107 protein-coding genes and 1 pseudogene (1 of these 108 only partly in view) are annotated in these 111,750 nt (G+C 73.9%); 48 read left to right on the top strand and 60 right to left on the bottom strand.

The annotated features are described in order from the left end of the window. From AB0C84_RS22565 to AB0C84_RS22555, 3 genes are all read left to right on the top strand, one after another. On the top strand, positions 1-890 hold the 3' portion of the coding sequence (locus tag AB0C84_RS22565; protein ID WP_361069521.1) for a hypothetical protein. 517 nt of this gene lie to the left of the window's left edge; only the last 890 of its 1,407 coding nucleotides appear in the window; its start codon lies beyond the left edge, outside the window; it ends in the stop codon at positions 888-890. Positions 891-947: 57 nt separating this feature from the next. Continuing rightward, entirely contained in the window at positions 948-1,550 is a 603-nt protein-coding gene (locus tag AB0C84_RS22560) for a DUF6058 family natural product biosynthesis protein (RefSeq protein WP_361069519.1), read from the top strand. A gap of 278 nt (positions 1,551-1,828) precedes the next feature. Beyond that, positions 1,829-2,281 carry a DoxX family protein gene (locus tag AB0C84_RS22555; protein ID WP_361069516.1) on the top strand — a complete coding sequence of 151 codons (453 nt, stop codon included), beginning with the start codon at positions 1,829-1,831 and terminating at the stop codon, positions 2,279-2,281. A 26-nt stretch (positions 2,282-2,307) separates the two neighbouring features. Here the strand turns inward: AB0C84_RS22555 and AB0C84_RS22550 are convergent, their stop codons facing one another. Beyond that, positions 2,308-3,366, bottom strand: coding sequence for a beta-ketoacyl-ACP synthase 3 (locus tag AB0C84_RS22550; protein ID WP_361069513.1), 1,059 nt, complete (start codon positions 3,364-3,366; stop codon positions 2,308-2,310). 151 nt (positions 3,367-3,517) lie between these two features. Here AB0C84_RS22550 and AB0C84_RS22545 point away from each other — a divergent pair, with 151 nt between their 5' ends. The 3 genes from AB0C84_RS22545 (at position 3,518) to AB0C84_RS22535 (ending at position 7,072) form a co-directional block, all read left to right on the top strand. Further along, positions 3,518-4,549: an acyltransferase domain-containing protein gene (locus tag AB0C84_RS22545; protein ID WP_361069510.1), complete on the top strand. Its 1,032-nt coding sequence runs from the start codon at positions 3,518-3,520 to the stop codon at positions 4,547-4,549. After that, positions 4,546-6,354, top strand: a complete 1,809-nt coding sequence (locus tag AB0C84_RS22540; protein ID WP_361069507.1) for an acyl-CoA dehydrogenase — start codon at positions 4,546-4,548, stop codon at positions 6,352-6,354. Before AB0C84_RS22545 ends, AB0C84_RS22540 begins: the two co-directional genes overlap by 4 nt. A gap of 142 nt (positions 6,355-6,496) precedes the next feature. Next, positions 6,497-7,072 (top strand): TerD family protein, encoded by a 576-nt coding sequence (locus AB0C84_RS22535; RefSeq protein WP_179849030.1) that lies wholly within the window; start codon positions 6,497-6,499, stop codon positions 7,070-7,072. 71 nt (positions 7,073-7,143) lie between these two features. On the opposite strand, the gene AB0C84_RS22530 is transcribed toward AB0C84_RS22535, so the two are convergent. Together AB0C84_RS22530 and AB0C84_RS22525 are read right to left on the bottom strand one after the other, a co-directional pair. Beyond that, positions 7,144-7,563, bottom strand: coding sequence for a RidA family protein (locus tag AB0C84_RS22530; protein ID WP_179849029.1), 420 nt, complete (start codon positions 7,561-7,563; stop codon positions 7,144-7,146). A gap of 7 nt (positions 7,564-7,570) precedes the next feature. Continuing rightward, positions 7,571-9,388: a class I adenylate-forming enzyme family protein gene (locus AB0C84_RS22525; RefSeq protein WP_361069502.1), complete on the bottom strand. Its 1,818-nt coding sequence runs from the start codon at positions 9,386-9,388 to the stop codon at positions 7,571-7,573. 187 nt (positions 9,389-9,575) lie between these two features. On the opposite strand from AB0C84_RS22525, the gene AB0C84_RS22520 reads away from it, so the two are divergent. Both AB0C84_RS22520 and AB0C84_RS22515 read left to right on the top strand, forming a co-directional pair. Continuing rightward, a complete protein-coding gene (locus AB0C84_RS22520) occupies positions 9,576-10,355 on the top strand; it encodes an HAD-IIA family hydrolase (protein WP_258939782.1) in 780 nt (259 codons plus the stop codon). 210 nt (positions 10,356-10,565) lie between these two features. Further along, complete coding sequence (locus tag AB0C84_RS22515; RefSeq protein WP_361069499.1) at positions 10,566-11,189, top strand: YigZ family protein; 624 nt, start codon at positions 10,566-10,568, stop codon at positions 11,187-11,189. A 15-nt stretch (positions 11,190-11,204) separates the two neighbouring features. On the opposite strand, the gene AB0C84_RS22510 is transcribed toward AB0C84_RS22515, so the two are convergent. The 3 genes from AB0C84_RS22510 to AB0C84_RS22500 form a co-directional block, all read right to left on the bottom strand. Beyond that, positions 11,205-11,996, bottom strand: coding sequence for an alpha/beta hydrolase (locus AB0C84_RS22510; protein WP_361069496.1), 792 nt, complete (start codon positions 11,994-11,996; stop codon positions 11,205-11,207). 95 nt (positions 11,997-12,091) lie between these two features. Beyond that, a complete protein-coding gene (locus tag AB0C84_RS22505) occupies positions 12,092-13,354 on the bottom strand; it encodes a sigma-70 family RNA polymerase sigma factor (protein WP_361069493.1) in 1,263 nt (420 codons plus the stop codon). Further along, entirely contained in the window at positions 13,351-13,926 is a 576-nt protein-coding gene (locus AB0C84_RS22500; RefSeq protein ID WP_361069491.1) for a YciI family protein, read from the bottom strand. The genes AB0C84_RS22505 and AB0C84_RS22500 overlap by 4 nt, the downstream gene beginning before the upstream one ends. A 96-nt stretch (positions 13,927-14,022) precedes the next feature. Here AB0C84_RS22500 and AB0C84_RS22495 point away from each other — a divergent pair, with 96 nt between their 5' ends. Further along, positions 14,023-14,823 carry a sulfite exporter TauE/SafE family protein gene (locus tag AB0C84_RS22495; RefSeq protein WP_361069488.1) on the top strand — a complete coding sequence of 267 codons (801 nt, stop codon included), beginning with the start codon at positions 14,023-14,025 and terminating at the stop codon, positions 14,821-14,823. A 9-nt stretch (positions 14,824-14,832) separates the two neighbouring features. Here the strand turns inward: AB0C84_RS22495 and AB0C84_RS22490 are convergent, their stop codons facing one another. Together AB0C84_RS22490 and AB0C84_RS22485 are read right to left on the bottom strand one after the other, a co-directional pair. Next, on the bottom strand, positions 14,833-15,783 hold the full coding sequence (locus AB0C84_RS22490) for an AraC family transcriptional regulator (RefSeq protein ID WP_361069484.1): 951 nt from the start codon (positions 15,781-15,783) through the stop codon (positions 14,833-14,835). Positions 15,784-15,790: 7 nt separating this feature from the next. Further along, the gene (locus AB0C84_RS22485) at positions 15,791-16,384 is read right to left on the bottom strand and encodes an isochorismatase family protein (protein ID WP_361069481.1); all 594 of its coding nucleotides are present in this window, start codon (positions 16,382-16,384) and stop codon (positions 15,791-15,793) included. A 181-nt stretch (positions 16,385-16,565) separates the two neighbouring features. On the opposite strand from AB0C84_RS22485, the gene AB0C84_RS22480 reads away from it, so the two are divergent. The 4 genes from AB0C84_RS22480 to AB0C84_RS22465 all read left to right on the top strand — a co-directional run bounded on the left by AB0C84_RS22480 (position 16,566) and on the right by AB0C84_RS22465 (position 20,091). After that, positions 16,566-17,843 carry a glutamate--cysteine ligase gene (locus tag AB0C84_RS22480; RefSeq protein ID WP_361069478.1) on the top strand — a complete coding sequence of 426 codons (1,278 nt, stop codon included), beginning with the start codon at positions 16,566-16,568 and terminating at the stop codon, positions 17,841-17,843. A 136-nt stretch (positions 17,844-17,979) separates the two neighbouring features. Next, positions 17,980-19,134 carry an iron-containing redox enzyme family protein gene (locus tag AB0C84_RS22475; protein ID WP_361069475.1) on the top strand — a complete coding sequence of 385 codons (1,155 nt, stop codon included), beginning with the start codon at positions 17,980-17,982 and terminating at the stop codon, positions 19,132-19,134. A gap of 17 nt (positions 19,135-19,151) precedes the next feature. Next, on the top strand, positions 19,152-19,853 hold the full coding sequence (locus AB0C84_RS22470; RefSeq protein ID WP_361069472.1) for a HemK2/MTQ2 family protein methyltransferase: 702 nt from the start codon (positions 19,152-19,154) through the stop codon (positions 19,851-19,853). Beyond that, on the top strand, positions 19,828-20,091 hold the full coding sequence (locus AB0C84_RS22465; RefSeq protein WP_361069469.1) for a CDGSH iron-sulfur domain-containing protein: 264 nt from the start codon (positions 19,828-19,830) through the stop codon (positions 20,089-20,091). Before AB0C84_RS22470 ends, AB0C84_RS22465 begins: the two co-directional genes overlap by 26 nt. Before the next feature lie 42 nt (positions 20,092-20,133). Here AB0C84_RS22465 and AB0C84_RS22460 read toward each other — a convergent pair whose 3' ends face one another. From AB0C84_RS22460 to AB0C84_RS22435, 6 genes are all read right to left on the bottom strand, one after another. Next, a complete protein-coding gene (locus AB0C84_RS22460) occupies positions 20,134-20,385 on the bottom strand; it encodes a hypothetical protein (RefSeq protein WP_361069466.1) in 252 nt (83 codons plus the stop codon). A 101-nt stretch (positions 20,386-20,486) separates the two neighbouring features. Then, a complete protein-coding gene (locus AB0C84_RS22455) occupies positions 20,487-21,563 on the bottom strand; it encodes an NAD-dependent epimerase/dehydratase family protein (protein ID WP_361069463.1) in 1,077 nt (358 codons plus the stop codon). A 167-nt stretch (positions 21,564-21,730) separates the two neighbouring features. Further along, positions 21,731-22,510: a methylated-DNA--[protein]-cysteine S-methyltransferase gene (locus AB0C84_RS22450; RefSeq protein WP_361069460.1), complete on the bottom strand. Its 780-nt coding sequence runs from the start codon at positions 22,508-22,510 to the stop codon at positions 21,731-21,733. Then, entirely contained in the window at positions 22,507-23,217 is a 711-nt protein-coding gene (locus tag AB0C84_RS22445) for an RNA polymerase sigma factor (protein WP_361069457.1), read from the bottom strand. The genes AB0C84_RS22450 and AB0C84_RS22445 overlap by 4 nt, the downstream gene beginning before the upstream one ends. Positions 23,218-23,290: 73 nt before the next feature. Beyond that, positions 23,291-23,956, bottom strand: a complete 666-nt coding sequence (locus tag AB0C84_RS22440) for a response regulator transcription factor (RefSeq protein WP_179849013.1) — start codon at positions 23,954-23,956, stop codon at positions 23,291-23,293. Then, positions 23,953-25,326: a histidine kinase gene (locus tag AB0C84_RS22435; protein WP_361069454.1), complete on the bottom strand. Its 1,374-nt coding sequence runs from the start codon at positions 25,324-25,326 to the stop codon at positions 23,953-23,955. Before AB0C84_RS22435 ends, AB0C84_RS22440 begins: the two co-directional genes overlap by 4 nt. A 129-nt stretch (positions 25,327-25,455) precedes the next feature. On the opposite strand from AB0C84_RS22435, the gene AB0C84_RS22430 reads away from it, so the two are divergent. Both AB0C84_RS22430 and AB0C84_RS22425 read left to right on the top strand, forming a co-directional pair. Beyond that, positions 25,456-27,219: a histidine kinase gene (locus tag AB0C84_RS22430; protein ID WP_361069451.1), complete on the top strand. Its 1,764-nt coding sequence runs from the start codon at positions 25,456-25,458 to the stop codon at positions 27,217-27,219. Further along, entirely contained in the window at positions 27,216-27,884 is a 669-nt protein-coding gene (locus AB0C84_RS22425) for a response regulator transcription factor (protein WP_361069448.1), read from the top strand. The genes AB0C84_RS22430 and AB0C84_RS22425 overlap by 4 nt, the downstream gene beginning before the upstream one ends. 57 nt (positions 27,885-27,941) lie before the next feature. On the opposite strand, the gene AB0C84_RS22420 is transcribed toward AB0C84_RS22425, so the two are convergent. The 4 genes from AB0C84_RS22420 to AB0C84_RS22405 all read right to left on the bottom strand — a co-directional run bounded on the left by AB0C84_RS22420 (position 27,942) and on the right by AB0C84_RS22405 (position 31,531). Next, positions 27,942-28,802, bottom strand: coding sequence for an ABC transporter permease (locus tag AB0C84_RS22420; RefSeq protein ID WP_361069444.1), 861 nt, complete (start codon positions 28,800-28,802; stop codon positions 27,942-27,944). Positions 28,803-28,805: 3 nt separating this feature from the next. Then, positions 28,806-29,723, bottom strand: coding sequence for an ATP-binding cassette domain-containing protein (locus AB0C84_RS22415; RefSeq protein WP_361069441.1), 918 nt, complete (start codon positions 29,721-29,723; stop codon positions 28,806-28,808). Between the two features lie 230 nt (positions 29,724-29,953). Continuing rightward, positions 29,954-30,715 (bottom strand): phosphatase PAP2 family protein, encoded by a 762-nt coding sequence (locus AB0C84_RS22410; protein ID WP_361069438.1) that lies wholly within the window; start codon positions 30,713-30,715, stop codon positions 29,954-29,956. Positions 30,716-30,826: 111 nt separating this feature from the next. After that, positions 30,827-31,531, bottom strand: coding sequence for a DedA family protein (locus tag AB0C84_RS22405; RefSeq protein ID WP_361069435.1), 705 nt, complete (start codon positions 31,529-31,531; stop codon positions 30,827-30,829). Positions 31,532-31,767: 236 nt separating this feature from the next. On the opposite strand from AB0C84_RS22405, the gene AB0C84_RS22400 reads away from it, so the two are divergent. The 4 genes from AB0C84_RS22400 (at position 31,768) to AB0C84_RS22385 (ending at position 36,509) form a co-directional block, all read left to right on the top strand. Then, a complete protein-coding gene (locus AB0C84_RS22400) occupies positions 31,768-32,406 on the top strand; it encodes an HAD-IB family phosphatase (RefSeq protein ID WP_361069432.1) in 639 nt (212 codons plus the stop codon). 107 nt (positions 32,407-32,513) lie between these two features. Further along, positions 32,514-32,987 carry a helix-turn-helix transcriptional regulator gene (locus AB0C84_RS22395; RefSeq protein WP_338743336.1) on the top strand — a complete coding sequence of 158 codons (474 nt, stop codon included), beginning with the start codon at positions 32,514-32,516 and terminating at the stop codon, positions 32,985-32,987. An 82-nt stretch (positions 32,988-33,069) separates the two neighbouring features. Next, positions 33,070-35,460, top strand: a complete 2,391-nt coding sequence (locus AB0C84_RS22390; RefSeq protein WP_361069429.1) for an excinuclease ABC subunit UvrA — start codon at positions 33,070-33,072, stop codon at positions 35,458-35,460. A gap of 74 nt (positions 35,461-35,534) precedes the next feature. Continuing rightward, positions 35,535-36,509, top strand: coding sequence for a hypothetical protein (locus tag AB0C84_RS22385; RefSeq protein WP_361069426.1), 975 nt, complete (start codon positions 35,535-35,537; stop codon positions 36,507-36,509). Positions 36,510-36,522: 13 nt separating this feature from the next. Here the strand turns inward: AB0C84_RS22385 and AB0C84_RS22380 are convergent, their stop codons facing one another. Further along, positions 36,523-37,569: a tyrosine-type recombinase/integrase gene (locus AB0C84_RS22380; RefSeq protein WP_308206475.1), complete on the bottom strand. Its 1,047-nt coding sequence runs from the start codon at positions 37,567-37,569 to the stop codon at positions 36,523-36,525. Between the two features lie 81 nt (positions 37,570-37,650). On the opposite strand from AB0C84_RS22380, the gene AB0C84_RS22375 reads away from it, so the two are divergent. Together AB0C84_RS22375 and AB0C84_RS22370 are read left to right on the top strand one after the other, a co-directional pair. Then, the gene (locus tag AB0C84_RS22375; RefSeq protein WP_361069422.1) at positions 37,651-38,109 is read left to right on the top strand and encodes a hypothetical protein; all 459 of its coding nucleotides are present in this window, start codon (positions 37,651-37,653) and stop codon (positions 38,107-38,109) included. Between the two features lie 37 nt (positions 38,110-38,146). After that, on the top strand, positions 38,147-38,854 hold the full coding sequence (locus AB0C84_RS22370) for a DUF72 domain-containing protein (RefSeq protein ID WP_361069418.1): 708 nt from the start codon (positions 38,147-38,149) through the stop codon (positions 38,852-38,854). On the opposite strand, the gene AB0C84_RS22365 is transcribed toward AB0C84_RS22370, so the two are convergent. Then, positions 38,847-39,959 carry a serine hydrolase domain-containing protein gene (locus tag AB0C84_RS22365; RefSeq protein ID WP_361069415.1) on the bottom strand — a complete coding sequence of 371 codons (1,113 nt, stop codon included), beginning with the start codon at positions 39,957-39,959 and terminating at the stop codon, positions 38,847-38,849. The genes AB0C84_RS22370 and AB0C84_RS22365 overlap by 8 nt on opposite strands. Next, the gene (locus AB0C84_RS22360; protein ID WP_361069412.1) at positions 39,944-40,465 is read right to left on the bottom strand and encodes a pyridoxamine 5'-phosphate oxidase family protein; all 522 of its coding nucleotides are present in this window, start codon (positions 40,463-40,465) and stop codon (positions 39,944-39,946) included. The genes AB0C84_RS22365 and AB0C84_RS22360 overlap by 16 nt, the downstream gene beginning before the upstream one ends. Before the next feature lie 336 nt (positions 40,466-40,801). Between AB0C84_RS22360 and AB0C84_RS22355 the strand changes: the two genes are divergently transcribed. The 3 genes from AB0C84_RS22355 to AB0C84_RS22345 all read left to right on the top strand — a co-directional run bounded on the left by AB0C84_RS22355 (position 40,802) and on the right by AB0C84_RS22345 (position 42,468). After that, the gene (locus AB0C84_RS22355; protein ID WP_361069409.1) at positions 40,802-41,239 is read left to right on the top strand and encodes a nuclear transport factor 2 family protein; all 438 of its coding nucleotides are present in this window, start codon (positions 40,802-40,804) and stop codon (positions 41,237-41,239) included. Between the two features lie 51 nt (positions 41,240-41,290). Then, on the top strand, positions 41,291-41,812 hold the full coding sequence (locus AB0C84_RS22350; protein ID WP_361069406.1) for a GNAT family N-acetyltransferase: 522 nt from the start codon (positions 41,291-41,293) through the stop codon (positions 41,810-41,812). Positions 41,813-41,892: 80 nt separating this feature from the next. Next, positions 41,893-42,468 (top strand): TIGR03086 family metal-binding protein, encoded by a 576-nt coding sequence (locus AB0C84_RS22345; protein ID WP_361069403.1) that lies wholly within the window; start codon positions 41,893-41,895, stop codon positions 42,466-42,468. A 434-nt stretch (positions 42,469-42,902) separates the two neighbouring features. Here the strand turns inward: AB0C84_RS22345 and AB0C84_RS22340 are convergent, their stop codons facing one another. Both AB0C84_RS22340 and AB0C84_RS22335 read right to left on the bottom strand, forming a co-directional pair. Beyond that, positions 42,903-43,784 carry a PhzF family phenazine biosynthesis isomerase gene (locus tag AB0C84_RS22340; RefSeq protein WP_361069400.1) on the bottom strand — a complete coding sequence of 294 codons (882 nt, stop codon included), beginning with the start codon at positions 43,782-43,784 and terminating at the stop codon, positions 42,903-42,905. Positions 43,785-44,002: 218 nt separating this feature from the next. Further along, positions 44,003-44,308, bottom strand: coding sequence for a DUF1330 domain-containing protein (locus tag AB0C84_RS22335; protein WP_361069397.1), 306 nt, complete (start codon positions 44,306-44,308; stop codon positions 44,003-44,005). Positions 44,309-44,551: 243 nt separating this feature from the next. Between AB0C84_RS22335 and AB0C84_RS22330 the strand changes: the two genes are divergently transcribed. The 5 genes from AB0C84_RS22330 (at position 44,552) to cydC (ending at position 51,145) form a co-directional block, all read left to right on the top strand. Next, on the top strand, positions 44,552-44,905 hold the full coding sequence (locus AB0C84_RS22330) for a helix-turn-helix domain-containing protein (protein ID WP_361069394.1): 354 nt from the start codon (positions 44,552-44,554) through the stop codon (positions 44,903-44,905). A gap of 881 nt (positions 44,906-45,786) precedes the next feature. Continuing rightward, positions 45,787-47,043: a cytochrome ubiquinol oxidase subunit I gene (locus AB0C84_RS22325; protein WP_361069559.1), complete on the top strand. Its 1,257-nt coding sequence runs from the start codon at positions 45,787-45,789 to the stop codon at positions 47,041-47,043. 13 nt (positions 47,044-47,056) lie between these two features. After that, entirely contained in the window at positions 47,057-47,800 is a 744-nt protein-coding gene (locus tag AB0C84_RS22320; protein WP_179848995.1) for a cytochrome d ubiquinol oxidase subunit II, read from the top strand. A 10-nt stretch (positions 47,801-47,810) separates the two neighbouring features. Next, positions 47,811-49,436 carry a thiol reductant ABC exporter subunit CydD gene (cydD, locus tag AB0C84_RS22315; RefSeq protein ID WP_361069389.1) on the top strand — a complete coding sequence of 542 codons (1,626 nt, stop codon included), beginning with the start codon at positions 47,811-47,813 and terminating at the stop codon, positions 49,434-49,436. Further along, complete coding sequence (gene cydC / locus AB0C84_RS22310; protein WP_361069386.1) at positions 49,433-51,145, top strand: thiol reductant ABC exporter subunit CydC; 1,713 nt, start codon at positions 49,433-49,435, stop codon at positions 51,143-51,145. The genes cydD and cydC overlap by 4 nt, the downstream gene beginning before the upstream one ends. Here the strand turns inward: cydC and AB0C84_RS22305 are convergent. Next, the gene (locus tag AB0C84_RS22305) at positions 51,091-52,695 is read right to left on the bottom strand and encodes a PLP-dependent aminotransferase family protein (RefSeq protein WP_361069383.1); all 1,605 of its coding nucleotides are present in this window, start codon (positions 52,693-52,695) and stop codon (positions 51,091-51,093) included. The two genes, cydC and AB0C84_RS22305, sit on opposite strands and share 55 nt — an antisense overlap. A gap of 28 nt (positions 52,696-52,723) precedes the next feature. Between AB0C84_RS22305 and AB0C84_RS22300 the strand changes: the two genes are divergently transcribed. Beyond that, positions 52,724-53,572 (top strand): methyltransferase domain-containing protein, encoded by an 849-nt coding sequence (locus tag AB0C84_RS22300; protein WP_361069380.1) that lies wholly within the window; start codon positions 52,724-52,726, stop codon positions 53,570-53,572. 37 nt (positions 53,573-53,609) lie between these two features. Here AB0C84_RS22300 and AB0C84_RS22295 read toward each other — a convergent pair whose 3' ends face one another. The 9 genes from AB0C84_RS22295 to AB0C84_RS22255 all read right to left on the bottom strand — a co-directional run bounded on the left by AB0C84_RS22295 (position 53,610) and on the right by AB0C84_RS22255 (position 58,003). After that, positions 53,610-54,110 (bottom strand): gas vesicle protein K, encoded by a 501-nt coding sequence (locus AB0C84_RS22295; protein WP_361069377.1) that lies wholly within the window; start codon positions 54,108-54,110, stop codon positions 53,610-53,612. Further along, the gene (locus AB0C84_RS22290) at positions 54,107-54,313 is read right to left on the bottom strand and encodes a gas vesicle protein (RefSeq protein ID WP_258939748.1); all 207 of its coding nucleotides are present in this window, start codon (positions 54,311-54,313) and stop codon (positions 54,107-54,109) included. The genes AB0C84_RS22295 and AB0C84_RS22290 overlap by 4 nt, the downstream gene beginning before the upstream one ends. Beyond that, positions 54,310-55,209 (bottom strand): GvpL/GvpF family gas vesicle protein, encoded by a 900-nt coding sequence (locus AB0C84_RS22285; protein WP_361069373.1) that lies wholly within the window; start codon positions 55,207-55,209, stop codon positions 54,310-54,312. The genes AB0C84_RS22290 and AB0C84_RS22285 overlap by 4 nt, the downstream gene beginning before the upstream one ends. Further along, the gene (locus AB0C84_RS22280; RefSeq protein WP_179850012.1) at positions 55,206-55,559 is read right to left on the bottom strand and encodes a gas vesicle protein; all 354 of its coding nucleotides are present in this window, start codon (positions 55,557-55,559) and stop codon (positions 55,206-55,208) included. Before AB0C84_RS22280 ends, AB0C84_RS22285 begins: the two co-directional genes overlap by 4 nt. 51 nt (positions 55,560-55,610) lie before the next feature. Next, complete coding sequence (gene gvpO, locus AB0C84_RS22275) at positions 55,611-55,868, bottom strand: gas vesicle protein GvpO (protein ID WP_179848991.1); 258 nt, start codon at positions 55,866-55,868, stop codon at positions 55,611-55,613. Positions 55,869-55,878: 10 nt separating this feature from the next. Then, positions 55,879-56,130, bottom strand: coding sequence for a gas vesicle protein GvpG (locus tag AB0C84_RS22270; RefSeq protein ID WP_179848990.1), 252 nt, complete (start codon positions 56,128-56,130; stop codon positions 55,879-55,881). Between the two features lie 6 nt (positions 56,131-56,136). After that, on the bottom strand, positions 56,137-56,925 hold the full coding sequence (locus AB0C84_RS22265) for a GvpL/GvpF family gas vesicle protein (protein WP_361069368.1): 789 nt from the start codon (positions 56,923-56,925) through the stop codon (positions 56,137-56,139). Then, a complete protein-coding gene (gene gvpJ / locus AB0C84_RS22260; protein WP_179848988.1) occupies positions 56,922-57,359 on the bottom strand; it encodes a gas vesicle protein GvpJ in 438 nt (145 codons plus the stop codon). Before gvpJ ends, AB0C84_RS22265 begins: the two co-directional genes overlap by 4 nt. A 203-nt stretch (positions 57,360-57,562) precedes the next feature. Next, complete coding sequence (locus AB0C84_RS22255) at positions 57,563-58,003, bottom strand: hypothetical protein (RefSeq protein ID WP_361069363.1); 441 nt, start codon at positions 58,001-58,003, stop codon at positions 57,563-57,565. 193 nt (positions 58,004-58,196) lie between these two features. On the opposite strand from AB0C84_RS22255, the gene AB0C84_RS22250 reads away from it, so the two are divergent. From AB0C84_RS22250 to AB0C84_RS22220, 7 genes are read left to right on the top strand one after another with little or no spacing between them, the layout of a single operon-like run. Further along, positions 58,197-58,799 (top strand): hypothetical protein, encoded by a 603-nt coding sequence (locus AB0C84_RS22250; protein ID WP_361069360.1) that lies wholly within the window; start codon positions 58,197-58,199, stop codon positions 58,797-58,799. After that, positions 58,796-59,062, top strand: coding sequence for a monovalent cation/H+ antiporter complex subunit F (locus tag AB0C84_RS22245; protein ID WP_361069357.1), 267 nt, complete (start codon positions 58,796-58,798; stop codon positions 59,060-59,062). The genes AB0C84_RS22250 and AB0C84_RS22245 overlap by 4 nt, the downstream gene beginning before the upstream one ends. 16 nt (positions 59,063-59,078) lie before the next feature. Beyond that, entirely contained in the window at positions 59,079-59,372 is a 294-nt protein-coding gene (locus tag AB0C84_RS22240; protein WP_361069354.1) for a monovalent cation/H(+) antiporter subunit G, read from the top strand. Positions 59,373-59,379: 7 nt separating this feature from the next. Then, positions 59,380-59,772: a DUF4040 domain-containing protein gene (locus tag AB0C84_RS22235; protein ID WP_361069351.1), complete on the top strand. Its 393-nt coding sequence runs from the start codon at positions 59,380-59,382 to the stop codon at positions 59,770-59,772. Continuing rightward, a complete protein-coding gene (locus tag AB0C84_RS22230) occupies positions 59,769-60,491 on the top strand; it encodes an MnhB domain-containing protein (protein WP_361069348.1) in 723 nt (240 codons plus the stop codon). Before AB0C84_RS22235 ends, AB0C84_RS22230 begins: the two co-directional genes overlap by 4 nt. Beyond that, positions 60,488-60,841: a cation:proton antiporter subunit C gene (locus AB0C84_RS22225; protein WP_361069345.1), complete on the top strand. Its 354-nt coding sequence runs from the start codon at positions 60,488-60,490 to the stop codon at positions 60,839-60,841. Before AB0C84_RS22230 ends, AB0C84_RS22225 begins: the two co-directional genes overlap by 4 nt. Beyond that, the gene (locus AB0C84_RS22220; RefSeq protein WP_361069342.1) at positions 60,838-62,664 is read left to right on the top strand and encodes a complex I subunit 5 family protein; all 1,827 of its coding nucleotides are present in this window, start codon (positions 60,838-60,840) and stop codon (positions 62,662-62,664) included. Before AB0C84_RS22225 ends, AB0C84_RS22220 begins: the two co-directional genes overlap by 4 nt. A gap of 31 nt (positions 62,665-62,695) precedes the next feature. On the opposite strand, the gene AB0C84_RS22215 is transcribed toward AB0C84_RS22220, so the two are convergent. Both AB0C84_RS22215 and AB0C84_RS22210 read right to left on the bottom strand, forming a co-directional pair. After that, positions 62,696-63,355: a hemerythrin domain-containing protein gene (locus tag AB0C84_RS22215; RefSeq protein WP_361069339.1), complete on the bottom strand. Its 660-nt coding sequence runs from the start codon at positions 63,353-63,355 to the stop codon at positions 62,696-62,698. Between the two features lie 82 nt (positions 63,356-63,437). Beyond that, the gene (locus AB0C84_RS22210) at positions 63,438-64,226 is read right to left on the bottom strand and encodes a TetR/AcrR family transcriptional regulator (RefSeq protein WP_258939737.1); all 789 of its coding nucleotides are present in this window, start codon (positions 64,224-64,226) and stop codon (positions 63,438-63,440) included. Positions 64,227-64,308: 82 nt separating this feature from the next. On the opposite strand from AB0C84_RS22210, the gene AB0C84_RS22205 reads away from it, so the two are divergent. After that, entirely contained in the window at positions 64,309-66,618 is a 2,310-nt protein-coding gene (locus AB0C84_RS22205) for an excinuclease ABC subunit UvrA (RefSeq protein WP_361069335.1), read from the top strand. A gap of 55 nt (positions 66,619-66,673) precedes the next feature. Here the strand turns inward: AB0C84_RS22205 and AB0C84_RS22200 are convergent, their stop codons facing one another. Next, the gene (locus tag AB0C84_RS22200; RefSeq protein WP_258939731.1) at positions 66,674-67,099 is read right to left on the bottom strand and encodes a VOC family protein; all 426 of its coding nucleotides are present in this window, start codon (positions 67,097-67,099) and stop codon (positions 66,674-66,676) included. A 106-nt stretch (positions 67,100-67,205) separates the two neighbouring features. On the opposite strand from AB0C84_RS22200, the gene AB0C84_RS22195 reads away from it, so the two are divergent. Continuing rightward, positions 67,206-68,186, top strand: coding sequence for a WYL domain-containing protein (locus AB0C84_RS22195; RefSeq protein ID WP_361069331.1), 981 nt, complete (start codon positions 67,206-67,208; stop codon positions 68,184-68,186). A gap of 45 nt (positions 68,187-68,231) precedes the next feature. On the opposite strand, the gene AB0C84_RS22190 is transcribed toward AB0C84_RS22195, so the two are convergent. Then, positions 68,232-68,750, bottom strand: coding sequence for a MarR family transcriptional regulator (locus tag AB0C84_RS22190; protein WP_361069328.1), 519 nt, complete (start codon positions 68,748-68,750; stop codon positions 68,232-68,234). Positions 68,751-69,033: 283 nt separating this feature from the next. On the opposite strand from AB0C84_RS22190, the gene rox reads away from it, so the two are divergent. Further along, on the top strand, positions 69,034-70,461 hold the full coding sequence (rox, locus tag AB0C84_RS22185) for a rifampin monooxygenase (RefSeq protein ID WP_361069325.1): 1,428 nt from the start codon (positions 69,034-69,036) through the stop codon (positions 70,459-70,461). A 22-nt stretch (positions 70,462-70,483) separates the two neighbouring features. Here the strand turns inward: rox and AB0C84_RS22180 are convergent, their stop codons facing one another. The 5 genes from AB0C84_RS22180 to AB0C84_RS22160 all read right to left on the bottom strand — a co-directional run bounded on the left by AB0C84_RS22180 (position 70,484) and on the right by AB0C84_RS22160 (position 75,682). Further along, on the bottom strand, positions 70,484-71,539 hold the full coding sequence (locus AB0C84_RS22180; protein ID WP_361069322.1) for a hypothetical protein: 1,056 nt from the start codon (positions 71,537-71,539) through the stop codon (positions 70,484-70,486). A 135-nt stretch (positions 71,540-71,674) separates the two neighbouring features. After that, a complete protein-coding gene (locus tag AB0C84_RS22175; protein WP_361069319.1) occupies positions 71,675-72,802 on the bottom strand; it encodes a sensor histidine kinase in 1,128 nt (375 codons plus the stop codon). 120 nt (positions 72,803-72,922) lie between these two features. After that, positions 72,923-73,462, bottom strand: coding sequence for a DUF1062 domain-containing protein (locus AB0C84_RS22170; protein WP_361069316.1), 540 nt, complete (start codon positions 73,460-73,462; stop codon positions 72,923-72,925). Between the two features lie 248 nt (positions 73,463-73,710). Next, positions 73,711-74,466: a VOC family protein gene (locus tag AB0C84_RS22165; protein WP_361069313.1), complete on the bottom strand. Its 756-nt coding sequence runs from the start codon at positions 74,464-74,466 to the stop codon at positions 73,711-73,713. Between the two features lie 58 nt (positions 74,467-74,524). Further along, complete coding sequence (locus AB0C84_RS22160; protein ID WP_361069310.1) at positions 74,525-75,682, bottom strand: ROK family transcriptional regulator; 1,158 nt, start codon at positions 75,680-75,682, stop codon at positions 74,525-74,527. 200 nt (positions 75,683-75,882) lie between these two features. Between AB0C84_RS22160 and AB0C84_RS22155 the strand changes: the two genes are divergently transcribed. Continuing rightward, complete coding sequence (locus tag AB0C84_RS22155) at positions 75,883-79,095, top strand: glycoside hydrolase family 97 catalytic domain-containing protein (protein WP_361069307.1); 3,213 nt, start codon at positions 75,883-75,885, stop codon at positions 79,093-79,095. A 126-nt stretch (positions 79,096-79,221) separates the two neighbouring features. On the opposite strand, the gene AB0C84_RS22150 is transcribed toward AB0C84_RS22155, so the two are convergent. Further along, positions 79,222-80,661 carry a serine/threonine-protein kinase gene (locus AB0C84_RS22150; RefSeq protein ID WP_361069304.1) on the bottom strand — a complete coding sequence of 480 codons (1,440 nt, stop codon included), beginning with the start codon at positions 80,659-80,661 and terminating at the stop codon, positions 79,222-79,224. Between the two features lie 625 nt (positions 80,662-81,286). Here AB0C84_RS22150 and AB0C84_RS22145 point away from each other — a divergent pair. Continuing rightward, positions 81,287-81,565 (top strand): class I SAM-dependent methyltransferase, encoded by a 279-nt coding sequence (locus AB0C84_RS22145; RefSeq protein ID WP_361069301.1) that lies wholly within the window; start codon positions 81,287-81,289, stop codon positions 81,563-81,565. A gap of 591 nt (positions 81,566-82,156) precedes the next feature. On the opposite strand, the gene hemC is transcribed toward AB0C84_RS22145, so the two are convergent. From hemC to AB0C84_RS22125, 4 genes and pseudogenes are all read right to left on the bottom strand, one after another. Further along, a complete protein-coding gene (gene hemC / locus AB0C84_RS22140) occupies positions 82,157-82,894 on the bottom strand; it encodes a hydroxymethylbilane synthase (RefSeq protein ID WP_361069298.1) in 738 nt (245 codons plus the stop codon). Between the two features lie 16 nt (positions 82,895-82,910). Next, positions 82,911-83,021: pseudogene (locus tag AB0C84_RS22135) on the bottom strand (hypothetical protein); the annotation flags it as partial. Between the two features lie 1,078 nt (positions 83,022-84,099). Continuing rightward, positions 84,100-85,170: a hypothetical protein gene (locus tag AB0C84_RS22130; RefSeq protein ID WP_361069295.1), complete on the bottom strand. Its 1,071-nt coding sequence runs from the start codon at positions 85,168-85,170 to the stop codon at positions 84,100-84,102. 333 nt (positions 85,171-85,503) lie between these two features. Next, the gene (locus AB0C84_RS22125; RefSeq protein WP_361069292.1) at positions 85,504-85,869 is read right to left on the bottom strand and encodes a helix-turn-helix domain-containing protein; all 366 of its coding nucleotides are present in this window, start codon (positions 85,867-85,869) and stop codon (positions 85,504-85,506) included. A gap of 76 nt (positions 85,870-85,945) precedes the next feature. Between AB0C84_RS22125 and AB0C84_RS22120 the strand changes: the two genes are divergently transcribed. Next, on the top strand, positions 85,946-86,353 hold the full coding sequence (locus AB0C84_RS22120; RefSeq protein WP_179848965.1) for a RidA family protein: 408 nt from the start codon (positions 85,946-85,948) through the stop codon (positions 86,351-86,353). Positions 86,354-86,937: 584 nt separating this feature from the next. Here AB0C84_RS22120 and AB0C84_RS22115 read toward each other — a convergent pair. Then, positions 86,938-88,164 carry a tyrosine-type recombinase/integrase gene (locus AB0C84_RS22115; RefSeq protein ID WP_361069289.1) on the bottom strand — a complete coding sequence of 409 codons (1,227 nt, stop codon included), beginning with the start codon at positions 88,162-88,164 and terminating at the stop codon, positions 86,938-86,940. A gap of 218 nt (positions 88,165-88,382) precedes the next feature. On the opposite strand from AB0C84_RS22115, the gene AB0C84_RS22110 reads away from it, so the two are divergent. After that, positions 88,383-89,822 (top strand): hypothetical protein, encoded by a 1,440-nt coding sequence (locus tag AB0C84_RS22110; RefSeq protein WP_361069286.1) that lies wholly within the window; start codon positions 88,383-88,385, stop codon positions 89,820-89,822. 468 nt (positions 89,823-90,290) lie between these two features. Here AB0C84_RS22110 and AB0C84_RS22105 read toward each other — a convergent pair whose 3' ends face one another. The 9 genes from AB0C84_RS22105 to AB0C84_RS22065 all read right to left on the bottom strand — a co-directional run bounded on the left by AB0C84_RS22105 (position 90,291) and on the right by AB0C84_RS22065 (position 102,670). Continuing rightward, positions 90,291-91,511: an FAD-dependent monooxygenase gene (locus tag AB0C84_RS22105; protein ID WP_361069283.1), complete on the bottom strand. Its 1,221-nt coding sequence runs from the start codon at positions 91,509-91,511 to the stop codon at positions 90,291-90,293. After that, positions 91,508-92,911 (bottom strand): MFS transporter, encoded by a 1,404-nt coding sequence (locus AB0C84_RS22100; protein WP_361069280.1) that lies wholly within the window; start codon positions 92,909-92,911, stop codon positions 91,508-91,510. Before AB0C84_RS22100 ends, AB0C84_RS22105 begins: the two co-directional genes overlap by 4 nt. 404 nt (positions 92,912-93,315) lie before the next feature. Next, complete coding sequence (locus AB0C84_RS22095) at positions 93,316-93,990, bottom strand: response regulator transcription factor (protein WP_258939706.1); 675 nt, start codon at positions 93,988-93,990, stop codon at positions 93,316-93,318. Then, positions 93,987-95,201 (bottom strand): sensor histidine kinase, encoded by a 1,215-nt coding sequence (locus tag AB0C84_RS22090; RefSeq protein WP_361069276.1) that lies wholly within the window; start codon positions 95,199-95,201, stop codon positions 93,987-93,989. The genes AB0C84_RS22095 and AB0C84_RS22090 overlap by 4 nt, the downstream gene beginning before the upstream one ends. Positions 95,202-95,483: 282 nt before the next feature. After that, on the bottom strand, positions 95,484-97,049 hold the full coding sequence (locus tag AB0C84_RS22085; protein ID WP_361069273.1) for an MFS transporter: 1,566 nt from the start codon (positions 97,047-97,049) through the stop codon (positions 95,484-95,486). Continuing rightward, a complete protein-coding gene (locus tag AB0C84_RS22080; RefSeq protein WP_361069269.1) occupies positions 97,046-97,597 on the bottom strand; it encodes a TetR/AcrR family transcriptional regulator in 552 nt (183 codons plus the stop codon). Before AB0C84_RS22080 ends, AB0C84_RS22085 begins: the two co-directional genes overlap by 4 nt. Before the next feature lie 105 nt (positions 97,598-97,702). Further along, a complete protein-coding gene (locus AB0C84_RS22075) occupies positions 97,703-98,914 on the bottom strand; it encodes an FAD-dependent monooxygenase (protein WP_361069266.1) in 1,212 nt (403 codons plus the stop codon). Between the two features lie 35 nt (positions 98,915-98,949). Beyond that, complete coding sequence (locus AB0C84_RS22070) at positions 98,950-101,862, bottom strand: BTAD domain-containing putative transcriptional regulator (protein ID WP_361069263.1); 2,913 nt, start codon at positions 101,860-101,862, stop codon at positions 98,950-98,952. Positions 101,863-101,887: 25 nt separating this feature from the next. Further along, the gene (locus AB0C84_RS22065; protein ID WP_361069260.1) at positions 101,888-102,670 is read right to left on the bottom strand and encodes an SDR family oxidoreductase; all 783 of its coding nucleotides are present in this window, start codon (positions 102,668-102,670) and stop codon (positions 101,888-101,890) included. A gap of 193 nt (positions 102,671-102,863) precedes the next feature. Here AB0C84_RS22065 and AB0C84_RS22060 point away from each other — a divergent pair, with 193 nt between their 5' ends. Beyond that, entirely contained in the window at positions 102,864-104,393 is a 1,530-nt protein-coding gene (locus tag AB0C84_RS22060; RefSeq protein WP_361069257.1) for a carboxylesterase family protein, read from the top strand. Positions 104,394-104,495: 102 nt separating this feature from the next. After that, positions 104,496-105,797, top strand: a complete 1,302-nt coding sequence (locus AB0C84_RS22055) for an MFS transporter (protein ID WP_361069254.1) — start codon at positions 104,496-104,498, stop codon at positions 105,795-105,797. On the opposite strand, the gene AB0C84_RS22050 is transcribed toward AB0C84_RS22055, so the two are convergent. Beyond that, entirely contained in the window at positions 105,733-106,359 is a 627-nt protein-coding gene (locus tag AB0C84_RS22050) for a TetR/AcrR family transcriptional regulator (protein WP_361069251.1), read from the bottom strand. The genes AB0C84_RS22055 and AB0C84_RS22050 overlap by 65 nt on opposite strands. 101 nt (positions 106,360-106,460) lie before the next feature. Here AB0C84_RS22050 and AB0C84_RS22045 point away from each other — a divergent pair, with 101 nt between their 5' ends. After that, the gene (locus tag AB0C84_RS22045; RefSeq protein WP_361069248.1) at positions 106,461-107,630 is read left to right on the top strand and encodes an FAD-dependent monooxygenase; all 1,170 of its coding nucleotides are present in this window, start codon (positions 106,461-106,463) and stop codon (positions 107,628-107,630) included. A 27-nt stretch (positions 107,631-107,657) separates the two neighbouring features. Here AB0C84_RS22045 and AB0C84_RS22040 read toward each other — a convergent pair whose 3' ends face one another. Further along, positions 107,658-109,199, bottom strand: coding sequence for an FAD-dependent monooxygenase (locus AB0C84_RS22040; RefSeq protein WP_361069245.1), 1,542 nt, complete (start codon positions 109,197-109,199; stop codon positions 107,658-107,660). Positions 109,200-109,374: 175 nt separating this feature from the next. After that, positions 109,375-110,376, bottom strand: a complete 1,002-nt coding sequence (locus AB0C84_RS22035) for a helix-turn-helix domain-containing protein (protein WP_361069242.1) — start codon at positions 110,374-110,376, stop codon at positions 109,375-109,377. Positions 110,377-110,477: 101 nt separating this feature from the next. Between AB0C84_RS22035 and AB0C84_RS22030 the strand changes: the two genes are divergently transcribed. After that, positions 110,478-111,509: a saccharopine dehydrogenase NADP-binding domain-containing protein gene (locus tag AB0C84_RS22030; protein WP_361069239.1), complete on the top strand. Its 1,032-nt coding sequence runs from the start codon at positions 110,478-110,480 to the stop codon at positions 111,507-111,509. The last annotated feature ends 241 nt before the right edge of the window (positions 111,510-111,750 follow it).

Genomic DNA, 111,750 nt, shown 5'->3' with positions numbered 1-111,750 from the left:
GGGCGCTGGAGAAGGCCGGCCTCGGCGGCACCGGGTGGGCGGCGGCGCTGATCGTCGCGGCGGGGACGTCGGCGGCGGCGGCGATCGCGGTGACGGTGCGGTGCCTGGCGGGGGAGCGGGCGGCGCGGGCCGCGGTGCCGTTCCTGGCGCTGGCGCCGCTGGCGGTGTGGATCGCCACGGCGATGGACGCGTTCTTCCTCGCCGTCGGGGCCTGGGGCACGGCCCTGCTGGCGCTCGCCGCGCGCGGCGCGGGAAGACGGGCGCTCGTCCCGGCCGCGGCGGGCGGGCTGCTGCTGGGGTGCCTGCCGTATCTGAGCTACGGGCTGCTGCCTCTGTTCGCGGTGCCGCTCGCGGTCGTGGTGCTCGGCCGTCCCCGGCTCCGGGTCCTCGCGGCCGCCGGCGTCGCGCTGGCGGTGGTACCGGCCGCGTTCACGCTGCTGGGGTTCTGGTGGCCCGACGGCGTCCGCGCCACCCTGGACACCTACCTGGTCAGCCGCGGGTCGGCGCAGCGCTCCTACGCCTACTTCCTGTTCGCGAACCTGGCGGTGCTGGGCCTGCTGACGGGCCCGGCGGTGGCGCACGCGCTGCCGCGCACGCTGGCCGAGCTGTGCCGGGGCGCCCTCTGGCGGGGCGTGCTGGGACGGGGGGCGCGGGCCCGTGCGGCCGCTCCCGCGGCGGCGGTGGCGGTGCTGGCGGGTGCGGCGCTGATCGGCGTGCTGGTCCTGGACGCGTCCGGCGTCACGCGCGGGGAGGTCGAGCGGATCTGGGTGCCGTTCGCCGCCTGGCTGACGGCCGCCGCCGCCCTCGACCGCCCCCGGGTGCGGGCGTGGCTGGCGGCGCAGGCGGTGACCGCGCTGGCCGTCCAGGCGCTCGTGCTGTCCCCCTGGTGAGCGCCGCGCGGTGACGTTTCGGCGGATGCCGAAACGATCCCGGGCTAGCGTGCGCGCATGAGCGACCCCGAGTTGAAGGCGCGGCTGGCGGCACGGTTCCGGGAGGTCAACGGCGACCATCCGATGACCGCCGACGACGACGCCTACGTCACCGCATGGTTCACCGACCTGGAGGACCTGTGCCGCGCCGCCGGCCGCGACACCGACCAGGTGCGGCGGCTGATGCTGGCGGGCAGGCTGCCCCTGCCCGGTTACCTGCGCTCCGACGGCGCGCAGATGGTGCCGCGGGACCTGTTCGACCTCGCCGAGCAGGCAGGGGGCCTGGACGCGCTGGAGGGCTGGTTCCTCGCGCACTGGGACGACCCGGCCACCGCCGAGGGGGAGTGGGCCGCCTACCTGGACGGGCAGTACGTGTGCCTGCGCTCGGTGACGCCCCGCAACATCCGGTACAAGGACGCCCTGGTCACCGCGATCGAGGCGGCGCCCGCGGAGCCGGACGCCGGGACGCCGGCGTGGACGCGGCGCCTGCACGCGCTGGTCGACGAGCTCGACGCGCTGGAGCCGCCGTTCACCGCCTACGACCGGCTGCGGTTCGCAGGCCCGGTGTCGCGGGACCGCTGCATCGACGCCGTCCGCGCCCGCCACCCGCGCATGGAGTAAAACCCCGCCCCCGTCCCGCCGGGGGAGCCGTTGCCGCCCAGAGCGGCGAGCCGGGGCGTCGTGCCCGGCCTCGCGCAGAGCCGCGGCCGCCTTCTCGCCCTGGCCGGTGTCGCGGGCCCCCGATCAGCACGGTCATGCCGTGCTGACCGCCTCTCACCTGCACTGATACCGCCGCAGAAAATAATCTGGAGAAATCCTGGGCCGGATGTCGATCCGGCAGGGGGCCGTGCGACGCGTTTGTGAAAGCCGATGAGACAGCGCACGGAAGGACCACCGCCATGAGCGCCCAGACCCACACCACCACCCCCGTCACCACCCCCCGCAAGACCACCGCCCGCGCCTCCGCCGGGGACCGACGCACGCTGCGCAGGGTGCTGTGGGGCGCGCAGATCCTGCTCGCCGCGTTCCTGCTCGTCGCCTCGGCGCTGCCGAAGTTCGCCGGCCAGGCCGACGCCGTCAGGACCTTCGAGGAGATCGGCTGGGGCCAGTGGCTGCGCTACGTGACCGGCGCCGTCGAGGCCGCCGGCGCGATCGGGCTGGTCGTCCCGCGGCTGGCGGGGCTCGCCGCGGCCGGGCTGATCGGGCTGATGGGCGGCGCCGTCCTCACCCAGCTGCTGGTGCTGGAGCCGGCGTGGGCGCTGCTGCCCCTGGGGTTCGCGGTCGTGTTCGCCGCCGTCGCCTGGGACCGCCGCGCCGAGACCCGCCAGGTGCTGCGCCGGCTGACGCGCTGACCGGACGCCCCCCGCGCGGCGGACGGTCAGGGCGGGGGCCAGGTGATGAGGGTGTGCCCCCAGGTCAGGCCCGCGCCGAACCCGGCGAGCAGCACCAGGTCGCCGGGGCCGATCCGCCGCGTCCGCACGGCGCGGTCGAGCGCGTAGGGGATGCTGGCGGCGCCGATGTTGCCGACCTCGTCCCCGACGATCGCCAGCTGCCCCGGGTCCAGCCCGGCGTCCCCGGCCAGCGCGGCGACCAGCTTCGGGTTGGGCTGGTGCGGGACGACCAGCGCCAGGTCGGCGGGCTTGATCCCGGCGGCCTCGGTCGCCTCGGCGACCAGCCGCGGGAAGATCGCGGTGATGAAGTCGCGGACGGCGCGGCCGTCCATGTGGATGGTGTGGCCGAGCCCGGCGAGGGTCTCGGCGCTGGCGGGCAGGCGGCTGCCGCCCGCGGGGATCAGCACGTCGTCCGCGCCCGAGCCGTCCGACCCGAGGGTGATCGGGCCGATGCCGTGCCCGGGCGGGGCGGGCCCGACGACGACGGCGGCGGCGCCGTCGCCGAACAGGGCGGCGGTGGCGCGGTCGGCGGGATTGAGGAACCGCGAGTACACCTCGACGCCGATGACCAGCGCGTAGGGCGGCGCGCCGCGCTGGGTGGCCAGCCAGCCGACCGCGGTCTGCAGCCCGAACACGAACCCGGTGCAGGCGGCGGAGATGTCGAACGCGGCGGCGCGGTGGGCGCCCAGCATCGTCTGCACGCGGCAGGCGGTGGACGGGGCGATCACGTCGGGCGTGGAGGTGCCGAGCACGATCAGGCCGAGGTCGGCGGCGTCCAGCCCGGCGGCGTCCAGCGCCCGTCCGGCGGCGGCCGCGGCCAGGTCGGAGGCGGCCTCGCCCGGCGCGACGACGTGCCGCTTCATGATCCCGGTGCGGCCCTCGATCCAGTCCGGTTCCAGGCCCAGCGAGCGGGACAGGTCGGCGCTGTGCGCGACGTCGCGGGGCAGGTGGGCGCCGGTTCCGCGGATGGCCCACCCCCGCCCGCCGTCCCGCGCCGCTCCGCTGTCGTCCGCCCGGGCCGGCCGGGGCGTGTCGGGCACGGTCATGCGGGTCCTCTCCCCATCACCGGACTGGCGGTTGTCAGTCCCATCCCATAAGTGAATAATCCCATTTCAGGGTTTTGGTCCATAACTGAAAGCTAAGCGGCCGTTGTCGTAAAGGAAAAGGCAGCCTTCCCTCCAGGTAAGGAGACCCCGCGTGCCCGCACCCCGATTCCGCCCGGCCGAAGAGCTCCAACCCGACGACAACTGCGCCTTCCTGTTCCCCGGCACCGGCTCCGCCGGGGTCCCCGACCTGCCCGCCCTCGCCCGCACCGGGCCCGGCGCCGCCCGCGCCGTCGCCGACGTCCTGGACGCCGTGCAGGAGGGCCTGCCCCCCAACGGATGGCCGCGCCTGCGCTCGATCCTCATGGACGACCCGAGCGGCTACCGGGAGGCCGCCCGCACCCCCGGCGTCGCCCAGCTAGCCGGCTACGCCGCGTCCGTCGCCGTCGACCGCGCCCTGCGCGCGCACGGCGTCCACCCCCGCTTCGCCGTCGGGCAGAGCTTCGGGGAGATCGCCGCGCTGGTGTGCGCGGGCGCGTTCTCCATCGCCGACGGCGCCCGCATGGGCGTGGCCGCCGTCGGCGTCCTGGCCCGGCACGGCGGGGGCGGCGGCATGGGGCTGCTGGAGGCCGGGGAGGACCGCACCCTCGCCTGCATCGAGGCCGCCGGCGCCCCCGAGGTGGTCGTCGCGTGCCTGAACGCCCCGCAGGTCACGGTCGTGTCCGGTCCCGACGGGCCCCTGGACGCCGTCCTGGACGCCGCGCGCGGGGAGGGAGTGAACGCGGTGCGGCTCGCGGTGCCCTACCTGTCCCACCATCCCGCGATGGCCGGCGCCGACGAGGAGTGGTACGCCATGATCCGCGGCTTCCCGCAGCGGCCCCTGGAGCTGACCGTCCACTCGCCCGTCCGCGGCCGCGCCTACCGCGACGACGACGACCTGCACCGCGCCATGGCCGACTGCATCGTCAGACCCGTCCGGCTGCCGGAGGCCCTGCGCGCCGTGCACGCGGCGGGCGCGACGGTGTTCACCGAGGCCGGCGCGGGCAACGCGCTGTGCCAGTGCGCCCGGCTGACCCTGCCGGGCGCGCGGACGATGGCGCCGCTGCGCGACCGCCCCCGCCACGGGCTCACCGGCAAGGCCGCCCCCGGCGTCACCCCCTCCGGCGAACGAAAGGACCCCTCGTGACCACCGACGCCGACGGTCTGCGGCAGTTCGTGCACGGCCCCCTACCCGACGCCAAGACGCGCGCGCGGCTGGAGGAGGCCGTCCCCGAGGAGTTCTTCACCGTCCCCGGCGGGCTCACCGCGCCCGACCGGCACGCCCTCACCTACGAGCGGCTGCGCCGCGCCGGGCTGGCCGCGCCGCCCGCCGGCGAGCTGCTGGCCGACCCGCCGGCGCTGTGCGCGCTGCTGGAGCGCGCCGCGATCGCCGACCCGCCCCTGTTCCACATGATGCTGCTGCACTACACGCTCGCGCTCGGTCCCATCCTGCGGTTCGGCGCCGGGCAGGAGGAGACGCGGCCGCTGCGCGAGTCCCTGGAGTCGATGGACTCGTTCGGCACGCTGCTGATGACCGAGGTGGGACGCAGCAACAGCCACCTGTCGCCCCGCACCGTCGCCCGCCACGACCCCGCCACGGGCGGGTTCGTGCTCAGCACCCCCGACGCCCAGGCCGCCAAGTTCCCCACCAACACCGCCCACCCGGACCTGCCCAAGACCGCCGCCGTCTACGCCACCCTCGTCCACGGCGGCCAGGAACGCGGCGTGTTCGTGTTCGCGGTGCCGCTGCGCGGACCCGGCGGCGCCGTCCCGCCCGGCGTGCGGATCGTCCCGGCCCCCGAGACCACCGGGCTGCAGATCGATTACGCCGCCGTCCTGCTGGAGGACGTCCGCGTCCCCTACGAGGCGTGGCTGCGCGACGGCGCGGCCATCGGCGCCGACGGGGCCTTTCACGACCCGCACGGGCCCGCGGCGGCGCGGCTCACCCGCTCGATGGGCATCGCCCCGCCGGTGTGGCGGGCGGTCGTGTCGGCCTCCGCCGCGATCACCCGGGCGTCCGCCGGGATGCTGCTCGCTCACTCGGCGGGCCGCACCACCCTCGGCCGGCTGGCGCCGCGCCGCCCGCTGACCGACTACCGCAACCAGCAGGAGGCGGTACTGGGCGCGCTGGCGTCGGCCTACGCCCTCACCGCCGTCGCCGCGCACGTCACCACCCCCCGCCCCCCGGGCGAGACGGCGGGCGACGGCGAAGGCGCCGGCAATACGGGCGGGCCGGCGACCGCATGGGCGCCGTGGTCGGCGGTCGACCGGGACCTGGCGCTGCTCAAGGCCGCCGCGACCGCCCAGGCGCAGGAGACGGTGTCGGCGTGCCGGGTGCACAGCGGCGCCCCCGGCTTCGCCGCCGTCGAGCGCCTCAACGCCTACCGGGGCCTGACGCACGCCTACCAGAATGCCGGCGGCGACAACGAGCTCATCCTCTACGACACCGCCCGCGCGATGGCCGACCGCGACCGCTACGTCCCGCCCGAGCCGGAGCTCGGACCGCCCGACGACGGTGACCTGGACTCCCCGCGCGTGTGGCTGTTCCTGGCGCGCGACGCCGAGCGCCGCACGCGCGACCGGCTCGCCGGACGGGTCGAGGCCGCCCTGCGCGGCGGGCAGGACGCCTTCACCGCCTGGAACGGCAACCTGGCGCTGGCCCGGCGGACCGCCACCGCCTGCGCCGACCGGATCATCCTGGAGATCCTCGCCGCGGCCTCCGGCACCGGACCGAAGGCGCTCGGGCCCGTCCTGCGCCTGCACGCGCTGGACCGGCTGGAGCGCCGCGCCGCCGTCCTGCTCAACGAGGGGGTCGTCCCGCCGGGGATCCTGGACGAGCTGGGCGACGCGCGGCGCCGCACGTGCGACGAGCTGGCGCCCCGCGCGGCGGAGCTGGCCGCCGCGTTCGACCTTCCCGCCCCCGTCACCGCGCCCGCCGCGTTCCTGGCCTGACGGCCCGCGCGCGGGAAGAAAGGGCACGCCACGCCGCGAATTCGCCAAGGAGGCGGGGGAACCAGCGCAAGGTGGCTACCGTTCTCGTTAGACATACCGCACGCGGGTGGTGTCACCCGCAGCCGATACGGAGGTAGACACAGTGGGAGTCAGTCTGAGCAAGGGCGGCAACGTCTCGCTGACCAAGGAGGCCCCCGGACTGACCGCCGTCGTGGTTGGTCTGGGGTGGGACGTGCGGACCACGACCGGAACCGACTTCGACCTGGACGCCAGCGCCCTGCTGTGCTCGGCGGAGAACAAGGTCCTGTCGGACCAGCACTTCGTGTTCTTCAACAACCTCAAGAGCCCCGACGGTTCGGTCGAGCACACCGGCGACAACCTCACCGGTGAGGGCGAGGGCGACGACGAGGCGATCAAGGTGAACCTGAACACCGTCCCCGCCGAGATCGCCAAGATCGTGTTCCCGGTGTCGATCTACGACGCCGACAAGCGCCAGCAGAGCTTCGGGCAGGTCCGCAACGCCTTCATCCGCGTGGTGAACCAGGCCGACAACAGCGAGATCGCGCGCTATGACCTGTCGGAGGACGCCTCGACCGAGACCGCGATGGTGTTCGGCGAGCTCTACCGCAACGGCGCCGAGTGGAAGTTCCGCGCGGTGGGCCAGGGCTACGCCTCGGGCCTGTCGGGCATCGCCTCCGACTTCGGGGTGAACGTCTGACCCTCTCCGCACGTGGACGGGGCGCCCCCACCGGTGGGGGCGCCCCGTCGCGCGTCCGGCCCGGGCGCCCGTCAGCCCGCGGGGACGACGGCGAGGGCCTCGATCTCCACCAGCAGGTCGTCGCGGACCAGGCGCGACACCTCGACCAGCGACGCGGCGGGCGCGACGCCCGCGGGGACGAACTCGGCGCGCACGGCGCGCACGACCGGGGCGCCGCCGGCGTCCCGCAGGAAGTAGCCGAGCCGCACGACGTGCTCCCAGCGGGCGCCCGCGGCGGTGAGCGCGGTCTCCAGGTTGGCGAACACCTGCCGGGTCTGGGCCTCCAGGTCGCCGGGGCCGACCAGGTTCCCGTCCGAGTCCAGCGGGATCTGGCCGCTGATCACCACCAGCCGGCCCGGCACGTCGACGGAGACGGCGTGGCTGTACCCGGGGCCGGGCGGAAGGCCCGGCGCGTCGATCTGGCGGTGGGCGGGGCCCGGCTCGTCGCTCATCACAAGATCACGATACCGGCGGGCGGGCGAGCAGCTCCTCCCGCAGCCGCGTCTTGAGGATCTTGCCGCCGGGGTTGCGGGGCAGGCCCTCCTCCCGGAACCACACGTGCACGGGCACCTTGAACGCCGCGATCCGCCCGCCCAGGAACTCCCGGAGCTCGCGCTCGGACACCGCGGCGCCGGGGCGCGGCACGATCACCGCGCCGACCTCCTCGCCGAGCACCTGGTGCGGGACGCCGATCACGGCGCAGTCGGCGACGGCGGGATGCTCGTAGAGGGCGGCCTCGACCTCGGCGCAGTAGATGTTTTCGCCGCCGCGGATCAGCATGTCCTTGGCCCGGTCGACGATGTAAACGAACCCGTCGGCGTCCAGGCGGGCCAGGTCGCCGCTGTGGAACCAGCCGTCCACGAACGCCGCGGCGGTCGCCTCGGGCTTGTTCCAGTAGCCCTTGATGACGTTGGGCCCCTTGATGAGCAGCTCGCCGACCTCGCCGGCCGGCAGTTCCTCCCCGGCGGGCCCAACGACCCGGACGTCGCAGACCGCGACGGGCGGGCCGACGCTCTCGGGCCGCTCCAGGTAGTTCACGCCGCCGTTGTAGGTGGTGACCGAGGAGGTCTCGGTGAGGCCGTACCCGTTGCCGGGCATCCGCTCGGGCAGCCGCTCCCTGATCTTGTCGACGAGGGCGGGCGCGGCGGGCGCGCCGCCGTAGCTGACGCCGGTGAGGCTGGAGGTGTCGAACTCGCCGAACTCGTAGGAGGTCAGCACCTGCCAGGCCATCGTCGGCACGCCACCGAAACCGGTGACCCTCTCCCGCTCGATCAGCTCCAGCGCCCGGCGGACGTCCCACTTGTACATCAGCACCACGGTGCCGCCCTGCAGGGCGCTGGACACCAGCACCGAGTGGCAGCCGGTGGCGTGGAAGAACGGGACGCTCAGCAGCGTCACGCGCGGCTGCGGCGCCGCGAGCTCCTCGACCGTGCGGCCCGCGCGCACTCCCGCCGACATGATCCCGTACGCGAGGCTGATGGGGTTGCCTGCGATGTTGCGGTGCGTGCCGAGGGCGCCCTTGGGCCGTCCGGTGGTGCCGGAGGTGTAGAAGATCGTGGCATCGTCCTCGGGACCGAGCGGCACGTCGGGCAGAGTCATATCGGGCAGAGTCATATCGGGCAGAGTCATATCGGGCAGGGTGGCGTCGGCCGGGTCTCCGGCGGCGTCCTCGAACGCCTCCGCTCCCGCGGGCACGGCGCCGTCCGCCCTCGCGACCAGGCACGCCACGCCCAGGCCCGGCAGGACCCCGGCGAGCCGCTCGGCGCGCTCGGCGTCGGCGACCAGGACCTTGGCGCCGCTGTCGGCCAGCCCGTACTCCAGTTCCGCGGCGCTCCACCAGGCGTTCAGCGGGACCACGACGGCCCCGGCGACCGCGGCGCCGAAGAAGGCCACCGACCACTCGGGATAGTTGCGCATGGCGATCGCGACCCGGTCGCCCTTGGCGATCCCGTACCGGTCGACGAGCCGCCGCGCGAACGCGGCCGCCCGCGCGTGGTGCTCGGCGAAGGTGAGCCGGTCGTCCCCGTAGACCAGGAAGTCCTTGTCGCCGTGGAGGCGGGAGATCTCCAGGACGTCGCGCAGCGTGGGCGGGGCGTTCTTCCACACCCGGGTCCGGACGCCGCGGATCCGCGTCTCGTCCATCTCGAACGGCTGCCCCGGCGCCGTCATCGCGGCCCTGACCTCGGCGATGCTCGCCAGTCCGGGGCCCGCCATGCCGTTGCCGGTCATTCCGGTGCCCGCCGGCCGCCCGGTGTCCTGCACGTCCCGATCCTGCACGTCGCGCCTCCCGCGGGGTGGGGCGCACCGCCGGGCGACCCGTCCGCCGAACATGATTCGGTGCGCCGTGTCCGAGAATGTATGGTCCACGTCACACGCGGGTCAACGCCCCCGCGCCGCGGGGCCCAGGGGAGAACGGTCCCGGCGGACGGTCCCAGGGAAGATCCCTGCCTGCGACAATGGGGGCATGACCGAGCGCAAGCCGATCGAGTACTGGCTGTCGGACATGGACGGCGTCCTCGTGCACGAGGGCCGGCCCGTCCCCGGCGCCGAGGAGTTCGTCCGCCGCCTGGCGGCGTCCGGAAAGCCGTTCCTCATCCTGACCAACAACTCGATCTACACCCGGCGGGACCTGTCGGCCCGCCTGGCGGCGGCGGGGCTGGCCGTCCCGGCCGAGTCGATCTGGACCTCCGCGCTGGCCACCGCCCGTTTCCTGGCCGACCAGCGCCCCGAGGGGTCGGCGTACGTGATCGGTGAGGCGGGCCTGACGACGGCGCTGCACGAGGCCGACTTCGTCCTCACCGACATCGACCCCGACTACGTGGTGCTCGGCGAGACCCGCACCTACAGCTTCTCCCAGATCACCCGCGCGATCCGGCTGATCGAGGGCGGCGCCCGGTTCGTGGCGACCAACCCCGACCCGATCGGCCCGTCCCCGGAGGGCTCGCTGCCGGCGTGCGGCGCCGTCGCCGCGATGATCACCCGGGCGACGGGGGTGGACCCCTACTTCGTCGGCAAGCCCAACCCGCTGATGATGCGCACGGCGCTGAACGTGGTCGGCGGGCACAGCGAGAGCACCGCGATGATCGGCGACCGCATGGACACCGACATCGTCGCCGGCGTCGAGGCCGGGCTGGAGACGATCCTGGTGCTGACCGGCGTCACCCGCAAGGACGAGATCGCCCGGTTCCCGTTCCGCCCCCACCGCGTCGTGGCGTCCATCGCCGACCTCATCGACCTGGTCTAGCCTGTGTTTCACCAGTCCCGGCCCACTTCGCTCGCCTGGCGGCTCGCTACGTGACCGTGCCTGGGCGAACGCGGCATCGCTTCGCGATCTGCCCGGCTCCGCTCGCCTCCGGCCTCGCTCCACCGGGCAGGTCACGCGTTCGCGCGGGCGGCCGAGGCCACTTCGAGACAGGCCCTAGCCGGGACGGCGCGCCGTAGACTCGCAGTCGCCATGCGCACGATCAGACAGGGCGGCTCGGTGGAGCTGGAAGTCCGCAGGTCCCGGTTCGCCTGCACGCTCGCCCGCGCCGCAGACGAGGCCGAGGCCACGGCGTTCATCGCCGCGCACCGGCGGGCGCATCGTGACGCCACCCACAACTGCACCGCCTACGTCGTCGGCGAGCACGGCGAGATCACCAAGAGCAGCGACGACGGCGAGCCGGCCGGGACGGCCGGGATCCCGATGCTGGAGGTGCTGGTGCGGCGCGGGCTGACCGGCACCGCCGCGGTCGTCACCCGCTACTTCGGCGGGGTGAAGCTCGGCGCGGGCGGTCTGGTGCGCGCCTACGGGCAGGCGGTCTCCGCCGCCCTCGACGCCGTCGGGGTCGTGGAGCTGCGCCCGGTGGTGACGGTCACCGTCGGCGTGGACCACGCGCTGGCGGGACGGTTCCTGGGCGACCTGCACGCCCGCGGCCACCAGCCCGGCGACGTCCGCTACGGGACGGGCGTGCAGGCCGACGTGGCGGTGCCCGTCCCGGAGCTGGAGGCGTTCGAGGCGTGGGCGGCGGAGGTCACCGCCGGCCGCGCCTGGACGCGGCGCGGCGCGCCCGGCCACATCGAGGTGCCCGTCCCCTGACCGGGGCCGGGCGGCTCAGCCACCGAGGAACTCCTCCAGGGCCGGGGCGAGCGCGGCGGGGTCGACGTCGTGGGTCTGGCCGTCCAGGGTGCGGTGCGTCCCGGCGGGCAGGAGCGCCGCGGTGCGGCGCGCGATGTCGCGCATCCAGGCGGGGCTGTCGCCGCCGTCCAGCACCAGGGCCGGGACGGTGACGCTCGCGAGCAGGTCCTCCGGCAGCTCGGCGCCCGTGGCGGCGTCGTCCATGACCGCCGAGTCGTAGGCGAGGGTGGGCGCGAGCGCCTCCAGCGCGGGCCACATCGGCGCGCCCCGCATCTGGCCGACCATCTCCTCCGGCATCCCGACGGCGGTCATGAACAGGGCGAGGGCGTCCCCGCGGCGCCCGTCGGCCAGCATGCCGGTCAGCTCGGTGCTGTAGGCGCGGGCGCGGGTGAGGCGGTCGTCGTGGGAGGGGTTGAAGGGCGGTTCGAACAGCGCGAGCCGGGTGATGGGCAGGCCGTGCGCGGCGGCGCGCAGCGCCAGGACCGCGCCGGACGACATCCCGTACACCGCGGCGGACCCGCCGGCGGCCTCGATGACGGCGGCCAGATCCTCGATCTCGCGCTCGACGGCGTAGGGCGGGGTGTCGCCGCTGTCGCCGCGTCCCCGGCGGTCGTAGGTCACGACGGTGCGGTGCGGGGCCAGCAGCCCGGCGAGCGCGGCGCCGGAGCCGCGGTCGTTGAGGGCGCCGCCGACGTGGATCAGGGCGGGACCCTCGCCGGTCCGGTCGAGGGCGATGCGGGTGCCGTCCTTGGAGTGCGTGGTGTCCATGAGGGGTTCCTTCCCAGGTGGCCGGCTTTGTGCGGCCGTTCGTCCCACCGACGAACGCGACGCGCCGCGACGGACACCCCCGGGACGCCTTTTTTTCAGCGGGGCTCGTGCGGGGCGGTCTCGGCGAGGCGGCGGGCGAGGTAGCGGCGCTCGGCGTCGTCGGTGACCAGGGCCAGGGCGGCGCGGTAGGCGGCGGCGGCCTCGCCGTCGCGGCCCAGGCGGCGCAGCAGGTCGGCGCGGGTGGCGGGCAGCAGGTGGTAGCCGTCCAGGGCGCCGGAGCGCTCCAGGTCCCGCACCAGCTCCAGGCCGGCGGCGGGGCCGTCGGCCATGGCGACCGCGACCGCCCGGTTCAGCCGCACCACCGGCGAGGGGACCAGCTCCGCGAGCCGCCCGTACAGGATGGCGATCTGGGGCCAGTCGGTGGCGGCGGCGTCGGGCGCGGTGGCGTGGCAGGCGGCGATGGCGGCCTGCACCTGGTAGGGGCCGGGCGGCGGCCTGCCGGGCGCGGGGCTCAGGGCGTCCTCCAGCAGGGCGACTCCCTCGGCGATCTCGGCGGCGTCCCACCGGGAGCGGTCCTGGTGCTCCAGGGTGACCAGCGCGCCGCGGGCGTCGGTGCGGGTGCCGGCGCGGGCGTCGTGCAGCAGCATCAGGGCCAGCAGGCCGCGCGCCTCGGGCTCGCCGGGCAGCAGCGAGACCAGCAGCCGGGCGAGGCCGATCGCCTCCCCGCACAGCGCGCGGCGCCGCGGTTGCCCGCCGGCGGCGTTGTAGCCCTCGTTGAACAGCAGGTACAGCACGCCGAGGACGGCGGTGGTGCGTTCGGGCAGCAGGTCGGGCGGCGGGACGCGGTAGGGGATTCCGGCGTCGCGGATCCTGCGTTTGGCGCGGGTGATCCGTTTGGACATCGCGGTCTCCTCGACCAGGAACGCGCGGGCGATCTCGCCGGTGGTGAGGCCGGCGAGGGTGCGCAGGGTGAGGGCGACGCGGGCGTCGAGGCTCAGCGCGGGATGGCAGCAGGTGAACATCAGCCGCAGCCGGTCGTCGCCGAAGGCGTCCGGTTCGGGCGGCGGGGGCGTCCCTGCGGTTCGGGCGGCCTGGGCGAGCTTGCGGGCGCCGGCGGCGTCCCGGCGCAGCCGGTCGACGGCGCGGTTGCGGGCGGTGGTGGTCAGCCAGGCGCCGGGACGGGCCGGGACGCCGTCGCGCGGCCAGCGTTCCAGCGCCGCGGCGAAGGCGTCCTGGGCGCACTCCTCGGCCAGGTCAAAGTCGCCGGTCACCCGGATGAGGGTGGCCACGACCTGGCCCCATTCGGCGCGGAAGGCCCGCGCGACGGCGTCGGCGGCGCCCGCCGGCGGGGTGGTCACGCGGTCGCGGGGCCCGGTTCCTCGACCGGGCGGATCTCGATCTGGCCGAGGGCGGCCCAGGGGTGCCGGGCGGCGATCTCGATGGCCTCCCGCAGCCCGCCGCACTCGATGACGGTGAACCCGCCGATCTGGTCCTTGGTCTCGGCGAAGGGCCCGTCGGTGAGCAGCACCTCGTCGCCGCGGACCTTGACGGTGGTGGCCCGGTCGCTGGGCGCGAGCCCGGCGCCGCCGCGGATGACGCCGCGCCGCTCCATCTCCTGCGACCAGCCGCCGCAGCCGGTGGCGGCGGCCTGCTCGGGGTCGGTGCCGGCGGTCTCGTCGCTGCAGATCATCAGCACGTAGCGCACGGTTCCTCCGCTGACCGGATGTCCTGGGGGACGGGGGCCCGTCCGCACAGCAGCATCCCAGACCCGCGGAGGCGCGCGGGCCTGGGACGCGACGCGGACGCGTCCCTCCATGTCCCCCTGGCCGATGACGCCGCCGTCGTAGGGGAGTACGGACCCTTCGCCGAGGCCTATCCAACGGCCGGGTTCGGGCTTGTCCCCGGGTCTGGCCTCGGGCTTCTCGGACACCGTTGACCGGGGGAGGGAAGCTCGCACAATGTCGGGAATGGGTACTCCACACCGGTTGAGGGCGTGCGGTGGCGCGCCGCCGCGGGACGAGGGGCCGTGCACAGGGCGGCCGGGCCGGTGACGGGGCTGGAGCCGGGCGTGGTGGCGGGGCTGGTGCTGCTGGCGGTGGCGGCGGGCATCGGGATCACGGCGGTCGGGCCGGGCGGGGTGCTGATCACCGCGGGACTGTTCGCGCTGACGCCGCTGGACCCGGCGCAGGTGGCGGGCACGGCGCTGGTCACCAACGTCGCGACGGGCGTGCTGGGCACGGCGGTGTACTGGCGGTCGGGGCAGCTGCGCGAGCCGCCGGCGCGGCGGACGGCGGTGCTGCTGTGCGGGGGCGCGGTCGCCGGGACGCCGGTGGGGGTGCTGCTGAACGGGCTGGTGACGGGCCGGGTGTTCGGTGTGCTGCTGGGGGCGCTGGTCGCGGCGACGGCGGTGCTGGTCCTCGCCCGGCGTCCGGGCGCGCGGGGGCCGGGCGCGGACGGTTCGGGGGAGGGCGGTCCGGGATGGCGGGCGACCGCGGCGGTGGGCGCGGGGGTGGCGGCGGCGGGCGCGATGTTCGGGGTCGGGGGGCCGATGCTGTGCGTGCCGCTGCTGATGGCGCTGGGGGTGCCGGTGCTGTCGGCGCTGGCGGCGGCGCAGGCCCAGTCGGTGGTGATCGCCGGTGCCGGGACGGTCGGGTACGTCGCGGCGGGGGCGGTCGACTGGCCGCTGGCGGCGCTGGTGGGCGTCCCGGAGCTGGCGGGGGTCCTGGCGGGGTGGGTGATCGCCCGGGCGGTTCCGGCGGCGGCGCTGCGGGGGGCGCTGGTGGTGAGCCTGCTGGCGCTGGCCCCGTACGTGGCGTTGCGCGGCTGAGCGGCCCGGTCAGGTGCGGGCGCGCAGGCGGCGCAGCATGCGGGCGTCGGTGAATCCGACGGCGTGGGCGGCGGCCTCGGCGGTGGCGCCCTGCCCGATGAGGTGCTCGGCGCGTTCCAGCCGCAGTTCCTGCTGGTAGCGCAGCGGGGTCAGGCCGGTGACGGCGGTGAAGCGGCGGGTGAGGGTGCGCTCGCTGACGCCGGCCTCGGCGGCCAGGACGTGCAGGGGCAGGGGGCGGGCGTAGCGGGCGTCGATGAGGTCCTGGGCGCGGTGGACGGCGTCGCTGACGTGGGCGCGGTGCCGCAGCAGGGCGCTGGCCTGGGGTTCGTCGCCGTTGCGGCGCGCGTACACGACCATGGCGCGGGCGGTGCGGGCGGCGGCGCCGGGCCCGTGCCGGGAGGCGACCAGGTGCAGGGCGAGGTCGATGCCGGAGGCGATGCCGGCGGAGGTGATGACGCGGCCGTCGGTGACGTACAGGACGTCGCGGACGACGGTGGCGCGGGGGTGGCGGCGGGCGAGGTCGTCCTGGAGCTGGTGGTGGGTGGTGCAGCGGCGCCCGTCCAGGAGCCCGGCGTGGGCGAGGGCGAACGCGCCGGCGCAGACGCTGGCGACGGTGCCGCCCGCGGCGTGGTGGCCGGCCAGGCGGCGGGCGGCGTGGCCGGAGACGGGCGGGGCGTGGGGTTCGCCGCGGCCCCAGCGCCATCCGGGGACCAGGAGGATGTCGCCCGCGGTGAGGTCGGGCCAGGCGGTGGGCGCCTGGAGGGGGACGCCCTGCGCGGTGGGCACGGTCGCGGGGGAGGGGTGCGGGGTCTCCTGCGGGTCCCCGGGTGCGGGGTGGTCGGCGACGTAGGCGAGCCGGTAGGGCAGGCCGGCGTCGGCGGCCGTCCCGAACACCTGGGCGGGCCCGGCCAGGTCGAGCAGGTGCAGGCCGGGGACGAGCAGGAAGACGACGCGGGTCACGATCCGGTCAGCCTACCGGGGCGGGCGCGAGGTCGTCGAGCGAGGCGATGGCGGCGAACCGTCCGGCCAGGGCGTACTCGGTGCGGGCGATGATCTGGTCGGTGGGCAGGGTGGCGGGGTCGGCGAGGATCTCGGCCAGGGGGCGGCCGGGCGGGGCGTCGCGGTGCTCGATGGGGAAGGTGGCGGTGGCGTCGGTGACGAAGGTGACGCGGTAGCCGAGGTCGGCGGCCAGGCGGGCGGTGGTCTCGCAGCACTGCTCGGTCTGGATGCCGCAGACGGCGACCTCGGTCACGCCGCGTCCGGTGAGGAGCTGCTGCAGGCCGGTGGTGGTGAAGGCGTTGCGTGAGGTCTTGGTCATGACGGGTTCGCCGGGCGCGGGGGCCAGGCCGTCCATGAGCCGGACGTGGCCGAGTTCGGGGTCGAAGGGGCCCCCGCTGCCGGGTTCGGCGTGCAGGATCCACACGACCAGGTCGCCGGCGGCGCGGGCTGCCTCGGCCAGGCGCGCGGCGCGGGCGGCGATGTCGGGTGCCGAGACGGCCTCCCAGTTGGGGCGGCGGCGGAAGGATTCCTGGACGTCGATGACGAGGAGCGCGCGGTTCATGGTGTCGATCCTGGCCGGGCGAGGCGCCGCCGGGCAGGCACCATCGCGGCGGGATGCGGAACGATCCGGTCACGGCGGCCGTGGGGGGCGGGGTAAAGGATCTCGGGCAGGGGAGGGAGGGGACGTTCTGGACGGGAATCCCCCGGGGTGAGGGGGTCTGTACGAGTGAGGGGGACTCGGCATGGGCGGAGGCGTGAAGGGGCACGCGCCGGGCGTCAGTCTCGGAGTGGAGGAGGAGTTCCTGCTGGTGGACGCGGTGTCGGGGGAGTGCGTCGCGCATGCCGAGGACGTCCTGGAAAGGGCCGGGCCGCACCGGTGGCGGACCTCAGGTGGATCGTTCCACACCGAGTTGCTGGGGTCGCAGGTGGAGGCGGTGACGGGGGTGTGCCACGACCTGGCGGGCCTGCGCGCGCAGCTGCGGTACGGGCGGGCGCGGCTGGCGGAGGCGGCGCGGGAGGACGGCGCGCTGCTGGTGGCGTCGGGGACGCCGGTGCTGGGCGGCAGCCCGCCGCCGGCCGCGCGGGGCGAGCGGTTCGCCGCGATCGTGTCCGCCTACGGCGACGTGGTCGAGGACTACCAGGCCTGCGGCTGCCACGTGCACGTCGGTGTCACCGACCGCGAGTCGGCGGTGGCGGTGGTGAACCATCTGCGGCCGTGGCTGCCGGTGCTGGTGGCGCTGGCGGCCAACTCGCCGTTCGACCGCGGGCGCCCCACCCGCTACGCGGCGCGCCGGATGATGGAGATGGCCCGGTTCCCGGGCGCCGGCGTTCCGCCGTGGTCGGCGTCGGCGGCCGACTACGACGCGCGGGTCGCGGCGCTGGTGGAGTCGGGCGCGCTGGTGGACGGGGCGATGACGTTCTGGCTGGCGCGGCCGTCGCCGCGGTGGCCGACGGTGGAGGTGCGGGCCGGGGACGCGGCGGGGACCGCGGACGAGGCGGTGCTGCAGGCGGCGCTGGTGCGGGGCCTGGTCGGCGCCGCGCTGGCGGATCTGGCGGCGGGCCGGGAGGCGCCGCGGGCCGACGGGCAGGTGTGCGCGGCGGCGCTGTGGAACGCGGCCCGGCACGGGCTGGACGGCGCGATGGTGGACCCGGTGGCGCGGCGGGCCGTCCCGGCGTGGCGGCTGGTCGACGGCCTGGTCGCCCGCGCGGCCCCGGCCCTGGAGGAGGCCGGGGACCTGGGTGCGGTGTTCGCGCTGGTGGAGGGCGTGCGCCGCGCGGGGACGGGCGCGGACCGGCAGCGCCGAGCGGCGCGGCGCGGCGGCCCTCGCGCGGTGGTGGACATGCTGGCCCGGCAGACCGAGTCCGGCGGCCTGGCGCCCGGGCCGGACACCGGTGCGGGGCCGGGCGGGCCGGCGGGCGGCGCCGACGGGGGCCCGGCGGACACACCGGACGGGATTTCAGGGGAAGAACCGGGCGTATGGGACGCGGGTGAGCGGGTACCGGAGCCGGATGCCCCTTGACGACGGAGGAGATATGACCGCTCACCAGGACCGGCCGCCCTCCCGCGGTCCCGAGCCCGGCCCGGGGAACGGCCGCGGGACGGGCCCCGCGTCAGGCCGCGTGCCGGGTTCTGCTTTCGGGTCTGCGCTCGGGCCCGTGCGGGCGCGCGCGGACCGGGCGCCGGTGCTGCCGGCGCCGCGCGGGCCGCTGTCGCGGGCCGTGACGGACGTCCTGTCCTCGGCCCGGCCCCCGGCCCCCCTCGACGACCTCCTTGACGACCTCCTTGACGACCCGCCGGGCCCGGCCGGGATCGCCGGCCGCGTCGCCGAGGTGCGATCCTGCGACCCCTACGGCGAGGATCTGCAACTGGCGCTGCACACCTGCTACGAGCTGCACTACCAGGGGTTCGCGGGCGTGGACCCGGACTGGGAGTGGGATCCGGGGCTGCTGCGGCTGCGCGGGGCGATGGAGGCGGTGTTCCTGGCGGCGCTGCGCCGCGACGTGTGGCGGGCGGGCGGCGCGGACGCGGCCCGCGACGTGCACGGCGCGCTGGAGGAGCTGCTGGTCGAGCCGGTGGACGCCCGCGGCGTCTCCCACCATCTGCTCGACGAGGGCACCCGGGGGCAGATGCGCGAGTACGCGGCGCTGCGGTCGGTGTACCACCTGAAGGAGGCCGACCCGCACGCGTGGGTGATCCCGAGGCTGCGGGGGCGGGCCAAGGCGGCGCTGGTGGCGGTGGAGTTCGACGAGTTCGGCGGCGGCCGCCCGGAGATGACGCACCAGGGCCTGTACGCCGATCTCCTGGACGACCTGGGGCTGGACCCGTCCTACGGCGCGTACGTGGACGCGGCGCCGGCGGTGATGCTGGCGACGGTGAACATGATGTCGCTGTTCGGGCTGCACCGGTCGCTGCGGGCCGCGCTGGTGGGGCACTTCGCGGCGGCGGAGATCACCACGGCGCCGTCGGCGCGGCGGATGGCGCGGGCGCTGGAGCGGCTGGGCGCCGGGCCGCGCGCGCTGCTGTTCCACACCGAGCACATCGAGGCCGACGCCGTCCACGAGCAGGTGCTGCGCCACGAGGTGATCGGCGGGCTGCTGGACGCCGAGCCGGGCCTGGCCGGGGACGTGGTGCTGGGCGTGCGCGCGACGGGCCTGCTGGAGGACCGGTTGGGCGGGCATCTGCTGGGGTGCTGGCGGGCGGGCCGCCCGGCGCTGCGGCGCCCGCTCGCGCAGGAGACGGCCGCTGCCGTGACCGCTGGGGAGACCGGTGCTTCGGACGGCGCGCGAGCGGTCGCCGCGGTGGCGCGGTGAAGGGGGAGGGGCGGGCGATGATGCTTTTCAGGCCGCCGGGCGTGTACCGGCCGCAGGCCGACACCTCGCTGCTGACGCGGGCGCTGCTGGCGTCGCTGGCGCGGGCGGGGGCGCCGCCGGGGGCGCGGGTCCTGGAGCTCGGCACCGGGACGGGCGCGGTGGCGCTGGCCGCGGCGCGGGCCGGCTGCGAGGTCGTCGCGGTGGACGCCTCGGCGCAGGCGGTGCTGGCGGCGCGGGTGAACGCGCGGATGCGGGGGCTGCCGGTGCGGGTGCTGCGCGGCGACATGTTCGCGCCGGTCGCCGGGCAGGAGTTCGACGTGATCGTCGCCAACCCCCCGTACGTGGCCGGGGACGTCGACCCGGCGTCGGTGCGGGGCCGGGCGCGGGCGTGGGAGGCGGGGCTGGACGGCCGGGTGCTGCTGGACCGGATCTGCGCGCAGGCCCCCGGGCACCTGTCGCCGTCGGGGACGCTGCTGGTGGTGCATTCGGCGCTGAACGGGGTGGCGTCCACGCTGGTGGGGCTGCGCCGCGCGGGGATGCGGGCGTCGGTGGTGGCGCGGCACCGCGAGCCGTTCGGGCCGGTGATGCGGCGCCGCGCTGACGGGTTGCGGGCGCGGGGCCTGCTGGTGGCCGGGCAGCGCCACGAGGACCTGGTGGTGGTGCGCGCCGACCGGATCGGGGAGGAGGCGTGCGATGAGCGTGACCGGGAGGCCGCCTGAGAACCCGTCCGCGGCGCGGCCGCAGGGCGCGGCCGGGGAGGGCCCGGGCGGCCCGGAGCGGCGGCGGGTGCGGATGGTGCCGGGCGGGCCGGTGCTGGTGGAGGGCCCGGTGGAGGTCGTGATGGAGGACGGGTCGACGGCGGTGTCGGACCGCTGGCTGGTCGCGCTGTGCGCGTGCCGCCGCAGCCGCGCCTACCCGTTCTGCGACACCAGCCACCGCCGGCGCCGCCGCGACTGACCCGGCCCGCTGACCCGGCCGCGGGGTGTGGCGTGCGGCGGGTCAGCCGCCGAGGCTGTCCAGGGCGGTGTCCAGCCGCTGGGCCAGGGCCTCGAGCTGCTCCTCGTTGGCGCCGGTGTCGAGTTCGGCGATGACGGCGTCCCGCGTGGTGATCACCATGGCGTCCTCGGGGCCCTCGCCGCGGCCGGGGCCGGACGGGACGACGGCGGCGCGGCCCTTGACGACGACGAGCGCGGCGCCGCGGTCGGTGGAGGCCAGCAGGGTGTGCAGGTGCTCGGCTGTGATCGTCGGCATCGGGTGACCTCCGGATCGGTCGTCGGCGGATCGGTGCCCGGCGGACGCGCCGGACCGTGCCGCCGGTCATCGTGATGTGGTGACGTCGTGGCGGCGGGTGGTCAGGGTTTGCGGCCGACGCCGGTGGCGAACTCGCGGCCGCGCATCCGCCCGCCGGTGTCGGGGGACAGCGGCGGGGTGTCGCGGCCGGCGCCGGTGCGCAGCCCTTCCAGGAACTCGGTGATCGCTTCGCGGGCGGTGTGCCGGGGCGTCCAGCCGAGCTCGTCGCGGGCCCGGGCGGTGTCCATGAGCGGGACCTGCAGGGCCAGGTCGAGCAGGGCGGGGGAGGCGGGCACCAGGTGCAGGTTCCAGGCGGCGGCGAGGGCTGCCCGCACGCCCCGCGCGGGCAGCCGCACGATCCGGGCGCCGAGCAGGTCGGCGAGCTCGGCTGCGTCCAGGGCGGGTTCGGCGGCGAGGTTGAAGGCGCCGCGGGCCCGGCCGGTGGCGGCGAGCCGGAACGCCTGCCCGGCGTCGGCGGAGTGCAGGACCTGCAGCCGCAGGCCGGGCAGGTCCGGCACGACCGGGATGAGGCCGGGGCGGGCGAGGCGTCCGGGCAGCAGCGGCCCGGCGAACAGGCGGCGCTGCTCGCTGGCGCTCTGCCGTTCGAAGATGAAACCGGGCCGCAGCCGCACGACGCGGCAGTCGGGGTTGGCGGTCTCGAAGGCGTCCAGGAGCCGTTCGACGTAGGCCTTCTCGCGGCTGTAGGCGGCCTCGGGCCACCCGTGGGTGGGCCAGGACTCGTCGACCGCGCGGTCCTTGGGGCCGGGAGAGTAGGCCCCGACGGAGGAGGAGTACACCAGCGCGGGCACGCCCGCGCGGGCGGCGGCGTCGAACACGCGGGCGCTGCCGACGGCGTTGGAGTCCCAGGTCACCGCGGGCCGGTGGGTGGGCTGGAACAGCCACGCCAGGTGGACGACGGCGTCGGCGCCGCGCATCAGCGGGACCAGGTCGGTGTCGGTGACGTCGGCCTCGGCCCACCGCAGCTTGCCGGTGCCGCCGGGATCGGCCTCGCGGGCGGCCCCCGGGCCGGGCTCGCGGCGGGCCAGCCCGGTGATCTCGGTGACGGCCGGGTCCTCGGCGAGCGCGCGGACGGTGCTGGTCCCGATGTTGCCCGTGGCGCCGGTGACGACGACGCGCATGGCGATCTCCCCCTCGTCGGCGGTTCGCCCGCGGGCTCGTCCCCGCAGGTGGACGGCCCCATTCCCGTCCCGCGCCGATGTATGCCCACCGCCCCGGCCACCGCACCGCCCACCGCCGGGCCCGTGCCGGCGGGCTCGGCGGTGGGCGGTGCGGTGGGGCCGCGGGGTCAGGCGGGGAGGGCGTCGCCGGGGCGGCAGTGCAGGCACGGCCGGTACCCGGCGGCGCGCGCGGCGGCCAGGTCCCCGAACCCGCGCCGGTGCCCGGGGGTGATCCGGCGCGCGTCCGCGCAGGTCGGGTAGCACACGATCCCGGTGGTGTCGGAGCCGACCAGCCGCACGCCGCGCCGGGCCAGCTCGGTGACCTCCTCGACGTCGACGTCCTCGGCGCGCAGCAGCCGTTCCTTGGCGTCGGAGCCGAACACGTAGTCGCCCAGGGTGCCGTCCGAGCGGGTCACGCGGTGGCAGGGGATGAGCAGCGGGACGGGGTTGCGGCCCAGCGCCGACCCGACGGCGCGGACGGCCTTGGGGCGTCCGGCGTGCCGGGCCACCCACGCGTAGGGGCGGGTCTGCCCGCGGGGGATCTGCGCGGCGGCGCGCAGCACGGCGGCCTCGAAGTCGCTGAGCCCGCGCAGGTCCAGGCGCAGCGGGCCGAGCCGGCCGGTGCGCAGGGCGGGCAGCAGCCCGGCGGGGGGGCGGTCGGCGGGCAGCAGCGGCCGCGCGAACCGGGCGCGGAACGCCGCCGCGAACTCCCGGTCGTCCATGCCGGCGCGCAGGTAGGCGACGCCGTGGTCGGTGAAGGCGACCTGCAGGCCCTCCAGGGGGCCGGGGACGTGGAGGCGGCGGGCGGCGATGCGGTCCAGCAGGGCCGGGGGCGCGTCGGCGGCCAGTTCCGCCAGTTCACCGGCCAGCGGGTCGGGCGTGCCGCCGGCGGGGTCGGTGCGGTTCATCGGGTGCCCCCTTTCTGCTCGGGGTCGAGCGCGGAACGGTCGAGCGCGGAACGGTCGGGCTGGACGTGGTCGGGTTCGGGCGGGCCGGGGGCGGCGCGCAGGGCGCGCAGGCGGGCCAGGCCGCGGGAGATGTGGGACTTCACGGTGCCCTCGGGCAGGTCCAGGACGGCGGCGATCTCGGCGACGGGCAGGTCGGTGACGTGGCGCAGCACGACCGCGGCGCGCTGCTGGTGGGGGAGCCGGGCCAGCAGGCCGGCCAGTTCGCGGCCGGTCTCGTGGCGGGCGGCGGCGTCCTCGACGCCCTCGCCCGGGTCGGGCGGGTCGGGGGCGTCCTCGATGGGGCCCGGCGGCGGGCGCCGCGCGGCCGAGCGCAGGCTGTTGCGCCACACGTTCGTCAGGATCGTCAGCAGCCAGGCCCGCGGCCGCAGCCCGGCGATGCGCGCCTCCTCGTAGCCGGTCAGGGCGCGGTAGGCGCGCAGGAACGCCTCGGCGGACAGGTCCTCGGCCTCGGCCCACCGCCCGCACAGCCGCAGCGCGGTGGAGAACACCGCGCCCCGGTACGCCTCGTACAGGGCTGCGAACCCCTCGTCGAGGTCGCGGGCGAGGGCGGCGGCGACCCGCGCCCCGGCGGTGTCGCCCCCCGGGCCGCTCCTGTCGTCGCCCGCGGCGCCGGGGGCGTGGCTGAGGGCTTCGTCCGTAACCGTCACATCCGTTCAAACACCGCCGCGACCGGCCCGGTTGCGGCGGTGTGCCCAGGCGAGCGGCGGGCCGGGCGGGTGGTCAGCCGAGCCAGCCGGGGCGGATCATCCCCGTCTCGTAGGCCAGGACCACCAGCTGCGCCCGGTCGCGGGCGCCGACCTTGCCCAGGATACGGCTGACATGGGTCTTGGCGGTCGCGGGCGACAGCACCAGGCGGCCGGCGATCTCCTCGTTGGACAGGCCCGCCGCGACCAGCCGCAGCACCTCGCTCTCCCGGTCGGTCAGCGAGTTGAGCTCGGCGGCGGGCGGCGGCGCGGTGATCCGGGAGGCGAACTCGGCGATGAGCCGCCGCGTCACCGTGGGCGCCAGCAGCGCGTCGCCGCGCGCCACCACCCGCACCCCGTGGATCAGCTCGGTCGGTTCGGTGTCCTTGACCAGGAACCCGCTGGCCCCGGCCTTGATCGCGCCGTAGACGTAGTCGTCCAGGTCGAACGTCGTCAAGATCACCACGCGGACGTCGGCCAGCCGGGGGTCGGCGATGATCCGCCGCGTGGCCTCCAGCCCGTCCAGGACGGGCATGCGGATGTCCATCAGCACCACGTCGGGCCGCAGCTCCCGGGCCCGCGCGACGGCCTGCTCGCCGTCCCCGGCCTCGGCGACGATCTCGATGTCGTCCTCGCCCTCCAGGATCGACCGGAACCCCGCCCGGACCAGTGTCTGGTCGTCGGCCAGCATCACCCGGATCACGCGCTCTCCTCCATATCGCCCAGCCCGCTGTTGTCTCTCGCGCCGCCCGCGACGGGCGGTTCGGCGGCGGCGTCCAGCGGCAGCCGCGCCCACACCCGGAAACCGCCCGCCGGATTCGGTGCGGCGGTCAACTCCCCGCCGACCGACGCCGCCCGCTCGCGCATGCCCCGCACACCGTTGCCGCCCGCCGCGCCAACGGTGTGCGCGGCGGTTCCGTCGTCGTCCACCCGCACGATCATCTCGCCGGGGAACAGCCGCACCTCGACCGTGACCGAGGCGGCCCCCGAGTGCCGCACGACGTTGGTCAGCGCCTCCTGCACGATCCGGTACCCGGCCAGCCCGACCGGGGCCGGCAGGTCCTCCAGCGCCGGCGTCCCCGGCGAGCCGGGCTCGGGCAGGTCACCGGCGCGGCGGACCGCCAGCCCGGCCGCGGCGGTCTGGTCCAGCAGCTCACCGACCCGCGCCAGCGACGGGGGAGGCGCCACCGGCCCGTCCGCCCCGGGACCGTCCGGCCCCTCGGCGTCGACCTGCCGCAGCACGCCCAGGATCCCGCGCAGCTCCCGCAAGGTGTCCTTGCTCGCCGACTTGATCGCCTCCAGTGCCGTGTAGGCGCGGCCCGGGTCGTCGCGGCGGTGCAGCGCCGCCCCCGCCTGCACGTTGATCAGCGAGATCTGGTGGGCGAGCACGTCGTGCAGCTCCCGCGCGATGCGCAGCCGCTCGGCGACCGCGCGGCGCCGCGCCTCGGCCTCGCGGTCGCGTTCGGCGGCGGCGGCGCGCCGCTCGGCTGCCTCGGCGAGCGCGCGCCGGCCGCGCACGTACTGCCCGACCGCCACCGTGACCAGCAGCCCCAGCGACAGCGACGCCACGCCGCGGGCGTCGGTGACCGCGTCGGGATCGTCGCCGCTGCCGCGCACCGACGCCGCCGCCAGGAATCCGGCGTTGACGACGATGACCGCGCCCAGCGACACCGCCACCCGGCACTCCACGGCCGCGTTGAACAGCGCCAGCCACAGCACGACCGCGACGGGCCCGTCGGGGTACCCCAGCGGGTAGTACAGCGGCGGCACCACCACGGCGACCACCAGGACCGCCACCGGGTGGCGGCGCCGCCACGCCAGCGCGGCCGCCGCCGCGACGATCAGCGCCAGGCCGCCCGGCCACAGGGGCCGGTCCCCGGGCTTGACCGCCGCCTCGCTCATCGCGACCGTCACCGCCAGCACCGCCGCCGCGAGCAGCGCGTCGGCCGCCCGCCCGCGCGGCCACCACGCCCCGCCCGCGATCCTGCCGAATACCCCGGCGGCCGGCACGCCCCGGCCGGCCGCGCCGGACGCGCCCGTCCGGCGCCGGGGGCGGGGCGGGGTCGCTGTCACGCGCCAACCGTAGTTCAGCCCCGCACCGCCCCGCGCCCCCACCGAAGATCATCCCGTTGGGGCGCGGCCGCCCGCGCCCCTGACTTTCGTCAGTAACGGCCCAGTTCACAGGCCAGTAGCGTGGGGCCCGTGAACGACTCCGCGGCCCCCGGTCCCCCCGCACCCGCGCCGCCGCCGTCTCGGCTGCGGGCGATCGTGCGCCGGCCGTCCCGCGCCGCGCTGGTCAAGGACGTCCTGCTGTACGGGGTCCTGGCGTTCCCGGTCGTGGTCGGGATGATCTCCCCGACGCAGCCCGCGCGGGCGTCGTGGTGGCTGCAGGCGGCCGGGCTCGGCGTGCTAGCCGCCGCGATCGCGGCGGGACGCGCCTGGCCGGCCCCGGCGCTGCTCACCGTGATCGCGCTGACCCTCGTCCACGGCAACTTCGTGTTCGCCATGCCCGTCCTGTCCTACCTGGCGGGCCTGCGCAGCACCCGCGCGCGGCCGCTGCTGTGGGGCTTCACGGGGGTGTTCGTCGGCGGGGCGCTGCTGTCGGCGGTCCGCGGCACCCAGGTCACCACCTGGTTCCCCTCCACCGTCTGGCTCGTCCTGCTCGGCGTCCTGCCCTGGCTCGTGGGCCGCTACCGGCGCCAGTACCAGGAGCTGCTGAGCGCCGGCTGGGAACGCGCCGAACGCCTCGAACAGCAGCAGCGCATCGTCGCCGAACGCGAACGGCTCCGCGAGCGCGCCCGCATCGCCCAGGACATGCACGACTCCCTCGGCCACGAGCTGGCCCTGATCGCCGTGCGCGCCGGCGCGCTGGAGGTCGCGCCGGGACTGGACGACCGGCACCGGGCCGCGGCCGCCGAACTGCGCACCGGCGCCGCCGACGCCACCGACCACCTCCGCGAGATCATCGGCGTCCTGCGCGACGACCCCGCCGACCCCGCCGCCGATCCCGTCGACGCGGCGGCCGGGGGAGGGGCCCCCGAGCCGCCGGCGCGGCCCGCACGCGAGAGCATCCCCGACCTGGTCGACCGCGCCCGCGCCTCCGGCGTCCCCGTCCGCCTCACCGGCGACGCCCGGGCCCCCGCCGAGCTCGGGACGATCGCCGCGCTCACCGCGCACCGCGTCGTGCAGGAGGCCATCACCAACGCCGCCAAGCACGCCCCGGGCGCCGCCGTCACCGTCGCCCTCGCCCGCACCGGCACCCGCGGGATCACCGTCACGGTCGCCAACGACCCCCCGCCGGACGGGCCGCCGCTGCTGCCCTCCGGCGGCCGCGGCCTGGCCGGCCTCACCGACCGCGTCCGCCTGCTCGGCGGGACCCTGCACGCCGCGCCCACCCCCGGCGGCGGGTTCCGCCTCACCGCCGACGTCCCCGCGACCCCCGACCCCGCCCCCGGCGGGGCCCCGGGGCGGACCAGGCCCACCGCCCGGGACGCGCTGCGCACCGCCCTCGGCCTCACCCCCGCCGGCGCGGGGGAGTGGCCCTCCGAATCGGCCCGCCACCTGGCCCGCGAACGCCGCCAGGTCCGCCGCGGCCTGATCACCGCGATCGCCGCCCCCACCGCCCTCATGGCGGTCCTCGGCACGATCATGGCCGGCCACTACGTCTTCGTCACCCTCAACTCCGTCCTGCGGCCCGCCGACTACGGGTCCCTGACCGTCGGCGACCCCCAGGACCGCGTCGAGCGGGCCCTGCCGCCCATGCAGACCCCCGACGCCGGCACCGTCCGCGCCGCCGTCCCCGAACCCGCCGGCGCCGACTGCCGCTACTACCGGCCCGACGCCAACGTGCTCGGCGTCGGCCGCATCTACCGGCTGTGCTTCGCCGGCGGCCGCCTCACCGCCAAGAACGCCTACAACACCGACCAGCTCCGCTCCCAGCGCATTCTTGACCAGGAGGACCAGTGATCCGGGCCCTGCTCGCCGACGACGAGGCGATGATCCGCGCGGGCGTCCGCGCCATCCTGACCGCCGACCCCGGCATCGAGGTCGTCGCCGAGGCGGGCGACGGCCGCGAGGCCGTCGACCTGACGCTGCGGCACCGCCCCGCGGTCGCCCTCCTGGACATCCGCATGCCGCGCCTGGACGGCCTGGCCGCCGCCGCCGAACTGCGCCGCCTCGCCCCCGCCACCGGCGTCGTCATGCTCACCACCTTCGGCGAGGACGAGTACATCGCCCGCGCCCTGGCCGGCGGCGCCAGCGGCTTCCTGCTCAAGTCCGGCGACCCCCGCGAGCTGATCGCCGGGGTCCGCGCCGTCGCCGGCGGCGCCGCCTACCTGTCCCCGAAGGTCGCCCACCGCGTCATCACCCAGATCGGCGGCGGGCACCTGGACGGCCGCGCCCGCGCCCGCCGCAGCATCGCCCCCCTCACCCCCCGCGAACGCGAGGTCCTGGCCCTGCTCGGCGCCGGCCTGTCCAACGCCGAGATCGCCAGGCGCCTGCACGTCGTCGAGGGCACCGTGAAGGCCTACGTCAGCGCGATCCTGACCCGCCTGGACGTCCGCAACCGCGTACAGGCCGCCGTACTGGCCTACCAGGCCGGACTCGTCGACACCACCGACGCCCCGACCTGACCCCGCCTGACCCCGGCCGGAGAGGCCGGAGCCAGGCGGGGTCAGGTCGGGGAGGCGTCAGGCGTCGCGGCGGCGCAGCACCACCACGGCGCCGAACACCGCCGCCGCCGTCCACGCCACCAGGATCGCCAGCCCCGCCGCCTGCGGGTAGGGGCCGTCCCCGGACATGAAGTACCGGCCGGCGCTGCTGGGCATCGAGTCCGACACCTTCCGCGCCAGCCCCGACTCGTCCCCTCCGCCCAGCAGCATCGGAACCACCATGAGGAACAGGAACACCGCCGTCAGCGACGCCGCGGTGCTGCGCAGCACCGCCCCGATCCCCAGCACCAGCACGCCCGCCAGCGCCAGGTAGGCCCCCGACTGCAGCGCGTCGGCCGCGAACTCTCCGGCACCCAGCCGCCCCCACCGCCCGAGGACCGGATCGGCGACCGCGGTCCCGGCCGCGTTCAGCGCGACCCCGAGCGGGAACGTCACCGCCGCGACCACCACCGCCTTGGCGCCCAGCATCCGCCCCCGCGGCGGCACGCACTGCAGCGTCGCGCGGATCCCGCCCGTGGCGTACTCACCGGTGATCATCAGGATCGCCACGGCCAGCACCACGAACTGGACCATGTCCAGCGCACCGACCGCCGCCCCGCTCGCCGACACCACTCCCATGTCGTCGCCGGGAACCGCGTTGGTGTTGTTGGACACCGTCGAGGTCGCCAGCGTGAACGCCATCGCCGCCATCAGCGCCACCGCCGCCGCCAGTCCCCACCAGGTGGACCGCAGCGACCACAGCTTCGTCCACTCCGCGGCGACCGCGCCGCGCCACCCGCCGCCGGCCCCGCCGCGCCTCCGGCCGGACGTCCCGGCGCGGTGCCCTCCACCCGTCCGCGCCCGGTCCACCGCCCTCGTCAGCGCCTGTGTCATCGCCATCGTTCAGACCCCCGTTCCCGGCGAAGCGCCGAACTCCACGCTCGCACCCGTCAGTTCCATGTACGCCTCCTCCAAAGACGCCTCCAGCACGCCCAGCTCCAGCACCGGCGCCCCCGCCTCGAACGCCAGCAGCCCGACGCGGTCCACGCTCAGCCCCGCCACCCGCAGCTCGTCCTCGCCGGCGTGCCGCACCTGCCCGCCCGCGGCCTCCAGGTGCCCCGCCAGCTCCCGCACGCGGGGGCTACGGACCCGCACCGCGCTGCCCGGCCCCGCCGCTATCACCTCGGCCATCGGCGCGTCCGCCAGCAGCCGGCCCTTCCCGATCACCACCAGGCGGTCCGCCGTCAGCTGCATCTCGCTCATCAGGTGCGACGACACGAACACCGTCCGGCCCTGCTCCGCCAGCGACCGCATCAACCGCCGCACCCACAGCACCCCGTCCGGATCGAGGCCGTTGACCGGCTCGTCGAACATCAGCACCGCCGGATCGCCCAGCAGCGCGCCCGCGACCCCCAGCCGCTGCCGCATCCCCAGGGAGAACGTTCCCGCCCGCCGCCCCGCGACCGCCTCCAGCCCCACCATCGCCAGGACCTCCTCCACCCGCCCCCGCGCGATCCCGTTACTGCGCGCCATCGCCAGCAGATGCGCCCGCGCCGACCGCCCCGGATGCGCCGCGCCCGCGTCCAGCAGCGCCCCCACCTCCCGCAGCGGCCACCGCAGCTCCCCGTACCGGCGGCCCCCGACCAGCGCCTCGCCAGCGCTCGGACGGTCCAGGCCCACCACCATCCGCATCGTGGTCGACTTCCCGGCGCCGTTCGGGCCGAGGAACCCCGTCACCTTGCCCGCCGCCACCTCCAGCGACAGCCCGTCCACCGCCGTCCTGTCCCCGAACCGCTTCGTCAGACCCCGCAAAACGATCATCAAAGTCCTCCCGTCCGGCCCTCCGGCCGTCCAGAACGACGCTAGGCAGCGGGGGAGGGCCCGCACACCGAGCGGACGCCACCCCGCACCCCCGACTTCCGTCAGGAGCCGGGCACCCGCCGGACCCGGCCCGCGAACCCCGCAACGGGAACATGCGAACGGGCCGCCCCGGGCGGCGCCACAGCACCACCCGGGACGGCCCGCGAGAACCCGCCCGGCCCGAGGACCCCCTACCGCACAGGACCCCGCTGCGGCGGCACCCCGCCCATCACGTCCGGCATCGTCACCGACGCGTCGTCCAGCGGAGCGGACGCGCCCATCATCGGCGCCCCTGCGACCGCGGGCCGCGGCGTCCCGAGCGGCACCCCGAGACCCGGGCCCTCCGGCGCCGACGGACCCGCCCCCAGCAGCACGGCACCCGCCGCCCACCCCCGCAGCGCCTCCACCAGCGGCCGCGCCGCCAGCACCAGCACCAGCGCCGCCGCCGGCGCCACCACCACGCCCACCAGGAACCCCGCCGCCACATCATGCGGGTAGTGCACGCCCACGAACACCCGCGAGAACGCCATCAGCGCCGCCAGCGGCAGCACCAGCGGCGCCATCGCCCGCCACGCCACCACGATCGCCGCCGCCGACGCCGCCGCGATCGTCGCGTGGTTGCTCGGGAACGACCAGTCACCCTGCGCCGGGCACGCCGCGATGTGCACCGCGCCCGCCACCGCGCGGCACGGCCGCTCCTCCTGGATGAAGCTCTTGGACACCTCGCTCACCAGATACGCCGACACCACCGCGAACGGCGCCGCCAGCGCCAGCCCCATCGCCCGCGCCTCCAGGCCCCGGGCCCGCCACCAGCCCACCACGAACAGCACCGCGAACAGCAGCAGCCCCGCGTCCGTGCCCACGTCCGCCGCCTCGTGCACCCACGAGGGCGTGCCCTGCGCGAACTCGGTGATCTCCCGGTACAGATCGGCGCTGAAATCCGGCGCTCCCATGCTCTCCCTCACGCTCGCAGCGGCCCCGTGCCCGTCATCTGTCAGACACCGAAAAACCCGCTGATGTTCACCTTCCGGCCATAGGAGGACAACCCTTTCACCTTAGGGGGATCACTCGCCGGGCATTGGCCCCACTCGTGCGGCCGGCCTCCGCTCGCCCGGCCCCTGCCCCGACCCCATCACCCCAGCCCCCTCCACGGAGTCCTCGCGATCCCGGGCTCCGCGCCGGCGCCGCCGCGCGAACCGCACGGCCTCCACCGCCCCCGTCACCCCCAGCGCCAACCCGAGCCCGACCGCCACGCCCTTCAGCGGCTCGTCCTCGAACGCCACACCGCCCACATACCCCAGCAACGCCCCGTACAGAGCCCACGACACCGCCGCCACCGCCGCGAACAGCGAGAACGACCGCAACCGGTACCCCACCGCGCCCATCGTCAGCGTCACCGCCGTCCGCCCGCCCGGCACGTACCGCGCCACCACCAGGATCAGCCCGCCCCGCTCGGCCATCGTCCGCCGCGCCCATCCGAACGCCGCATGCCGCCGCGTCCCGGGCCGCGCCCCCCGCACCAGCCGCCCGCCCGCCCGGCGCCCTACCAGATACGACACATGATCGCCCAGGAACGCGCCCGCCGCCGCCAGCGCCACCACCGGCACCAGCTCCGGCCGCCCCGACGCCGCGTACACCCCCGCGGTGATCACCATGCTCTCGCTCGGCACCACCGGGAAGAACCCGTCGAGAAACGCCACCGCGAACAGCGCCAGATAGAACCACGGCGACGTCACCGCCGTGTCCACCACACCCATGAGTCCGTCCATGGCCACGACGCTAAGGAAGCGCCACCACCCGGCGGATCCCGCGTAAGACCCCGTTCACCCCCGACTTTCGGCAGGGGAGGAGCCCACCCCCACAGGAGCCAAGGACCACCACGCCCTCACCCCCGAGGACGACCCCCGCACCACCCGACCTCCCACCCGGCCACACCCCGCACCCCGCCCCCCCCGAAGGAAACGACTTGGCGTCCCGGCGCCGCTTCCACCACACTTCACACCCTGTGGGACACCTGCACATATTCGACATGGACGGCACCCTGCTCACCGGCACCACCGCCAACCTCGAGATAGCCCGCCACCTCGGCACCCTCCCCGAACTCCACGACCTCGAAGCCCGCTTCGCCGCCGGCACACTCGACACCCGCGGCTTCTCCACCGAGATCCACCGCCTGTGGCGCCACCTCACCCCCGCCGTCGTCGCCGCCGCCTACCGCGCCGCCACCTGGCTCACCCGCATCACCGACGTCTGCGCCGACATCCGCGCCCGCGGCGAGCACTCCGCCGTCATCACCATGTCGCCCGACTTCTTCGCCCACCACCTCCTCGACCACGGCTTCGACGACGTCGTCGCCTCCCGCTTCCCCCCGATGCCCTTCACCGGCACCCTCGACCCCACCGGAATCCTCACCCCCGCCGACAAGGTCCGCATCGCCGACGACCTCCTCGCCCGCCACCGGCTCACCACCGACCAGTGCACCGCCTACGGCGACTCCATGTCCGACGCGCCCCTGTTCCGCCACCTCACCAACACCGTCGCCGTCAACGCCGACCACCACCTCGCCGGAATCGCCGCCCTCGACTACCGCGGCACCGACCTCCACGCCGCCTACACCCTCGCCCGCACCCTCCACACCACCTGAACACCCCGCCCCACCACCCCGCACACGGCCGCTGACCTGGGGGAGCGGGACGACAAGACCCGCCCCACCGCACCCCCGACCCCGCCACCCATGGCACGATCACCCACGTGACCAGCAGACCCGCCGACCAGCACCACCTGCGCGACCTCGCGCTGCTGCGCCGCGTCCGCGACCGCATCGACCGCGACTACGCCCAACCCCTGGACGTCGAGGCACTCGCACGCGGCGCCAACATCTCCGCCGGCCACCTCAGCCGCCAGTTCCGCCAGGCCTACGGAGAATCGCCCTACTCCTACCTGATGACGCGCCGCATCGAACGCGCCATGGCCCTGCTGCGCCGCGGCGACCTCAGCGTCACCGAAGTGTGCTTCGCCGTCGGCTGCTCCTCCCTGGGCACCTTCACCACCCGCTTCACCGAACTCGTCGGCACGCCCCCCGGCGCCTACCGCCGCCAAGCGGCCCACGCCGCAGGACCCACCTCCTCCGGCACCGCCGTCGGCGTACCGTCCTGCCTGGAAAAACAGGTCACCAGACCGATCAGGAATCGAGAAGCCCCCACCGACACCCCACCCCTAACCTGAAACCCCACGGCACCCCGCCCGCACCCACGATCGGGTAGACAGGTGCCACCGCCACGCGCCCCACCCAGGGAGACACGACACGATGAGCAGGGCCACGAGCACGGACGCCCACCCGCCCGCGCCCCACGCCGCCGACAGCCACGACCTGATCCGCGTGCACGGCGCACGCGTGAACAACCTCAAGGACGTCGACGTCACGCTCCCCAAGCGCCGCCTCACCGTGTTCACCGGCGTCTCCGGCTCCGGCAAGAGCTCCCTGGTCTTCGGCACCATCGCCGCCGAATCCCAACGCATGATCAACGAGACCTACAGCGCCTTCGTCCAGGGCTTCATGCCCACCCTCGCCCGCCCCGACGTCGACGTCCTCGAAGGCCTCACCACCGCCATCATCGTCGACCAGCAGCGCATGGGCGGCGACGCCCGCTCCACCGTCGGCACCGCCACCGACGCCAACGCCATGCTGCGCATCCTGTACAGCCGCCTCGCCGAACCCCGCATCGGCTCACCCCAGGCCTACTCCTTCAACGTCGCCTCCATCAGCGGATCCGGCGCCGTCGCCTTCGAACGCGCCGGGAAGACCGTCAAAGAACGCCGCAGCTTCAACGTCACCGGCGGCATGTGCCCCCACTGCGAAGGCACCGGCACCACCAACGACTTCGACCTGACCGCCCTCTACGACGACACCCTCTCCCTCAACCAGGGCGCCCTCACCGTCCCCGGCCACAGCATGGACGGCTGGTACGGCCGCATCTTCCGCGGCTGCGGCTACTTCGACCCCGACAAGCCCATCCGCGACTACACCCCCACCGAACTCCACGACCTCCTCCACAAAGAACCCACCAAGGTCAAGGTCGAAGGCGTCAACGTCACCTACGAAGGCCTCATCCCCAAAATCCAGAAATCCGTCCTCAGCAAAGACCGCGCCTCGATGCAACCCCACATCCGCGCCTTCGTCGACCGCGCCGTCACCACCACCCCCTGCCCCGACTGCGGCGGCACCCGCCTCAGCGACACCGCCCGCTCATCGAAGATCAACGGCATCAGCATCGCCGACGCCTGCGCCATGCAGATCAGCGACCTCGCCACCTGGGTCCGCGCCCTCGACGAACCCACCGTCGCCCCCCTCCTCAAAGCCCTCGGCGACACCCTCGACTCCTTCGTCGAGATCGGCCTCGGCTACCTCTCCCTCGACCGCCCCTCCGGCACCCTGTCCGGCGGCGAGGCACAACGCACCAAGATGATCCGCCACCTCGGGTCCTCCCTCACCGACGTCACCTACGTCTTCGACGAACCCACCATGGGCCTGCACCCCCACGACGTCCAGCGCATGAACGACCTCCTCCTGCGCCTGCGCGACAAGGGCAACACCGTCCTGGTCGTCGAACACGAACCCGAGACCATCGCCATCGCCGACCACGTCGTCGACATCGGCCCGGCCGCCGGCACCGCGGGCGGCACCATCTGCTTCGAAGGCACCGTCGACGGCCTGCGCACCAGCGGCACCACCACCGGCCGCCACTACGACGACCGGACCCCCCTCAAAACCGACCTGCGAACCCCCACCGGAACCCTGCAGATCCGCGGCGCCAACGCCCACAACCTCCACGACGTCGACGTCGACATACCCCTCGGAGTCCTCGTCACCGTCACCGGCGTCGCCGGCTCCGGCAAGAGCTCCCTCATCCACAGCTCCATCCCCAAGGGCGCCGGCGTCGTCTCCATCGACCAGAGCCCCATCCGCGGATCCCGCCGCAGCAACCCCGCCACCTACACCGGCCTGCTCGACCCCATCCGCAAGGCCTTCGCCAAGGCCAACGGCGTCAAACCCGGACTGTTCAGCGCCAACTCCGAAGGCGCCTGCCCCACCTGCAACGGCGCGGGCGTCATCTACACCGACCTCGCCATGATGGCCGGCGTCGCCACCACCTGCGAGGAATGCGAAGGCAAGCGCTTCCAGGCCGACGTCCTCGACTACACCATCGGCGGCAAGAACATCAGCGACGTCCTCGCCATGCCCGTCGACCAGGCCGAACAGTTCTTCGCCACCGGCGACGCCCGCACACCCGCCGCCCACCGCGTCCTGCGCCGCCTCGCCGACGTCGGCCTCGGCTACCTCACCCTCGGCCAGCCCCTCACCACCCTGTCCGGCGGCGAACGCCAACGCCTCAAACTCGCCACCCACATGGCCGAGGACGGCGGCGTCTACGTCCTCGACGAACCCACCGCCGGCCTCCACCTCGCCGACGTCGAACACCTCCTCGGCCTCCTCGACCGCCTCGTCGACTCCGGCAAGTCCGTCATCGTCATCGAGCACCACCAGGCCGTCATGGCCCACGCCGACTGGATCATCGACCTCGGCCCCGGCGCCGGCCACGACGGAGGCCGCATCGTCTTCGAAGGCACCCCGGCACAGCTCGCCTCCGCCCGCTCCACCCTCACCGGCGAACACCTCGCCGCCTACCTCGAAACCTGACCCGAACGGGCGGGGGAGCGGCGCGGTCCGGCGCCCACCAGATCCAGTACGCCCACGATCAGTACTGTTCGCGCATGGGATGCTGGACCGCCTACCTCCTCCGCCTCGACGACGGCTCCCACCGGGAGATGGACGAGAAGTACGGCCGGTGGCACCTCACAGGGGCCGACGACCGCGCCGACCTCGTGAAACGGATCCTGACCGACGGCAGACCCGTCGACGGGGCACCGAAAACGGCACGGTCCTGCCAAGGCATCGCCCTCGACCTGCCCACACGCCGGTACCGGTTCTACAGCTGCGCCTTGAACATGCCGTCCGCGGGCGTCAGCCACCGCGAAAGCATGGCCCTGCGCCTGGCGGCGACACCGGGCTGGGAAGGCTGGGACGTCGCCCACGCCTGGGGCGGAGACGACGAACTCCGCCGCCTGCTCTTCCCCGGACTCCCACCCGAACCGGCAAAGACCGAGGCCGTAGAGATGAACCTGGCATCACGCGACTACTGGTTCGTCGACTGGGACCCGGACGCCCACCAGATCACAGTCCGCCACGACGAACTGATCGCCGACGCCTTCGCCCACGCCACCTGCCTCATCAGCGTCATCACCGCCGACGCGACCCTCACCCACTGGCAACTGACCAACACCATCGCCCCGCTACTGGCACACCACGGGGAATCCCTCCCCACCACCCTGGCCGCCAGCGCACCCTTCCCCCTGGCAGCCGAAGACGCCGTGACCGACGGCGCGGTCATCGACCTACCCGCCCGCCGCCTGCGCTACTGGACCACCGACACCATCCCGCCAGGGCTCATCGCACAGATGGAAACCACCTGGCCCGGCTGGAAAGTCGAACGGCTCGCCTGGGGCCACCTCGGCCACCTCGCCGCCATCGGACACCACCCCGACGGCCTCAGCATGACGGACACCGAACTCCGCGACGCCCACTGGGACGACCAGCTGATCACCATCAGGAACCACGCCCGCGACACCCTCCCCACCGAACCACGCCGCCTGCGTTCACCGACCGTGCGCGTCATCGACCAAGGATGAGAACCGCCCCACCTCAACCACCCCGCCGGCCCTCCACCGGACCCAGCAGCGGATGCACCCGCATCGCCGCCTCCAACTCACCCGGAAGCTCATCCCGATACCGGCCCAACGTCGACAGATCCGCATGCCCCAGCACCCGCCGCACCGCATCCATGTCCGTCGCCGCCGCCAGCAGATGCGTCGCCGTCGTATGCCGCAACCCATGCGGCGTCACACTCCGCCGCCGCCCCCCGTCCACCCGCTCCAGCACCCGATCGATCACACCCTGCACATCACCCCGCGCCAACCGCCGCCCCCGCCACGACAACAGCAACGCCTTCGGCTCCCGCCCCCGATCCAGCAGCCCCCGCCCCTCCGCCAGATACGCGTCCAGCACCTCCGCCACCGGACGGGGGAGCGGCACGTCCCGCGTCCGCCCACCCTTACCGAAGATCCGCCAATACCGCGTCCCCCCGTTGACGAAGAAATCCTCCACATTCGCCCCCGTCAACTCCGACACCCGCGGCCCCACCGCCGCCAGCAGCAACACGACCAGCCCGTCCCGCAACTCCGTCCGCTGATCCGCACGCCGCCGCGCCCCCGCCCCACCGGCACCCGCCTCCGGCTCCTCCGCCAGCCCACGCGCCGCCCCCAGCAACCCCTCCGCCTGCTCCACCGTCAACGCACGCCGCTCCGCCCGCAACCCACCCCGCTGCTTCGGCCGCACCGTCACCGCCTGCATCGGATTCAACTGCACCCACCCCGCCACCACCGCATGCCGGAAGAACGCCGACACCGAACGCCGGAACCGCGCCTGCGACGCCGCACTCTGCAACGGCGCACCCCCCGCCACCACGGGCCGCGCCCCCCGACGCCGCCGCTCATCGGGCTTGCGCGCGAACCTGAGCAGAACCTCATCCACGTCCTCGCCCGTCAGATCGTCCAGCACCCGACCCTCACCCGCCAGCGCCGCGAACGTCACCACGTCCCGCACGTACACCTCCGCCGACGCCGGCGCCAGCGCACCCGTCGACGCCTTCGCACGCACCATCTCCGCATAACGATCCACACACTCGGCCACGGACACACGCTGAACATCGGCAGGACGCACCCGCCGGACGCTACCCCCCGCCACCGACAGAACCCCCGTAAGATCGACAACATGGGGGACCGGGCACTGTTCGACCAGATCAGCGAGATCGTCCGCGGCTCCACCCCACCCCGCCTCGGCCACCCCCACCTCCACGTCCGCCACAACGGCGTCAAAGTCTGGTTCGGCGACCCCGCACCCCAGCGCGAGCACTACGAAGCCCAGATCATCCCCGCCGCACTCGCCCCCGGCGCACACCACCACGCCATCGAGATCGGCTTCCACGCCGAACACCCCGCCGAACCCGACAACCAGGCCGCCCTCACCCACCTGCTCACCACCGAACCCGCATGGCGCGCCGACCTCGGCGACGACCCCCGCACCGGCCCCTTCCTCGGCCGCACCACCTGGCGCCGCATCTCCGAGACCTGGCCCGACACCGACCTCACCGGCCCCGACATCCCCTTCGAGATCGGCGTCCGCCTCGTCGACTACATCCGCGCCCTGGAACCCCACCGAAAACGGGTATGACCACCCGCACGCGTCCACCGGACAGGGGAGGGGGCCCGTGCTCATCGGCACATCGGGATGGCAGTACACCGACTGGCGCGACGTCCTGTACCCGCCCGGCCTCGCCCAACGACACTGGCTGCGGCACTACGCCGACACCTTCGCCACCGTCGAGAACAACAACGCCTTCTACCGCCTCCCCACCCGCGAGACGTTCGAGCACTGGCGCGACGACACCCCACCCGGTTTCGTCATGGCGGTCAAAGCCAGCCGCTACCTCACCCACATGAAACGCCTCAAGGACCCGGCGGAACCGGTCGCGCGCCTCATGAACGCCGCCCGCGGCCTGGGGGAGCGGCTCGGCCCCGTCCTGCTCCAGCTCCCACCCACCCTGCAGGCCGACACCGACCGCCTCACCGCATGCCTGCGCCGCTTCCCGAAAGGCGTCCGCATCGCCGTCGAACCCCGCCACCCGTCCTGGTGGACGGACCACACCCGCCGCGCCCTGGAACACCACGGCGCCGCCCTGTGCTGGGCCGACAGCCTCGGCGAGGCGCAGACACCCCTATGGCGCACGACCGACTGGCTCTACCTGCGCCTGCACGAGGGGCCCGCCGAACCCTGGCCGGAGTACGACGACGAGACCCTCCAACGCTGGGCGGACGAGCTCGGCGGGGTAGAGCAGGACGCCTACGTCTACTTCAACAACGACCCCGGCGGCGCCGCCGTCCGCAACGCCCTGCGCTTCACCGACCTCATCAGGTGAGCACCGACGCGGTCAGGTCCGCGAGCCGTTGCGCGGTGTCGAAATGGGGAGTGAGACGCGTCTTGGTCAACGCGAAAGAAGTACCGGTAGCCACCTCGGCATAGACGTAGCTGCCGCCACCACCGACCCAACCGAACGCGGTAGGCGTCTCATCCGGCCGGGTACCGACGCGGCCAAGCGGAAAGCCCAGCCCCAACCGCACGCGATTACCGAAGACCCGGTCGGTGCCCTCGAAGGCCACCGCCGTCAACTCCTCCAACTGGCGTGAACCGACGAGCCGACCGTCCAGGACCGCGGCGTTCACGGCGGCCATTCCCCGCGCGGTGAACGTGCCGACCGACGGGACGTCCGCCTGGAGGATCTCGTGGCTGTTGCCCATGGCCGCAGTCGGCTGCAACTCCCAGGGCGCAAGAAGGGCATCGCCGCCAGGCGGAACGTCCGGGGGAGAGGCCGGGGGAGGCACGGCGTCCTCGAGTCGCGCCAGCCGGGCCAGCTCGGTTCGGGGGACACCGAAATACAGGTCACCCTCGATGCCCAGCGGCACGGTGACCCATTCACGCACGAGCTGCCGCATCGTCTTGCCCGTGGCCCGGCGGGCGACCTCGCCGACCAGGAAGCCATAGGTGAACGAGTGGTACCCCGTCTCAGCCCCGGGCCGCCACCGCGGTTCGGCGTCGGCGATCGCGGCGCAGACCCGCGACCAGTCGGCCAGGTCACCGGGACCGATGCCCCGAGGCATCCCCGGCACGCCGACCGAATGCGTGAGCACGTGCCGGAAGGTCGCGGCCGCCTTGCCGTGGGCACCGAACTCCGGCCACAGGTCGACCACCGGCGTGTCGTACCCGACGGCACCGGACCCGACGAGCAGGTGAGCGATGAGCGACGTCATGACCTTGCCGGCGGAGAAGCTGAAGAACGGGGTCTCCGAGGTCACCTCGCGCCCGGTCTGGCCGTCCGCCACGCCGGAGACGGCATCGACGACCAGAGCGCCGCGGTGGTAGACGGCCACCTGCAGGCCCGTTTCGGCTCCGGTGCCAACGAGCTCGTCGAGGACGCTCTGAACCTTCTGTTGCAGTGAGGCCATCGCCGTCACCTGCTCGGCCACGTGTAGCGGGTCTGGCTGGCCACCGGCAGCTTGCCGAACGCGAAACCGACAGTGGGCGCGACTCGGTACAGCCTCACATCACCGGCGACCACGGCCTCGCCCAGCCCGTACCAGGTGCCCTCGGGGCTGGTCAGATGCGCGCCGTACTTCCGCTCGAAGTCCGCGACGGCCTGTTCACGATCCGACCGCTCGTCCACCACGGACGCGAGGCCCTCAATGACGACGTCCACGCCGGTCAGGGCATTCGTGCCGGTCGTCAGCGCGCACCGGGGATTGTTCTCAAGATTGTGCGCCTTGCGCTCCTGGCCACCCGTGGTGAAGCACAAGCCGCCCAGGCTCCAAGCCGCCAGCAAGGGCGTCACGTGCGGCCGCCCGTCCGGCCGCACCGTGGAAAGCCAGAACACCTCCGCCTCACCGAGCACCGCCAGGGCCGACGCCCACGGCGTCGCCTGCGCGTTCGGAGACGAGAAGGGCCCGAGCTCGGCATCGGGTTCACGGTCGAACATGTCACATCCTTTGATCATGATCCTTGGCGGGCGCCGCGCCGGTGACGCAGCCGAGCCGACCCGGCACATCCTCCGGGCAGGTGGTACACCCCACCCAGGTGATGACCCGAATGCGCCGGGAAACTCATCGGCCCGCACGCACGGCGCAGCAGCGATCCGACCGCATTTCTCAAACCGTACAGAATCCAGCTTCTGTCCGGTTTAAGGGCGAAAGGGGGCGAAACCTCGCGCGGAGGAGAGGTGGCGTTATCCATGACGTGGGAGGTCATCGCCTCGGCATCGCTGGCGCTGGCAAGGTCGGAGGTCGAGCCGAACCCACATCACTGGAGGTCGACCATGTCCGAACACAGGACGCCGACGAGCACGCGCGCCGTCGTGGAGGAGCTGCTGCGCCGGATCGGCGAAGGCGCCCCCGAGCGGATCGCCGCCATGTATGCCGAGCGCAGCGACTGGAAGCTGGACTGGCCCGAGGCGGAGCACGGCCGCGCCGCCACGCCCTGGATCCGGCACCGGGCCAGTCGCGCCGATGCCGCCACGCACTACCGGCAGATCGCCGAGCATCACGTGCCCGAGAAGGCGGACACGCAGGTGGAACGCATCCTGGTGGACGGCGATGACGCGGTGGTGCTGGGCGAGATCAGGTTGACGGCCAGGCCGACCGGGCGCGCCTATCGCGCCCGGTTCGCGCTGCACCTCACAGTCGAGGACGGTCTCGTCGTCCGGCACCACGTCTACGAGGACAGCCTTGCCGTCGCCCAGGCCTTCGCGCCCTGACCGGGGATCGAGCCGTTTCCGTCGGCGCCGAACTTGGGTCAGACTGGCCCGGTGGATGATCTCGCGGAGCCGCCGCGCCTGGTGCCGCCCACGGCCGAGGTGCGCGAGTCGTTCCTGGCCGGAGAGAAAGCCGACCATCTGGCGACCGGCGATCCCATGGACTGGCTGGACGAGGCCGACCGGGACTTCGAGGCGTTCGTGGAGCACCGGCGCGGTGTCCGGGAACGCTGGGGCGTGCCGTCCACGACGTTCTGGTACGTCTCGGGCGAGCACTACATCGGGACGCTGATCGTGCGGCATCGCCTGACGCCGGAGCTCGCCGAGGTCGGCGGGCATATCGGGTATCACGTCGTGTTCCCGCGGCGGAGGCGAGGTCACGCCACGCGGATGCTCGCGGCGGGACTGGCCGAATCTCGCCGGCTCGGCCTGGAGCGCGTTCTGCTGACGTGCGCCGTCGACAACGAGCCGTCCCGTCGGGTCATCCTCGCCAACGGCGGCGTCCACGACGGACGCGCTCGCGGAGAGGATCGCTTCTGGATCGACCTAGCCGAGCGCGCGGCGCGCACCGCGTGAACGCGCCGCATGGTGCGTCGATTGCCCCGCTTCCTCCAGGTCTGATCGTTGGTCGATAATGCACATTATGTTAAGTAGAGGTGGTTCGGGTGGTGCCGGAGCGGTTCGTTCACGCGTTGGACGTCTTCGAGGCGGTGCTGGCCGCGACACCCGCGGATCGGTGGCTGTCCCCCTCGCCGTGCGAGGGCTGGGCGGCGGTCGACGTGGCCGGACATGTGACGGCCGGGCTGCTGGTGGTCGAGATGCGGGCCGCCGGTCGTCCGCTGCCTGAGGACGATCCGGACTGGCGCGAGGTCGCCGGGGCCGACCCGCTGGCGTCCTGGCGGCAGGCGCGGGCGCGGATGACGGCCGAGCTGACGCCTGAGGCGCTGGCGCTTCCGGTGCGGTTGGCTCTCGGGCTGGAGATGACGTTGGGCGAATGGCTGGAGGGTTATCCGCTGGAGCTGCTCGTGCACGCGTGGGACCTGGCCCAGGCCACCGGGCAGTCGGTCGTCTTCGATGCCGATCTGGTCGCTCCCGCGCTGGAGACCGCGCGGCAGATGGCGCCCGGCGGTCGTGAGGCGGGCATGCTGGGGCCCGAGGTCGCGGTCCCTGAGGACGCGGGCGACCAAGCGCGCTTGCTGGCGCTCTTCGGCCGCTCCCCTGCGGGTGCGTGAGGTCAGCGGGTTTCGCTACGGAGAGTGACGATGTTCGTGCTCGGCCGGGTCCTCTCCCCCGTCGTTCTCCCGGCGCGGGGGGCGGGCTCGCTCCGGTCAGGGTGTGGGCATGCGCCGACGACATTGATCTTCACCTGAGGCGCGGCTCGCGCGGAGGCTGTACGGCTACGCGTTCCTCGAGGATCTCGTCCTTCTGCACCCGGTGCTGTTCACCGAGCCCGGGCACTCCCCCGCTACCGTCTCGTCGTCGTTGGTGATCCGGTCGGTCAGAGCGTTCGCGCTGGCGCTATCGTCCGGTTTGTGGGCGGATGCGTTCTCGCGGCGGTTGCTGTTGGTGGCCGCTCCCCTGCTAACGGGTGCGGGTTGGCCCGCGAGAAGGATCGGACCGGGTTTTGACGGCCCCAGCCCCCTCACGGATCGCAAGGGAGGACGGTCTAGTCGTCGCCTCGGGGTCCGTCACGGATCACCGCCAGCCCGCCGACCCGGGTCGTGATGCCCGCCGGCCCGCGTCGGGCCGAGGCGAGCACGCTGGCCGGTCGACCGAGGGTGTCACCCTGCTCCACCTCGATCGCGACCGTCTGTGCCCCTGTCGCGTCGAGCAGGTGGGCGGCCAGGCAGCCGGTGCTGTTGGCGTTGGCGACGTCCTCGTCGACACCGATCGCTGGCGCGAACATCCGCGCCGCACCTGGCCGGTCGCCCACCGGCGGGACGTACACGAAACAGCCGAGGAGCCCGTACCGCTGGCACGCCGCTGTCAGCCTGCCGAAGTGTGGGCGGACCCGGAGCAGCGCCGACCGGTCGTGGACCGGTACCAGCATGCGTGGTGCGCCGGGCGCGGCGATCCGTGGCGCGTCGGTCGGATGCAGATCGTCCGCGGTGAGCCCGAGCGCGGCGCTGATCGCGGCGCGCTCGTCCGGTGCCGGGTGACGCAGCGCGACGAGGCCCTGGTCGAACCACACCTCGATGCCGGTGGGGCGTCGGATCGCGACGGTGTCGAACGTGCGCCCGCCGGTGTGTTGGCGGTCGTTCAGTTCGTCCAGCGCGGTGCGGGTCAACCGGACGGACTGCGCGGCAACGGTGCCGTGGCCGCAGCCGGAGAGTTCGGCGGTGGCGGTGAAGAACCGGACCGGCCGGCCACCGTCCGGCGTCCGCCCCGGGCCGAGGAACGCCGCGTGCGAGGTGCCGGCCGCAGCAGCGACCGCACGTCGGTCCGCGTCCGTCGCCGCCGGGTCGTCGTCGGTGACGGACGTGGGGCTACCGCCCCGGCCGTCGCGCCGCGCGCATGCATCAACCACCGTGACATCCGGCCAGGACATCGGCCCACCTTCGACGCTCAACTGACGCTCAACGAACCGGCAGCCGCGAACGGCGTCCGCCGATAGCCGGGTCTGGCCGCAACGGCCGACCGAACGCGTCCCGGAGCGTACCGTCCTGTCTCATCCGGTGCCCTCCTGCACCGGATAGTGGATGATGATGCACCGCCGGTGGCGTGCGTATCAGGTGACGGATGCTCAGCGATGGCTGGGCCCGCCGGTCAATCGATGCCTTCGATGATGCGGAAGTCGCGCTCGACGCCGTCGGGGAAGGCCGCCAGCGCCTTCTGGTACGCCTCGCTCTCGTATGCCGCGACGGCCTTTTCGAAGCTGTCGAACTCGATCAGAACGACGCGTTGCGTGATTCCCGCCTCGTAGGCGACGACTCGACCGCCACGGGACGGGAGGAGGGACAGGACCCGCCCACCCCCAGCCTGGACAGCCGGACCGGCCAGCTTGTCGTAGGCAGTCAGCCTCTCAGGGTCGGAATTGGCGGGGTAGACACTGACCCAGTAGCCCTTGGCCATGGAAACCTCCTGTGTTCGGACGGACGTGTCCCGACTTCGAATTGACGCTCAGATCGATCGATCCCGGAGACCGGAGCGCCGGGCGTTTGTGAGGACGTGCCGATGCGGCCTGGTTCGGCTCTGCCGCCCGCGGCTGCCGGTTCACGTCCCGGTGAAGCCTCGCTCGGTGCTTCGGAAATCGAATCGATGGGATCCACGATAGTGTGTCGGATATCGAAGCAGCAAGAGGGGACGGTACGACGGATGGCGGCACCCAGGCCGGGACGGGCGGTCCGAGGGTCGAGCACCGGCCGGCCACTGATGGCCGCCCTCGACCTGTTCGGTCGCAGGTGGAACCTGCGGATCGTCTGGGAACTGCGAGACGGGCCGGTCGGGTTCCGTGCGTTGCAGGAGCGCTGCGACAACATGTCCTCCAGCGTGCTGCGGCAACGGCTGACCGAGCTGCTCGACGCCTCCGTCGTCGAGCAGCTTCCGGACACCACCTACGCCCTCACCGAGCTGGGCCACAGCGCCCGCCGCGCGCTGCGCCCGCTCGTCCGGTGGTCCGAAGAGTGGGCCGCGACCCTCTCCCCCGCCGATTCCGAAGACACCCGCTAGCGCTTCTGAAATCGAAGCCCTAGCTCGTTCGGCCCGCGAGGAGGCCGAGTGCAGCCATCAGCGGTAGGCGCCAGCGGTTAGCTGCGAGTGCCTCTGCTGAGGTCGTGTGTGGTGGCCGGGAGGGCGACGCGCCTGGCGTACTCGCGGTGGGCTTTGCACTGAGCGGTGGCGCCGACGAGGGGGTGGCAGCGGCCCAGGAGTCGGTGGTGCACGGTGGGCGAGGGCGGCGATGGAGGTTCCGGCGGAGTAGGCGGAGCGGACGCTGGCGGTGTCGGCACCCGCGCCGGTTGCCCTCGGCTTGGGCGGCGCGCAGTCCGTCGGAGGTCATTTCCCACTGCAGGTCGCGTTGGAGTTCGCCGGCCGACGCAAGGGTTTGGGCCATGAACTTGACCGTGGCCGGCAGTCGCCGGTGCGGGGGTGGCGGGCGGTGAGGTCCATGGTGGAGAACGCGCCGTCGTGGATGCGCAGGGCGGGACGGGCGGGCGTGTAGGACGTCGAAACGTCCAGGATGCGCTGGTTGCCGCGCACCCGGCGGAACATCTCGGATATGTGCGGGTGTCGCCGGTCCGCGCGTAGGCGAGCAACTCGCCGAAACCGGGCGCTGGAGCGGGCGGGTGGCAGGGCGCGGGCGACGGTGATGGTGGTGCAGTCCACCGCCGCGGGCTGTGCGCCGGGTCGCGGTGGGCAGCGGCGGTGCCTTAACTGCGGGTTGCGGTCGTGCTGGGGTTGGGGGCTCGGTGTGGCGGTGTACATCCGGAGGCGTAGGCGACGGGTGGTCGGTACGCGAAAGGCGCATGGCGGTTGAACGCTCTCGCCGGATTCGCGGGTGGCGGGTGCGGGCCGAGGATCGTGGGGTCGTTGCGGATCGATTCTTGGAGCGTGTGCTGATGGGTGCGGACCCGCTGGTTCTGGCGCGGGTGCAGTTCGCGTTGACGGCCGGCACGCATTTTCTGTTCGTGGCGCTGACGCTCGGGTTGGCGACGCTGGTGGCGTTGACGCAGACGCGTGCGGTGGTGTCGGGCAGTGCGGTGCATGCGCGGATGGTGCGGTTCTGGGGGCAGCTGTATGTCATCAACTATGCGGTGGGGATCGTCACCGGGTTGGTGATGGAGTTCCAGTTCGGGTTGAACTGGTCGGGGCTGTCGCGGGTGACGGGGAACGTGTTCGGGGCGCCGTTGGCGCTGGAGACGATCGTGGCGTTCTTCGTGGAGTCGACGTTCCTGGGGTTGTGGATCTTCGGGTGGGATCGGCTGAACCGGTGGGTGCATCTGGCGCTGATCTGGGTGGTGACGTTGACGGCGTATCTGTCGGCGTACTTCGTGCTGGTGGCGAACGGGTGGCTGCAGCGTCCGGTGGGGTTCGTGATGGTGGACGGTGTGGCGCGGCTGGACGACGTGGGGGCGCTGCTGGCGAATCCGACGGCGTTGCTGGCGTTCTTCCATGTGCTGTTCGGGGGGTTGCTGACGGCGGGGTTCTTCATGGCGGGGGTGAGTGGTTTTCATCTGCTGCGGCGGACGGCTGAGGTGGAGTTCTTCCGGCGGTCGATGCGGATCGGGTTGCTGACGGTGATGGTGTCGGTGATGCCGGTGGTGGTGTTCGGCGGGGTGCAGTTCCAGTACGCGCAGCCGACGAAGACGGGCGGGAGCAAGGCGGCGGCCGCGGTGGCGGATTTCACGGCGCGGTTCGGGCCGGACGACTATCGGGCGCCGGTGCTGGCGGGGGTCGGCGAGGCGGTGATGGTGACGGCGTGGTTGCTGATGCTGCTGGTGGCGGCGGTGGCGTTGGTGAAGTTCCCGTTCGGGCGGTGGCTGGTGCGGGGGCGGGTGTTCCACGTGCTGATGATCGCGGCGGTGCCGCTGCCGTATGTGGCGATGCTGGCGGGGTGGGTGTTCCGTGAGGTGGGGCGGCAGCCGTGGATGGTGTACGGGGTGCTGAAGACACGGGACGCGTTGTCGCCGGGTGTGGGGGCGGGGGCGATCACGGTGTCGTTCGTGGCGTTCTCGGTGCTGTTCGCAGTGCTGTTCGGGGTGAACGCGTGGCTGCTGGCGCGGTTCGCGCGGCGGGGGCCGGAGGGTGCGGGGCTGGGTGCCTCTCCCCCGGCGGAGCCGGCCGCGCCGTTGATGAGCCCGACGTTCTGACTGGAGCCTGGTGATGGATTCTCTCGCGGTGGTGTTGCTGGCGGTGTTCTCGGCCGGCTATCTGGTGCTGGCGGGCGCCGATGTCGGGGTGGGGATGCTGCTGCCGTGGCTGGGGCGGGACCAGCGGGAGCGGCGGTTGGTGATCGCGTCGTTCGCGCCGTTCTTCCTGGGCAACGAGGTGTGGCTGGTGGCGGCGGCGGGCCTGGTGGCGGGCGCGTTCCCGGGGCTGGAGCACGGGCTGGTGGAGGAGCTGTATCCGCTGTTCGCGGTGCTGCTGTTCGGGTGGGTCGTGCGGGACATGGGCCTGTGGCTGCGGGGCCGGGTGGACGCGGCGGCGTGGCGTGGTGTGTGGGACGCGGCGATCGTGGCGGGGAGTTGGGCGCTGGCGCTGGCGTGGGGGTCGGTGCTGGGGTCGGTGCTGGCCGGTGGCGGGCTGGGTGTGGGGAGCGTTGCGGGGTTGCCGTTGGCGGCGCTGTTCGCCTGGCATGGTGCGGGTTTCGCTCGTTGGCGCCTCCCGGCGGGGCTGGCGGAGCGTGCCGGGCGGGTTCCGGCGCGGTACGGGTTGTCGGCGCTGGTGATGGCGGGGGCGCCGGTGGTGGCCGGGGTGCAGGTGGAGTGGTCGCGGGTCGTGGCGGAGGGTGCGGGGCTGACGATGACGGCGGTGGTGACGGTGGTGGTGCTGCCGTTGCTGCTGGCGTCGCAGGCGCTGGTGTGGTGGACGTTCCGGGGGCGTGTGGAGTCGCCCTCGTACCTGTAGGCGGGTCGGGGTGAAGGGTGTCGAGCGGCGTTTGCTGCGGTTGGTCGCCGGCCGGGTGATGGTGCTGCTGGTGGTGTTGGCGGCGGGGCAGGGTGTCCTGCTGGTGGTGCAGGCGGAGTTGCTGGTGCGGGCGGTGGCGGGTCTGGATGCGGGGCCGTTGCCGTGGCTGGCGGGAGTGGTGGCCGGGCGGGCGGTGCTGGCGTGGGTGGTGGCGCTGGTGGCGGGCCGGGCGGCGGCGCGGGTGAAGCGGGATCTGCGGGGGGCGCTGCTGGAGAGGGAGGCGGGTGATGCGGGGGCGCGGGTGACGTTGCTGACGCGGGGGTTGGACGGGGTCGATCCGTTCTTCACGGGTTATGTGCCGCAGGTGGTGGCGGCGTGTGTGGTGCCGTTGGTGGTGCTGGTGCGGCTGGTGGCGGCGGATTGGGCGTCGGCGCTGGTGGTGGCGGTGACGGTTCCGCTGGTGCCGGTGTTCGGTGCGTTGGTGGGGATGCGGACGGCGGCTTTGACGGGCCGGCAGTGGGGGCTGCTGCACCGGTTGGGCGGGCATTTCCGGGACGTGGTGGCGGGGTTGGGGACGTTGCGGGCGTTCGGGCGGACCGGTCATCAGTCGGTGGTGGTGCGGGAGCTGGCGGGTGAGCATCGGCGGGCGAGTGTGCGGGCGCTGCGGGTGGCGTTCCTGTCGTCGCTGGTGCTGGAGCTGGTGTGCGCGTTGTCGGTGGCGTTGGTGGCGGTTCCGGTGGGGTTGCGGTTGCTGGGCGGGGAGATGGCGCTGGTGACGGGTCTGCTGGTGCTGGTGTTGACGCCGGAGGTGTATCTGCCGTTGCGGGCGCTGGGGCAGCGTTTCCATGCGAGTGCGGAGGGTGTGGCGGCGGCGCGGGAGGTGTTCGCGGTGCTGGACGCGCCGCCGGTGTCGGGGTTCGGGGGCCGGGCGGTGGTGGGGGCGGGGGCGCCGGGGATCGTGCTGGAGGAGGTGACGGTCCGGTATCCGGGTGCGGCCGGGGCGGCGTTGGATCGGGTGTCGCTGCGGGTGGGGCCGGGTGAGCGGGTGGCGGTGACGGGGCCGTCGGGGGCGGGCAAGTCGACGTTGCTGCTGGTGCTGGCGGGTTTGGTGGCCCCTGATTCGGGGCGGGTGCTGGTGGACGGGGTGGATCTGGCGGAGCTGGACGGGGAGGCGTGGCGGGCGCGTGTGGGGTGGGTGCCGCAGCGTCCGCATCTGTTCGCGGCGTCGGTGGCCGACAACGTCCGGCTGGGTGATCCGGGTGCTGGGGTGGAGCGGGTCGAGGAGGCGGTGCGGGCGGCCGCGGCGGATTTCGTCGGGGAGCTGCCGGAGGGGTTGGCGACGGTGCTGGGTGAGGGCGGTGCGGGGTTGTCGGCGGGGCAGCGGCAGCGGCTGGCGATCGCGCGGGCGTTCCTGTCGGGGGGGCCGGTGATGCTGCTGGACGAGCCGACGGCGCGGCTGGATCTGCACAGTGAGCGGGTGCTGGTGGATGCGGCGGTGCGGTTGCTGGCGGGGCGGACGGCGGTGCTGGTGGCGCATCGTCCGGCGTTGCTGCGGGCGGCGGATCGGGTGGTGCGGCTGGAGGGCGGCCGGGTGTGCGCGGTGGCCGGTGGTCGTGCGGGTGAGGAGGCGGCGTGAGGGGGGTGTGGGGTGCGGTGCGTCCGCACGCGGTGCGGCTGGTGGCGGCGGGTGTGGCGGGGGCGGCGGCGGAGCTGTGCGGGCTGGGGTTGGTCGCGGCGGCGGCGTGGTTGGTCGCGCGGGCGTCGCAGCGTCCGGAGTTGGCGGCTTTGTCGGTGGCGATCGTGGCGGTGCGGGGGTTCGCGTTGGCGAAGGGGTCGCTGCGGTATGTGGAGCGGCTGGCGGGGCATGACGCGGCGTTGCGGGTGCTGGCGGAGTTGCGGGGGCGGGTGTTCGACGCGTTGGCGGCGGCGCGTCCGGGGGCGCGGCGGGTTCGGGACGGTGACGCGTTGACGCGGATGGTGTCGGATGTGGACGCCGTGCAGGATCTGCTGCTGCGGTGCGTGCTGCCGGTGGCGGCGTCGGCGGTAGTGGGTGCGGCCGGGGTGGGGGTGTGTGCGCTGGTGGAGGCGCCGGCGGCGGTGGTGCTGGCGGTGGGTCTGCTGGTGGCGGGGGTGGTGCTGCCGGGGGCGGCGGCGGTGGCCAGTGGGCGCGCGGCGGCGCGGATGGCGGACGGCCGTGAGGTGTTGGCGGTGCGGGCGCTGGACGTGCTGGAGGGTGCGCGGGATCTGGCGATGTTCGGTGCGTCGGCCCGGTTCGGGGAGCGGGCGCGGGGTGCGGTGCGGGGGCTGGAGCGGGCGGAGCGGTCGGCGGCGCGGGTGTCGGCGGTGGTGGGTGCGGCCGGTTTCGTGGTGCAGGGTGTGACGGTCGCGGCGGTGGTGTGGGTGGGGCTGGGTGCGGGTGTGGGCGAGGTGGGTTCGGCGGTGCTGGCGTTGACGGCGCTGGTGGCGGTGGAGTCGGTGCTGCCGCTGGCGGGTGCGGCGCAGCGGTTGCGGGAGGTGGTTCCGGCGGTGCGGCGGGTCGGGGCGGTGCTGGCCGCTCCCCCGGCGCCGTGCCCGGCGGGTGCGGTGGCGGTGCCGCGGGGGCCGCTGGAGGTGGAGTTGCTGGGGGTGCGGGTCGACTACGGGCGCGGGGTGGCGCTGGACGGGGTGGATCTGCGGGTGGGTCGGGGCCGGCGGGTCGCGGTGGTGGGGGCGAGCGGGGCGGGCAAGAGCACGCTGCTGGCGGCGGTGTCGGGTGATGTGCCGGTGGTGTCGGGCGCGGTGCTGCTCGGTGGGCGGGACGTGGGCGGGTATGCGCCTGGGGAGGTGCGGGCGGCGGTGCGGGGGCTGGCGCAGGACGCGCACGTGTTCGCGGCGTCGGTGCGGGCGAATCTGCTGCTGGCGTGTCCGGACGCGGATGAGGCGCGGTTGTGGGCGGCGGCGGAGCGGGCGCGGTTCGCCGAGGTGGTGCGGGTGCTGCCGGACGGGTGGGAGACGGTGGTGGGGGCGGGTGGGCGCGGCCTGTCGGGCGGGCAGCGGCAGCGGCTGCTGCTGGCGCGGGCGCTGCTGGCCGATCCGCCGGTGCTGGTGCTGGACGAGCCGGCGGAGGGGCTGGATCCCGTGGTGGCGGACGAGGTGACGCGGGGGCTGCTGGAGGCCCCGGGCGGGGGGACGCTGCTGCTGGTGACGCATCGGCTGGCGGCGCTGGGGTCGGCCGATGAGGTGGTGGTGCTGGATCGGGGGCGGGTGGTGCAGCGGGGCCGGCACGAGGAGTTGCTGGCGGTGGCGGGCGCCTACCGTGACCTGTGGGAGGCCGAGTTGTTGGCGGCCCGGGCGGTGGCGGCCTGATGTCCGCCGCGGCGGCCGGTGCCGGTGGTGAGGTGGTGGAGGGCGCGGGCGAGGTCGGCGATGGCGTCGGGGATGGCCGAGGTGGGGGCGGCGGCGTAGCCGAGGACCAGGCCGGGCGGGTGGGGGCGTTGCGCGTGCCATGACAGCGGGTGGGTTTTGACGCCGAGTTCCAGCGCCGCCGCGGCGAGGTCGGTGTCGTGCAGGCCGTCGGGGAGGCGGCCGGGGAAGGTGACGGTGAGGTGCAGGCCGGCGGCGGCGCCGTGCACGGCCGACGCGGGCAGGTGCGCGGCGATGGCTTCGATCATCGTGTCGCGGCGGCGGCGGTGGCGGCGCCGGAGCAGCCGCAGGGTGCGCTCCATCTCCCCCGAGTTCATCAGCTCGGCGAGGACGAGTTGCGGGAGGGCGGCGTTGCCGAGGTCGGCGAAGCGTTTCTCGGCGACGAGGGCGTCCAGGTGCCGGGGCGGCGGCAGGATCCAGCCGATGCGCAGGGCGGGGGCCAGGAGTTTGGAGACGCTTCCGGCGTAGTAGGCGCGGTCGGTGAGCAGGGAGCGCAGTGCGGGGACGGGGGGCCGGTCGTAGCGGTGCTCGGCGTCGTAGTCGTCCTCGATGACCAGGCCGCCTTCGGCGGCCCAGCGTGTGAGGTCGCGGCGGCGGTCGCCGCCGAGCACGGCGCCGGTGGGGAACTGGTGGGCGGGGGTGAGCAGGACGGCGGGGGCGCCGGTGGCGCGCAGGCGGTCGACGCGGATCCCGGCGGTGTCGACCGGGACGGGCGGGGTGCCCATCCCCCAGTGCGCCAGATGCTGGCGGACGCCGAGGGAGCCGGGGTCCTCCACGGCGATCCGGTCGATGCCGTCGCGGGCCAGGACGCGGGTGATGAGGCCGAGCGCCTGGGCGGTGCCGGCGACGATGACGATTCCGGCGGGGTCGGTGCGGATGCCGCGGTAGCGGGCGAGCCACGCGGCGACGGCGAGGCGCAGTGCGGGGGTGCCGCGGGGGTCGCCGTAGCCGAGGCCGGCGGCGGGCAGGTCGCGCAGGACGGTGCGTTCGGCGCGCTGCCAGGCCGTGCGGGGGAACGCGGCCAGGTCGGGCAGCCCGGGCGACAGGTCGATGCGGGAGGGCTGGTCGCGCAGGACGTCGAACACGTCCGCGCCGGGCCGTGGCGGGAACGGCGCGGGGGTCGGCGGCGGGGCGGAGGCCTCACGGGAGGTGCCAGTGGTGCCGTGCGGGGGCTGGGCGGGGGGTGCCGGGGTGAGGGGCGCCGCGACGACGATGGTGCCGGCGCGGCCGCGTCCGGTGAGGTGGCCCTCGTCGGCGAGGCGCTGGTAGGCCTCGGTGACGGCGCCGCGGGAGACGCGCAGTTCGGCGGCGAGGACACGGGTGGCGGGCAGGCGGGCGCCGACGGGCAGGCGGCCGTCGGCGACGGCGTCGCGGAGCCGTCCGGCGAGCCAGTCGGCCAGCCCGCCGGGCGGGGCGTCGGCGGGGTCGAGCTGCAGGAAGTCCGACCCGCGCGTTATGGACCCGTCGTGTTCGCCGTCTTTGGATCTGTCCATCAGGCCATTGTGCGGCCACGGTGGACCCATGGACACCACGACGGAGAGCACGTCGGAGAGCATGAGGGCCGGCGGCTACGTGCACGGGTACTCGGGGCGGGAGGCGCGGCGGCTCGGCGACCAGGCCGACGCGCTGGCCGCGCTGCTGCACGAGGGGACCGCCTACCCGGCGGGCAGCCGGGTGCTGGAGGCCGGCTGCGGTGTCGGGGCGCAGACGGTGCACCTGGTGGCGCGGTCCCCCGGCATGCGGCTGACGGCCGTGGACCTGTCACGCGCGTCCCTGGACCAGGCCCGCGCCCGCGTGCGGGCGTCGTTCCCGGAGGCGCGGGTGCGGTGGCGGTGCGCCGATTTGCGGGACCTGCCGTTCCCCGACGCGGCGTTCGACCACGTGTTCGTGTGCTTCGTGCTGGAGCACGTGCCCGACCCGCGCGGGGCGCTGGAGGCGCTGCGGCGGGTGCTGCGGCCCGGGGGGACCCTCACCGTCATCGAGGGCGACCACGGGTCGGCGTTCTTCCACCCCGACAGCGCGCACGCGCGCGCCGCGATCGCCCATCAGGTCGCGTTGCAGGCGGCGGCGGGCGGTGACGCGCTGCTCGGGCGGCGGCTGGGGCCACTGCTGGGCGAGGCCGGGTACGGGCGGGTGGAGGTCGTCCCGAGGACGGTCTACGCCGACGGGGCGCGGCCCGAGCTGGCGCGGGCCTTCACCCGCGACACCTTCACCGCGATGATCGAGTCGGTCCGTGACGAGGCGGTCGCGGCCGGGCTGGCCACCCCGGCCGACTTCGACCGCGCGGTGGCCGACCTGCGCCGCGCGGCGGGCCCCGAAGGCACGTTCCACTACACCTTCTTCAAGGCGACCGCCGTGAACGGGCGGTGACCGCCGCCCCGCGGTGACCGCCGCCGGGCGGGGCGGGTCAGTGGTCGGGCAGGAGCGGGCCGAGTGGGCCCAGGTCGAGGTTGAGGTCGTGGTCGTCCAGGTCGAAGTGGTCCTTGAGCCGGGTCATGGCCTCGTCCAGGCGCATCAGCGCCAGGCCCAGGTCCTCGACCTGCTGGTCGGTGAGGTCGCCGCCCTCGGCGCGGCGCAGCGCCTGCCGCTCCATGAGCTGCCGGATCAGTTCGACCAGGGTCAGGACGAGCTTCACCAGGTCGCGCTCGACGGTCTCGGGGTCCGAGCGCAGCCGCTGCATCGTGCGGGAGGAGCGCTCCCGCAGGTCCGCCTCCCGGACGGGCGCGGCGCGCACCGGGGCGTCCCCGGAGGATTCGGTGCGTCCGGCCAGGATGTCGTCGGTGAACGGGTCCCCCGGGGCGGGGTCGTGCACCGACACCTCCCCGCTCACCGGTTCGCGGGTCCCCCGCTCGCGGTCGCCGCGCGCGGGGGTGTCGCGGCCGGGGATGTCGCGGTCGGGTCGGCTCATGGTCGTTCCTCCTCGGGCAGCAGCTCGTCGCGGACGGAGGTGATCAGTGCCCGCAGGGACACCTCCACCAGGTCCACGCCCGCGATGGAGATGACCAGGTCGCCGGTGATGACGACGCCGCCGGCCAGGAGCCGGTCCAGGAGGTCGACCAGCGCGATCCGCTCCATCGGGGCGTCGCGGCCCTGGTCCAGGACGGCGGTCACACCGCCCCCGGCTCGATGAAGGAGTAGGGCGGCCAGGGCCCGGTCACCTCCACCTCGATGCCCGCCAGTCTCTCGGCGGCCGCGCGGGTCACCGCGAGGAACCCCTCCACCTGCTCCTCGTCCAGCAGGTAGGCGACGTTGAGGATCTGGGTGCCGTCCCGGCCCGACAGCCGCGGGTCCTGCGGCGGGTGGTGCCGGGACGCGACGGCGTGGTCGGCGAGTTCGGCGTGCACCGCGTCGGCCTGCTCGCCGACGCGGCGCCCGGCGTCGGCGCGGCGTCGGCGCTCCTGCTGCCGGCGCCGCAGGTACGCGGTTCCCACCCCGCCCGGCGAGGCGTCGCCGGGGGTGTGCGCGGGGGCGGGGCCGGTGGGGGGCTCGGCGCCCGGCGCGAGCCCCCCACCGGGGTCGGTGGCGTCCTGGCCGGTGTCGCCGCGCAGCAGCGCGGGATCGGCGTAGGCCTTCACGCCCCACTCCGAGCGGCCGGCGATGAGGTCCAGGACCTCGGTGAACCGGCCGCCCTCGTCGGTGAGCACCTCGGCGACCCGGGCGTCGTCGCGGTAGATGGTCGCGATGCGCACCGGTGCCGTCGGGGCGGCGTGCGCGGCGCGGTCGACGACGTCGTGGTGGGCGCGGGCGGTGGCCTCCAGCCACTCCAGGTCCTCCAGGTTGGCGCGCAGCGCCGCCTCGCCGTACTCGGCGAGGCGGACGGTGCTGACCAGCGCGGTCAGCCCGGCGGCGGCCACACCGCGCACCGGCGCTCCGGCCACCCCGGTGGTGTCGCCCAGGGCGGCCGCGTCCAGGCCCCGCGCCACCCCGTACAGGTAGACGCCGGTGTCGGCCGGGCCGGCGGTGCCGTGGGCGCCGGCGGTCTGGCCGGCGAGCCCGGGAGCGGTCATGATGAGGACTCCTTCCCGTCTCCGGTCCGTTCGGCGGCGCCGTCGGCGCCCGCCTCGAGGGCGGCCAGGCGTTCGCGCAGGCGCCGGTTCTCCTCCTCCAGCTGCTCGCGGTCGCCCTGGCCGTCCACCTCCTTCTGCCGGGCCTTGGAGGACAGGGACGGGTCGTGCTCCCACCAGTCGATGCCCATTTCCTTCGCCCGGTCCACCGACGCGACCAGCAGCCGAAGCTTGATCGTCAGCAGTTCGATGTCCAGCAGGTTCACCCGGACGTCTCCGACGATCACGATCCCCTTGTCGAGGATGCGTTCCAGCAGGTCGGCCAGGTTGGCGCCCTGCCGCTCCCCGGCCATCGACCGCGACGGGGATCGCTGGCCGGTCCAGGAGATCTCACTCACAGCCGCTCAGTTCCTCTCCACTCGTCCGCGGGAGTAGCGGCCGGCGCGCCGGTAGCTCACCAGCTCCCCCTCCGCGTCCACCTCGGTGTCGTAGACCGCGAGGATGTCCGCGGAGTCGGGGATGCGGTGGGTCTCCACGACCTCCACCGTGACGCGCCAGCCCTCCTCCGTGCGCTCCATTCCCACGACGCTCTCGGCGCGCCGGCCGGTCATCGCCGTGACGTGCTCCACCGCCATCTCGGCGGCCTTGGACGCGGACAACATCACCGGCCTCCTAGCCGCCGGGCTGGTAGCCGCGGGCGCGGCCCTCGTTCAGCCGGCGGATGAGCTCCTCCTCGCGTTCGGCGGCCTCCTCCTCGGTGATCTCGCCGGCGGCGGACTCGTCCGCCACCTGCTGCATCTCCGCGGCGATCCGCCCCGGGTCGTACAGCTGCGCCTCGGCCTGCTCGGTGAGGGTCTCGGCCAGCCACATCACGCCTTTGACGGGTGCCAGGGGCGCCGTGACCAGCCCGCTGAAGAATCCCATCGCGTGTCACGCCTCCGGTACGAAGTCGTAGGGCGGCAGCGGCCCGATCAGCCGGATGCGGATGCGGTCGCCGTGCTGCTGGCCCAGCTTCTCCACGGCCTCCTCGAACGCGGCGCGGCGGTCGGCGCGGACCAGGAACGAGGCGTCCAGGACGTCCTCCTCCCTGGCCGGGGTCTTGCGCGTGAACGCCTCGGCGGCCGAGGCGGCCCCGTCCAGCAGGACCTGCTCGTCGTTCTCCCGGAGCCGCTGCATCGACTGCGCGATCAGCTCGCCGAGCCGGACGCGGTCGTAGTAGACCGCGTCGGCGGCGTCGGCCGGGACCTCCCGGAGCCGCTGCGACAGCTCGGCGACCTCGCGGTCGTTCTGCATGATCTCCCGCAACACCGCGTCCTCGACGTAGGTGCCCTTGACGCGCAGCTCGACGCGGCCCTCGAGCTGGTCCAGGACCTGCTCGAAGCGTTCGGAGTTGTCGGCCAGCAGTTCCTTCTCGACCGCGCCGCGGTCGGCGAGCGCGGCGCCGAACCGGAAGGGCAGGACGACGGTTCCGGCGTCGACCAGCGCGTTCAGCACCCGCTGGTGCGCCACCAGGTCGGCGCGCTCGCCCAGGGCGCGGTCGGCCGGCAGGTCGCTGACGACCGCGGCGGCCGAGCCGCCGTCCTCGATCAGCGACACCGGCCGGTCGTCCAGGCCGGCCAGGTCCGGTGGCAGCGACGCGCCCGACCGGGTGACCCCGTACACGTACTGCGGGATCCGGTCCCCGGCCTCAGAGCCGCCGGGGGTCTGAGGCGTGCTCATTCTTCCTCGTCCTCCTTCTTGCGCGACGAGCGGCGCCGCGCGGGTTCCTTGTCGTCCTCTTCATCGTCGGAGTCGCCGCCGAAGGTCTCCTTCAGCCGCTCCTGGGCCCCCTCCAGGGCACCGCGCGTCTTCTTCTTGGCGCCCGACTCCTGCATTCCGCCAACGAACTCCGGCAGGCCCTGCGAGGTGCCGTCGTGAGCGATGTCCAGACGGTTCACCGCCTCGGCGAACCGCAGGTAGGTGTCGACACTCGCGACCACGATCCGCACGTCGATCGTGAGGATCTCGATTCCCACCAGCGAGACTCGCGCGTACAGGTCGATGACCAGACCCTTTTCCAGGATCAGGTCGACCACGTCGGCGAGGCCGCTGCCGGAGCCGCCGCGCTGTACGACATTGCTGCCCGAAGTCTGCTGGGCGACCGGCCCAGTCATGTGATCGCTCCTTCTCGGGGTTGACCCGTTTGGGGGTGAAGCATGAACCCCGATGTACCCGTCTCAACCTCCCTAAACAGGAGATCTGGTTCCGGTCATGGACGAGTCAGGGGGAAAGGCCCATCTCGGCACGTGCGACGCCCCCGCGGAAAGAGTTCCGCGGGGGCGTCGCGCTCGCCGGAGGATTTCCGGGACGCCAGGGTTCAGCGCTTCCGGGCGGTCAGGCGCCCGACGACGATCCCGGCGACGGCCGCGCCCGCCACCGGCACCGCCCGCAGGAACCGGCCGAGCGTGAGGAGCTTGGCGACCCCGGCCACGCGGCCGGGCAAGGCCGCCACCTGGCCGCCGGCCCGCGCGACTCCCGTGCCCGCGGTCTTCGCCACGCCCTGCGCGGTGTCCTTCGCGGTGCCCGTGGCGCCCTTCGCCGTGTCCTTGGCGGTGCCGGCGGTGTCCTTGGCGGTGCCCGCCGTGCTCTTGGCCGTGTTCAGCGCGGTGTCCTTGGTGCCCTTCGCGGTGCTCTTGGCGCCCGTGCCCGCGGCCTCGGCGGTGCCCGTCGCCTTGCTCGTCGCCTTGCCCGCCGCGCTGCTGACGTTCTTGCTCGCTTGTCCGGACCCGTTGCCCGGGACCGAGGGGGTCTCCATCATCCGTCCTTCCGTCGGGGGGATCGTGCTGCCGAACCGGCGGAGAATCGCGTTCGTCGGCCGTAACACGGGCTACCCCACCCGGCCACCGCAAACATCCGGGCCGCCCCCGGCAGCGGCCCGGCCGGGCATCGCGGGACGCGGCGGGCGTCCCGCGCCGACGATTGGAACCCTCGCTCCGGGTATGCCGAACGCCATGCCACCCGATGAGCCGCCGGACGCGCCGGGGCCACCGCCGCGACCCGGCCCCGCCCGGCGCGCCGCGGAGCCGCTGGCCTGGTGGACGGCGCTGCTGGCGCTGTACCTGGCGCTGGTGTCGGCGATCTCCCTCACCGAGATCGCGGTCGGAGCGCTGACGGCCGCCGCGGGCGCCGCCGCCGCCGTCGCCGCGCGCCGCGCCCTGCTCACCACCGGGACCATAACCGGCGCCGCCCGCCGGACCGAAGGCGGCCCGTCCCGTCCCGCCGCGCCGGTCCGGCTCCTCCAGCCGCTGGTGCGGCTGCCCGGCCAGATCGTCGCCGACACCGCCCGCGTCACCGCGCGCGGCGCGTCCGGCGGGTACTGGACGGCGCAGGGCTGCCCGCCCGGCCCCGCCGGACGCGGCGCCGCGACCCTGCTGATGTCGGCCTCCCCCGGCGCCTACGCCGGCGGCGTCGACCCCCAACGCGGGCTGCTGCGCGTGCACCGCCTGACCGGCCCGTCGCCGTTCGAGCGGAGCCTGCGGCGCACCGGCCTGATCGGCGACCCGCCCGCAGAGGGCCCGCAAGAAGGAGGCCCGCAAGAAGGAGGCCGCGGGTGAAGGCCGACGTCGCGGGCACCGCGATCCCCGCTCTGGCCGTCATGGTCGGCGCGCTGCTGCCGGCGTTGCTGTCCACCCTGCGCGGGCGGCCCGCCGGGCGGCTGGCCGGGTTGATCGTCACCGGGCCGCTGGTCACCCTCGCGCTGGTGCTGCTGGCCGCCGCCTACGGCCGGCCCGCCTACCTCGACGTCGCCCTGGTGCTGGCGCTGCTGTCGTTCGCCGGGTCCCTGGTGTTCGCCCGGTTCCTGAGCCGGACCCTGTGAGAGGGGGAGCGACCGGATGAGTCTGGACCCGCTCGCCGACGCGCTGACCTGGGCCGGAACGGCCCTGGCCGTCGCCGCCGGGGTGCGGCTGCCCTTCACTCGGGGCGCCGCCGCCCGCCTGCACACCGTCGCGCCCGTCACCGTCCTGGCCGCGCCGCTGCTGATCGCCGGGCTGGCGCTGCGCCCCTGGTCGTCCTGGCACGACGTCGCCAAGCTCGCCGTCATCGCCGTCCTGCTCGCCGCGACCGGCCCCGCCACCGTCGTCACCGCCGGGCAGGCCGTCGAACGCGCCGCCGGCCGATCGGAGTGAACCCGCCATGACCGCCACCGCGACCGCCCTCAGCAACGCGAGCGCCGCGCCGGCTGCGGCGCTCGACGCCCTGCCCGGGCCGCTCGCCGACGCGCTCATCGCCGCCGCCCTCGGCCTGGTCGCGCTCATGGCCACCGCCGTCGTCCTGACCCGCGACACCGTCCGCCAGGCGATCGTCCTGTCGGGCTACGGGATGGTCCTCGGCCTGCTGTTCCTCATCCTCCAGGCGCCCGACGTCGCGATGTCGCAGATCGGTGTCGGGACCGTCCTGCTGCCGCTGCTGGTCGTCCTCGCCCTGCACGCCACCCGCCGCTACCGCCACACCACAGCGGCGGAGAGCCGCACCGCGCGCTCCAAGAGCGGCCGCAAGGGCGCGGGCGGCGGACGGACGCCCCGGTGAGGCCCCGCACCCGCGTCCTGGTCTTCGCCGCCGGCGCCGCCGGGACCGCCGCCCTGTTCACCGCCGGGACGCTCGGCCTGCCCGCGTTCGGCGGGACCCTGCACCCCTACGCCGACCGCGCCGTCCACCAGGCCGTGCGGCGGGGCACCCCCAACGTCGTCTCCTCCGTCAACTTCGACCAGCGGGCCTTCGACACCCTCGGCGAGGAGCTCATCCTGCTGTCGGCCGCGATCGCCGCCGTGGCGCTGCTGCGCGTCGTGCGCAGCGAGGACGAGCGCGACGGCGCCACCCTGCGGCACGGGCCCGCCGAGGTCTCCGACGCGCTGCGCATCGTCGGCCACCTGCTGCTCCCCCTCACCCTGCTCATCGGCGTCTACATCGTCGCGCACGGCGCCCAGTCCCCCGGCGGCGGCTTCCAGGGCGGCGTCATCCTCGGCACCGCGATCCACCTGCTCTACCTCGCCGGCGACTACCCCGCCCTGCAGCGGCTGCGGCCCATCCCGGTGTTCGAGTCCGCCGAGGCCGTCGCCGCCGCCGCGTTCGTCCTGCTCGCCCTGGCCGCCGCCGGGGCCTCCCCGGCCCAGCGCGTCCCCGCCCTCAACACCGCCGTCGGCATCGAGGTCGGCTGCGCCCTGGTCCTGCTGCTCGGCAAGTTCTTCGAACAGGCCCTCCTGGTCCGCGAGCACCGCGGAACCGGCGACACCCGGGAGCCCGCGTGAGCACCCTGCCCTACCTCACCGCCGGCTGGATCATGCTCGCCGGCCTCTACGGCGTCGTCACCACCCGCGACCTCGTGCACGCCGTGGTGTGCGTGTCGGTCACCCAGTCCGGCACCTACGTGCTGCTGCTGGCCATCGGCTACCGCGCCGGCGCCACCGCCCCGGTGTTCTCCGACCGGCCCCCGCCCCCCGCCGGCGGGCCCGTCACCGACCCCGTCGTGCAGGCCATGACCCTCACCGACATCGTCGTCGGCGCCACCGTCACCGCGCTGCTGCTCGCCCTGGCCGTGCAGGTCGCCAAACGGCGCGCGACCCTGGACCCCGGCGCCCTGCGCACCCTCGAACCGTGATCCTGCAGGCCACCGTCGCGCTGCCCGTCCTGGCCGCCGCCCTCCTCGCCGCCACCGGGCGGTGGCTGCCGCGCCCGGTCGTCGACATCACCGCCCTGGCCACCGCCGCCGCCGTCACCGCGCTGACCGCCCTCACCCTCGCCCGCGCCCCCCGCCACCCGCAGGTCACCTGGCTCGGCGGCTGGGGCCCCGGCACCGGCGTCGGCATCCCCCTGGCCGCCGACCCCCTCGCCGCCGGGCTCGCCTGCGTCGCCGCCGCCCTCACCCTGGCCGCGCTGGCGTTCTCCTGGCGGTACTTCACCGAGATCCAGGCGATCTTCCACGCGCTCATCCTGCTGTTCCTGGCCTCCATGTGCGCGTTCGTCTACACCGGCGACCTGTTCGACGCCTTCGTGTTCTTCGAGCTGATGAGCGTCGTGGCGTTCGCGCTCACCGGCTACCGCTCCGAGGAGCCCGCCACCGTCCACGGCGCCCTCAACTTCGGCATCGTCCAGTCCCTGGGCGCCTACCTCACCCTCGCCGGCATCGCCCTGGTCTACGGCCGCACCGGGCAGCTCGGACTCGCCGCCCTCGGCCGCCACCTCACCGGCACCGCCCCCCACGGGCGGCCCGGCGCCCTGATCAGCGCCGCGTTCGTGCTCATCTGCACCGGATACCTGGTCAAGGCCGCCGCCGTCCCCTTCCACTTCTGGCTCGCCGACGCCCACGCCGTCGCCCCCACCCCCGTCTGCGTCCTGTTCTCCGGCGTCATGGTCGAACTCGGCGTCTACGGGGTCGCGCGGACCTACTGGGCGGTGTTCCCCGGGCTGGTGCCGCTGCGCGCCGTCGCCGTCCTGGGCGCCGCCGCGGCGCTGCTCGGCGCGGTCATGTGCGTCCTGCAGCACCACGTCAAGCGGCTGCTGGCCTACTCCACCATCAGCCACGCCGGGCTGCTGCTGGTCGGCGTCGCCGCCGGCACCCCCGCGGCGCTGGCGGGCACCGCCTACTCCCTGGCCGGGCACGCCGGCGTCAAGGGCGCCCTGTTCCTGGCCGCCGGGGCACTGCTGAACCGGTACCAGAGCGTCGACGCCCGCGACCTGCGCGGACGCGGACGCGTCATGCCCGTCACCGGCGCCGTCGTCCTCGTCGGCGGGCTGTGCCTGGCCGGGCTCCCGCCGTCGGGGCTGTTCGCCGGGCACTCGGTCACCGAGCACGCCGTCCTGGAGCAGGGCTGGTGGTGGTTCACGCCCCTGTCCATCGCCGCGTCCGCCGTCACCGCCGGCGCCGCCCTGCGCGTGTGGCTGGTGGTGTGGCGCGGCCTGCCCCTGCGCCGCGACCCCGGCGAGACCGGCGCCCCGGGCGGATCCTCGGACCTGGGCGAGCACGAGGGGCCCGAGACGCCCGGCATCCTCGCCTCCATCCCCTGGGTCATGGTCGCGCCCGCGGTCGCGCTGCTGGCCGCCGGCCTGGCGGCCGGGCTGCTGCCCGGCGGACCCGTCGCCGACGCCGCCGCGATGTTCACCGACCGCGGCGCCTACGCCGCCCTCGTCCTGGACGGCCGCCTCACCCACCCGCACGCGGCGCCCGCCGAGCCCTGGACACCGGCGGGCCTGGCCGGGGCGGCCGCCACCGTGCTGCTCGCGCTGGCCGTCGCCGCCGCCGGCGTCCGCCGCGCCGCCCGGACCCGCCCGGCGGCCCCGGCCCCGGCGCGCGCCGCCCTGGCCCGCGCCGCCGGCGCCGCCACCCGCCGCCTGCACGCGCTGCACTCGGGCCACGTCGGCGACTACGCCGCCTGGCTCACCGCGGGCGTCGCCGTCCTGGCCCTGCTCACCGCACGCTTCTGACCCCAGGGCCGCGCTCCGGGCCGCGGCGGGGTCAGACGCTCCAGAGGCGGCGCTTGCGGTAGCGGGGCTCCCACGTCACCCGGTTCAGGTCCCGCAGCGGCGCGGGCAGCGACGTCAGGAACCGGCTGCGCTCCACCGGCCCGATCCCGTCCACCACCCACGGGACGAACAGCGGCGTCCCCGCCTCGCAGCGGCCCCGCGCCTCGGCGGCCAGCTCCCGCCACTGCGCGTCGGCCAGCACCGACTCCGCCAGCGGCAGCGCGCTCATCTCCTCGTGCAGCAGGTGCCGCTCCAGCGCCTCGCGCAGCTCCCGCACCGCGGCCGACAGCTCACCGCCCTCCCCCACCGCCGAACCCGGGCCCGGCGCGGCGCCCATCGCCGCGTCGACACGGGCGATCAGCGGGGCCAGGCGGACATGGTCGGCGCGCACCTCCTCCAGCACCGCGCGCTCCGCCCGGCGCCCCGCCACCGCGCGCTCCACCCGCGGCCACAGCCACCCGTCCTCCAGCTCCTGATGCAGCCGGATCTGCTCCTTGAGGTTCTCCCAGCCCGCGCGCACGTGCGACGCCCCGCCCTTGCCCGCCGCCGCGGCCGCCGCGAGCCGGTCCAGATCCCGGCGGAACGCGTGGTGGGCGGCGTGCAGGAGGGTGCGGCAGGTCGTGTCGCGCGGCTGGACCGCGAAGGTCTCCATACCAATAGGAGGCCTTCGGCGTCCCCCGATGTGACGTCCCGCGCGTCCGAGAGACGCACGTCACACGCCACGCGGCGCCCGGTCACCCGCCGCCGGCGTCGAGGGCCGCGGCGATGCCGTCCAGGACCAGGGCCAGGCCGCCCTCGAACGCCTCCCGCGCCGCCTGCTCCAGGAACGGGACGTCCTCGGCGCCGCCGACGGCGTCCTCGGCGTCCAGCCAGGCCACCAGCGGGAAGCGCTCGGCGAACCCGGGCGCCAGCGCCTCCAGGGCGCCGGCCCGGCCGTACCACCACTGCGCCTCCGACAGGCCCGTCGCCCGCACCGCCTGCCGCGACTCTGCGAGGGTCTGCGCCGCGCCGCGCACCACGCTCGACAGCGCCGACACCGCGCGCCGCACCCGCCGCGCCGGCAGCCCGGTGCCGGCCAGCACGCCCAGCAGCGCCTCCAGCGCCCGGTACTCGTTCGGGCCGAGCACCGGGCGCGCCTGCGACACCTGCAGCATCCACGGGTGCCGCAGGTAGAACTCCCAGGAGTCCTGCGCCCACCGGGTCAGCGCCGCGCGCCAGCCGTCCGCGGAGTCGTAGCCGCCGGGCAGCTCGGCCAGCGCGCGGTCGTACATCAGATCGACCAGCTCGGCCTTGCCCGGCACGTAGGTGTACAGGGCCATCGCCGTGCGGCCGAGCCGCTCCCCGACCGCGCGCATCGACAGCGCCGCCATCCCCTCGGCGTCCGCGACGGCGATCGCGGTGTCGACGATCAGCTCCACGCTCAACCCCGGCCGCGGCCCCGGCCCCGTGCGGGGCGCCGGCGCGCCGCGCCACAGCAGGTCCATCGAGCGGCGCGGGTCGCCCTGCCCGGCGAAGACGACCAACCTGCATCTCCTTATGCCATAAACTAACCGGATCGAGGATCTCTTTACGCCCTAAGATATCAAGCGAGTGAGGAAGCCGCCCATGCCCCTCCAGCAGACGACCGCCGAACCCGGGCCGCACGCCGGCGCACTCCGGGCCGCCGACGCCCACGAGCTGATCGAGGTCCGCGGCGCGCGGGAGAACAACCTCGCCGACATCAGCCTGGACGTCCCCAAGCGCCGCCTGACCGTGTTCACCGGCGTGTCGGGATCGGGCAAGTCGTCCCTGGTGTTCGGCACCATCGCCGCCGAGTCGCGGCGGCTCATCAACGAGACCTACACCGCGTTCGTGCAGGGCTTCATGCCGAGCGTCGGCCGCCCCGACGTCGACGCGCTGCGCAACCTCAGCGCCGCGATCGTGGTCGACCAGGAGCGGATGGGCGCCAACTCCCGCTCCACCGTCGGGACCGCCACCGATGCCCACACCATGCTGCGCATCATCTTCAGCCGGATCGGCGAACCCCGCGCCGGCACCTCCTCGGCGTTCAGCTTCAACAACGCCGAGGGCATGTGCCCGGCCTGCGAGGGGCTCGGCCGCGCCTCCCGCGTCGACCTGGACCAGCTGGTCGACCGCGACCTGTCCCTCAACGAGGGCGCCGTCACCGTGCCGAACTTCGGCGTCGGGTCCTGGTACTGGAAGGTGATCGCCGACTCGGGGCTGTTCGACCTGGACGCCAGGCTGCGCGACTACACCCCCGCCCAGTGGGACGACCTGCTCCACAAGCCCCCCACGAAGATCAAGAGCAGCGGCATCAACACCACCTACGAGGGCGTGCTGGTCAAGGTCAAGCGGCTCTACCTGGACAAGGACACCGAGTCGCTGCAACCCCACATCCGCGCGTTCGTCGAGCGCGCCGTCGCCTTCAGCGCCTGCGAGGCGTGCGGCGGCACCCGCCTCAACCCCGCCGCCCTCGCCAGCCGAATCGGCGGGCTCAACATCGCCGACTGCGCCGCCATGCAGATCAGCGACCTGGCCGCCTTCCTGCGCGAGATCACCGAGCCGTCCGTCGCGCCGGTGCTGGCCGCCCTGCAGGGCACCCTGGACTCCCTGGTCGAGATCGGCCTGGGCTACCTCAGCCTGGACCGCGAGTCCCCCACCCTGTCGGGCGGCGAGGCCCAGCGCGTCAAGATGGTCCGCCACCTCGGCTCCAGCCTCAGCGACATCACCTACGTCTTCGACGAGCCCACCGCCGGCCTGCACCCCCACGACATCGCCCGAATGAACGACCTGCTGCTGCGCCTGCGCGACAAGGGCAACACCGTCCTGGTCGTCGAGCACAAGCCCGAGACCATCGCGATCGCCGACCACGTCGTCGACCTCGGACCCGGCGCCGGCGCCGAGGGCGGACGGGTCTGCTACACCGGCGACCTCGCCGGGCTCCGCGCGTCCGGCACCCTCACCGGACGCCACCTGGACCACCGCGCCCGGCTGCGCGAGAAGGTCCGCGAACCGTCCGGGCACCTCACCATCACGGGCGCGAACCTGCACAACCTCAAGAACGTCGACGCCGAGATCCCCCTCGGCGTCCTCACCGTCGTCACCGGCGTCGCCGGATCCGGCAAGAGTTCCCTGATCCACGGGGCGCTTCCCGGCCGCGACGGCGTCGTCGTGGTCGACCAGTCCCCCATCCGCGGATCCCGCCGCAGCAACCCCGCCACCTACACCGGGCTGCTGGACCACATCCGCGCCGCCTTCGCCAAGGCCAACGGCGTCAAACCAGCCCTGTTCAGCGCCAACTCCGAAGGCGCCTGCCCGGCCTGCAAGGGCATCGGGCTGGTCTACACCGACCTGGCGATGATGGCCGGCGTCGCCTCGGTGTGCGAGCAGTGCCAGGGCCGCCGCTACACCGCCGAGGTCCTCACCTACACCCTGCGCGGCAAGGACATCAGCCAGGTCCTGGCCATGCGCGTCGCCGAGGCCCGCGAGTTCTTCACCGCCGGGCAGGCCCGCGCCGTCCTGGACCGCCTCGCCGACGTCGGCCTGGGCTACCTCGGGCTGGGCCAGCCCCTCACCACCCTGTCCGGCGGGGAGCGCCAGCGGCTCAAGCTCGCCATCCACATGGCCGAGAAGGCCGCCACCTACGTCCTGGACGAGCCCACCACCGGCCTGCACCTGGCCGACGTCGACCAGCTCCTGGCCCTGCTGGACCGGCTCGTCGACGGCGGCAACACCGTCATCGTCATCGAGCACCACCAGGCCGTCATGGCCCACGCCGACTGGATCATCGACCTCGGTCCCGGCGCCGGCAGCGACGGCGGCCGCGTCGTGTTCACCGGCACGCCCGCCGACCTGGTCACCGGCGCCGACACCCTCACCGCCCGCCACCTGCGCGACTACGTCCAGGACGCCTGACCAGCCCCGCCCCGGCCCGCCGCCCCCGCCGGCGGGCCGGCCCGGCCCGGCACCGTCAGCGGGGGGCGGCCTTGGCCAGCACCTCCAGATAGTGCGGGTTGGACATCACGCCCAGCACGTTGCCGAACGGGTCGACCACCGACGCGGTCGCGAACCCCGTCCCCTCGCCCCGCTCGGTGATCTCCTCGTGCGGCCGCGCGCCCATCGCCAGCAGCCGCTCCACCGCCGCCTCCAGGTCGTCCACGTGCCAGAACGTCACCGCCCCGCCCGGACCCGCCGGCGGCCCTCCCGGACGGTACCGGGCGTCGATCAACCCCAGCTCGTGCTCGTAGTCGCCCACCCGGAACTCGTAGTAGGCGGCGCCGCCGTCCGGGCCCGCGACACGGAAGTACGGCTGGATTCCCAGCAGTTCGGCGTACCAGTCCTTGGCCGCCTCCACGTCGTCCGCCCAGAAGCTGATGGTCGCGAATCCCCGCAGCATGTCGTGCCTCCGATCACCGGGAACCGGACGCTCCGGCCCCGACACCCACGACGCTAGACGGCCAATAGGTCACCCAATGTCCTAGTGGCCCGGCAGGATGGATGTCATGCGCGATCCGTCCGGACGGCTCCTGCGATTGCTGTCCCTCCTGCAGACCCCCCGCGAGTGGTCGGGCACCGAGCTGGCCGAGCGGCTCGGCGTCACCGCCCGCACCATCCGCCGCGACGTCGACCGCCTGCGCGAGCTCGGCTACCCCGTCCACGCCACCCACGGCAGCGCCGGCGGCTACCGGCTCACCGCCGGCGCCGCGATGCCGCCGCTGCTGCTGGACGACGACGAGGCCACCGCCGTCGCGATCGGCCTGCGCACCGCCGCCGCGGCCGCCGTCACCGGCATCGAGGACACCTCGCTGCGCGCCCTGGCCAAGCTCGAACAGGTCCTCCCCCACCGGCTGCGGCACCGCGTCGCCGCCCTCACCGAGGCCGCCGTGCCCCTCCCGCCGCAGGACGGCGCCCCGCCCGCCGCCGACCCCTCCGTCCTGGCCCTGCTCGCCGCGGCCTGCCTCACCCGCGAGAAGGTCCGCTTCACCTACACCGCCGCCGACGGCCGCGGCACCCGCCGGCTGGCCCAGCCCCACCGCCTCGTCACCGCCGGCCGCCGCTGGTACCTGGTCGCCCACGACGAGGACCGCGCCGCCTGGCGCACCTTCCGCGTCGACCGCGTCACCGACCCGCACCGCACCGGCATGCGCGGCCCCGAACTCCGCCTGCCCGGCGGCGCCGACGCCGCCGCCTGGGCCATGGACGCCCTGGCCGGCGGATCGGGCACGATCCGGGCCCGGCTGCTGCTGCACGCCCCCGTCGAGGAGGCCGCCGAGCACGTCACCGCCTGGCAGGGCGTCCTGGAACCCGCAGGCGACCGCACCTGCCTCCTGCACACCCGGTCGGACTCGATGCGCTTCCTGGCCTACCGCGTCACCCTGCTGCCCATCGACTACACACTGCTGGACCCGCCCGAACTCGCCGGCCACCTGGCCGCCATCGCCGACCGCGCCACCCGCGCCATCCGCCCCTTCACCGCACCCTGACCACGGTGTGAGAGGCCGGGCCGCCCGCCCGTGCGGCCGGGGACCTCAGGGTTCGCCGGGCGGGGAGCCGAGGGTCGTGTCGCCGAGCGACTCCAGCAGCGTGCGCAGGGCGGCGGCCAGGTGCCCGCGCTCGGCCGGCGACAGCGCCGCCAGCAGGCGCTCCTCGTTGGCTGCGTGCAGGCCGACCAGCTCGTCCACGATCTCCAGGCCGCGCGGCGCCAGCCGGACCCGCACCGACCGCCGGTCACCGGTGTCGCGCACCCGCTCCACCAGGCCCTTGGCCTCCATCCGGTCGATCCGGTTGGTGATCGCCCCCGAGGTGACCATCGCCGCCCGCAGCAGCGCCCCCGCCGTCAGCTCGTAGGGGGCGCCGTGCCGCCGCAGCGTCGCCAGCACGTCGAACTCCCAGCTCTCCAGCCCGCGGGCCGCGAAGAACTCCTTCAGCTCCCGGCCGAGCAGCGACTGCGCCCGCGAGATCCGCCCGACCACGCCCATCGCCGACACGTCCAGGTCGGGACGCTCGCGGCCCCACTGCGCCAGGATCGCGTCCACCGCGTCCGCCATGCCCACCCTCCCGCGACAATCTCAACGTTGAGATTATCAATCGAGAAAGGCCCGGGCGGGGAAAACAGGCACCACCGGGTACCGCGCTCCCGCGCGGCGTGGGAAGGAGGACGAACTCACTCCCTCCATTTTCAACTTATAGCGGGCCGGGGGGCTTGCGGCAAGACCCGGGTCGTCCCCCAGAATCGTCGGCCGAGGCCGGTACCTGCGTGAACGGGACGCGGCGCGCACCGGCGCGCCGCCGGGGCAGCCGGCCGGCGAACACTCTCGCGAACGGGGACTCATGATCGACGTGATCGTGGTCGGCGGCGGGCCGACCGGCCTGATGCTGGCCGCCGAACTGCGGCTCCACGGGGTGCGCGTGCTCGTGCTCGAAAAGGAGACCGAGCCGCCCCCGTTCGTCCGCGCGCTCGGCCTGCACGTGCGCAGCATCGAGGTGCTGGACCAGCGCGGCCTGCTGGACCGGTTCCTCGCACACGGCACCAAGCACCCGCTCGGCGGCTTCTTCGCCGGCATCCGCAAGCCCGCGCCCGCCCGGCTCGACACCGCCCACCCCTACGTCCTCGGCATCCCGCAGCCCGTCACCGATCGGCTGCTGGCCGAACGCGCCGCCGAACTCGGCGCCGAGATCCGCCGCGGCCACGAGGTGGCCGGGGTGAGCCAGGACGAGCACGGGGTGACCGCCGAACTCGCCGACGGCACGCGGCTGCGAGCGCGCTACCTCGTCGGCTGCGACGGCGGCCGCAGCACGGTCCGCGGACTCCTCGGCATCGGCTTCCCCGGCGAACCCTCCCGGGTCGACACGCTCCTGGGCGAGATGAAGGTGACCGCACCGCCCGAAGAGGTGGCCGCCGTGACGGCCGAGGTCCGCGAGACCCAGAAGCGGTTCGGCGTCGGACCGATCGGCGACGGCGTCCACCGCGTCCTCGTGCCCGCCGAGGGCGTGGCGAAGGACCGCACGGCCCCGCCGACCCTGGAGGACTTCAAGCGCCGCCTCCGGGCGGTCGCCGGCACCGACTTCGGCGTCCACTCACCGCGCTGGCTGTCGCGCTTCGGCGACGCCACCCGGCTCGCCGAGCGCTACCGCGCCGGACGGGTGCTGCTGGCCGGCGACGCCGCGCACATCCACCCGCCCACCGGCGGGCAGGGCCTCAACCTCGGCATCCAGGACGCGTTCAACCTCGGCTGGAAACTGGCCGCCGAGGTCGGCGGCCGGGCGCCGCGGGGACTGCTGGACACCTACCACGCCGAGCGGCACCCGGTGGCCGCCGACGTGCTGGTCAACACCCGCGCGCAGATGGAACTGCTGTCCACCGAGCCGGGCCCCCTCGCCCTGCGGACGCTGCTGGCGGAACTGATGGACTTCGACGAGGTGAACCGGCACCTGACCGAGAAGATCATCGCGATCGGGGTCCGCTACGACCTCGGCGGCGGGCACCCGCTCGTCGGCCGCCGCCTCCGGGACGTCGCCCTGAAGCGCGGCCGCCTCTACGAACTGACGCACGACGGCCGCGGACTGCTGCTCGACCAGACCGGGCGCCTGTCGGCCGCGGGCTGGGCCGACCGCGTCGACCACGTCACCGACACCGGCGAGGACCTGGACGTGCCCGCGGCCCTGCTGCGGCCGGACGGCCACGTGGCATGGGTCGGCGACGACCAGACCGACCTGGACGGCCACCTGGCCGAATGGTTCGGCGACCCCACCGATTGAGCACACGGACACGCGACAACGATCAGCGGTGATCGGGGATCGGCGCCGCGGGACCGGCGGCGAGGCGGTCGTCGAGGCGGTGCAGCAGCAGGACCATCACCGCCCCGATGACGGCCAGGCCCGCGGTGTCGAGCGGGTCGCGGGTGTGGGACACCAGACCGAAGGCGGTGTGGGCGACCAGCGCCCCGGTCACGGCCGCCAGCCGGTGGCGCGCGGTCCAACCGTCCGCCGCGCTCCACCGGCGCACCGCCCAGGCGGCGGCCGCGGCGACCACCGCCGCGGCCGCCATCGGCAGCGGCGCCCACGCGCGGGGCAGGAACGCGCAATGGTGCGCGCCGGCGAACGGGAACAGCAGCGCCAGGAAGGCGAAGGCCGCCACGGCGCACACGGCGCCGAGCCGGAACAGACCGGGGACCGGACCCGCCACGCCGACGCGACGCCGGCCCGCGCGGCGCGGGAACCGGACGAGCGCCGCCGCCACCGCCGCGGCCGCCAGCCCCAGGACCACCAGGGCGGCGCGCCCCGACAGCAGGTAGCCGGGGTCCTGCGACGGGGGCACCGACACCCGCAGCAGCCCCACCCCCAGCAGCGCCGCGGCGGCCGTCCCGACGAGCCCCCCGCGCCGCAGATACGGCCTCCGGCCCAGGTCGCGGAACATCAACTCGACGAGCGTGACCGGCAGCAGGACGCTGAACACCGCGTGGTAGGGCAGGTTCAGCTCGGCGTAGGGCGCGTTGACGCCCCACGGCCTCGGCCCCCAGCCCGCGGCACCGTACAGATGGGGGCTGGTGAGGCTCTGCAACGCCAGGCCCTCCTCGACCAGCCCGTAGGCGAGGCCCATCAGCAGCAGGGCGCCCGCCCCGCCGCCCGTCCGGCGGACCGCCTCGCGGATCAGCAGGACCCCCGCCCCGTAGATCGGCACGTAGAGGACGACCAGCCACAGCATCCTCACGGAGATCGAGCCGAGGGTGAGTTCGGCGACGGCGGGCGCGACGAGCACCAGCGCCAGCGCGGCGCGCCGCTGCCGCCGCCGCTGCGCGCGGCCCGCCCGGGCCGGCCGGTTTCGAGAAAGGACCATGCCCCGACGCTAGGGACGCGACCCGCCCCCGCACCTCCGGCGGCGGATTGGTCTGCGGCCTCCGTCCTCAGACGGAGGGACGGGGCCGGACCACTCCGGGGTCGTAGGCGGGCACCCCGGGCAGCGCCCGGATCGTCATGCGGTGTCCTCCAGCGGCAGATGGGCGCGGACCCGGAACCCTCCCGCCGGGTCCGGCGAGGCCTCCAGCGTCCCGCCGAGCAGCGCCGCGCGCTCGCGCATCCCGGCGACGCCCTGCCCGGAGCCGCCCGTCCAGGCCGACCGGCCGCCCGTCCCGTCGTCGCGGACCTCCACGGTCAGCCCGCCGTCCCGCGCGCAAACCGTGACGACGGCGACGGACGCGCGCGCGTGCCGCAGAGCGTTGGTGAGCGACTCCTGCACGATCCGGTACGCCGACAGGGCCACGCCCGGCGGGACGTCGGCGTCCTCCAAGCCGTCCAGCACCACGCGGACGGGCAGCCCGGCGGACTCCACCCTCCCGGCGAGCCGGTCCAGATCCGCCAGGGACGGCTGCGGCACCAGGGCGTCGCCTTCGGGGACCGCCGCGGTCTCCCCGTCCAGCAGGCGCACGGTGCGCACGAAGCGGCGGAGCTCGACCAGCGCCTCCCGGCCCGACGCCTCCAGGCTCCGCACCGCCTGCCGCGCCTTCTCGGGGCTGCTGTCGAACACGTCGTCCGCGGCGGCGGCCTGCACCACCATCACCGACACCGTGTGCGCCAGGACGTCGTGCAGTTCACGCGCGATGCGCGCCCGCTCCTCCAGCACCACCCGGCGCGCCTCGGCCTGCCGCCGCGCCGCCCACGCCCGTCCGAGCGCGCCCCAGCTCCAGGCCAGCACCGCCGCGACCGGCCACAGGACCGCCGCGACGCCGTGCCCGCCGGCACCGGCCGTCGCGCCGAGGACGGCGGCGGCTCCCGCCGCCGCCCACAGCGACGTCCGCGCGGGCCGCAGCCAGGCGAACGTGCTCAGCACGACCAGCGCGATCCCCGGGCCGGCCGTCGGAACCAGGAACTGCAGGGCAGCCCCGGAGACCACCGCGACGGCGGTGACCACGGCGGGCCGCGCGCCCAGCCACCACAGCGCCGCGGCCTGGACGACGACGAGCGCCGTCACCAGCGGACGCCCCGCCTCGGCCGGCACCCCGCGGGGCGCCAGGAGCAGCACCGGCGACAGCGCCGCCAGCGCGCCCGCCACCAGCGGCGCCTTCCACCGCGCCGGCAACGACGCCTCGAACCGGTCACGCACGCCGCAGACGCTACCAGCGCGCGTTCCACCACCGGCCCGAACGTCTTGAGCACGCCCACGGCGGCCGCGCTCGCAGGGAGAAGCCGGGCGGGCCGGGTGACCCGCCCGGCTCCATCCCCGCTACCGCTTCGGCAGCACCGTGAAGGTGAAGCCGGTGTTCCTCGGACGGCGCAGCGAGGTCTCGGACTTGATCCGGCGCAGGGCCTCGTTCCTGCTGAGGCCGAGCCCCTGCGCGATGAGCCGGTCCGGGCGCAGCGGCACCGGATCCTCGAAGACCACCTCCACCTGGACCGGCCATGCCTCGTCGAGCGGCGGCGAGGGGGCCTCCAGCAGCCACGCCCCCGTCCAGTCCAGGGTGAAGCGGTTGCGCCGGGCGAGCAGCGGATCCAGCAGCGTGGACGCCACCAGCTCCGGATCGTTGACGCGGTAGCCGTGGAGCCCGGCCGGATCGAGGGATCTGACCGGCGCCCGCTCGTGGACGGGGACCTTGCCCGTCCGATCGCAGGAGACGCAGCGGACCAGCAGCCACACGTCCAGCAGCTTGCCGTTGGCGTTGACGCGGAACCTGCCCTCGCCGGTGGTGGCCGACCGCGACCCGCAGTCCACGCACCGCGACGACAGCAGAGGCAGCCTGGTCCGGCGGACGACCCAGGGCAGCACGATATGAGGTTGTGAAGACATGAGCTCTCTAGACCTGACACGAGGCCGATTACGCGCGGCCTCAAACGCTGCAGGGCCGGGCGCGCAAGGGCAGCCCGGCAGGACCGACGGGAGCGTCGGCTACAGGTGAGCGGAAGAAGATGTCAGGTCTGAAGAGCAGGCGGGGTCACGCGGTTCTGTCCTTTGCCTTCACTGCGATGGAGCCGCGGGCAACCTACGGGACCGCGGAAGGGAAGCTCAAGCGGTTTTCACGCCGAGGCTTCGTCGGCGCTCCGGCCGAGGACGCAGAACTCGTTGCCCTCCGGGTCGGCGAGGCACGTCCACGGCACGTCGCCCTGACCGACGTCGAGGTCTGTGGCGCCCAGGCCCCGCAGCCGGTCCACCTCCACCTCCTTGTCGCCGACGACGTACGGCAGCAGGTCGAGGTGCACGCGGTTCCACCACGTCCTCTCGGCGGGCGTGCGGAGGAACTCCAGATACGGGCCGACGCCCTCGGGGGCACGCATCACCGCACGGTCGTCGGTCAGCTCGTGCAGGGTCCAGTCCATCGCCTCGCCCCAGAACCGGGCCATGACCCGGGGATCGGCGCAGTCGACGACCACCGCGGCGATCGGCCCGGTGTCCCGGTAGACCTCCCGAGGCTCCAGCACGCAGAACACGTTGCCCTCCGGGTCGGCAAGGACCGTCCACGGGACATCGCCCTGGCCCACATCCGCGGGCGTCGCACCGAGATCCTTCAGGCGTGCGACCAACTCGGCCTGATGGGCCGCGGAAGTGGTGGCGAGATCGAGGTGCACGCGGTCCTTCACCGTTTCGGGATCCGGCACGGTGACGAGGTCGACGCAGACGGCGGTGGGGTCTGGCCAGTCGAAGCCCACGGGCTCAAGGTTGGTCACCCCGGGCGCCTCGCTGTCGGTGCCCCAGCCGAGCGCCTCCGCCCAGAACCGGCCGAGCGCCGCATCGTCGCGAGCCTTGAAGTTCACCTGGACAAGTCGCAGCGTCATGCCGCCCCACCCTAGGCCCGCCAGCCCGGACGCCCGCGCCGAGCGCACCCCTCGCCTTTCAGACGATGGCCTCCGTGGCGGCGAGGGCCAGCGCGCCGACCAGCGCCGCCCGGGCGCCCAGGGCCGAGGACCGGACATGGACCCGATCGCTGATCGCGGGCTGGGCGAAGCGGCGCAGCGACTCGCGGATCCCCTCCAGGAGGGGCTCGCCGCCCGTCGCGAGCTCACCGCCGATGACGAGCATCGCGGGATCCAGGGCGTTGCACAGGTCGGACAGGACGCGTCCGAGCCGGCGCCCCGCGTCGGCGACGATCCGGGCCACCACCGGATCGCCGACCAGGGCGTCCAGGGAAAGCTCGTCGGGCTGCTCGGGGAGCGGCAGGCCCGCCGCGATGAGCTGCCGCCACACCTCGCCGATCGACACCACCGACTCCAGGCAGCCGCGCTGCCCGCAGCGGCACTGCGCCCCGCCCTCCTGGACCAGCGTGTGCCCGATCTCCCCGGACGCCCCGTAGGCCCCGGTGTACCGGCGGCCCGCGAGGATCAGCCCGGCCCCGATGCCGTGGGACGCCTTGACGTAGATCAGGTCCGACACGCTGCGGGCGGCCCCGTGCGTGTGCTCGGCCAGCGCGGCGAGCTCCGCGTCGTTGGCGATCGTCACCTCGCCGCCGAGCCGGGCGGTGAGCTCCTCCCGCGGCCGGACACCCGCCCAGCCCGCGAGGATCGTGGCCGACTGGATCCGGCCGGTCGCCTGGTTGATCGGCCCCGGGATCCCCGCCACCGTCCGCAGCACCGAACCGGCCGGCACCCCCGACCGGTCGAGCAGGCCCGCGACCAGGGCCCCCGCCCGGTCGAGCGCGTGGCCCGCCGAACCGTCGACGTCCACGGGCACCCGGTCCTCGGCGACGACCTGCTGCGCGGTCGAGGCGAGGGCCGCGGAGACGTGCGTATGCCCGAAGTCGATGCCGACGAGATACCCCGGGGGGCGGTGCGGCGACAGCGGGGAGGACGGCCTGCCGCGGCCCGCGCGCTCGGTGGCCGCGTGCTCGTGCACCAGCCCTTCGGCCAGCAACCCCCGGACGATCCCCGCCACCGTGCTCGGCGCGAGCCCGGTCCGGCGGCTCAGCTCCTGCCGGGTCGCGGGGAAGGACTGGTTCAGCGCGTCGAGGATCGCGCGCCTGCCGCGTTCGACCCTGGTGTTCGGTGAGGTGGGCACCCGATGACGATAGCGAATTAGAACGCTGAATGTTAAAAATATCGGCCTTTAAGAGTGTTGACCATAGAGTTTCGCCCAACTTACGATCACCGAACTGTTGTGGAGCGTTCCACCCCCACCCCCAGGGAGACGCGATGGGCCGTGCAGGCACGAAATGGCGAAGAAGACGGGCGGTATCGCTCGTCACGGCGGCGGCCCTCATGGTTCCGGGAGCGCTCGCGGCGGCCCCGGCCCGCGCAGGTGAGCCCGCCCCCTCGGGCGGACTCGCCGAGGCCGCCGGGAAGGACGCCCGGGCCGTCCGGTCCCCGGACGGGGACCTGCGGGTGACGGTCGCCACCGACGACGGGCGCCTCACCTACAGCGTGAAGGAGCGCGGCAGGGTCCTCGTCGGCGCGTCCGGACTCGGCATGGACCTCGCGGGACGGCCCAGCCTCACGCGGGACATGTCCATCGAGTCCGTCGAACGGCGCACGATCGACGAGACGTGGAAGCCCGTCTGGGGCACGTCCAGCAAGGTCAGGAACCACGCGAACGAGCTCACCGTCCACGCCGTGCAGGACGGGACCGGGTTCAAGCTCGACCTGGTGTTCCGGGTGTTCGACGACGGTGTCGGGTTCCGCTACCACTTCCCCGGGCAGCCCGGCCTCGGCGCCTACACCGTCACCGCCGAGCAGACCGAGTTCGCCTTCGAGCCCGGCGCGAGGAGCTGGTCGATCGCCGCCGGCACCAACTGGACCGCCGACGAGAAGCACTACCGCGACCTGCCCCTGTCCAGCGTCCCCACCGCGCAGACGCCCATCACCGCCTCGCCCGCCGCCGACTCCTACGTGGTGGTGCACGAGGCCGACCTGACCGACTACCCCAGCATGACCCTGAAGGCGGTGCCGGGACGCCCCGGCGCCTTCTCCAGCGACCTGATCAGCCTTCCCGACGGCACGAAGGCCAAGCTGAACGGCGAGTTCTCCACCCCCTGGCGCACCCTGACCACGGGTGAGCGGCCCGGCGACCTCGGCGAGTCCCACCTGATCGAGAACCTCAACGACGCGTGCGCCATCTGCGACGACACGTCCTGGATCGAGCCCGCGACCTACGTCGGCGTCTGGTGGGAACTGCAACGGCGGGCCACCACCTGGAACGCCGGGCCGAACCACGGCGCGACCACCGCGCGGGTCAAGCAGTACATCGACCTCGCCAAGCAGGCGGGCGCCAAGTTCGTGCTCGCCGAGGGCTGGAATACCAACTCCGGCGGCTCGTGGAGCGGACAGGACTTCCTCACCCCGCAGGCCGACCTCGACCTCCCCGAGGTACTGCGGTACGCCAAGGCCAACGGCGTCGGGTTCATCGCGCACAACGAGACCCGGGGCGACGTCGACTACTACGACCGCAACCTGGAAAAGATCTTCTCCAGGTACGAGGCCCTCGGCATCCACTCGATCAAGACCGGCTACGCCACGAAGTACCTGCTCGGCGGGGTGAACCGCAGCCACTACGACCAGGAGGCCGTCCGGCACTACCAGCGGGTGGTCGACACGGCGGCCCGGCACCGCATCACGGTCGACGCCCATGAGGCGATCAAGCCCACCGGCCTCGCGCGCACCTACCCGAACATGATGACGGGCGAGGGCGTCGCGGGCATGGAGCAGCACAACTACATGGGCGCGGGCGGCAACCCGCCCGCGCAGGCCACGATCCTCCCCTTCACCCGGTTCATGGGAGGGCCCGCCGACTACACGCCCGGCGTCCTCAACGTCACCTGGGACCCGGCCCGCCTCGGGACCCGCGTCCAGACCACCTCCGCCGCGCAGCTCGCCCTGTATCCGACGTTCTTCAGCCCGATGCAGATGCTCGCCGACACCCCCGAGAACTACGCCGCCCACCCCGGGTTCGCGTTCCTCAAGGACATGCCCGCCACGTGGGATGAGACCCGCGTCCTGGACAGCGCCATCGGGGACCACACCACGACGGCCCGGCGCAGCGGCCGGACCTGGTACCTCGGGGCGATCACCGACGAGAACGACCGGACCCTCCAGGTGCCGCTGTCGTTCCTGCCGCCCGGCACGTTCGTGGCGGAGACCTACGCCGACGCCCAGGAGACCACCTGGAAGGGCGACCCGCTGCCCGTCGAGATCCGCAAGACGCTGGTCAGGTCCTCCACCCGGCTGTCGATGTCACTCGTCGGCGGCGGCGGTCAGGCGGTCAAGCTCAGGCCCGCGACCGCCGACGACCTCCGCGGCCTCTCCCGGTACGCCCCGCCCCGCGCGGACTACGGCGCCGCCGAGGCCGTCCTGGACCAGGACACCCAGCGGCTCACCGTGAAGGCCCCACTCACCAACGAGGGCAGCACCGTGGCCGAATTCCAGGCCCGGGTGTTCCTCGACGGCCGCGCCGCCGGCGAGCCCCAGCGCGTGCGCGTGGCAGGTGGCGGGACCCGGACCGTCGAGTGGACGCTGCCGGCCTCCGAGGTGCCCGACGGGGACTTCCAGGTCGCGGCGGGCGAGCACGGCAAACCGGTCAAGGTGGAGCAGACGCGTTCGCTGCTCGAACTCGTCCAGGACCTGCGGCGGTCCGGCGCGCTCACCCCGTCGGCGGCGGCCGAGCTCCAGCCCTCGATCGTCAAGGGCGAGGCCATGCTCCGCCGGGGCGACGCGACCGGCCGCCTCCTGGCCCTGCAGGACGTGCGGCTCGCCCTCTACCGCCTTCCGCTCGACGAAGTGAGCGCGCCGGCCCGCACCGCGATCGACGACCGGCTCACCGCCCGGCTCGGCGCACCGGAGGGGCTCGTCTCCCTCGCGCTCAAGGTGCGGGCGGCGGCCGACGACCGGGCCGTCGACGCGGCCCTGTCCGGCAAGCTCGCCGCCGAGGTCAAGGCCGCGGTCCACGCCGCGTCCGCGGGCGACGCCGCGGGCATGAGGAAGGCCCTCGACCGGTTCGACGCCCTGGTCAAGGCAGCGCCGATCTCCCCGGACGTCGCGGCCGGCCTGCTCGCCGCGAGCCGGGCGCTCGCCGCCGAACCACGCACGATCGAGGCGGAGACCGCGCAGCTCGTCAGCGGCGCCTGCCGGCGCACCGACCACACCGGCTACACCGGCACCGGCTTCGTGGCCTGCCTGAAGACCAAGGACAGCGGCGTGCGGGTCGACGCCCCGGTCACCGCCGAGGGCCTCTACACGGTCCGCCTCCGCTACGCCAACGGCATGGGCTCGACACGGACCATGACCCTGGCCGGAGGGACGCAGTCCGTCCGGCTCCAGCTCCCCGACCTCGCGTCCTGGGACACCTGGTCGGAGCACCGGGCCGGGATCCGCCTCGCCCCGTCCACGCCGCTGACCTTCGTCTACGGACCGAACGACGACGGCAACGTCAACCTGGACTCGATCACCATCGAACCCGACCTCGGGGTCGTCCAGCGATAACGGCGTCCGTCACGCCGGCGGCGCGGTCCGGTGGTGCCCGAGGTGTCTCGACGCAGACACTGAACGGCACCGCCGGACCGCGCCGTCGCGTGTGACGGGGCGCGCTGCTGATGCGGGCCGGCGCCCTCAGTGCACGGGCGGCCGCGCGCGATCTCGGTTCGCGAGAGCGAAGGCGACGACGCTCAGACCGATGATCAGCAGTGTCAGGAGCACCGCGAGATACCAGCCGAATCCCAGGGACTCCTTCGCGTGCGCGTTCAGGGCGGCGCCCAGCGCCGGCGGCAGCGACTTCGGGACCGGGACCGTCGGCTTCTCGATCCGAGACAGGACGGCGACGATGCCCAGCATGAACAGGCTGAGCAGAGCCGGCGCGGCAGCGCTCGCCGCCAGGCCGCCCTTGTTCCGGACGCCACCGATCACGCCGAGAACGGCCGCGGCGGTCCCGCAGGCCAGCGTCCCCCAGCCCCAGCCGGCGGCGAGGCCGCTGGACGTCGCCGTCACCCCGCGGGCGCCGGAGACCTCTGGCAAGGACGCGGACACCTTCAGCCAGGGCAGCATCACCGCGACCATCAGCAGCGCCGCGGCCCCCGCGACCGCGAACCCGGCCCAACGGCTTCTGCCAGGCGAAGACGGCACACCCGCGATCGGTCCAGCCGGGGGCGGCGAGCCTGGAAAGGGGCGCCCTCCGTGGCCAGGGGCGGCGGGCGGGGCCTGCTGAACGACCGGCGCGGGAACAGGCCCGGCCTGGGACGACACAAGCGGGGCCAGCATCGCCTGCGCCTGATCAAGGGTCATCCGCTCGGCCGGGTTCTTGCGCAGCAGCCCGGTTAGAACGGGAGCGAGAGGGCCGGCGTTCGGGGCTGGAGCGGGTTCCTGCGTCGCGATGGCGACGAACACGGCCCCGGTGCTCGGACCGGGGAAGGGCGGACGGCCCTCCACCAGGGCGTGCAACGTCGCCCCCAGCGACCACAGGTCCGACTCCGCGGTGGCGGGCAGGCCGCGGACCTGTTCAGGAGACATGTACGCCGGGGTCCCAAGGAGCGCACCCGAACGCGTCAGCGTCGTGTCGCCGTCGACGGCGGCGATGCCGAAATCGGTCAGCACGGCGCGTTCCCCTTCCAGGAGAACGTTGGCGGGCTTGATGTCGCGATGGACGATGCCCACCCGGTGCGCTGCGCGAAGAGCGTCCAGGACCTCCAGCCCGAGAGCGGCGGCGCGCCCGGGCGGCAGGGGGCCGCGCTCGGCGAGCAGGTCCGCCAAGGACCGGCCGGGCACCAGCTCCATGATGATCCAGGGCTGCTCGTCCGCCGTGGTGACGAGATCGTGGACGGTCACGATGCCCGGATGCCGGAGACGGGCCGCGGCCCGTGCCTCCCGATCGACGCGCGCGGTCCAGGCCTGCCGCTGCTCGGCGTCCAGGTCCTCGGGCAGGCGCAGCTCCTTGACCGCCACCTCGCGGCCGAGCCGCTCGTCGTACGCGCGCCAGACCGTGCCCATGCCACCGCGTCCCAGCGGATCCAAGAGCCGGTACCGGTCCAGCAACACCCGCTCAAGTTGATCAGCCACGGTGGGACCGTAGCCCAGCGACCGCGCGGCCTGTCAAACAGACACGTCCGTTTATTGATCGTTCTCCGCGATTTCAACGGCGTGTCAGCCGCGGGCGAGGACGAGTGACCGCGCCGGCGTCGCCCTGACGGTTCCCGAATGCCCGCGCTCCGGTACCCGTCTTGCGCCAGCCGCGAAATGACGAACGGTCATGGCTGATCAGCTTCCTGTGCCGAGGGCGGGAACGTCCAGGACATCCTCGCCCAGCAGTCGTGAACCGATCGACAAAGCCGGCGCTACGAAGGCGTACTCGAACAGCCCGACCGTCCCACCGGTGGGCGGGCGTCTGGCAGTGGCGCGCGGCAGGCCGGTCCCTCCCCGTCAGCGAAGCACGACCAGGTGACCTGGCCATCTACGGCGACAACGCCCACACCAACATCGTGGTCCGCAACCTCGGCCACGGCAGGCTCAGCACGATCGGAGGAGACCAGGGCCCCCTCGTGGAGTCAGGAGTCCGCACGACCGCCACAGCGGTACCGCGTCCCAACTTCAACATCTCATAAGGCCGTGGTGAGCTTCACTCGTTCGGTGAGAGCTCGCTGAGTATTGGAGTGCTGTGCACGAGGGGCCTGTTTAGGGTGACGGCGTGGACGCGGCCGACTTCTACACGGGCATCGTTGCGGAGCTCTACGGACCACTGAAGTCCTTCTCTCAAGATCCCGAGCCCTATGCGGCCTTCATTGAGCAATCCGGCACGCCGGCGCTGGAGTTGGGCTGCGGGGATGGTGATCCCTTGCATGAGCTGCGCGCACGCGGTTTGGAGGTCGAGGGCGTCGACTCCTCCGCTGACATGCTGGAACGCCTCCGTCGCGGGCACACGAGCAAGGCATCAGCGCCACTGTCTTTCGCCAGCGCGCGGCCCTGATACCCCTGTTCGTCCCACCCCCGACCCCGGCCGAGCAGATCGGTCAGGCGCGCACGCCGACCGCACCTGACGGCGCCGAGCTCCGGGTATCCGTCGTAGCTGAACAACGGGACGAGGCCGCGCGGACGCAGACGACGCTGCTGCGTTATGAACGTAGCCACGGCCGGGACCACTTCGTCGACGAGCGCCCGTGGGTGCTGCATTGGTATACGCGCAACGGATTCCAGGCCCTGGCCGCAGCGGCCGGCCTAACCGTGACCGCAATCACCGACCCTCACGGCAATCCAGCCCCTGCTGCCGCCACAGACGTGCACTTCCATCTCCGGCCCGGCCCACCCCGGGAACCCTGAGGATCGACAACAGGTGGCGTAACACCACCGAGAATGGGCCCGCATCTTCCACCTGACTTCTATTGCGCTCCCGCTCTTGAGAGGGCACAAGAGGCCAGTCGGCGACGTGTTCGCGGGCGCGGGTCTGGGCGGTTCGGTAGGCGATCGCGCTCGCTCAGAACCTGAAACAGCAGCTCGGCGCCACGACGGTCGAGCTCCATGTCTCCCAGCCTGACCGTGCCGGGACGACAGAGACTGCCTCTCACTCCTTTGTTCGGGGCAGCAGAGCGTCGGCACCACTAACACGCAGCAGGTCGGCCAGCCGGGCGCCGAGCTCCTCAGGAGATTCCCCCCGCCCGGCGGTGTCTGAGGCGCGGATCTGGTGGCGGCCGTCGAGGCTGGTGACGCTCCCGGTGAGACGCAGCCCCGCGGACATGTGCTCGGCGTGGGCGCCGATCGGCAGGGTGCAGCCGCCCTGCAAGGCGTGCATCATCGCGCGTTCCGCGCGGACCTCGACGTCGGTGACCGCGTCCCCGGCCTGCGACATCGCGGCAAGAAGGTCAACGTCGTCCCGGCGGACCTGGATCGCCAGCGCACCCTGGCCTGGATCGGGCAGGAACTCATCGGCGGGCAGCCGCTGGGTGGCGGCGTCGGCCAGGCCGAGACGGTCCAGCCCCGCTGCGGCCAGCATCACCGCGTCCAAGGTCCCGCCGTGAGCACGAGCGCGCGCCAGCCTCGGCGGAACGTTCCCGCGGATCGCGACGGTGCGCACGTCAGGGCGAAGCGCCCGCAGTTGCGCCACGCGACGCGCGGCACTGGTCCCCACCCGGGCCCCCAGCGGCAGCGTCTCCAGCGTCGCCCCACACAGCGCGTCGCGGACATCGCCGCGCGGCGGAGTGACCGCCAACGCCAGGTCCGGGTGCCCACCTGCCACAAGGTCCTTGGCCGAGTGCACCCGCGACGTCGACCCGGCCGTCCAGCAGTGCCTGCTCCAGCGCACCGGAGAACGCCCCGTCCTCCGCGATCTCCCCCAGCGGCCGGCGGCGATCCCGGTCGCCGGCCGTCATCACCGTCACCGTCCGCACCGGCCCGCGATACCCCAGCCGCGCGCGGAACTCGGCCACCATCGCACGCGCCAGGTGGCTCCCCCGCGAGCCGATCACCAGTTCCCGCATCTGCGGCCCTGCTGCCATGCCGCCGATCGTAGAGACCAGACGGCCACCTCAAAACCGAACGCGCCCGAAACCCCCCACGACCTAGTCGACGCACGATGGGAGACCAACCACGGTCGCTACGCATCCGACCGAAACCGCGCCGACCTTGACCAGCACGCGGGCCAGCGGCCACAGCAGGGAGGCCACATGTATCGGGCAGGCAGCAGCACGCCGGGGCGGCTGCGGCGCCCGCGGCTTGGCCGACCCGATCGACCGACCGCCCCCTGACGGGTGAGCACTCACACTGGCTGCCTGCTTCTGAGAACCGCGAGCACCGGGATGTGCTGCCCTGACAGGCATTCTGGAGCCATGGCAATCCGGCGACCACGGCGAGGCCCTTGCCGAGCTTCGCCGCGCGTTGGACACCGAGACGATGTTCATGCTCACCGTTCACTGCCTGGCACTGATGTCGGGAGCTTCTCCCGATTCCTTGTCCTCGGTGTGAGGGCAGCACTCCGAGGACGAGATGCCCGCAGTGCGCCACCCGCCGGAACCGCCCGACGGCCACGCGCAGCGCGCCGAGCAGCGGGTCGCCGCCGGCCACGACCTCGAATGACCGATCCTCCATCGGGGCGGCCCTCTCGCCGGGTTCCGCGAGCATGAACTCGGCGTCACTCTCGACCCTGCGCCACAGCTCCGCCACGGCTGGCCGTTCCGTGGCGCCCGCGACCCTGTAGATGACGTCGGCCATGCGGCCCCCCATTGACGCTCGCTCGGACGGCTTGGCGCTGGCGGTTCTGCCTCGACCTCGGCAGATCCTCATCGTGTCAGGCCACCGGCAAGCCGCCCGCGTGTTTCGCAGGTCAGCCGAACCCAGGGGGTGTGGCTCTTCTTCAGCGGCCCCAGCAGGACCTATCCGCCCAGATGAGATCGTCCCTGAGAACGAGCCGCACCCGAACCGGACGGGCCTGGCTCGTCGATGGGACCTGTCCACCTGGTGCAGCCGGCCGCTGGAGAAGAACTGCACCCATCGGCGGCCCCTCAGAGCGGTTCAGCCGAGGCGATGTGCGGCGGCGGCGCGAACCTCGGACGTCTCCATGGGGTCGTCTCGCAGGTAGCGCAGGCGTGCGCGGGTGGTGTCGGTGAGCTGGACGTGCGTGGCGGCCAGTTCCCGGACGTCGGCCTCGCAGTCCCACAGCCCCTCGAGCAACTGCCAGGGAGGCTCTCCCGCAGGTGCGAACACCATGAGCGCCTTGAGGACGGCCGCGCGTTCGTAGGTGTGGGGGGAGAACCACAGTCGCATCAGCCGCGGCACGATCTGTGCCGCCCGGTCGCCTCCGATGCGGGTCAGCCCCGCGACCAGGGCGCGGTAGCACCAGCCGAGGCCCCCATCGCGTGTACGCACCCGGCCCACCGCCTCCAGCAGGGCCGGGACATCATGCTCGTCGCCCGTCGTGGCCAAAACCCAGACGGAAAGCCAGTACTGGGGATGATCTGGTGTCGCTGCCCACCGGCGGGCCTGCGCCAGTTCAGGATCTGCGGCCGGCTCAGACAGCGGCCGAGCAGAGGCGTTTCGAGCGTCCACGATCGCTGCTGCGATGCGCTCGTCTTGTGCGGCCCACCGTGTCCACGGCAAGGATCTGCACAGGATCAGGCGGCGGTCGACAGTGGCGATGCGATCCCGCAAACGCGGATACAGATCTTCCCAGAGTTCGGCGTCCCAACTGGAACCCACCACGTGCAGGGCCTGGAGCCAGTGCGGGCCTTGGATGATGTGGCGGCGCACACCCTCGATCGCCTGGCGGTGTCCGGCGAGGCCGAGGGCCTCCAGTACCTCCAGAGTCAGGGCCGCGCCGTTCTCGTCGTCCTCGGGCGGTGTCTGGTCCAGCACCGCCAGGAGACGGTCGATCGGGATCTCCAGGTCGCAGACCAGGCGAGCCAGATAGACGGCACGCTCATCGACATCCCACGACCAGCGGTGGTCGCGCCGCAGGCAGGACAACACCGCTTCGGCGGCGGCGGCAGGGTCGTCCATCGCTTGGATCACACCGCGGCCCATTCCGCGTTGAAGGGCGCCCAGCAGGGTGCTGGGATGGGCGTAGAAGTTCTCTTCGTCATCCATCGCCAGGCAGCCTGCCCGGCCGCCTTCCCAAGCGCGAACCATTTTGGACGAGGCTGGTTCTCAGGGCCTGTTCGCCAGTTTGATCATCCTTCGTGAGGAAGGGCGAGCAGCCGCCGTGGATCGTGCGGGACAGTCTGATAGGAGCGGATCGAGCCGCTATCCGCGACGGTATCCACCGAAGCGTTGATGACCCTTTGCCGCAGCCATCATCTGCTGGCGACGCCTCGTCCGCTTTCCGGAGCGCTCGGATTGGTGGAGCAGCGTATTCAGGTATGTGAGTTCTCCGGCGAGGGGTCGGCTTCGCTGACCTTGTGGTCGCCGGGGTCGTAGCGGTTAAGCGTCACCCGCGCCGTCGAATGCGTCCCGTGCGGCCTCGATGGCCGGCAGGTGCTCCTCCGCCCAGTCCAGCAACACGTCGACCGGGCCGCGGAGGGTCTTGCCCAGCGGCGTGATGGAGTACGTCACGGCGACCGGGCGAGTCGAGGTCACCTTGCGTTCGACGACGCCATTGCGTTCGAGCCGGCGGAGCGTCCCAGTGAGCGACTTCTGCGTGACCTCGGGGATGGCGCGCCGGAGCTCGTTGAAGCGGCAGGGCCGTTCGCACAGCTCGTTCAGGATGCTGAGTGACCACTTGTCGAGCACCTGGTCGAGGAGTTCTCGGTGCGCGGTGCTGATCCGCAGCTCGGCGGGGGTATCCATGGTGAGACCTGGTCTCGTTGAAGTGTCTTCTCGCTCCTAAGTATCTTGACGATACCTAAGAGAGAGGACATTCGTCATGACCGTTCAGCGCTTCACCCCCGCAGGGATGCTTCAGCCCGCCCCGTATCACCACGTGGCCGTGGCCGCCGGGACCCGGCATGTCCACGTCGCAGGTCAAGTCGCCCACCGGCCCGACGGTTCGCCCGTCCCGTCCGACCTGGCGGGGCAGGTCGCGCAGGCCCTGCGGAACACGGCCACTGGACTCGCCGGAGCCGGTGCGACCTTCGACGACGTGGTGCGGCTGACGTTCTACGTGACCCAGTGGAGCCCGGAAAAGATCGCGGAGTTCATGGCCGGTGTCGAATCCGTCGCCGACGAGACCGGCCTCGGCTCGCCGATGCCACCGGCGTCGCTCATCGGTGTCGAGGCACTGTTCGAGCCGGACGTTCTTGTCGAGGTCGAGGCCACCGCGGTCCTGGACTGAGCACCTGTGCATCAGCCGCTGGGCAACGCCCTCCTCGTCCGGCCGCGTGCCGCAGGCGGACCAGAACTTAGTTCTTGCGCCGCCGCGCCGCCAGCCAAGCCCGGGTCGTGCGGGCGCAATGGAGGCCGAGATGGGTCTCCTGCCAGATGGACTGGCCGGACCGCCGCCAGCGGGGGAGACCCCTCCGCGATCACGAAATGCCGTCGAGGATCGAGAGCAGCTGCTCCATCGTGTCGAGAGCGTGGTCGTGCTGCCTAGCCATGATCTCGCCCCCTTTCCGCGGTCAGGTCGGGCGGTCGGTCTGTCGTTGTTCGGCACTCCGTTGATAGACCTCGACGAGCGGGACGTGGCTGTTGCTTTGTCCGGGCTTGCTGACCAGCGGTGATGCACCTAACCAGGGCGCCGGTCACTGATCCGCCTGTGCCCGGGGCTTTCGGGCGCGGGCGACGGTGGCGCGCTGCGGGAGGCGTCCGGGTTGGCTGCCGTGCGCCAACTGGACGGCATCGATCGCGCCACGCGTGTCGGCGGTCGGCGGGGAAGGAGAGGTAGAGCGAGCCAGGTGAGGGGCCTCGTGGGTCGGCTGATCAGTGGGTGGTCTGCTCCGGGAGGTCGGAGTGAAGCCAGTTGGGCACCAGGTCGACCAAGAGCTCCTCGCCTGTGCGGGAGAGTTCGGCGTTCTTCCTGGCCTTGGAACGACGGATCCAGTACCGCAGGGTGGTCTTGGGGTCTTTGTGATTCGCGTAGATCATCACGTGGTGCAGGCCGGCCATGACGCGTTCCTCGCCGCCGGCCTGCTCCAGCGCGTCGAGCAGGTGGGTGATCCGGGAGGCGCGCCAGACGTGCGGGGTGAGGTGGTCGCCGCCCAGCACGCCTGCGGCGCGACCCAGCCGGGTGCTGATGCGGTCGGCGTCGTGCCGGTCCAGCCTCCGGCCGGCGTCGTCGAGCAGGAGCGGGCCCGTGGTGCGGTCGCCCAGGTAGGCGCGCAGCAGCCCGGCCAGCGTCGGCGGGATCTCCAGGTCGCGGACCTGGTGACCCTTGCGCCGCACCCGCAGGAAGCTGCGGTCGCCGGAGGTCCGAAGGTCCTCGATGTCGGCCGCGCAGATCTCACTGACCCGGCCCGCCACCACGTACAGCAGCGTGACCAGCGCAAGGTCCCGCAACTGCGCGCGGTCCGGGCCGTGATGCGGCCCAGGCGACGCGCCCGACCGGGCGGCGGCGAACACCGCGGCGACCTCGTCTTCCTCCAGGATCGGGGTCGCGGTGGAGGGGTCCTCCTCGTCGATGACCGGGCGGACGTCCTCGCTGACCGGGTTGGGCGGCGGCGGGTCCAGCACGCCGGCGGCGTAGGCGTGCAGGCTGGACAGCGTCTTGACGTAGCGGGCGATGCTGCGCGCGGTGAGAGGGCGGGCGGCGCGGCCGGTGACCCGGGCCCGCCACATCTGCAGGTGGGCGGTGCTCAGGCAGCCGACGAAGAAGCGGTCGTGGCCGAGTTCGCGGGCCAGTGGCGCCCAGATCGTCAGCAGGTCGTCGCAGTAGCCGCGCCGGGTGGCCACCGACGTCCGCCTGGCTGACGACAGCCACCCGACCACCACTGGCAGGGTGGCGGGTTCCAGCGCCTCGGCCAGCAGCTCCAGTCGCCGCCGGTAGACCCGCTGCTTGCGGGCGCGGCCGGACGGTTCGGTGAGATCGGCCCACCCCACGCACCGCTCCCCCAGGTCGGCGTCCAGCGCGGTGAGCGCATCGTGCAGCAGCGGCGGCACTGCGGCCGCCGGCACCGACCGGCCCGCTGCGACCAGTCTGGCGTCAGTCATTGCGGACCCCGGTGAGCGTTTTACTCACGGCGGCGAGCGGGCTCGGAGACATCGGCGGGGCTTCCCCTTGGGCTGGCGGCGCGGTCGGCGGGACGAAGCCCCGCGCGTTGATCACTCTAGCAGGAGCGCTTAACGCCAGTTAAGCGCTCCTGCAATCTAATCGAAGGAAACGTTTCATGAAACGATTGCTTGATGCGTATACCTGCTAGGGTCGGGCCATGGTCGACCAGCACTCTGAGAAGTGGGACGGGACGGCGACCGTCGACTCCGATGCAGCCGGCGCCCCGCCCGCCGAGGGCACCGCACCCGCACCAGGCGCCGAGGACACCGTCGTGGTCGGGAAGTCCGCCGGAGGCGCGGGCGCCACCCGCGACACCGACACCGGCGTGGGCGGCGAGGCAGATGCGGAAGCAGGCCCCGGCGCGGACCCGGACGCGCCCTACGGCAGGTGCGCGCACTGCGGCGATCCGCTGCCGGCGCCGCTGCGTCGCGGAGGCCGCCGGCTGGAGTACTGTCCCGGCCCCGACAAGAAGTGCCGCATGGCGCACAACAACACCCGCCGCAGCAAGAACCGGAGCGGGGTAGCCGCGGTGCTGCGCTCGCACGATCAGGTCGCGGCCCAGGCTGCGCCCGCCCTCACCGAGGTCGCCCGGCTGCTGACCGAGCACGCCGCCCGCCACCAACAGCTGCTGGACGAACTCGGCGGGCGGGAGGCGCTGGAAGCCCAGATCGACGGGCTCGCCGAACGCAACGCCGACGTGGAGGCCGACGCCCGCCGTCGCATCCGCGAGGCCGTCCAGGACGCCGACCGACGTGTCGCCGAGACCGAGGCACAGGCCAAACGTGAGGTGGCCGCAGCCGAGCAGCGCACGCAGCTCGCGGTGGCCCGCGCCGACGACGCCGACGCGCGGGCCGCCGCGACCCAGCAACTGGCCGACCGGCGGGTCGCCGAACACGACCGGGCCCGCGGCCGCGCCGAGGAGCAGGCCGCGGCCGCCGCCCGCGTAGCCGAACAGGCCCAGCACGCTCAGGCCGACGCTGAACAGGCACTCCGGGACGCCGCCGAGCGGCTGCGGGCCGTCGAGGAGCAGGCCGCCCGGCTCACTGCGGAGCTGCAAACCGCCAGCGACGAGCGCGACACCTGCAAGCGCCGCGCCGAAGAAGCCGAGCAGCGCGCCACGACCGCCGCCGAGACCCTGCAGCACACCGAGACCGCGCTGGCCGACGCCCACCGCCGCCTTTCCGAGGCCGAAACCGCGCGCGACGCCGCGCTCACCCAGGCCAGCCAGGCGTCCACCCATGCCCAGGAGTCCCAAGCCCGCGCCGACCAGGCAGAGCAGCGCGCCGACCGGGCGATCACGCGTGCCGAGGAGGCCACCACGCGAGCCGACCGGGCGAGCGAGCGCGCCGACCGCCTGGCCGTCGACGCCGATCGGCTGCGAGCGGCACTGCACCTCCCCTCGGTCAGCGATGTCGAGGGCGTTCCGGGCCTTCGCGCCGACGGGGTCACCGTGACCGCCGCCGAGGGGTCGCTGCACCTGGCGGGCGTGGACGAGCGGCTGAGCTTCGAGGAAGCCACTGACCTCGCCCGCGCCATGCTGGCCGTTGCCGCGCATGCCTCCGATTCCGGACTTCGGGAGGGCTCCGGTGGGCCATGACCCGCTCCCCCACCGCCACTCCCCCGCCCTCGGCGGGGCAGATCCGTCCCCGCCGAGTCCGTGGTGTGCCGACCTGCCCTGTCCTGATCGCGACCTTCCGCGCCACCCGCGCACTTGAGCAGGGCGTTCTCCAGCCGCTGCGCCCGCGGGACGATCAACTCCGCCGCGTCGCGGTCGCAAGGAGCGTTCCGGGACCAGCGATCGGATCGCCTGCGTCGACTCGGATTGTTCGGCGGGCGGGCTTGATCTGCTGGTCCGGATGGTCACCGACCGAGCCATTGCGGCGGGCGTGACCGATCTGTGCCCCGCTGGGCGGCCCTGCGGGCGCAACCACATCCCGGTTCCGGCCTGGCTAGCAGTCGGCGAGATGCCCGCTGGTGGAGCGTCCCGCACACTGCGGGACGCTCCACCAGCAGCTAGCCCTCGGCAATCGCAGCGCGACGCAGCGTTCGCCGCAGGGACTCGCGCTCAGGTTGAGGGTATGAACTCGGGCAGAGTGAGGGCCGAGTGGGCTGCTCGTCCGCCCGTGGCGGGCATGGCTTCGAGCTTGCGCAGCCTTTCGTTTCGCTGTTCCAGGGCTTGGGCGGTGGTCGGGAACAGTGCGGCACCGCCCTCGCCGACCAGCCCCTGGTTCAGTGTCACGAACTCATGGGTGTCGCGTTCGTAGGCGGCGAAGCCCGCGGTGTGGTCCCGACCGGCCAGGGAACCGGCGAGCATGTACGCGCCGACGAGCGCGAGGCTGGTGCCCTGCCCCGTGAGGAACGAGGGCGCGTACGCGGCGTCTCCCACCAGCGCGACCCTGCCGCTGGACCAGTGGGGCATCCGGATCTGGCCGACTCCGTCGAAGAACAGGTCGGACGTGTCGCGCATGGCGTCCAGCATGCTCGGGACCTCCCATCCCGCGTCGGCGAAGACGGCGGCGACCATCTCCCGTTGGGCTTCCGGGTTCCTCCATGCGTCGGACGGTGGCCTTTGCCGAGCGAAGTTCAGGAACGCGTGCACTTCGTCGTCGTCGCCCACGGCGTAGAGTGCCGCAGCCCTGCCCGGCGTATTCCACATGACGGTCTCGTGGGAAAGTCCGAAGGTGTTGCGCATGGTGAACACGGCGAAGCAGTAGCCGAGGTATCGGTGGAACCGTTCTTCGGGGCCGAACAGCATCTCCCGGGTACGGGAGTGCGCGCCGTCCGCACCGAACACCATGTCGAATGTACGCGTGCCGCCCCCGTGGAAACTGACGTCCACTCCGTGGCCAGACTGGTCGAGGGTGGCGATGGAATCGTCGAACAGAATCTCCACGTCGTCACTGACCGCCGCGTACAGAGTGTCGGTCAGATCGCCGCGCCGCACCTCCAGGTCTCGTTCCGCGACGCCGCCGGTGACGGCGTGGGGGTCGACCGAGGCCACCTCTCCGCCGTCCTCGTCGAGGAAGGTCAGCCGCCGCAGGTCGACGTGCGCGTCCCGCAGCTGCGGCAGGATGCCCATCCGCCGAACGACCTCAAGTGCGGTGCCGCGCACGTCGATGGGATAACCACCGCTGCGAAGCGTGCCCGCCTTCTCCACCACCGTGACAGCGAGTCCGTGACGGTTCAGCCAGAATGCGAGGGTGAGGCCTGCGATCCCGGCTCCCGATATCAGGACCTCGCGCTTCGGCGCGGTACGAGCGGCCGTCATCACGTCAGTTCGGGTCATTTGTTAGCTCCTTTGCTCATGGTGCGGACGGCGAGCAGGGACAGTGCTGTGACGGCGCCGGCGATGACGAAACCGGTGACGAAGGCCGATTCGGCTGGGACGTCCGACCCGGACGGGGTGCCGGCGGTGAGGAGGGCGCCGCTGACCTGGGCGCCCGCGGCGAAGCCGATCACCCGCGTCACCAGGACCAGGCTGGTGGCGGTTCCGGTGTCGCCGTGCTCGACGGAGGTGGCCGTCCGGACGACCATCGCCGTGACGCAGACGCCGCTGGCCAGGGCGATCAGCGCCTTGCCCGCGGCGAGGTGCCAGACCTCGGTGTGCAGGATCGCCAGGCCGGCCAGCGTGGCCGCCATGACGCCGATTCCGGCGGTGACCACCGCGCCCGCGCCGAAGCGCCGCACCGCGGCTCCGCCGAGCGGCCCGCTGATCGCCGCCGTGACGGCGCCGGGCAGCAGGTAACGCCCGATGTCGGTGGAGCCGGCGCCGAAGCCGTAGCCGTCGCCGGACACCGCGAACAGTTGCGGAACGAGGTACATCGACACCGCGGTGCCGACGCAGACCGCGAACGTGATCAGATAGGAACTCCAGATCGCGGGCTTCGCGAGCAGGCGCAGATCGACCATCGGCGAGGCCGCACGACGCTCGACGGCCGTCCATCCGGCCACGAAGGCGGCCAGGACGAGGACGAGCCCGCCGAGGGCGAGGGGCCGCGAGCCGAGATCGGGCGCCAGCGCAAGCCCGAGCATGAGCGTCAGCAGGACGCCGCTCAGCAGGACCAGGCCGGGCCAGTCGATACGGCCGCCCGAACGGGCCGGCGGATCGTCCGGCATCAGCAGGTGGACGAACAGGGTCGCCACGACGATCGCGAGCGTCGGGACCGCGAACATCCAGTGCCGCGACAGGCCTTCCGCGATGGGCCCGGCGATCAGTGTGCCGAGCATGCCGCCGCCCACGAACATCCCGCTGACCACCCCGATGGCCACCTGCGACTCGCCCACCGGGAGGTGCTTGCGCACGAGGATGAACGAGAGCGGCATCGCGCCGACCATCGCGCCCTGCAGTACCTGCCCCAGCAGCAGCACCGGCAGGTTCGGCGCCACCGAGGACACCAGGCCGCCGGCCGCGACCACCGCCATCAGCCGGATCATGACGCGCTTCCCGCCATGCCGGTCACCGAGACCGCCCGCGACGGGCGCGACGAGGGCACCGGTGATGAGCATCGCGATGCTGAGCAGGGCCCCCTGAGCAGGGCTCATCGACAGTTCGCGCTGAAGCAGCGGGAGCGTCGGCGCCACCACCGATTCCAGGGTCCCGGTGGCGGCCGCCAGCAGGCCGAGGGCCCAGACGGCGCCCTTCCGGATGCGGGGCGGGGACACGGGAGGAGCCAGAGTTGCGGGCATGGATGTCCATACCTCCTTCGTTTTCGGGAGAAGTGGTGCGGGGCGGATGCGGTTCCAGCCCTCGGGCGTGCGCCAGACCGACGGCGGCTACAGCGAAAGATGCGCGGTCCAAGGGGCACGCGCGGGGACGCCGGTCGTGCCGTGCGTCATCGGGATCAGCGTGGCCGCGGAGCCACGCCCACCGCGGTCGCCGGCGGGCGCCTCGGCCAGTGCAGGAGGGGGTTGCCGGATCCGGAAAGGTCCGTGACCGCGATGAACCGTTTGCCGCTGCGTTGCCTCATCCATCCGCCCTTCGTCTCTCGTACCGACCGGGTGGAGTCTGCGAGGACGGTCGCGCGCCGGGCGTCATACCCGGGAGCCGATGTGGAGGTGCTACGGCGGTGGGGGGTGGTGGAGAGGGCGGCCTATTCGCCCGGGGTCACCAGCCCCGATTCGTACGCGAAGACCACCGCCTGGGCGCGGTCGCGCAGGTCGAGCTTGGTGAGGACGCGGCTCACGTGCGTCTTCACCGTCTGCTCGGCCAGCACCAGCATCTCCGCGATCTCCGAGTTGGACATGCCGCGGGCCACCAGGGTGAGGACCTCGGTCTCGCGTTCCGTCAGGGCCTTGAGCCGCAGGGCGGGCTTGCCCAGGGCGGGGGGACGCTGCCGGGCGAAGTCCGCGATGAGGCGGCGCGTCACGGAGGGCGCGAGCAGCGCGTCGCCCGAGGCGACGACGCGCACCGCCGCGATGAGGTCGGCCGGTGGCGCGTCCTTCAGCAGGAAACCGCTCGCGCCCGCCCGCAGCGCCTCGTAGACGTAGTCGTCGACGTCGAACGTGGTGAGCATCAGGACGCGTGGCCGGTGCGTCACGCCGGGCGGTGGCGCGAGGAGGCGGCGCGCGCCCTCCAGGCCGTCCATCTCGGGCATGCGGACGTCCATCAGCACGACGTCGGGATGGGTGCGCCGGCTCAGCTCGACGCCCTGCGCACCGTCGGCGGCCTCGCCCACCACCTCGATGTCGTTCTGGGCGGCGAGCAGTGCGGCGAACCCGGCCCGCACCATGGCCTGGTCGTCGACGATGATGACGCGCGTCGTCACGTGAGGTCCCTTTCCGTCAGGGGGAGCCGGGCGGCCACGCGGAAGCCGCCGTCCGGCAGCGGCCCCGCTTCGAGGGTGCCGCCGCTGAGCCGCACCCGTTCCCGCATGCCGACGAGGCCGTGCCCCGTGCCGCGGTCCTCCAGCGGCGCGGCGGGCGGCTCGGGCGGAGGGCCGTTGACGACGAGGACGACGAGCCGGCCCTCGTCCTGCGCCACTGACACGCGCGTCGGCGCGCCCGGCGCGTGCCGCACGACGTTCGCGAGGGCCTCCTGGACGATGCGGTACGCGGTGAGCCCCACCGCGTCGGGCACCTCGGCGTCGCAGGAGGCGAACTCCACCGGTATGCCCGCCCTGACCGTCGCCTTCACCATCTGCCCGATCCGCTCGAGGCCCGGCTGGGGCGCGAGCTCGCCGTGCGTCTCCTCGTCGCGCAGCACGCCGAGGAGGCGGCGCATCTCGCCGAGCGACTCGCGGGCGGTCGCCGCGATGGAGGTGAACTCCTCCTGCGCGTCCGGCGGCAGCCCGTCGAGGCGGTACACCGAGGTGTCCGCCTGCACCGTGATGACGGACATGTGGTGCGCCACCACGTCGTGCAGCTCGCGCGCGATGCGGGCGCGCTCCTCCAGCAGCGTTCGCCGGTCACGCTCGGCCTCGCTGATCGTCTGCTGCTCGGCCAGCCTGCGCTGCGCCTCGTGCCACGCGCGGAGCGCGCCGCCGAGCACGAGCGCGACGCCGCCGAGGATCGGGAGCAGCGTCTCCCTGGCGCTCGTGCCGTGCGGCGCGACGAACCCCAGGCCGACGCTCGCGCCCGCCGTCGCCAGCCACACCGCCAGCAGCGTCCGGCGCGACTCGCGCAGGCCGAGCGCGAGGCAGAGGCCGACGTACCCGACGATCTCCATGGGCGGGAACGGCCAGAGGAGCCGCTCTTCGAAGTCGACGGTGAGCAGCGCGAGCGCACCGGCCACGTCCGCCGCGAAGATCACGTACCAGGCCCGCAGCGGGCGGACGACGGCGAGCAGCAGCGGCGCCGCCTGCGCCATGGCCAGCGCGCCCGCGATGCCGCCGTTCAGACCGTAGTCGACGCTGAGCACCGTGAGCGTGGTGGGCAGCAGGGCCGCGCACAGCACGAACGCCACCCCCCACGGAAGCAGCCGCACCGACCGACGCGACGCCCCGGCGAGCAGCGCACGCGGGGGTTCCTCGGGCGTCATGAGCGCCACCCTATTGCCGGCCGCGCGTGCCCGGAGGGCGCTGCCTCGCGGTGGCCGATTCGGCCGGTGGTGGAGCGGTTCTGCAATGGGCGCATCCGTCCTTCTCCCTCAGTCACGTCCTAGCTGGCCGGGCAGGGTAGGAAGACGGTCGGGACGTAGGCGTCACGCCGGGGAGCCGAGTCGAAGTGATACCCCGGTAGCCGATGTCGTCCGCGAGGAGGAGACCACCTCGATCCGAATCCTCAGGCGTCTTGTACTGCCGGGCCTGGGAGATTTACGCATCTATCGGCGGTGCGCGGCTGATCCCGCTGTCGCTGTTGGCTGGACGGGTTCGCTGGTCGGCTTCTGGCCGCGCAGCAGGAACCAGGCCATGCCGGCGGCGAGAAGCAGCAGGCCGGCGCCGACTCCGGCGGCGAGAGCCACTCCGTCGACGAAGGACTCGCGTGCCGCCCGCAGCAACGCCGCTGCCGCGTCGGCGGGCATGTGCGCGGCGGCCACGACGGCTCCGGCCAGTGATTCGCGTGCCGCCTCCGGTGTGGCGGCCGGTCCGGGGAAGTCCCGGTAGATGTTGGTGACGATCGAGCCCAGCAGGGCGATGCCCAGGGCGGTGCCCAGTTCGTATGCCGTCTCCGAGACCGCGGATGCGGCGCCGGCCTGCTCCTTGGGGACGGCGGTGAGGATGATGTCCGAGGTGATCGTGAACGACAGCCCGGCGCCGAAGCCGACCAGCAGCAACAGGGTGCCCAGCAGGGGGTAGCCGGTCGACTGGGTGATCGTGGTGAGTGCGGCCAGGGCCAGGCCGATGACGGCCAGGCCGCCGGAGACGACCGTGCGCGCCGAGAAGCGTCGCGCCGCGGCGCCGGCGATCAGGCCGGCCACCACCGCGCCGGCGGCGGCCGGCAGCTCGGCGAGGCCCGCACGGAAGGGAGACCGGTCCTGGACGAGCTGCAGGTACTGGGAGAGGAAGAACAGCAGTCCGGAAAGCCCGAGGATGGTCAGCAGGTTCGCCAGGACGGCGGCGCTGAAGCCGCGGTTGCGGAACAGCCGGACGTCCACCAGCGGGACGGGCAGCCTCCGCTGACGCCGGACGAACGCGTGGAGAGCCGCCGCACCGAGCAGGCCCGCCGCGAGGGCGGGCCAGGTGAACCCGCCGGCGGCGGCCTCCTTGACCGCGTACACGACGCCGACCATGCCGATCAGCGACAGGACGACGCTCGGCAGGTCCCACGGCCCCGGGGAGGGGTTGCGCGACTCCGGCAGCATCTTGATCCCGACGACGACCAGCAGCGCCATCACGGGCATGTTGATCAGGAACACCGAGCCCCACCAGAAGTGCTCCAGCAGCAGGCCGCCGACGATCGGGCCGACCGCCATCCCCGCCGAGGCGGCGGCGCTCCAGATGCCGATGGCGAGGGTGCGCTCACGGGGGTCCTCGAAGACGTTGCGGATCAGCGCGAGGGTGGAGGGCATCAGCGTGGCGCCGGCGACGCCGAGCAGCGCCCGGGCGACGATCATCATCTCGGGGGTCTGCGCGTAGGCGTTCAGCACCGAGACCAGCCCGAACGCGGTCGCTCCGGCCAGCAGCAGGCGCTTGCGGCCGGCACGGTCGCCCAGACTGCCCATGGAGACGAGCAGGCCGGCGATCACGAACGAGTAGGCGTCGCCGATCCACAGCAGCTGGGTGCCCGAAGGCTGCAGGTCCTCACTGAGGTAGGGCGTGGCCAGGCCGAGAACGGTGGCGTCCACCGCGACGAGCAGCACGGCGAGGACGAGGACGCCGAGGGCGATCCAGCGGCCCGGAGCCCGCTGTGCGATGCCCCGCTCAGCCTGCCGCGGGACAGAGGTCATGATCCGTCTCGCCGCATCGCGCCTCCGAGCAGCAACTCGACGATCATGTGGGCGATGTCGTTGCGGGCCACCCGGCCTTCGATGACGGCCCAGCCGCCGGCGGCCAACAGGCCGTAGAGGGCCTCGGCGAGCCATGCCGCACTGAGGTCGATGCGGAACACGCCGCTTTCCTGGCCCCGGCGGAACAGATCGGTGAGCCGCTCGTCGATGAGCGACCAGCCCTCGTTCTGATCCTCACCCTCGAAGAGCTGGTTCTCGGAGTAGAGGAAGGCAAGGAGACCCGCACACGGTTCGATCGCGCGAACCAGGCGGCGCACCGCCTCCTCGGACGTGCCCTCCTCCAGGCGGGCCGCGTCCAGAGCCGCCTTGACTTCGGCGATGCCGAAGTCCTCCAAGGCGCGTATCAGGGCATCGCGTCCGGGGAAGTGCCGGTTCAGCGTCGCCCTGCTGATCCCCGCGGCCCGGGCGACCTCTTCGGTCGTCGCCGTGGACTTGCGCGCCAGCAGATCGGCGGCGGCACGCAGCACCTGATCACGATCAAAGCCCATGAGTCGACCGTACCTCATATGAGACAAAGCTGTCTCATCTAGGGCGCAGGCGGCTCACTCCGATCCGGGTCGCGGTACCGCGTCGGCCGCCGCAGGCACTGCGGGTCACCGCCGAGGCGCTGAGCGTTGGGCGAGTTCGCGGTAGTCGCGGAGGGTGATGTTCTCCGCGGCCTTACGGGCGATCTTGGCGGCCATGTTCTTTCCCGGCAGGTACGGCATGACCTTGTAGTACCGGTTGAGGAGCGTGGCCAGGGCGCGGTTCCCGGGGACCATGAGCTTGGCGACGCCGTCGCCCATCTTCTGGCAGCCCACCGCGTACTCGCGCATCTCCTCCTCGTACCGCGCGAACGCGACCCGGTGGTCGCCGTCCGCTGCGGCCAGTTCGCCCGCCAGCACGTACGCGCCGACCAGGGCGAGCCCCGACCCCATGCCGGACAGGGAGGACGGGCAGTAGGCGGCGTCGCCGACCAGCGCCACCCGGCCGCGCGACCAGGTGTCCATGTGGACCTGGCCGACCGAGTCGAAGTAGAAGTCGGGCGCGTACCGCATGTCGTGCAGCAACCGGTCGCTCTGCCAGCCGTTGCCGGTGAAGGTCTCGGTGAGGACGGCCTGCTGGCCCGCCACGTCGCGGCGGTCCAGGTCCAGTTGCGGCGAGGCGAAGTAGAAGACCGCCTTCGCCTCGGCGTTGTGGCGGGCGCTGTACATCGCGACGAGTTTGCCCGCGGTGCGGTAGGCGTGGCCGGTGTGGTCGAGGCCGAGATGGTTGGCCGTGGTGAAAATCGCGCAGTTGACGCCGAGGTGCTTCACGAACCGCTCCTCCGGCCCGAACGTCAGACGGCGGGTGTTGGAGTGCAGCCCATCCGCGCCGACCACCAGGTCGAACCGGCGCGGCGCGCCCCGCTCGAAGGTCACGGTCACACCGTGGGCGTCCTCGGTGAGCGAGGTGATGGAGTCGCCGAAGACGTAGTCGGTGTGCTGCCTGGTCACGTCGTACAGGATCCTGGCCAGATCGCCCCGGAGGATCTCGACGTCCCCGGCGAACAGGTCGGCGGGCAGCTTGGCCTGCTGCTTGCCCGCGCTGTTGACGTACGACATGGAGCCCACGCCGGTACGGGCGCGTTCGATGTCGGCCAGGACGCCCATGCGGCGTAGGACCGTCAGGTGGGCCTCGCCGCGGAAGTCCACGGCGTAGCCGCCGTCGCGGAGGGCGGGGGCGCGTTCCAGGACGGTGGCCTGGAACCCGTGCCGGTGAAGCCAGTAGGCGAGCGCGGGGCCGGCGACGGAGGCGCCGGAGATCAGTACCTTGAGGTCCGTCATGCCTCGGAGCTTCTCGGGGGACGCTCACCGCGAGCTCACCGTGCGCTCACCGCGCTCAGCGCGGTGTCGACGACCTCCTCGGAGAGCCCCAGAATCCGCAGCACTTCCCGTGCGGGCGTCCCCATCCCGTCCGCCGCCGCGGCGGCCTCCCGGTAACGCTCGCGCGCCTCGGCGTCGTGGCCGCGGGCGTCGGCGACGCGCCCCAGTCCGATGAGCGTCCGCAGGCGCGGCCCCAGGCTCTTGATCCAGTGCGGGTCGATCCGGTCCAGCGCTTCCCCGTACAGCCGTTCCGCCTCGCCCAGGTCGCCCTCTTCCAGGGCGATGTCGCCGAGGCCGCGCAGGGCCGCCGCCAGGTAGGTGGAGCTGCCGGCGCGGCGGGCGAGCACGGCGGCCTGCGCGTAGTCGGCCCGGGCCGCCGCCGGATCGCCGGCGGCGCGGTAGTCGCCCCGGTTGACCAGCAGGTCGGCGCTGTCCTCCAGGGCGCCGAGCCGTTCGGTGAGCGCGAGGGCCTCGTCGGTCAACGCGACCGCCCGCCCGCGGTCGCCGCGCGCGGAGGCCGTCCCGGCGAGCGTGTCCAGGGCAAGGGCGATTCCCCACCGGTCACCGAGGGAGCGGAAGCCCCGCAGGGCCTCGCGGAAGGCGGCCTCGGCCGCCGCGGAGTCCCCCTCGCCGAGATGCCCGAACCCTGACACGTAATGCGCGACGGCCTGAGCCCACGGCTCGGCGCAGTCGCGCTGGGACGAGACGAGCGCGAAAGCGCCCTCCGGGTCGGGTCCGATCGCGTTGCGCATCATCCACAGCAGCAGGACGACGGGGTAGCGGCCCGGCCGGTCGCCGGGCCACGCGGCCGCCAGCGCCTTCGCGGCCACCGGCCGATGGCGTTGCCATATCCGCTGCCCCGCGTCGCCCGACGCCGACGCCGACGCGGCGAGCAGCGCGCACGCCGCGTACTCCTCGCCGAGCCCGTCGGGGATCGCCTCGCCGACCGCCGCGAGGAGCACGGTCGCCTGCGGCGCGGCCGACGCGGACGCGCCCCGGATCCACAGGTAGTTGAACGCCGAGGCGAGCAGTTCGAAGGCCGTCCGCACTTCCGGCTCCTCGACCGCCCAGTGCAGCGCCGCCACGAGGTCGCCGTGCTCGGCTGCTACGACCGGCAGCCACTCCAGTTGCTCGGCCCGCCGCAGATGCGGGTCGGCCGTCCGGACCAGTTCCAGGACGCGCTTGGCGTGGGCGCGCCGCAGGGACGTGCGTTCCCCCGCGGCATCGAGCTGTTCGGCACCATAGGCGCGGATCGTCTCCAGCATCCGGTAGCGGCCGTTGGCGAACTCCAGCAGCGACTTGTCGACCAGTGACTCCAGCGTCTCGCCGTCGGTGCCGCACACGCGCAGCGCGGACTCGGCCGTCGCGCCCCCGGCGAAGACCGTGAACCGCCGCGCCGCCCGCTGTTCGGGCTCGGAGAGCAGGTCCCAGCTCCACGCGACCACCGAGCGCAGCGTGCGGTGCCGCTCGTCGGCCGTGCGGTTGCCGCGGGCGGCGACGCCGAGCAGATCGTCCAGCCGTCCGGCGAGGTCGTCGATGTCCAGGGTGCGCGACCGCGCCGCCGCGAGCTCGATGGCCAGCGGCAGGTCGTCGAGCGCCGCGCAGATCCGCCGGAGGAGTCCGGGGTCGGCGGTGAAGCCCCGCCGCACGGCGCCGGCCCGCTCGGTGAACAGCCGGACGGCCGCGTCCGCGTCGAGCGGCCGCACCTGGAAGAGGTGCTCGCCGATGATGCCGAGCGGCTCCCGGCTCGTCGCCAGCACGCGCAGCCGCGGGCAGGTCGCCAGCAGCCGTGCCGCCAGCGTCGCGACGTCGTCGATGACGTGCTCGCAGTTGTCCAGGACGAGGAGCAGCACCTGGTCCGCCAGCGCCGCGATCAGACGGTCGACCGGCGTCCGAGCACCGCCGTCCATCTGGAGACCGTTCTCGCGCAGGCCGAGCGCGCCCAGCAGGGCTTGCGGCAGCCCGGCTCCGTCGCGCAGCGGCGCCAGTTCCACGAAGCAGACCCCGGCCGCCGCCTCGGCGTCCGCGACCTCGACCGACAGCCGGGTCTTGCCGACGCCGCCGGGCCCGGTCAGGGTGACCAGCCGGGCCACGCGCAGCAGCCCGGCGACTTCGTCCACCTCGCCGGCGCGGCCCACGAAGTTCGTCAGCTGGGCGGGCGGCGCGGCGGGCGCGGGCGCCGGATCGGCGCTGAGCAGCTCCCGGTGCAACGCGGTCAGCTCGGCCGACGGGTCGGCGCCCAGCTCGTCGGCCAGATGGCGGCGGGTCTCCTCGAACACCACCAGCGCCTCGGCCTGCCCGCCCCCGGCGAAGAGCGCCCGCATCAGCAGCCCGGCGAGCCGTTCCCGGAGCGGGTGGCGGCCGGCCAGCTCGCGCAGCTCGGGCACGGCCGCGCCGTGCTCGCCGAGCCGGAGCCCGGCCTCGATGCGGTCTTCGAGCGCCGTGAGGCGCCGCTCCTCCAGCCGTGCGGCGGCGGCCCGGGCCGTATCGCTCTCGGGCAGGTCGGCGAGTGCCGGTCCCCGCCACAGCTCCAGGGCCTCGCGCAGCAGAGCGGCCGCCCGTCCGGCGTCGCCGTCGGCCAGCGCCATCCGGCCCGCTCCGGCCAGCCGCTCGAACCGGGCGGCGTCGACGTCGTCCGGATCGGCCACGATCCGGTAGCCCGCTCCGGCCCGTTCGATCGCGGCTCCGGCGCCCAGAGCCGCACGGAGCCGGGAAACCTGGGACTGCAGCGAATGCGCCGACAGGGCCCCGGCGGGGTCGATCTCGTCGATCAGCCGGTCCGACGAGACGACCTCTCCGGGGCGCACCAGCAGCAGGGCCAGCAGCGCCCGCCGGGCCGGACCGCCCAGCGGGACCTCGCGGCCGTCGCCGTGCCACGCCCTGGTCTCGCCGAGGATCCCGAACCGCATGCCGGTGATTATCCACCGGCGTGGATCACGGAGCGATCGGGCCGAGGAACGTCCCGCCCGAGACGTCGACGGTCTGGCCGGTCACCCACCGGCCCTGCGGTCCCGCCAGGAATCCGACGACGTCCGCGACGTCCTCGGGCTCGCCCAGCCGTCCCAGCGCGGTGATCGACTCCAGCCCGGCGACCACCTCGGGGATGGAGGTGTAGCCCGCGGTCATGTCGGTGCGCACCGCGCCGGGCGCGACGGTGTTCACCGTGATGCCGCGGCGGCCGAGCTCGTTTGCCAGCGACGGCGCCATCGACTCCAGCGCCGCCTTGCTGATCGTGTAGCCGATCTGGGTGGAGACCGCGAACCGGCTGGCCGTCGAGCCCATGTTGATGATGCGGCTACCGTCGTTGAGCAGCGCCATCGCGCGCTGGATCACGAAGAACGGGGTGGTGACGTTGACCTCCAGCAGCCTGCCGAACTCCGCCTCGGTGACCTGCGAGATCGGGCTGGTCGAGCTGATGCCCGCGTTGTTGACCAGGACGTCCAGCCCGGCCCCTTCACGCCCGGCCCGTGCCAGCCCCGCGGACAGCTGCTCGAACAGGCGGTCCACCGCGCCGTCCTCGCCGAACCGGGCCCGGATCGCGAACGCACGGCCGCCCGCCTCCTCGATCCGCGCCACGGTCTCCTTGGCCGCCTCCTCGTTCCCGCCGTAGTGGACGGCGACCAGCGCGCCCTCGGCCGCCAGCCGCAGCGCGACCGCCCGGCCGATTCCCCGCGAGCCGCCCGTCACCAAAGCCGTCGTGCCGGTCAGAACGTTCATCGTCGCTCCCTGTTCGGTAGCCGGGTCCGCGGCGGATCCGGCGATGGACCAACGGTCGCGAAGGGGACTCACCGGATGCTCACCGCGAGCTCACCGGCGCGTGTCGACACCGGTCGGGGCCGTCTAAATCGCTTGCGAGCCGATGGCGCGCCCGGGGATGCTCTGCCGAACCGGCAGGGAAGGAAACCGCGAAGTGGCCGTCACCGCGTTAAGCAAGCCCTCGGGGTCCGAGCCGGAAGTCCGCACGGCGGCAGGCGTTCTGCGCGGCACGCGTGAGGCGGGCCTGGCGGTCTTCCGCGGTGTCCCGTTCGCCGAGCCGCCGGTCGGCGCCCTCCGGTTCGCCGCCCCGCGACCGGCGCGCGGCTGGGACGGTGTGCGCCCCGCTGTGGCGTTCGGACCGCCGCCCCCGCAGTCCGGTGTGCTCGGGACGGCCCAGGAGACCGCCGGCGACGACTGGCTGACGCTCAACGTCTGGACACCGGAACCGGATCCGGTGGCAGGGCTCCCGGTGATGGTCTGGGTCCCCGGCGGCGCTTACGTCATCGGCGACTCCGGCCTCCCGGAATACGACGCCGGGCACGTGGCCGGAAGCGGCACCGTGGTCGTGTCCCTCAACTACCGCCTCGGGGTCGAGGGTTTCGCGCAGATCGACGGAGCACCGGCCAACCGGGGGCTGCTCGACCAGGTCGCGGCCCTGCAGTGGGTGCGGGACAACATCCGGGTGTTCGGCGGCGACCCGGACCAGGTCACCGTGTTCGGGCAGTCGGCGGGCGGCGGATCGGTCGCCGCGCTGCTGGCCATGCCGCGCGCCGCCGGGCTCTTCCGCCGGGCTGTCGCGCAGAGCGTGCCGGGCACCTTCTTCTCCCCCGAACTGGCCGCCGACATCGCCGCGGCCTGCGCCGCCGGGCTCGGTCTGAGGCCCACGGTGTCCGACCTGGCGGCGGTGGCCCCGGCCCGGCTGCCCACCGCGGGCGACGCGGTCTCCGCCGAGATGGCCCGTCGGCGGGAGCGCTGGGGGCGGATCACGCACCGGCCGATCCCGTTCGCACCCGTCGTCGACGGCGACGTCCTGCCGTCCACCCCGTGGCAGGCACTGGCCGCCGGCGCCGCCCGGGACGTCGCGCTGCTCGTCGGGCACACCCGTGACGAGCACCGGTTGTTCAGCCTGATCGACGGCGTGCTGGGCCAGGTCACGCGGGAGCAGACCGAGACCGCCCTCCACCTGCTGGCCCCCGGCCCGGACGGCGCACGCCGGTACCGCGAGGCGTTCCCGGCCGCGTCCGACGAGGAGCTGTACGAACTGGTCAACGCGGACTGGCTGTTCCGCATGCCGAGCCTCCACCTCGCCGAGGCGCAGATCGCCGGCGGCGGCCAGGCCCATCTCTACGAACTGACCTGGCCCGCACCGGGAGCCGGCGGCGGCCTCGGCGCCTGCCACGGCCTGGACGTGCCGCTCGTCTTCGGCAACCTGACCAGCGGACGGCCCGCCCTGCTCATCGGCGATCCGCCCTCCCCGGCTGCGGAGGAGTTGTCCGCGCGGATCCGCGGAGCGTGGACGGACTTCGCCGCTCACGGCGACCCGGGCTGGCCCGCCTACGACGCCCGGCGCCGCCTCACCCGCCTCTTCGACACGCCGTCGACGATCAGCGCCTACCCCGAGGGGGCCTCGCGGCTCCTGTGGCGCGACCACGCCTTCCCTGCGCTCCCCCTGCTCACGCGGTAGCGGCGGCCGCGGCGCGAGACGGAGCAGCGCCGCAAGTGGGCCAAGATCCTGGAACGGAAGCGGACCTTATCCCCGTCCCGTACCCGCCGTAGCGTCGCGCTTGTGATCATTGCTGAGCTGCTGGGACGGTGGTCCGGTGGGGAGCGCCGCACGCCGCGCCGCACGGTCTGGCTGCTGGCCGTCGCCTACGGCCTCACCATCGCGAACCTGTACTACTGCCAGCCGCTGCTTCCGCAGATGGCGCGCTCGTACTCGGCCTCCTCCGTCGGGTACCTGCCCACCGTCGTGCAGGTCGGCTACGCGCTGGCGCTGGTGCTGGTGGTGCCGCTCGGCGACATCGTCCGCAGGCGCCCCCTGGTCTTCCTCCTGCTCCTGACCGAAGCGGCGGCGCTGGTGGCGACGGCGACGGCGCCCACCGCCGGCGCGCTCCTCGTCGCGGGGACGGTGATCGGGCTGGCGGGCGCGGGCGTAGTGAACGTCCTCGTGCCCTACGCGGCCACCGTCGCCGCCGACCACGAGCGCGGCCGGGCGGTCTCGACGATGCTCAGCGGCGGGCTGGTCGGCATCCTGCTCTCGCGCACGATCGCCGGGCTGACCGCCGAGTTCTTCGGCTGGCGCGTGCTCTACCTGGCGGCCGCGGCCGTCACGCTGCTGCTCGCCGCCGCGCTCGCGCGCGTCATGCCGCCGTCCGCCGCGGAGGTTCCGATCGGCTACGCCGCGCAACTGCGGGCGACCCTCCGCCTGGCGAGGAGCGAGCCGCTGCTGAGACGGCGGTCGCTGATCGGCGCCTGCGTCTTCGGAGCCTTCGGGGTCTTCTGGACGACCGTGGCGTTCGTGCTGGCGGGGCCGCCGTACCGGTACGGCGAAGCGGAGATCGGACTGTTCACGCTGGTCGGTGTGGCGGGCGCGTTCGCGGCGAAGGCCGCCGGCCGGGCCGCGGACCGGGGGTGGCAGCGCCCGTCCACCGGCGTGCTGCTCGTCCTGGGCGTGGCCTCGTTCGGTGCGTCGGCGGCCGGGGGCCACGGGCTCGCATGGCTCATCGCCGGGCTCCTGGTGCTGGACGTCGCGGTCCACGGCACCCATCTGCTGAACATGAGCGTGGTCTACGGCCTCGTGGACGGGGGGCGGTCGCGGGTCGCCTCGGTGTACATGACCTTCTACACCCTCGGGGGCGTGGCGGGTTCCGCCGCGGGCGCGGCCGCCTACCGGTCCGGTGGATGGGCCGCGGTCTCGGCGACGGGCGCGGCGTTCATGGCCGCAGGGCTCGCCGCCTGGGCGGGCGAAGCCCGCGGAGGTCCCCGGCCCGGCGGGGCCCCGGCGGCGCGGATGCCCGGATCGTTCAGGGGCGGGGGTCCGCGGGGCCGGCGAGACCGTGGAGGAGCAGGTCGGTCAGGGTGTCGATGATCTCGTCGTCGGTGACGTCCGGTGCGTTGTCTCCGGCGGCGAGGACGGAGTAGCCGAACATCGAGAGCATCGAGCCGATGGCGGCGGCCACCAGCGCCGGGTCTCCGGGGAGCGGGTGGCCCCGGTCGCGGAGCCATTCGAGGTGGTCGCGGAAGGTGCCGGTCTCGGCGGCCAGGGCGGTCCAGGCGCGTCCGGTCGCGGGACCGTCGGCCATGATCGACTGCAGCCGGGCGGCGATCACCGGAAGGTGCTCCCGGTAGGCGCGCCAGGCGATCGCCAGGTGCCAGCGCAGCTGGTCCCGGTCGGACAGGTCGTGGTCGCGGGGGTGCTCCGAGGCCGCGACCTCCGCGTCCGCCTGCTCCTCCAGGTCGGCCATGAGGGCCTGCAGGAGTTCCTCCTTGCCGGCGAAGTGGTCGTAGAACGAGCCGGTGGCGCGGCCGGCCGCGGCCGTGATGTCCGTGATCTTGGTGTTCAGGTAGCCGCGCTCCATGAACACCTGACGCGCGGCGTCCTTGAGTGCGGCCCGGGTCTCGGCCGCCTTCGCCTTCCGCACGCCGCTCACGAGGCTCCTCCGGTTCGCCGTTGACAGCAGACGCAGTATCCCAAATACTGAGCCGGAATTCGCCGAATACAGATTCGGTGAACTTGGATTCAGGAGGGGTCGTGCGAGTCATCGTGATCGGTGGCGGGGTCGCCGGAGCGGCCGGCGCCGTCGCGCTGCGGCGCATCGGAGCCGAGGTGACGGTGTACGAGGCGTATGCCGACCCGGCGGGTCGGGTCGGCTCGTTCCTGAGCTTGGCGGTCAACGGGCTGCGCGGTCTGGACGCCCTCGGCTGCCTGGAGGCCGTCCAGCGGGCGGGCTTCGCCGTGCCCCGCCAGCGCCTCTGGGCCGAGACGGGAAGGCGGCTGGGCGACACACCGCGCGGACGGCTGGCCGGCGACTCCCTCATGAGCGTCACCCTGATGCGCGGACGGCTCGTGGAGGCGATGCGCGCGGAGGCCGTCCGGGCCGGAGCCCGGGTCGTGACCGGGGAACGCCTGGTGGGCGCGGCCACCGGGGGCGCGGCGGTCCGCGCGGAGTTCGCCGGCGGTCTCCGCGCCGAGGCCGACCTGCTGGTGGGAGCGGACGGGATCTGGTCGGCGACCCGGCGGATCCTCGACCCCGAGGCCCCGGAGCCCCGGTACGCGGGGCTCTACACGGCGTCCGGGGTCGCTCGCGGCGTCGACGTGGAACCCGGCGCGTTCAACATGGTCTTCGGCCGCAACGGCGCGTTCGTCTACCTCGCCGCGCCGGACGGCGCGGTCTGGTGGGCGGCGCAGGTCGCCTCCCCCCGGCGGCCCGACCCGGCCTCGATCGACCTGGACCTGGTCAAAGAGCTCTACCGGCGCGAGCAGATGCCCGCCGAGGTGCTCGCCGGGGTCACCGAATGGCACCGGCCCACCCTCATGCACGTGCTGCCCGAGGTCCCGGTCTGGCGCGACGACCGGACCGTGCTCGTCGGCGACTCCGGCCACCCGGTCGGCGCCGGGCAGGGCGCGTCCATGGCGATCGAGGACGCCGTCGTCCTGGCCCGGACGCTCCAGGAGGCCGACGTGCCCGCCGCCCTGGCCCTCTACGAGCAGAGACGGCGGGCACGGATCGCCAAGATGGTGCGATCAGCCGGCGCCAACCGGGACGCCAAGACCGCGGGATTCCTCACCCGCCAAGCCCGCAACCTCGTCATGCCCGCGGCGATGAAGCTCTTCTACGAACGCGGCGTCTCCTGGTTGTACTCGCACGACGTGACCGCCGGCTGGCGCCCCACCGGGCAGGACGTCCCGTCCCGGATGTGAACGTGCGGGCACCGCTGGCTTCCGCCCTCAGGTGTCGTCGGCGTCAGGGGCGCCGAACCAGTCGGACAACGCTTGGCGCAGTGCTGGTGCCGCAGTGCCGGCGGGTTCGTCGACGGCCGCGGCCCAGGCGATGTGGGCGTCCGGGCGGATCAGCAGGACGTCGGCCGGGCGCTCCCCGGTCTTGGCGGTGCGGACGTCGACGCGGCGCTCCCAGCCCTGGGCCGCCTCGCGCAGGTCCGACCGGTCGGCGAGGTCGAGCAGGACGGGCCGCGCCGGCCGCATGAGTTCGGCGACGCTGGTGACGCCCTGGTCGGTGTGCAGGGTGAGGTCGGGCGCGAAGGCGCCCGCAAGCGGGTGGTGGGCGGCGCCGGGCATCGGGTAGCGGATGTCGGCGCCGGACAGGAGCGCCCCCATGCGGCGCAGCGGCTGCTCGTCGGTCAGCAGTTCCTGGAAGAGCTCGCGCAGCGCCTCGGCGGCGGGATCGTGCGCGCGCCTCAGCGCCACCTGGGCGCGGGTGTGCAGCAGCGTGCGGGCGCCGGCGAGGTGGCGCTCGCGGTGGTAGGTGTCCAGCAGGCCGGACGGCGCCCCGCCCGCGACGGCGGCGGCGAGCTTCCACGCCAGGTTGACCGCGTCCATCATGCCCGCGTTGATCGCCACGCCGGTGGCGGGGAACAGGTGCGCCGCGTCACCGGCCAGCAGGATCCGCCCGTGGCGGTAGCGCTCGGCCTGCCGCGCCTGGAAGGTGAACCGCGACAGCCGGTGCGCCTCTCCGACGGGCAGGTCCGCGCCGAGCACGCGCCGGATACTGGCCTGGAATTCGGCCACGGTCATCGGCGCGTCGTCGTCGTACTCGGTGGCCTCGTCCTCGTTGGTGTAGAGGGAGACGATCCTGGAGTCCGGGGACGAGCCGAGCCCGAACATGCCGCGCTCGGTCTGGGTGAACCCCGCCTGGATCGTGCCGAACCCGGGGACGTCCAGGCCGCCGTCGCCCAGCACTGTCACCGTGTCGGGCAGGGTGACCTGGGCCAGCCGGTTGACCTCCGGATAGGTCGTGCCGGGGAAGCCGATCCCGGCCCGGTCGCGGACGCGGCTGCGCGCACCGTCGCACCCCACCAGGTAGCGGGCGCTCACCCGGTAGGTCCCGTCCGGGCCGTGCACCTCCGCGGTCACCGCGGCGTCGTCCTGGCTCACCCCGGCGACCTGGTGCCCGCGGCGCACCTCGGCGCCGAGCTCCTCCACGCGCTCGTCGAGGAGCCCTTCCAGCAGCTGCTGCGGCAGCGGCAGGGCGTGCATCGGAGGGTCCGGCAGGCGGGTGAAGTCCAGGTGCACCCCGCCGAACGGGAACCGAGGGGCCGGAACGGGATCGGTGCAGGCCTGTTCGAAGCGTTCCAGCAGCCCCCGGTAGCGCAGCAGCTCCAGGATCTGCCCGCCCAGTCCCCCGGCCTTCGGGGTGTCGCGGCGCTGCGGCCGGCGCTCCAGGACCAGCGGCCTCACCCCCGCCGACCGCAGCTCGCAGGCCAGCATCAGGCCGGTCGGACCGGCGCCCACAATGATCACATCGGTGTCCATGCACTCTCCCTCGCTTGAACGGCATCGCGCCGCGCCTGCGGCACGAGCCGGGTCGTGTCTCGATCACGGCCATGACGCGGGCCGCGTTGAAAACCGGGCAGGCGGATCGCCTAAGCCAGGAGCAGGAAGGTCCTCCGGGGCGGGTGCGCCGGGAGGCGTCCGGGAACGGGTGGCGCTACGTCCGCGATGTCGCGGCCTGCCTTTCGCCGGACGGGGTCCTGTCCGCGGCGCCCTCGGCGTGAGAGCGCCGGAAGGTGCGGCGGTAGGTGTCGGGCGGGACGCCGACCGTGCGGTTGAAGTGGCGGCGCAGCGTCGCGCCGGTCCCCATGCCGGTGGCCGCCGCGATCGCCTCGACGCTGTCGTCGGTGGTCTCCAGCAGCTCCTGGGCGCGGCGGATCCGCTGGGTCAGCAGCCACTGCAGCGGCGTGGTGCCGGTCACCGACCTGAACTGGCGGCCCAGATTGCGCGAGCTCATGGCGGCCCGGCGGGCCAGGTCCTCCACGGTCAGCGGGCGGTCCAGCCGTTCGATCGCCCACGGGAACAGCTCGGCGAGCGGGTGGCTCTCCTGGGCGGGCACCGGTGACGGGACGAACTGGGCCTGGCCGCCCGCGCGGTGCGGCGGCACGACCAGGCGGCGCGCGACGGCGTTCGCGACCGCCGAGCCGCGGTCGAGACGGACCAGGTGCAGGCACAGGTCCATCGCGGCGGCCTTGCCGGCCGAGGTGAGCACGCTGCCGTTGTCCACGTACAGGACGTCCGGATCGACCTCCACCCGGGGATAGCGCGCGGCCAGCGCCCCGGTGTGCGCCCAGTGGGTGGTCGCGCGCCGCCCGTCCAGCAGGCCGGCGGCGGCCAGCACGAACGCGCCCGTGCAGAGCGAGGCCACGCGGGCGCCCGCCTCATGGGCCGCGCGCACCGCGTCGACGAGATCGCCGGGCGGCTCCGCGTCGACGTCGGCCCACCCCGGCACGATCACGGTGTCGGCGCTCGCCAGCCGGTCCAGCCCGTGGTCGGGCTCCAGCCGGAAACCGCCGGCCCGCACGGTGCCGGGACCGCAGCCGAGGAGGCGGTACCAGGGCCCGGCCACCCCGGCCGGCGCGCCGCCGAACACCTCGTAGGCCACCGACAGCTCGAAGTGCAGCATCCCGTCGGTGACGGCGACCGCGACGGTCCTCATGTCCGGAATTGTACGAGTCATGGCGTTCCAGACGCTCGTGCGGTACGTCCACCACCGCCATGATCGGTCCAGTGGTTCGACCGAAGACGACGGGAGAGACGATGGGATCGGGGCAGACGGTCGCGGTGTTCGGCGCGTACGGGCACACCGGGCGGTTCGTGGTGGCGGAGCTGCGGGAACGCGGGTTCGTCCCGGTGGCCTCCGGCCGCGACGCAGGGAAGCTGCGAGCACTGGCGGAGACCTTCGCGGGCCTGGACGTCCGGCCCGCGGCGGCCGACGATCCGGCGTCGCTCGACCGCGCGCTCGCCGGCGCCGCCGCGGTCGTCAACTGCGCGGGGCCCTTCGCCGCGACGGCCGCCCCGGTGGCCGAAGCGGCGCTGCGCGCCGGCATCCCCTACGTGGACGTGGCGGCCGAGATCGAGGCCAACGCCGACACGTTCGCGCACTTCGCCGAACGCGCCCGCGACGCGCGGACCGCGATCGTCCCGGCGATGGCCTTCTTCGGCGGCCTCGGCGACCTGCTCGCCACCGCCGCGATGGGCGACTGGACGGCCGCCGACGAGGTGCACGTCGCCTACGGGCTGAGCAGCTGGCACCCCACCGCGGGCACGCGCGCCGCGGGCGCGGTCTCCCACGAACGCCGCGACGGGCAGCGGGTCCGCTACACCGGCGGAAGGCTGGAGTACCACCAGGACACGCTCCCCTCGTTGAAGTGGACGTTCCCCGAGCCGATGGGCGTCCGGCCCGTCGTCGGGGAGTTCAGCATGGCCGACGTCGTGACGATCCCCAGCCACCTGGCGGTCCCCGAGGTGCGCTCGTACATGACCGTCGAGGCGGTCGAGGACCTGTCGGCCCCGGACACGCCGGCGCCGGCGGCGGCCGACCAGCGCGGACGCTCCGACCAGAGGTTCCTGGTCGACGTCGTCGTGCGCTGCGGCGGCGAGGAACGGCGCGCCACGGCGAGCGGCCGGGACATCTACGCCGTCAGCGCGCCGCTGGCGGTGGAGGCGGTCGACCGCATCCTCACCGGCCGGACCAGGACGACCGGTGCCGCCTCCGCCGGGGAGATGTTCGACGCCGCCGACTTCCTGCGTGCGCTGTCCGCGCACCTGTCGCTCGACCTGCGCCGGTGACCGTCCCCGGCGGCCCGGTGGTCACCGGCCCGGGCGGCCGCCTCCCGCGACGGGAGGCGAGCGCTCAAGCCGGGGACGCCGCGCCTCAGATCTCGTCGACGTTCATCGCGCCCTCGTTCGGGCGGCGGGAGAGGTCGATGCCGAGTTCCTCCGCGGCGCGGAAGACGTCCTCGTCGGTGTCGCGCATCTCGATGGACATGCCGTCGCTGGAGAGCACCTCGACGTTGAGGCACAGCGACTG

The sequence above is a fragment of the Actinomadura sp. NPDC048955 genome, assembly GCF_040649435.1.
In the GTDB taxonomy this organism is placed as follows: Bacteria; Actinomycetota; Actinomycetes; order Streptosporangiales; family Streptosporangiaceae; genus Spirillospora; species Spirillospora luteofluorescens.
This window is presented reverse-complemented; position numbering and strand designations above follow the sequence as displayed.

Excerpts from the sequence above, each read along its gene's own strand:
- AB0C84_RS22255 (WP_361069363.1), bottom strand. The coding sequence starts at position 58,003 with ATGATGGAGACCCCCTCGGTCCCGGGCAACGGGTCCGGACAAGCGAGC.
- AB0C84_RS22390 (WP_361069429.1), top strand. The coding sequence starts at position 33,070 with ATGAGCAGGGCCACGAGCACGGACGCCCACCCGCCCGCGCCCCACGCC.
- rox (WP_361069325.1), top strand. The coding sequence starts at position 69,034 with ATGATCGACGTGATCGTGGTCGGCGGCGGGCCGACCGGCCTGATGCTG.
- AB0C84_RS22530 (WP_179849029.1), bottom strand. The coding sequence starts at position 7,563 with ATGAGCGACGAGCCGGGCCCCGCCCACCGCCAGATCGACGCGCCGGGC.
- AB0C84_RS22125 (WP_361069292.1), bottom strand. The coding sequence starts at position 85,869 with ATGGATACCCCCGCCGAGCTGCGGATCAGCACCGCGCACCGAGAACTC.
- AB0C84_RS22130 (WP_361069295.1), bottom strand. The coding sequence starts at position 85,170 with ATGGATGACGAAGAGAACTTCTACGCCCATCCCAGCACCCTGCTGGGC.
- AB0C84_RS22285 (WP_361069373.1), bottom strand. The coding sequence starts at position 55,209 with ATGACCGCTCCCGGGCTCGCCGGCCAGACCGCCGGCGCCCACGGCACC.
- AB0C84_RS22235 (WP_361069351.1), top strand. The coding sequence starts at position 59,380 with ATGACCGCCACCGCGACCGCCCTCAGCAACGCGAGCGCCGCGCCGGCT.
- AB0C84_RS22100 (WP_361069280.1), bottom strand. The coding sequence starts at position 92,911 with ATGCCCGCAACTCTGGCTCCTCCCGTGTCCCCGCCCCGCATCCGGAAG.
- AB0C84_RS22405 (WP_361069435.1), bottom strand. The coding sequence starts at position 31,531 with ATGGACGGACTCATGGGTGTGGTGGACACGGCGGTGACGTCGCCGTGG.
- AB0C84_RS22280 (WP_179850012.1), bottom strand. The coding sequence starts at position 55,559 with ATGGCCGGGGAGCGGCAGGGCGCCAACCTGGCCGACCTGCTGGAACGC.
- AB0C84_RS22560 (WP_361069519.1), top strand. The coding sequence starts at position 948 with ATGAGCGACCCCGAGTTGAAGGCGCGGCTGGCGGCACGGTTCCGGGAG.
- AB0C84_RS22040 (WP_361069245.1), bottom strand. The coding sequence starts at position 109,199 with ATGGACACCGATGTGATCATTGTGGGCGCCGGTCCGACCGGCCTGATG.
- AB0C84_RS22300 (WP_361069380.1), top strand. The coding sequence starts at position 52,724 with ATGGACACCACGACGGAGAGCACGTCGGAGAGCATGAGGGCCGGCGGC.
- AB0C84_RS22460 (WP_361069466.1), bottom strand. The coding sequence starts at position 20,385 with ATGCCGACGATCACAGCCGAGCACCTGCACACCCTGCTGGCCTCCACC.
- AB0C84_RS22270 (WP_179848990.1), bottom strand. The coding sequence starts at position 56,130 with ATGGGATTCTTCAGCGGGCTGGTCACGGCGCCCCTGGCACCCGTCAAA.
- AB0C84_RS22480 (WP_361069478.1), top strand. The coding sequence starts at position 16,566 with ATGGGCGGAGGCGTGAAGGGGCACGCGCCGGGCGTCAGTCTCGGAGTG.
- AB0C84_RS22320 (WP_179848995.1), top strand. The coding sequence starts at position 47,057 with ATGGATTCTCTCGCGGTGGTGTTGCTGGCGGTGTTCTCGGCCGGCTAT.
- AB0C84_RS22465 (WP_361069469.1), top strand. The coding sequence starts at position 19,828 with ATGAGCGTGACCGGGAGGCCGCCTGAGAACCCGTCCGCGGCGCGGCCG.
- AB0C84_RS22515 (WP_361069499.1), top strand. The coding sequence starts at position 10,566 with ATGCGCACGATCAGACAGGGCGGCTCGGTGGAGCTGGAAGTCCGCAGG.
- AB0C84_RS22190 (WP_361069328.1), bottom strand. The coding sequence starts at position 68,750 with ATGGCGGACGCGGTGGACGCGATCCTGGCGCAGTGGGGCCGCGAGCGT.
- gvpO (WP_179848991.1), bottom strand. The coding sequence starts at position 55,868 with ATGTTGTCCGCGTCCAAGGCCGCCGAGATGGCGGTGGAGCACGTCACG.
- AB0C84_RS22115 (WP_361069289.1), bottom strand. The coding sequence starts at position 88,164 with ATGACTGACGCCAGACTGGTCGCAGCGGGCCGGTCGGTGCCGGCGGCC.
- AB0C84_RS22510 (WP_361069496.1), bottom strand. The coding sequence starts at position 11,996 with ATGGACACCACGCACTCCAAGGACGGCACCCGCATCGCCCTCGACCGG.
- AB0C84_RS22335 (WP_361069397.1), bottom strand. The coding sequence starts at position 44,308 with ATGGCCAAGGGCTACTGGGTCAGTGTCTACCCCGCCAATTCCGACCCT.
- AB0C84_RS22450 (WP_361069460.1), bottom strand. The coding sequence starts at position 22,510 with ATGAACCGCACCGACCCCGCCGGCGGCACGCCCGACCCGCTGGCCGGT.
- AB0C84_RS22120 (WP_179848965.1), top strand. The coding sequence starts at position 85,946 with ATGACCGTTCAGCGCTTCACCCCCGCAGGGATGCTTCAGCCCGCCCCG.
- AB0C84_RS22555 (WP_361069516.1), top strand. The coding sequence starts at position 1,829 with ATGAGCGCCCAGACCCACACCACCACCCCCGTCACCACCCCCCGCAAG.
- AB0C84_RS22295 (WP_361069377.1), bottom strand. The coding sequence starts at position 54,110 with ATGAGCCGACCCGACCGCGACATCCCCGGCCGCGACACCCCCGCGCGC.
- AB0C84_RS22470 (WP_361069472.1), top strand. The coding sequence starts at position 19,152 with ATGATGCTTTTCAGGCCGCCGGGCGTGTACCGGCCGCAGGCCGACACC.
- AB0C84_RS22550 (WP_361069513.1), bottom strand. The coding sequence starts at position 3,366 with ATGACCGTGCCCGACACGCCCCGGCCGGCCCGGGCGGACGACAGCGGA.
- AB0C84_RS22385 (WP_361069426.1), top strand. The coding sequence starts at position 35,535 with ATGGGATGCTGGACCGCCTACCTCCTCCGCCTCGACGACGGCTCCCAC.
- AB0C84_RS22090 (WP_361069276.1), bottom strand. The coding sequence starts at position 95,201 with ATGACGCCCGAGGAACCCCCGCGTGCGCTGCTCGCCGGGGCGTCGCGT.
- AB0C84_RS22215 (WP_361069339.1), bottom strand. The coding sequence starts at position 63,355 with ATGGAGACCTTCGCGGTCCAGCCGCGCGACACGACCTGCCGCACCCTC.
- AB0C84_RS22155 (WP_361069307.1), top strand. The coding sequence starts at position 75,883 with ATGGTTCCGGGAGCGCTCGCGGCGGCCCCGGCCCGCGCAGGTGAGCCC.
- AB0C84_RS22080 (WP_361069269.1), bottom strand. The coding sequence starts at position 97,597 with ATGGGCTTTGATCGTGATCAGGTGCTGCGTGCCGCCGCCGATCTGCTG.
- AB0C84_RS22250 (WP_361069360.1), top strand. The coding sequence starts at position 58,197 with ATGCCACCCGATGAGCCGCCGGACGCGCCGGGGCCACCGCCGCGACCC.
- AB0C84_RS22035 (WP_361069242.1), bottom strand. The coding sequence starts at position 110,376 with ATGAGGACCGTCGCGGTCGCCGTCACCGACGGGATGCTGCACTTCGAG.
- AB0C84_RS22165 (WP_361069313.1), bottom strand. The coding sequence starts at position 74,466 with ATGACGCTGCGACTTGTCCAGGTGAACTTCAAGGCTCGCGACGATGCG.
- AB0C84_RS22355 (WP_361069409.1), top strand. The coding sequence starts at position 40,802 with ATGTCCGAACACAGGACGCCGACGAGCACGCGCGCCGTCGTGGAGGAG.
- AB0C84_RS22330 (WP_361069394.1), top strand. The coding sequence starts at position 44,552 with ATGGCGGCACCCAGGCCGGGACGGGCGGTCCGAGGGTCGAGCACCGGC.
- AB0C84_RS22195 (WP_361069331.1), top strand. The coding sequence starts at position 67,206 with ATGCGCGATCCGTCCGGACGGCTCCTGCGATTGCTGTCCCTCCTGCAG.
- AB0C84_RS22265 (WP_361069368.1), bottom strand. The coding sequence starts at position 56,925 with ATGAGCACGCCTCAGACCCCCGGCGGCTCTGAGGCCGGGGACCGGATC.
- AB0C84_RS22075 (WP_361069266.1), bottom strand. The coding sequence starts at position 98,914 with ATGACGGACCTCAAGGTACTGATCTCCGGCGCCTCCGTCGCCGGCCCC.
- AB0C84_RS22030 (WP_361069239.1), top strand. The coding sequence starts at position 110,478 with ATGGGATCGGGGCAGACGGTCGCGGTGTTCGGCGCGTACGGGCACACC.
- gvpJ (WP_179848988.1), bottom strand. The coding sequence starts at position 57,359 with ATGACTGGGCCGGTCGCCCAGCAGACTTCGGGCAGCAATGTCGTACAG.
- AB0C84_RS22375 (WP_361069422.1), top strand. The coding sequence starts at position 37,651 with ATGGGGGACCGGGCACTGTTCGACCAGATCAGCGAGATCGTCCGCGGC.
- AB0C84_RS22065 (WP_361069260.1), bottom strand. The coding sequence starts at position 102,670 with ATGAACGTTCTGACCGGCACGACGGCTTTGGTGACGGGCGGCTCGCGG.
- AB0C84_RS22070 (WP_361069263.1), bottom strand. The coding sequence starts at position 101,862 with ATGCGGTTCGGGATCCTCGGCGAGACCAGGGCGTGGCACGGCGACGGC.
- AB0C84_RS22415 (WP_361069441.1), bottom strand. The coding sequence starts at position 29,723 with ATGATCGTTTTGCGGGGTCTGACGAAGCGGTTCGGGGACAGGACGGCG.
- AB0C84_RS22305 (WP_361069383.1), bottom strand. The coding sequence starts at position 52,695 with ATGGACAGATCCAAAGACGGCGAACACGACGGGTCCATAACGCGCGGG.
- AB0C84_RS22110 (WP_361069286.1), top strand. The coding sequence starts at position 88,383 with ATGGTCGACCAGCACTCTGAGAAGTGGGACGGGACGGCGACCGTCGAC.
- AB0C84_RS22520 (WP_258939782.1), top strand. The coding sequence starts at position 9,576 with ATGACCGAGCGCAAGCCGATCGAGTACTGGCTGTCGGACATGGACGGC.
- AB0C84_RS22420 (WP_361069444.1), bottom strand. The coding sequence starts at position 28,802 with ATGGCGATGACACAGGCGCTGACGAGGGCGGTGGACCGGGCGCGGACG.
- AB0C84_RS22200 (WP_258939731.1), bottom strand. The coding sequence starts at position 67,099 with ATGCTGCGGGGATTCGCGACCATCAGCTTCTGGGCGGACGACGTGGAG.
- AB0C84_RS22085 (WP_361069273.1), bottom strand. The coding sequence starts at position 97,049 with ATGACCTCTGTCCCGCGGCAGGCTGAGCGGGGCATCGCACAGCGGGCT.
- AB0C84_RS22455 (WP_361069463.1), bottom strand. The coding sequence starts at position 21,563 with ATGCGCGTCGTCGTCACCGGCGCCACGGGCAACATCGGGACCAGCACC.
- AB0C84_RS22180 (WP_361069322.1), bottom strand. The coding sequence starts at position 71,539 with ATGGTCCTTTCTCGAAACCGGCCGGCCCGGGCGGGCCGCGCGCAGCGG.
- AB0C84_RS22410 (WP_361069438.1), bottom strand. The coding sequence starts at position 30,715 with ATGGGAGCGCCGGATTTCAGCGCCGATCTGTACCGGGAGATCACCGAG.
- AB0C84_RS22240 (WP_361069354.1), top strand. The coding sequence starts at position 59,079 with ATGAGTCTGGACCCGCTCGCCGACGCGCTGACCTGGGCCGGAACGGCC.
- AB0C84_RS22485 (WP_361069481.1), bottom strand. The coding sequence starts at position 16,384 with ATGAACCGCGCGCTCCTCGTCATCGACGTCCAGGAATCCTTCCGCCGC.
- AB0C84_RS22205 (WP_361069335.1), top strand. The coding sequence starts at position 64,309 with ATGCCCCTCCAGCAGACGACCGCCGAACCCGGGCCGCACGCCGGCGCA.
- AB0C84_RS22360 (WP_361069412.1), bottom strand. The coding sequence starts at position 40,465 with ATGTTCGACCGTGAACCCGATGCCGAGCTCGGGCCCTTCTCGTCTCCG.
- AB0C84_RS22105 (WP_361069283.1), bottom strand. The coding sequence starts at position 91,511 with ATGACCCGAACTGACGTGATGACGGCCGCTCGTACCGCGCCGAAGCGC.
- AB0C84_RS22340 (WP_361069400.1), bottom strand. The coding sequence starts at position 43,784 with ATGTCCTGGCCGGATGTCACGGTGGTTGATGCATGCGCGCGGCGCGAC.